We start from the raw sequence: 114,817 nt of genomic DNA on the forward strand, positions 1-114,817 counted from the left end.
TCAGGCTCGGCGGCCAAGCCGGTGATCTCGACCGGCAGGAAGAGAGTGTCATCCTTGGCACCACTGGACGCTTCGGCTTCGGCCGGCGCGAAACGCGGATCCCGCAGCCAGGTGAAGATCAGGTTCGAGTTCATCGCATACCGGCGCGCAACCTGCGCCACCGACACACCGGGCGCGCATGTTTGCCGGCAGATCGAGCGTTTCTCCTCGTCAGACCAGAACCGCTTCTTCTGTCCCTTCATGCCCGTCATGGAGTGCCTCAAGATGTCCATTATCGATCATGGACATTATCGACAGCAGAGGCTCACCGTCAGAGCGGTCACAACGGACGGATACTCTGAAACGAGGATCAACCCAGATGCAAATTGCATACACGATGGCGCCGGGTCAGGGGGATACGGACCTCCTGCTTTTCCAGATTGCCGAAACGCTTGCGGCACGGGGACATGCGACCTGTGGCACGGTGCAGATCAACACCGAATGCGCAAACGGACCCTGTGACATGGATGTCAGCGTCTTGCCGGACGGTCCGGTCCTGCGCATTTCGCAGGATCTGGGTCAGGCGTCGCGGGGATGCCGGTTGGACCCGACCGTCCTGGAAACAGCCGTTGGTCTGGTCGCATCCCGGCTACAGGCCGGTGTGGATATTCTGATCGTCAACAAATTCGGCAAACACGAGGCCGAAGGGCGCGGATTCAGAACGGTGATCGCAGATGCGATTGACCTTGAGATCCCTGTGCTGGTGGGGGTCAACTCCCTGAACCTTGCGCCGTTTCTTGAATTTGTCGGATCCGATGTGACAGCTCTTGAACCGTCTCAAGACACGATTCTGCAGTGGATCGAGTCAGCTTTGACACAGGCCAAGACCTCCGGCGATTGTCCGAAATCCTCTCGCACGGCTGCCTGAGGCGTAGGGGGTGTCGGACGGCTGGCACTGGCGGTTGCACAATGCGGCAGGACGGGTCAGGCGCGTAGCCACCCGTCCGCGAACGCGATGTCGTCGGTTGCCGCCAGATGTGCGACCCGCTCCAGTTCGGCGCGCACTCCTGCGGTGCGTGCCTTGCCCATGCGGATGCCGGGTTCTGGCCAGAATGCCTGAACCTGCAAGACCTTGCCACGACGTTTGGCGTCTATTCGCCCGATCAGGCGGTCGCCCTGCATCACCGGAAAGACATAGTATCCATAGCGCCGTTTGGGTTCAGGCACGAAGATCTCGATGCGGTAGTGAAACCCGAACAGCCGTTCGGCCCGTGCACGATCCCGTAGCGCCGGATCAAAGGGTGACAGCAGACGGATACGCGATGACGGGTCCGGCAGGGACGCGATCTGGTCAAGAGTGGCCTCGGTGGTAAAGCCGTCCCGACGCGTCCCGTCGCACAGTTCGATGTCCACCGCGATGATGTGACCAGAGGCAAGTGCCTGCGCGCACCATTTTCTGGCTTCGTCACGGGTCACGATGTCGAAGAAGGCTGCTAGCTCTCCGCTTGTGCCAAAGCCCAGCCGGGTCAGCGCCTCGGACATCGCCCAATCCACGGTTTCGGCCGTAGTGGGACGGGCGTTCAAACGCTCGGCGGGGATCACCCGTTCGCTAAGATCGTAGAATTTCCGAAACCCTGTGCGGTAACAGATCGCCAGCCGACCGGACCGCCACAGAAATTCCAGCGCCGTCTTGGACGGGTGCCAGTCCCACCACCCGGTTGACCCCTTTTTCTCGTGGGTGCCAACATCCTGCGAGCAGGTCGGACCGTTGTCCGACACATGGCGCAGGACCGTGTCAATCTCGGCCATCCAACCATCGCGCCGGCCTTGTGGCCAGCGCGCCTGCATACGCGCCTCGTCGCGCGCAAACTTCAGCCGCCACATCGGATAACTGGGCATCGGGATGATCGCGGCGTCGTGGGTCCAATGTTCGAACGCCGTGCGGTGCCGCGCGACAAGATGCTCCAACGCCTTTGGCCGGTACTGTCCGCGCCGGGACCACAGGATCAGGTCATGCGCGCGGGCCAGCGTGTTGACGCTGTCGACCTGAACAAACCCAAGATCATGCAACACCTGATCAAGATCGCCGCCTTTGCCGGGTCCAGAGCCGGGTCGCAACAACAGGTGCCGGTCCAGAAACAGGCGACGGGCGGTCTGGTTGTCCAAAAAGGGGTGAGTCATCGGGTCACCGTACCGCGAAAGCGCGCCGCGCACAGGGAAATCTCGGCGGTTTGTGACGGTGAGGAAAGGCCGCAGGCGTGGCGGTCAACCGCTGCTCTTAGAGGCGCGGGCCTGCACGCTTGCCAGCAGAAATTTCAGTGTTGCCCGCCCCTTGAGTTCGTCTTCCCCCGCTTCGGCGGCCAGCGCCTCAAGGTCCAGAATCCCGATCAGATCGGGCTTTCGCAGGGTGATACACCCCGTATCGGCAAGCGCATGAAACGCACGGCTGATCGACTCCGGGCGGGTGCCCAGCAGATGCGCCAGATCCGTCCGGTTGATCGGAACCACGACGTCCAGTGCCGTGCCGCGTGCCCTCAGCAGGTTGTCCGTGGTGGCAAACCGGGTGCAGAGCACCAACAGAAACCCGGCCAACCGTTCCCTGATCCGGGGCGTGCCAAGAATGATCATCCAGTCGCGCGCACGGTCCAGTTCAGTGAGAACGCTCACCAGAACCAACCGGTCCAGTTCCGGCGACTGCGCCAACAGCGTCTCAAAGGGGGCACGGCGAAAGGCGCAGACTTCGGCATCGGTGGCAGCCTCTATGGCAACGTCCAGAGTCCCCCCCAGCACCCGTCCGAACATGTCGCCCTCAACCAGCAGCCCCACGATGTGCTGTCGTCCGTCCTGCAGTGTCTTCTGCATTCGCAGAACACCGTGCTGAACGCAGCCGACAAATCCGGGTTCTTCCCCTGCTTCGGCGATTGCCTGCCCGGCGGTGTATCGGCGCAGCGTGCAGATGCTGCGCAAGGCTTCGACCGTGTCTTGTGGCAGCGCGGTTCCATGTGTGAGCCTGTCGAGACTACAGACCGCGTTTTGACTCGCATTCGATTGGTTTGGCGAAACAAGTTCTCCACTTGTTATCGGGAGGTGTGAAACACCACCCGACCTGAAAAAGATCAACAGCCCCCTAGGTTCAGCAATCAATCCGTCCCGTCAACCCCTGGCAAGGAGCGATTTTTTGGGGGTGAGAAACAAGTGCGGTCGTTTGCATGTGTTTCTCTTTCCCGATCAGTGGTATCACACGGTCCTCTGCCGATCTTGCCCCGGCATTCGGCGGCGGACACATGGCAATCTTTCACCCTTCGTTTCGGGGCCTCATGGCGGGAACTGGTTTGAAAACGGATACAGACAAGATGCCTGTCGGCCCGGGTTGCACGGACTGCAACCTGACCGACAAGGCGTTTTGCGGGACTGGGTCGTCTGACGGTCTTGCCTTGACCAACGGTCAGGCGAGTCTGCGCCGGTTCAAGCCGGGCGAAACCGTTCTGGCCGAGGGGCGTGCGCCAGCATTTGCCGGCAGTCTGTGCAGTGGTTTCCTGCGGCGGGTCCGTGTGAACAGGGACGGACGGCGCAATCTGATAGAGGTCATGCGTCCGGGTGATCTGTTGGGCGTTGTGGAAAGCGGGCCGCTCGATTTTGCGGTCGAGGCCGTGACTGAAGTAGACATCTGCGTGTTCGATGTGGCTGATCTGCATCGACGTATGCATGGTAACCGGACCCTGCGGCAGCACATTCTGGCCCATCTCCAGGTCCGCCAGGAACGTCAGTTGCAAGCGATCTGGCTGCGGGGCGCCCTGACCAGCCGTGAACGGATTCTGGCATTTCTGCTGCATGCCACCGAATTCATGCCGGTCGAGCCGCAACCGGATGGCGGTGTCATTGTCACCATGGTGCTCACGCGCCGTGACTGGGCCGATCTGGCAAGCACCACCCAGGAAACGATCTGCCGTCTGCTGGGTGAGCTGTCGCAAGACGGTCTGGTGATGCCGGATGGACCACACCGCTACCGGATCGCCGATATCGCCGCACTTGCGAAACTGGCCGGACTGGACAGCAACACCCTGGGTCCGTGGACAGACCACGCCTCACGGTTTGCCGCCGAGTGAGTACCCGCCATTGCCGCCGGTCAGCGGGGCAGGGGGCTCCGACATCATAGTCGGCAAACCGATCCTGTCCGGCTTGGCATGGCTGTCAGTCCCGGGCGCGCTGAAGCATCCCGAACAGGTCACGCGGATCGTCGGGATCGGCGATCATGTCCAGATCGGTGAAGAACGCAGTGCCTTCGATCGCGGCCAGCACATAAGACAGGGCGCTGAAATCCTCGATGGCAAAGCCGACGCTGTCGAACAGGGTGATTTGACGCGCCGCCGTGCGACCCGGAACCTGACCGGCGATGACCTGCCACAGTTCTGTCACCGCATGGTCGGGGTCAAGCTGCTGGATCTCGCCCTCCACCCGCGTCTGCGGCGGGTACTCCACAAAGATCTCAGACCGCAGCAGGATGTCGCGGTGCAGTTCCGTCTTGCCGGGACAGTCACCGCCGATGGCGTTGATGTGGACGCCGCTGCCGACCATGTTGTCGGTCAGAATGGTGGCGTACTGCTTGTCGGCGGTGCAGGTGGTGATGATCTGTGCCCCTTCCAGCGCCTCTTCAGCGCTGCGGCAGGTCACAACCGTCAGACCGCGCTGGGCAAGGTTTGCCGCGCAACGATCCGTCGCCGCCGGATCGACGTCATACAGGCGCACCGTGTCGATGCCGCAGATCGCCTTGAAGGCGATGCACTGGAATTCGGACTGGGCACCATTGCCGATCATCGCCATGGTCGTTGCCCCCTGCGGGGCCAGATGTTTCGCCGCCATGGCCGAGGTCGCCGCCGTGCGCAGCGCCGTCAGCAGCGTCATCTCGCTCAGCAGTTTCGGATAGCCGGTGTCCACATCCGCCAGGAGGCCAAAGGCGGTCACGGTCTGCAACCCGGCCTTCATGTTCTTTGGGTGGCCGTTGACGTATTTGAACCCGTACATCTCACCGTCCGATGTCGGCATCAGTTCGATCACGCCGACATCGGAATGCGAGGCGACGCGCGGCGTCTTGTCGAACAGCTCCCATCGGCGAAAATCATCCTCGATCCGGGCGGCGAGGTCGGTCAGGACCGTTTCGATCCCAAGGTGATGCACGAGGCGCATCATGTTCTCGACAGAGACAAACGGCACATAGGCCAGTTCAGAGGGCAGGGGGGACATGGTATGTCTTTCAATAGCTACGGGTGGGGCGGTCCAGCACCTGCCGACCGAACAGGCTGGCGGTGAGGTCCAGCATCAGGCGGGCGGTGAGGCCGCGAATATCCAGAAAGGGGTTCAGTTCCACGAGGTCGAGTGACGTGACGAGCCCGCAGTCGTGCAGGATCTCCATCGCCAGATGCGCCTCACGAAAGGTGGCTCCGCCGGGAACGGTGGTGCCGACGGCGGGGGCGATCTCGGGGTCGATGAAATCCACGTCAAGGCTGACATGCAGCAATCCGTTGGCGGCGGCGACGCGGTCCAGGAACTCTTTCAGCAGTGCCGCGATGCCGTGTTCGTCGATGGCGCGCATGTCATGGGCGGTGACGTCGGACGCCCGCAACAGATCCCGTTCGACCCCGTCGACAGAGCGCAGGCCGATGATGCAGACGTTGTGCGGATCGATGCTGGCCGGCAGCGGCCCGCCCAGCACAGTGTCGAACCCGTCCAGACCGCAGGCAAAGGCCAGTGGTGTGCCGTGCAGGTTGCCGCTGGGCGAGGATTCCAGCGTGTTGAAATCCGCATGGGCATCCAGCCAGAGCACGAATTGCGGGCGGCCCAGATCCGCTGCGGCAGCGGCGTGGCCCGTCACCGTCCCCATGGACAGGGCGTGGTCACCGCCCATGTAGATTGGCAAGGCGGGTCCGCGCGCCAGCTCATGCGCGTGGCGGTGCAGGCTGCGGGTCCATCCGGCCACTTCTGGCAGAGCCTTGAGATGGGAAAAGGGGGCGTCGATCGGCCCGGTGTCATCCGGCACTGCATCGCCCAGATCGGTCACGGTGTGACCAAGGGCGCGCAGATCCTCCGCCAGTCCGGCGGTACGATAGGCCGCCGGTCCCATGGCACAGCCACGGCGTCCGGCCCCGGCCTCGATGGGGGCGCCCAGAAGGACAATCTCGGTCATTGGTTTGCTCCTGTCGGGATTTCTGTTCTGGTGGGGCGGGGGCTCAGGTGCAGACCCGCGATCATGCAGCGCACCGATCCGCCCGCCATTTCAATGGTGGGAATGTCCAGCGGCAAGAAGGTGACATGGCGTTCCAGCCGCGCTCGTTGGTCCGCATTCAAGGCCCCAAGCGCGCGGGACGACAACGCGAGAACCGGGCCATTGTGTCCATGCAATTCAATCGCGTTCCCGGCAAAGGCGGCGATCTGGTCATACGTCAGGTCGATCACGTCGCGTTCTCCCCGGCGCAGGCGCTCCGCCACGTCGCGGCGACGGGCCGCATCGGGGATCGTCTCCAGCCCGATCAGGGCGAAATCCGTGCCGATGCACATCAATACGTTGGTGTGATAGATCGGCTGCCCGCCCGCGTCGACGGCGTCAAAGACGATGGGTTCATAGTTGAAATGGGTGCAGAACCGTTCCAGCAGGATCTCACTGGTGCGGCGCGACCGGGCGGCATAGGCCACGCGTTCCAGATGGTCGATCACCATGGCCCCGGTGCCTTCGAGGAACAGACAGTCCTGTTCCAAGCCGGAATAATCAATGATGTCCTGAACACGGTAGTGCTGTTTCAGCAGGTCCAGCACGTCCTGACGGCGCTCTGCACGGCGGTTGGGTGAATACATCGGATAAACGGCCACATGCCCGCCCGCGTGGGTCGAAAACCAGTTGTTGGGAAAGACAGAGTCCGGTGTCGCGGTGCCGGTATCCTCAAACAGATGGACATTGACCCCGACCGCACGCAAGGCCTCGGCGGCATGGGTCACTTCGTCATGGGCCGTCTGCGCGATGCGGTTCCCGGACGTGTCCGCCGGCCGCGACTGAAAATGGTTGTCGCGCACGGTTTCCGCGTTGGGCGTAAAGTGATGGGGTCTGATCATGACGACAGACGCGGGCGCCTGAAGCGAGGTTTTCGGCATGGTGGAACTGTCCGTTTGTGCAGGCAAAGGCGGGGATGCAGCCCTCTCAGGCTAGAGCGTGCGCTTGCCGATTTGCATTGCCTTCTTGATGTTTTTGCGTCCTATGATTGTGCAAATTGCAAACTCTGACAGCGCAAAGTGATATGCAACTCTTCGATGACCTCGACAAACGGCTGATTGCCATCCTGCGTGAGGACGGGCGCGCGCCGGTGTCCAAACTTGCCAATGTGCTGGGCGTCACGCGGGCGACCGTGCAAAACCGGCTGGACCGGCTGATCGACAGTGGCGCGGTGCTGGGCTTTACCATTCGCGCGAGGGAAGAGTACGGACCGGACGTGGTGCGCGCCATCATGATGATCGAGGTGTCAGGTCAGTCCACCACGCGCGTGATCCGCAGCCTGCGGGGCATCGCCGCCCTTCGACAGTTGCATTCGACCAATGGCAAATGGGATCTGGTGGCGGAACTCAGCGCCGAAAGCCTGGCGGATTTCGACCGGGTGCTGCGGGACGTGCGCGGCATTCCCGGCATCACCAACAGCGAAACCTCTATCCTGCTCAGCACGGTTTGAGACGAAGCGACAAGATCTGGCAGGGGCGTCTGGCTGCGCCGAACCTGCCATGGCAAGATCAGAACATCCCATTTTCGTTTGCGCTGGATCGGGGCAGTTCCTGCAAGACGTCCCAGTGTTCAACAATCTTGCCCGCCGCATCGAGGCGGAAGATGTCGATGCCTGCGTATTCCAGCCCGCCGGGCCAAATCTGGTGGCAATGCAATATGACGTGGTCGCCTTCGGCAAAGGCGCGTTTCACCTTGACCTGTTTGCCCGGATATTTGGCTGCCATACGTTCGAAATAGTCGATGAACCCCTGCTTGCCGCTGACGACATGTGGATTGTGCTGGATGTAGTCGTCGCCTGCAAAGCGTTCGATCGCCATGGCGGGTTGGCAGGCGTTGAACATCATCTCGTAAAACGCAATCACGTCGCGTTTTCTGGTTCCAAGATCAGGCATTGTGAAGCTCCCGGGATACACGGTGATCCGTCCTGCGATTTGGTCTACGACGGCGACTGTGTAGAGATCCCCGCGCGCCTCCCGCACGCGTATCTCTACAAAGGTCGGTTCTGGTCAATCTTGAGAAAGTCACGTCGACGTATACCCCTACGACACCGGAAAGCGCGACGAAACCAGACAGCAGCGCCGATCTTCAGAAAGTTCAGGGACGGATCAGGTGGTCACTACGCGGAACGTGGCGATCGGCTCGTCGGTCACGCGGGCAAGGGATTAAAGTTTTATCCCAAGGCATTTGAGTTCCTCAAAATGACAAAGCAGGGCTTGTGGCGCGGCATCAAGCGCCCCTAGACTCGGACGATAATTATAGGGAGTCCCGAGGAGCAGGATGGCGCAGACAGAACCGAAGGAATGGCGGGTCGGCGTACTGTTTTCGCGGAGTGGAACGACGTCCGTGACCGAATCCGAGCACTTGCGCGGGACCGAGCTGGCTATCGAGGAGATCAACGCAGCCGGGGGGATTCTTGGACGAAAAATCGCGCCAATCTTGTACGACCCTGGTGCGCAGAACGACTCCTATCTCGCATTGGCTCGCCGGATGCTTGCGCAGGACGAAATCGAAGTGATCTTCGGCTGCTCCATGTCGGCCAGCCGAAAAACGGTGCTGCCCATCGTCGAGCGCTACAATGGCCTGCTTTTCTACCCTTCGATGTATGAGGGCTTCGAGTATTGCGAGAACCTGATTTATACAGGCGCAACTGTCAATCAAACCTGCCTGCCACTGGCCGAGTACCTCGTCAACACCTACGGTGGCCGGGTGTTTTTCGTGGGGTCTGACTACATATTCCCACGGGAATCCAACCGGATCATGAGGGACCTGATCGAAGCGCGGGGCGGAGAGATCGTCGGCGAGTCCTATGTGCCGCTCGGCGCTGGGGCAGAGGCCGTCGAGACCCTCGTACGCGACATCCGCAATGCCCAGCCGGACGTGGTTTTTTCCACGATGGTCGGCACCTCAGCACAGGCGCTCTACCGTCTCTATGACGAGGCGGGCTTTGACCGATCTGTCCATCCTATCGCCAGCCTGACAATGGCAGAAACGGAAATCGCAACGATCGGGCCTGAACGCTGCACTGGCCACGTTTTGGCATCCACCTATTTTCAAACGCTGGACACGGATGTGAACCGGCACTTCGTCGCGGCGTACAAGGCGCGGTTCGGGCTAGAGGCGACCACATCTATCTGGTCTGAATCCGCCTATCTTCAGGTTCATCTCTTTGCCCGCGCGGTCTCGCGGCTCGCTTCGGCTGACCCTCGGCGGCTGGCACTGGATCCCTTGGGCGACGAGTTCGAGGCACCTGAAGGGGTCGTTCGCGTCGATCCCGAGACAAGACATATGTGGCTGACGCCCAGAATAGGCGTTGCCCGACCCGACGGGCTTTTCGACGTCGTATGGGAGGGCAAGGAACCGGTCAGGCCCGACCCCTACCTTGCAGCGACCTGGATCGAGGAATCCGCGCTCGAGGCCTGGGCATGAAAGGCGCGCGGCGGATACTCGACGAATTACGCCGGGCGCGCGTCCTGGTCATCCACCCCGGTGACGAGGATTGCGACCTGTTGCGGGGACACCTGAAGCGGCTTGGCTGCCAGGTGCAGACCGTCTGGCCGCCGCCGGCCGCTCTGCCCGAGACGGTCGACACGGTGTTCCTGAGCGTGGACGACGCACATGAGGCGGACATGATCCAGATGCTCGAAGGCGCGGACGTCGCGGTAATCGCGGTCGTGACCTACGAAAGTCCGACGACGCTACAATCGATATTTGACCTGAACGCGCACGGCGTCATGTCCAAACCGCTGCGCCCCTTGGGAATCCTCACGCAGTTCACCCTTGCCCGCTATCGCCATCAGTTCGAGGGCCGGTTGAACGCCAAGATCCGCAAGCTGGAAGAAACTCTGAAAGGCCGTCGCGTGGTCGACAAGGCGATCCGGCTTCTAATAGATGAACAGGGCATGAAAGAAGAGAACGCCTACCGCCTGCTTCGCGACCAGGCGACCTCGGAAAGAGTCCCGCTCAGTTCAATCGCCGAAGAGATCGTCGCTGCCCACGAAACCATGGCACGGCTGGGTCTGAAACCGGGTCGCGATTCGAAAGCGCCGAAAAATTAATCACTCTTTGGCGGAGCATGCCCGAAACTTCCGCTTGAACGGTATCAAAGGCCGTGTCAGCCTTGTCAACGTGAGCCAAGATGGCTCGACGGCAAGGTTGCCGTTTCAAATTTCGGCTATGTAGCCCCTGATCTGCGGTTGAGTCCGCGGCAGGGGTTTTTTGCGTTTTGGAGACAAAGATGACCCCTGGCACCTCGTCCCGCACGTTCAAGATCGCAGTAATCCAGTACCAGCCCGAGATCGGCGCACTGACCCGCAACCTCGCGGCCATGGAAGACCGGATTCGCAAGGCGCACGCGGCGGGCGCGGCGCTGATCGTGCTGCCAGAGCTTGCCGACAGCGGTTATGTCTTTGAAACCGAAGACGAGGTTGCCGCCTTAAGCGGCCCGATCCCTGACGGACGCAGCGCCACGATGCTGTGCGACCTCGCCGTGGAACTGGGCGTCTATATCGCCTCCGGACTCGCAGAGGCAGCAGACGGCACCTTCTACAATTCGGCGATACTTTGCGGGCCCGAGGGTTACCTCGGCACCTATCGCAAGCTGCACCTTTGGAACCGCGAGAAACTGTTCTTTGCGCCCGGCAACCTGGGTCTGCCGGTCTTCGACACCTCGCTCGGTCGCATCGGCCTGGCGGTCTGCTATGACGGCTGGTTCCCCGAGACTTTCCGAACGTTGGCCGACAATGGTGCCGAAATCGTCTGCGTACCGACGAACTGGGTCCCGATGCCGGACCAGGAGCCGGAAGCCGAAGCCATGGCCAACACCTTGCACAAGGCGGCGGCACATTCCAACGGGCTGTACATCGCCTGCGCGGATCGGGTCGGGACCGAGCGCGGCCAGCCCTTCATCGGTCAGAGCCTTATCGTGGGTCCCAACGGCTTCGCCCTGGCCGGGCCGGCGGATCGGGTCGATGAGGCGATACTGATCGCCGAAGTCGATCCCGGCCGCCTTTCGAAGGTTTGGCAAGTCAACGAGTTCAACAACAAACATTCGGACAGGCGCAGAGACGTCTACTCCTGATCGCCCGCACTAGGCAGAGCCTATCGGGCATCCTTTCCACCAAGACCTCAAACCAAGCAACAGGGATACGGATACAATGAAGATACCCAAGATAATCAGTCTGGTCACCGGCGTCATGCTCGCGGGAACCGCGATGGCCCAGGACGGCGAACCGATCAAGATCGGCGTGCCCGTGGGCCTGTCCGGCGCCAACAGCGTTGTCGCGCCGTCGGTCGTCCAAGCCGCCGAACTGGCCGTGGACGAGATCAATGCCGCGGGCGGCGTGCTGGGTCGGCCCCTTGAACTGGTCATTGCCGATGACGGGTCGGGCGCGGTCGGGGCGCAGAAGGCCTTTGACAGCCTGGTCTACCGCGACGAGGTGGATGTTCTGATCTCGATGGAAACCAGCGCCGCGCGCAACGCGGGCATGCCCATCGTGACGCGGGGCCAAGTGCCCTATATCTACACCTCGTTCTACGAGGGCAAAGCCTGTAGCCCCTATCTGTTCGTCAATGCCTGGGTGCCCGAACAGCAGGTCCCGCCAGTGGTCGACTACCTGATGAGCGAAGAGTCGAAGACGTATTTCCTCGTCGGTAGCGACTATGCATTCGGGCGCGGCATGCTGGAGTTCGCACGCAACTACATCGAAGCGACCGGTGGTGAGGTCGTGGGTGAAGAATATCTGCCCATGGACGGCACGGACTGGACCTCCATCATCTCGCAGCTGAAGTCGTCGGGCGCCGATGCGCTGATTACCTCGACCGCAGGCGGAGCGCCCAACGTGACGCTTACCAAGCAGCTGCGCGGCGCAGGTGTCGACCTGCCCTATGCCAACCTTGCGGTCGACGAAGGCACGGCCAAGAACATGGGCGCCGATGCGAAGGACATCCTTATCTCTGCCTCCTACATCACCGGAATCGACAGCGAGGAGAACAGGGCGTTCCTCGCCGCGATGGCGGAGAAGTTCGGCGACGAGTTGCGCACTCCGAACGACCTGTCGGTGCCGCAATACGAAGCGGTCTACCTTTACAAGGCCGCCGTCGAGAAGGCCGGGACCACTGACACCCGTGCGGTTCTGGACGCGCTCAAGGACGTTTCCTTTGCCGGTCCGCGTGGCGTGATCTCGATGTCGAAGCAACACCACGCTCCGCTGACGATGTATCTTGGCAAGGTTATGGCCGACGGATCGGTTGAAGTGGTTGATGCTTTCGAAGCCGTCGATCCCGGCAACCAGTGCCCGAACCTCTGATCTGAACCTCCGGTGGGGCATCCTGCCCCGCCGGGCCTTTCCCGCATGAGGTGCTAGCCATGACCCTGATCCTCGACATGCTGACGTCTGCAGCAATCCTGTTCATTGTCGCGACCGGGTTGCTGACAATCTTCGGCGTTCTCAAGATCATCAACTTCGCGCACGGGGCCTGGCTGACCGTGGGTGCCTATTGCGCGGTGGCGACGGCGCACATGGGCTTGAATCCCTGGCTGGCGCTGCCCCTCGCCTTTGCTGCGGGCGCCGTCCTGGGCTTGCTGACCGAGCGCTTCATCGTTCGTCCACTCTATTCCCGCCCGCTCGACGCGATCCTGGCGACTTGGGGTCTCGGGATCGTCATCGGTCAACTGATCACTCTGTGGTTCGGCCGCGACGTGCAGTTCACCGCGAACCTGATCCCCGGAACGGTCGATCTGCTAGGTACAACCTATTCTGCCTACCGCCTGTTTGCGCTGGTGGCTGCAATCGCACTGGGCCTTGGCTTCTCCTACCTGATGGAGGGCACCCGGCTTGGCCTGTCGGCCCGCGCCGTCATCATGAACGAGACATTGGCCCGTGCTCTGGGGCTCGACACTGCGAAGATCCGCACCGTGACCTTCATGATCGGCACGGGGCTGGCGGGACTCGCCGGCGTTCTCCTCACCCCACTCACCAGTACCGACCCGACGATGGGCGTGGCCTGGTTGGTGGGGTCCTTCATGCTCGTCATGGTCGCTGGTCAGTCCTTTGGCGCGCTGGCCCTGGCCTGTCTCTTGTTGGGAGGCGCCCAGGTGATCGTCTCGACCTACGTCAGCCCGATCCTGGGCGGCATCACCGTGGCCGTACTCGCCGCCATCATCCTCCGCATCTCGCCGAAAGGGTTCTCCCGTGCCTGACCTCACCCTGACAAACACGGTGCCGCAATCCCGCCGTGTGAAGTTGCTGGCAATTCTAGCCGTTGCCGCTGTGGCGCTTGTGATCGTCGGCCCGCTGTTCCTGGACCGCTTTGCGCTGAACGTTCTGACCCGGTCGATGATCTTTGCGATCCTTGCCATAACTGTGGATTTGCTGTGGGGCTACACTGGTATCCTGACCTTTGGGCAGGCCGCCTTTTTTGGCGCAGGCGCTTATGTCACGGCGATGCTGCTGACGCATGTGGGGTCCAATCCGGCGCTATTGGCGCTGGGACTGGTATTGTCCATCGTCGTACCCATGCTCATCGGCGGCGCGGTGGGCTGGCTCACCTTCTATCCCGGCTCATCCGACTTCTACGCCACGATCATTTCGCTGGTTGTGCCCATCGTCATCACGCAGCTGATCTATTCCGGCGGCACCTGGACCGGCTCCAGCTCGGGCCTCGTGGGCTACTGGGGGATCAACCTTGGCCTCGACGGCTATTTCCGTCTGGCCGGGCTTTCCCTCGTCGCCATTGCCGTCGCGGCGTTGGTCTTTGTGCGCTCCGACGCTGGCCGGATTCTGACCGCGATCCGCAACAACGAGATGCGCTGCGCCTACCTTGGCATCAACACCAACCGCATCAAGATCCTGCTGACCGCGATCCTGGGTGGAGTGGCCGGCTTTGCGGGCTATCTCTACGCCAACGCTTCGGGTGTTGTTGCGCCGGAAAACGCGGGCTTCATCTTTGGCACCGAACTGGTTGTCTGGACCGCGCTCGGCGGGCGCGGCACCATCGTCGGCCCGGTCGTCGGCGCCATCGGCATCGGCTATCTCAGTGCGCAGCTTTCCGGCGACCTGCCGTTTCTGTGGCAGCTTCTGATCGGCACGCTCTTCGTGGTGATGATCATCTTCCTGCCGAACGGACTTGCCGCCTTGGCCACGGGCTTCCGAGAGCGCGCGCGCGCCGGGACAGCGCCACGTCTCGTCGCCGAGGCACCCGCGCGGCCTCACCGGGAAAGCGACGCCCCGTTGCTCGACATCCGGAACTTGGAAAAGTCCTACGGCAGTCAAAAGGTTCTCGAAGACATCACTCTCTCGGTCCAGCCCGGCGAACTGGTCAGCCTCGTCGGCCCGAATGGCGCCGGCAAAACCACGCTGATGCGCTGCATGACGGACGGCGCCGCAGCATCGGGCGGAATCGTGCGGATAAACGGCGAGAGTATCGCCGGCATGGTCCCCAACCAGATCGTCGCGCGCGGCATCGGGCGCAAGTTTCAGGTTGCCAGCGTGTTCGAAAGCCTGACGGTCGCGGAATGCCTGCGCATGGCACGGACCACGCTGGACGCGCCGAGCATCGTGAAGACCTCCGACGTGTTGGGCCTGCCGCAGACGGCGATTGACATCCTGCGCCTCTCAGGCCTCGATCAGATGCTCGGCACCTCCGTATCGCTGCTGTCGCACGGCCAGAAGCAGAGCCTCGAGCTGGTGATGGTGGTGTCGCTGGAGCCTGAACTGATCCTGCTGGACGAACCCACGGCCGGACTGACCAAGACCGAGCGGACGACCATCGGCGAGGTGCTGAAGACCCTCACGGCGGAGTGCGGCATCGCTGCGATCCTGGTGGAACATGACCTGGATTTCGTGCGCGACATCTCTAGCCGCATCGTCGTCCTGCACCAAGGGCGCCTTGTTCTGGACGGCACGGTCGAGGACGTGGTGAACGACGACATCGTCAAGAAGATCTATTCCGGAGGCGGACATGAATGACATGAGCGACGTGAAGACTGCCAAACTGGCGCTGGACAACGTCACCAGCGGATATGGCCATGTCGACGTCATCAAATCCCTTTCGCTCGACATCCGTCGTGGCGAGATCTTTGCCCTGATGGGCAAGAACGGGATGGGCAAGACGACGCTCCTGAAGACCATCCTTGGCCTCTTGCCTCTCAAGAAGGGCCGGATCCTGCTGGACGGCAAGCCCACGGACAACCTGGGCCCCAAGGGTTTGGTGGACGCGCATGTCGCCTATGCCCCGCAGGACCAACCGCTTTTCCAGGATCTTACGATCCGCGACAACCTGCGCATCGCGCTACGCAGCGACAGGGACCTCAACGCGGGGTTCGACAGGGTCCAGGGACACTTCCCCTTCCTGACCGACCGGCTGGGGCAGAAGGCCGGAACGCTCTCAGGTGGCGAGCAGAAGATGCTGATCATCGCCCGCTCGCTGATGATGCAGCCGGACCTACTGCTGATCGACGAGATTTCCGAGGGCCTTCAGCCCACTGTCATCGCGCGGATCGCCGACGCGCTCAAGACCGAGTGTGAGGCCAATGGAACAACGATCCTCATCGTCGAGCAGCACCTGTCCTTCGTGCTGGGCATCGCGGATCGCTGGGCAGTTCTGAAACTCGGGGTCATCGACGATTCCGGCGACATTGCCGGAGATACGCAGGATCGCATCCTCGAGCATCTTCGGATCTGAACCCAAGGGCGCAAGTGGCGTCGCCTTGGCCTTCGAGCCTGGATGAGGCAGGCCCAGCTATTGGCTGGAAAGCACCGATCCGGTTGAACCGACTGTGCGAACAGCGTCGTTGATCGTTCAAAAATGGACCGTGATAAGCTGACAAGACAACTCGATCCGACACGGTAAAACGTAACCCCTGCTTTGCAACGCCGTTTGTGGCAGCGAAAGGGGAAAACCCCTAGGCAGGCAAGAGGTTACCTATTGTTCAAAGGGATAGAGTGGTGGGTGATGAGAGGCTCGAACTCCCGACATCTTCGGTGTAAACGAAGCGCTCTACCAACTGAGCTAATCACCCGGACGACGCGGGATTTACACAAAGCTCCGGTGGGGTGCAAGCCTCTTCGTGGCATTGAAGGCCAGCGCGCATGCCAAGTGTTGTGCATACGACAAGGCGACGTCCTTGAGGCCACGATCGGGCAAATGCGCGGCCTTGCCGACACACCGCCGGACAGCATGGACAAGGTGGTTCCGGGTCAACTGGCGCAACAGGTCTCTGGTTCGCCGAGGACAAGCCTGGGATCGTGAACACCTCGGGCGCCAAGACCCTTCAAGAGATCGCGGCCGCGTTTATTGCCTCGTCCGAATTTCAGAGCACCTACAGCGACACGACGGACACGCAGTTTGTCACTCCGATGTACCGCAACACGCTTGAACGCGGCTCCGATCCCAATGGGCTGTCCAGCTGGGTCGATGCACTGGACAACGGCATGCCACGGTGACGGTTGCCGACGTCGAGATCCGGGATGATCATTGTCGGGTAGATCCGCTCTGCGCGCCCGCCGGAACAAAGGTCCGGGCGGACGGACCGTGGGATCGGGATCAATGCGGGGCGGGGCCATTTCCCTTAGCGGTCTGTCGCTGCCGATACTGTCGGCTCTGTGCTGTCCCCGTCAAACCGTGCAATCCATTTCCGCACGCTGACCACGTCGAAATAGATCGACAGGACCGACGGGAACACCAGCACAACCAGCACCATGGACGCGACAAGGCCAAAGGCCACGGACACCACCAGCGGCACCAGAGTCTGCACCTGCGGGCTGGAGTCCAGGATGATCGGGATCAGCCCCATGAAGGTTGTCGAGGTCGACAGCAGGATGGGCCGGAACCGATCCCTGACCGCGTTCAGCGAGGCGGCGACATAGTCGTCGTCCTGTAGATGGGTCTGGAAAAAGGTCAGGAAAAGGATCGCGTTGTTGACCACAATTCCCGCCAGTGAGGCAAAGCCGATCATGCTGGGCATCGACATGTCCATTCCCAACCCCCAATGCCCCAGAATGGTGCCGATCAGCGCAAAGGGGATCGACAGCATGACCACCACCGGCAGGCTGTAGGACCGGAACTGAAAGACCAGCACCATATAGACCCCGACCAGCCCCAGCAACAGCGCCGACATCATCGAGGATTGCGATTGCTGCTGCTCTTCGGTCGCGCCGCCGATCTTGATCTGGACGCCGGGGAACGCACCGGCCAGTTGTGGCGCAAGCTCTTGCAGCACGACGTTGGAAATGGCGGTCGAGGTGGTGACGTTGCGGTCGATCTTGCCCTGAATGCGGGCCACGGCCATGCCGTTTTTGCGTGTCACGGTGGGATAGCCCGCGGAATGGGTCAGATCCGCAACCGTTGTCAGATTGGTCAGCGCGCCCCCCGGCAGAACGATGGGAAACCGCTCCAGTTCGGTCTGGCTGGCGACGGAATCGGCCAGTTGCACCCGCACGGTGCGGTCACTGGCCCCAAGGCGAAAGCTGTCGGTCTCGGACCCCTCGAACGCGTCGCGCAGTTGTGCCGACAGCGACTGCGGCGTCAGCCCGATGGAATAGCCGTAGTTGTTCAGCCGGATCTGCACCTCGTCCCGACCGCCGTAGAGATCCTGAAACGCCTCTGTCACGTCATCGCGGGCCAACAGTCTGGTCAGCAGGAGGCCAGAGGCCTCTTCCAGATCATCCAGATCGCGGCCCAGCAATTCGACATCCAGATCCAGCCCGCCGGGGCCGGTTTCGGCCTGGGAAAAGCTGATCTGGACAATGTCGGGCAGGGGGCCTGCGGCCACACGCCATGCCTCCAGCACATCGTCGGCCAGCACGTTGCGCAATGAGCTTTCCAGCAAGTCGACGGTGATCGTCGCGGTGTTCGATCCATTGTCCGACACATCTGCGTTGACCGCGTATTGTACCAGAACCCGCTGGACCAGCGGTGCGCCGCCTTCGGTGGCGGGCGTCAGGTCCGCATTCACCTGATCCAGACCGCGCACCAATTGGTCCACTGTCGCCACGGTGCGTTCCCGTGCGATGCCTGACGTCAGCGAAATCCGCGTAATAAGGGTGTCACTTTCGGTCGCCGGAAAGCCGATCACCTTGATCTGGCCAGAGGCGATCAGCCCGATCGACAGGATCAGTGCCGCGATCACGGAGCCAAAGGTTAGGTAGCGCAGCCGCACGAGGGCCGACGCCAGGGGCATGACCAGCCGTTCCTTGACCCATTCCAACGCACGCGCGGCGGGGCGGATTTCATGCGAATCGGGGTCCAACTGACCCACATGGCTGAGGTGGTTGGGCAGCAGCAGGAACCCCTCGATCAGCGACAGCGACAGGGTGATCAGCAGCACCATCGGAATGAATTTCAGGATCTGCCCCATCTCGCCGGACAGGAACATCAGCGGGCCAAAGACGCAGGCGGTCGTCAGAAAAGACGACAGCACGCCCGGCATAACCTCCATCGTGCCACGCGCGGCGGCCTCCAGCGGGGGGACGCGGCGGCGCCATTTGTCGATGTTCTCGGCGATCACGATGCTGTCGTCCATGATCAGGCCGACGGCCATCAGCAGGGCGATCAGCGTGATCATGTTGATGGTGATGCCGAGCACGCTCATGACAAAGAGCCCGCCAAGGAACGACACCGGCAGGGCGGCGGAAATCCACAGCGCCTCGCGCAGCGAAAAGAACAGCCACATGGTCACAAAGACCAGCACCAGACCCATGCCGATGTTTTGCAGGATCAGCGTCAGCCGTTCCTCGATCAGCTCTGTCATGTTGTTGATCACGGTGATTTCAAACGGATCGGGCCATGTGGCGCGCTCTGCCTGCAGAACCTCTTCGACGCGGTCATAGACGCGGATGCTGTCCTCATCAGAGGATTTTGAGATCGATATGATCGCCGTTTGCGCGCCGTTGATATAGCTTTGCCGGTTCTCGTCGCTGTCGACCAGCTGGACAGTTGCCAGATCGGACAGGCGCACCAGCCCGCCATCGGCGTTTTCGATCACGATCAGGTCTTCGAGATCGGATACCGTGCGGCTAGCCCCGACATAGCGCAGGATCAGACTGGACTCGCGCAGATCGGCGCTGCCCAGCGGTTGGCGCAGGCTGCGCGCCTCGATCGCGGTGACCAGATCCCGGCTGGACAGGCCAAAGCGGCGCAGCGCCTGTTGGTCGAATGTCACCTGCAATTCGCGCCCGGTGATGCCGGACACGGTGGCATCGGCCACCCCTTGCAAGGCCAGCAGGGTGTCGGCCAGCTCATCGGCATAGGCTATCAGCCCCTCTTTGCCGGTGATGCCGGAAATGGCGATCATCGCCACCAGATCACTGCGAGAGGCGATCTCGACCGCCGGGGTATTGGCGTCGTCGGGAAAGTCGCCGATGCCCGAGACGGCGGAAAACACGTCGTTGAAGAACTGGATGATGTCGCCGCCTTCTTCCAGTTCGGCGGTGGCGGCGGCGCGTCCATCAACGGACAGGCACTGGAAATCCGCAAGGCCGGTCAGGCCGGTCAATGCGTCCTCCAATGGGCCGCAGACCTCTTCGTCCACGTCCAGCGCAGAGGCGCCGGGATAGGTGACAGAGACAGAGACGCTGTCGGCGGTAAATTCGGGAAATGTCTCGCGTTCGAGATTGCTGATGACGGAAATGCCCAGAATGCAGATCAGCGCCATCAGCAGATTGGCCGCTACCGGGTGGCGCACGAAATAAGAGATCATTCGGTGTCTCCGTCCACGTCGACCGGGCTGAGCGCCATGCCCACGATGGGCGGGCGCGGCGCCGAAAGGATCAGCCGATCTCCAGAGACCAGCCCATCACGGACAAGCACGCGTGCGTCTGCCACGGGGCCAAGCACAACCGGCGCTACGGCCAGCCGATCCTCGGCGTCAGCGACATAGACAAAGGGGGTGCCGTCGTCGCCCTGATGGACCGCCGTGCGCGGAATGGCGATGGCGGTTTCGGGCGATGTTGTCTCCAGCACCACCGATACAAACCCGCCGACGTTCAGCGGTGGCCGCCGTCCCGGTCCGCCCGCTAGAAACGGGTCGTCCACGCGGACCGCAACGCCGATGGTGCCGGTTTCGCTGTCGATGGTGCCGCGAAAGCGGATGATTTCCGCCGGATAGCGGGCGTCGCTTCCGGCCAGATCCAGCCGGACACTGGCGGTGACGCCCGATTGCCGGAGCAGTCCCACAACCCGTGTCGAATCGATCTGGGTGGTTTCGGCCATGGTTTGTCCCAGCGCCGTCTGAACGACAGAGGCCAGAACCTGCGGCTGGAACGCGGCCACGACCTCGACCGCGTCGATGGCGTCCAATGTCAGCAACTGCTCTCCGGTGCGCACGAACTGACCGATCTCGACGTTTGCCTCGGCCACACGCCCGCGAAAGGGGGCCGACAGGGTGGTGTTGTCCAGCGCGCGCTCGGCCTCTGCCAGTTCGGCCCGGCGCACCGCAAGCGTCGCCTCCGCCGAGGCGCGCCGCGCCGGGTACAGGTCCAGCGTGTTGGTCAGTTTCGTGACCGCGTTTTCCTGCGCCAGCAACGCCTTGCGCACGGTGTCCAGTGCGGCTGCGGTGCTGGTGCCGCGATCGACAAGGTCGCGGACGCGGTCAAATTCGGCCTGCGCCACGACGCGGATGCTTTCCTCCAGCGCCAGCAGGCGGCGCGAGTTTACTTCCTCGCGCTCCAGTTCGGTCAGTGCGGCCTCGGCGGCGGCGATATTGGCGCGCGATTTCTGGATCGCCAATTCAAAGTCCGTCTTGTCGATCTGTACCAGCAGTGTGTCTTCATCGACCAGCGTGCCCTCGGCCAGATCGCCGACCAGATCCAGAATGCGCCCGTCCACCTGCGTCACGGCCGTCCAGCTGTGCATGGCCGCGACCCTGCCATAGCCGGTGGCGGACAGGGGCAGGGCGCCGGCCTCGACCGTCATCACCCGCACGGCCTGCCGCGCCTCTGCGCGGGGGGGCTGGGGCGTGTCCTTACCGCTGGTCATCCACATGAAACCGGCAACACCAAGCGCGATGGGCGGCAGCAACAGCAGGGGTTTCAAATTCATCGGTCTTGGCTCCAGTCTGGCCCGGGCAGGCCCCGGCGACGCATGACCGGGGTTGAACGCACCGGGTGGCAATTCCCGTCCTACAAGCCATGCACATCCTGCACGCAAAGCGCAAAAGGTCGAATTGCCGCCGCCAGCGAAGGTGTTCCGCACCGACGAACCGGGCGCAAGCAATTTGGTGAGGCGCGTGATCTGACGGACGCGGCCGGGTCCGCGCCAAGGGTCTGGTGGGCCCAATGCGATCCGTCCGGTGACACAACTCGGACCGGGTGTGGAGCTTGGCAGTCGGCAAGGATCTTGACTCGAAACGGATATTTTGTCTACTTGGAAACAATAGCGATGCCGCAAACAGTAAAATTGGGGGGGGTGGATGCGCAGAGCCGGATGTCATGTCATGGGCACGACCCGTTGCAACGGATCGTCCGCCGGCCCCAAAAATCGCGCCAATCTGAAAGGCGACTGTCATGGGCAATGCGCCTGACCCGGTCAATGATGGGGCCGTGCGTTATGGTGGCCTGTCAGATTCGCTGGGCTTTTTGCTGCGACTGGCCCAGTTGCAGAGTTTTGCCGATTTCTTTCGGACATTCGAAGGCGAAGAGGTCCGCCCGGGCGAGATTTCCGTGCTGATGGTGCTGTATGAGAACCCCGGAATCCGGCAAGGCCTGCTGGCCCGTGCGCTCAGCATCAAGCGGGCGCATATGACCAAGATGGTCCGCCAGATGGAGGCGGACGGGCTGATCACCCGCCGTGTGCCCGAGGACGACAAGCGCGCCATGGAACTGCGCTTGACCGCTTTGGGACAGGCGCGGGTCAAGGCGCTGATGCCGATCTTTGCGGACCACGAGTCGCGGGATTCCCGGTGCCTTGACCGCGCTGAGGCCGCCGAACTGAAACGGCTCTTGCGCAAGTTGCTGGATCTGCCGCTGGAGGACGGCAACGGCGCGCCGGACAAGTGACCGGCGATGACGCGTAGGGGCGATTGTGCGCGGTCAGATCACCGCCGTCTCCACCGCGCGCCGTGCGTTCAGGATGCGGTCGAACCGCATCGGCGTCAGGTCAAGGCTGCGGAACCCGCCATAGGTGATCAGCTCGGCGATGGCCCGTCCCATTGCCGGGGCCTGTTGCAACCCGTGACCGGAAAAACCGTTCTGGAACAGCAGGTTTTCCACCTCCGGGTGCGGCCCGACAATGGCGTTCTGATCCAACGTGTTATAGGCATAGTGCCCCACCCATTCGGTCACCACGCGGATCGACTCGAACTGCGGGATGCGGTTGGCGATGATCGGCCAGACGTGATCCTGCCAGCGGTCGTGATCCATGCGAAAATCATCCGGCTCCACCGCCAGATCCTCGGCCGGGGCGGCGCCCGCCATATAGGTTGCCGGGCCGTCCTGCCGGGTGTGGACACCAGACGGGTCGATGGTCAGCGGCAGGGCGCGATCCAGCGGTTTCTCCGCCGTATAGACCCAGTTAAAGCGGCGGCGCGGCTCTACCGGCAGCTTGATCCCCGCCATTGCCGCGGTGCGCGCGGCGCGCGGGCCAGAGGCGTTGACCAAATGGCCGCAGGCAATCTGCTGTCCATCGGCCAGCGTGACCGCCTGCACGCGGTCGCCCTTGCGGGTCATGGCCACCACCTCATTGCCGATATATTCCACCCCACGGCTGCGCGCCGACCGACGCAGCCAATCGAACAGGGTGCCGCCGTCCCAGTAGCCTTCGTCGCGGGTGTTGATCGACCCCAGCAGGATATCGTCCAGCTGGTAAAACGGATAGCGCGCCGCGATCTCATCGCGGGTCAACAGCTCTGTCCCGGCTCCGGTGGCGCGCTGCATCTGCGCGTTGACCCGCAGTTGATCGGCAAAACCCGCGTTGTCCGCAAGATAGAGATAGCCAAAGTTCTGCACCGACAGGCGTGGCGCGCGGGCATCGCCGATCCGGTCCGGCAAGTCCTTGATGAAATCGGCGGTGAACTGCGAAATGCGCACATTCAGCGGGTCGGAAAACTGTTGCCGGATGCAGGAATAGGTATGCGCGGTCGAGCACATGGCATAGCTGGGGTCGCGTTCCACCACCAGCACGCTGCCGTCGAAATCCGGGTTTTCGGTCAGGAACCAGGCGGTTGCCGATCCCATGATCGCGCCGCCGATGATGATGACATCGTAGGCGCTACGGGCGGGTGTAGAGGGAAACCCTGATATGGCCATGAGGCGTTCTCCGCATGAGGTGCCGCCCTTGATCAGGCGCGCAGCGTGACGGTTGACCGGCCCACGCAAGGGACGGGACGACACCTTCCTTACCCGGCGATGTGACCCTTGACCATATCGGTGCTGCGCGGTCTTGACGGGTCCGGGCGGCTACGCCACTCTGGCCGCGATGGTGACCGCGTCCTGTGCGGTCGAATAGGGAATACGGTGCGGGGCAGGCCCCCAATTCCGTGACTGCCCCCGCAACTGTAAGCGGCGAGCCATCCCGTAAACACCACTGGACCGTCGGTCCGGGAAGGTTCGGGATTGTGCCTTGACCCGCGAGTCAGGAGACCTGCCATCGCCGGGCCCCTGTGGGTCCGTTTTTCACTCAACCCGGGCGGGGTGCTCCGGAGATGCGAGGCCCCATGGCGCTTGATCGCCCGCTGACATCGCTGATCCGATCCGCTTCCCGCCCTTGGCGCGGAGGGCGCGATGTCGATCGAACTGGTCCTGACACAATTGCAATGCCGGGCAGACACGCCGGAACGGGCGCATGAACTGGCCTGCATGGGGTATCTGCAATGGCTGGGCGGCCTGCCCGGTTGCGCCAGCTACGAGGCAGAGGCGGTGCGCGCCTGGCTGCGGGCGCAACCCTTTGCCCGGACCGATCCGGCGGTGGCGGTCTTTTGCGCGCTGCTGGACGCATCGCTGCGGCATCCGGGCCGTGCGCTGGACCTGACGTTGCCGCGCCCGCAACGTCGGGGCGGGGCACGCCAGCGGCGTCTGCTGCTTTGAGACATGGGCCAGGGCGGAACAGCCTCCGGCGGTGCGCGGGTCAGGCGGGGACGTCCTCCTGCCCCGTCGCGGGCGGGGCCGCCGCCAGATGCACCGTCCGCGTCGGAAAGGCAAAGCTGACATGCATCTCCTTGGCCAGCGACAGGATGTCGAGGATCAGCGCCTGTTGTGCGGCGACCTGTGCCTCATAGGTGACAACCTTGAAGTGGCCCCACAGTTCGATGTCGACGCTTTGCGGGCCCAACGACACGACCCCGATGGTGACATCCTCGGTGTCGGCGTCGGGCTGGTGGCAATACACCTCCATCAGCCGCGCGACAAAGCGTTCCAGCCGGTCGCGCGGGGTGTCAAAGGTCAGCCCGATCAGCATTTGAACCTTGCGCCTCTGTCGGTTGTCCCAGTTGGTGATCACCTGATCGGACAACTGCGCGTTGGGCATGATCATCAGCGTGTTGTCCATCGTCCGCAACCGGGTCGAGCGCAGGCCGACGGTTTCGATGACCGCCAGTGTTCCAGCCGCCTCGATCATGTCGCCCTTGCGAAAGGGGCGGTCCGACAACAGGATGGCCCCGCCGATGATGTTGGCCACCGTCTCGCGCGCGGCAAAGGCCACCGCGACCCCGCCGATGCCGAGCCCGGTCAGCACACCCTCGTACGGCAGGCCCGCCACGTCCGCACAGGCAATCACGGCCCCGATGACCACAAGCAATTTCAGCAATCCCTGCGCCAGCGACAAGACGATCTCGTCTGTATAGGCGCTGGTCTGCACCGCGCGCACCATCAGTGCGCCGTGGACAAGCGACACCGCACGATAGGCCAAGGCCGCCACGGCAAAGATCAACAGGATCGCCGACAGCGCCGAAACGGGTCCGAAGGCGCGCAACGTCAGGCCCAGTCGCTCGCTGGCATCCAGAAAGAGCAGCGCCGCCATCAACAGTCCTGCCGGCGCGCCCATCTGCGCAAGATGCGCCGCCATCGGACCTCTGCCGGACCCCAACGCCCGCGCCGCGCGCCGGGCCAGCGCCAGGACGCCCGACATCGCCAGCAGGTAGGCGGCCAAACCGATCCACTGCCAGAGTTCCAGCCCCAAGACGCGGCGCTGCAACCCGTCGGCCCGCGCAAGAACCGCCCGCCGCGTGGCGAAATACTGCGACAAGGGAGGGGGTGCCGTCAGCCCCGGAGCAATGGGCATACGCTCCAGCGCCTCGTAGAGCGCGGGCAGTGCCTCCATCGTGTCGCGCGAAAACCGCCAGAGCCGCTCGACCAGACGGCCATCCTCATCCTTGATGTCGGTCGGCGCGATGATGATCTTGCCCAGCGGGTGCCGATAAAACGTATAGGGCAGCGGGCGCGCAGGATCGTCCGGGATTTCTTGCCAGTAGACATAGCCGATCCTGTCGATGGTGCGCTTGAGGTAGTCGGCCATCAGCGCGCCCTCGGCCCGGCGCAACTGGCGCGGTACATGGTCAAGGTCCAGTGCGCGCAAGGCCCGTGCACCGCCTGCGCCGTCCCAATCTGCTGTACCCAGTATGAAATCCATCATCACCATGCGCGGCGACCCGGCGCGGGCTTTTTCCAGTTCGTCCAAGGTCTTGTATCCGCGAGCGGCGATCAAACGGGCAAGATCCGCTTGCAGGTTCGGACCGGGCGGCAAGACAAGCTGCCAAAGGTTCGTGTCGTCTAGCCGGAACACCAGCTGATACGTCGCCCCTGCGCCTGCCGGTCCGATGTCATAGGTCAGTTCGGTGCCCGGCTCTGCCTCTGGCGGAGGCACTGGCGCGTCCCAAAGTCGAAAGGTGGATATGTCGAGGATGTGCCAGAGCGTGCGCCGCCGCCGGTCGCGATCCGAAGAATCGCCTTCGGGACCGTCATAGGACAGCAGCGGTTCGATCCAGCGCACCTGACCTTCGCGGCCATGATACTGGGCATCGTTGCCAGCGGCGAGGATGCTGCGCAATTTGGCCTGCGGCGTTGCACCGCTCCACCAGTCCGGACGTTGTTGTTGGGCGATCCCGGCGCGGTGGCCGTTCCACCAGTCGCCAGAGCCAAAACGCCCGGCAAAGCTTTGCCCGTCCTGCGCCAGCACAAAGATGAAGCTTCCGCTTTCGTCTGCCTCTTGCCAGGTGCCGCGCAGGACGCCGTCTTGCGTGATGCCCGTCACCCGCCCGTCGCCAGGCTGATAAGTGCCGTAAACGGTCTCTCCGCGCTGTTCCAGAAGGACAAAAGCCTCTCCAACAGACCAGTAAGTCTGCCAGTCGCCGGGCCATCCGTCCTGCGCCACGCCACTGCGGGGCAGGGCCACGATCAGGCCCAGAATCAGCAAGAACAGCGGGATCGGGCGCAGGGGCGGTGACATTGACAGATCCAGAATAAGGGCGCGGCCCAGCTTAGGTGCATTATTTGCGGTATCAAGCGCGTGGCATGCGGCATTGCTTGCGCACCTGGTCGATTCGATCCTGGTGAGAAGGCGCTCCGGGCTGACATGGCGCATTTTTGACACTATTTGACGGTCGGTCCATCGGGCGAGAAAATGGGTCAACTAATTGAAACCAAATAGTTTCAGTTTGCAGTTGCGCCCTTCAACACAGTGTTTCCCGAAAAGGGGAAAAATCGCCGCCAGATTTCAGATCGGTCTGTATAGGCTGACGCTAAGTCAACTAACGCTGTTTTGTGGTAAAATCAGGGCGTATCGATATCCTGATCGACGTATGTTTGCGCGGATGTTTTGCGACCAAGGAAAAAGGGATGACGTGCGATGACGCTGTCAGCGCCGAATGGGACATTCACCGGGCCTCTGCGCATCGACATTGCAATGCAATACGACAATCTTGGCGCGGGGCCGTCGCAGCCGCTGGTCGCACTGGGCACCGAGGGGGAGGGCGCGCGCCTGACCCTGGGCCAGCTTGGCGCCGGCGACGATCTGTACTTTGAAGTGGTTCAGGGTGGGTCGGTGTACCGGCTGCTGGCCGAGAATGCGCTGGTCTCCGGCGAAACCGCCAGCTTTGCCGCAGTGATCGACGACGGCGGCGTCATGGCGCTGTACAAGGACGACACGCTGCTGGCCGAGATGCCCGCCGAGGTGCCCTTTGCGCTGCCGGTGGAGGATCTGCGCGGCCCGGCGACGCCCAATGACGCCACGGTGATCGACTTGACGGTTGAACCGATCAGCCCGGCGATGGCAGGCGGCGACATGGCGATTGTCGCGCACCCCGACGATGATCTGCTGTTCATGAACCCACATGTGGCCGAGACGATCGCCGATGGCGATCCGATGACCACGGTCTTTGTCACCTCCGGCGATGCCGGGGACGATGCCGCCTATTGGGAGGCGCGCGAAATGGGGGCCAAGGCCGCCTATGCCCAGATGGCCGGTGCCGATCCCGCCGATTGGGTGGATGAAACCGTGACACTGGATGTGGAGGGCGTCGCGTGGGAGGTGCAAAGCAGCTATCTTGCCGACGCTCCGCAGGTACGGCTGTATTTTCTGCGCACGCCGGACGGGATTGATGGCGGCGGCACCGACACCTATGGTTTTGGCAGTCTCGAACGCCTGCTGGACGGTGACGCCGACCAGATCACCACGGTTGACGGGTTGGTCACCTATACGTCCGATGACCTGACCCAGGTGCTGGGCGCGATCATGACCCGCCACATGCCCGATGACATCCTGTTGCAGGACGACACCAGCGAGATCGAACACAGCGACCACGTCCACACCACCGAACTCGCCGAAGCGGCGCTGCCGTTGTATGGGGAGGACGTGACGGTCACGCATTTCACCGGCTACATCAGCTGGGCCGAAGAAGAGAACCTGACCCCGGATCAGGTCGCGCTGGTGACGGGCGTGTTTGAGACCTACGCCGCCTATGACCCACTGGTGACGGACGAGGCGGGTGCCCTGCGCGAACCCTATACCGACTGGGTGCTGCGGGAGTATGTGACCGAACAATACAGCATCGTCGATGGTGAGCGGGTCGATGGCCCCTTGCCGGAGGACGATCCAGAGCCGGTTGATCCTGATCCCGAAGACCCGACGCCGGTTGACCCCGATCCGGTTGAGCCTGCCTCCGAAGTCCCCGCACCTGTTGATCCGCAACCCGAGCCGCCAACGCCGGTAGACCCCGCCCCACCCGAAAGCGATCTTTTTGGCCCAAACGGAACATACTTTCAGTTCCTCGCCGGAAATGCCGGAAAATGGGATGTCGCAGGCCCAACTGACCCGACACCGGACCCCGTTGACCCGACGCCAGTTGACCCGCCACCTGTTGACCCGATGCCCGATCCTGCAGGCGATCCTTTCGGTCCCGGCGGCGTCTATGAGCAATTGATGCTCTCGGGGGCCGCGAAGTGGGAAACGCTCGACTTGTCCGTCGACGAAGACGAGGATTTGGACGATTCGGCTGAGGTGGTCTGACCGGCCCGTCCCGCCGTTCGCCCCCCCTTTTTACCCTGCGCAAACGGTGACAGGACGCGCATCATGTCGTCTTTGGATCATGCTCTGGACATTTCTGTCTAGTCCTGCCCGGACTCGCCGCTTAGCCTGACTTCAAAACAGTGAAGCCAGAGAGGGTCGGCTATGAACACTCAATACCGCGTGGTTGTCATTGGCGGGGGCGTTGTTGGCGCGTCGGTCCTCTATCACCTTGCAAAGCTGGGCTGGAGCGACGTTTGCCTGCTGGAGCGCGCGGTCCTGACCGCCGGGTCGTCTTGGCACGCGGCGGGCGGCATCCACGCGCTGAACGCGGACCCGAACATGGCCGCGCTACAGGCCTATACCATCGACTTGCTGCCAGAGATCGAAAAGGAATCCGGCCAGAACATCGGTCTGCACATGACCGGCGGGCTGACGCTGGCAGGCACCCCGGACCGCTGGGAATGGCTGCAATCGGCCTACCGCGTTTTCCAGTCCATCGGCATCGACGATTGTGAATTGCTGACCCCGCAAGAGGCGGGCGAGCGTTGCCCGATCATGTCCACCGACGGCATTCTAGGCGCCATGTGGGCTGACCGGGAGGGCTATCTGGACACCACAGGCACCGTCCACGCCTACGCGGGGGCCGCGAAAAAGCGCGGCGCCACGGTGCATGAACACACCAGGGTGCAGGCGCTGGAACAGACCGCCGATGGCTGGAAGGTTGTGACCGACAAAGGCACGATCACCTGCGAACATGTGGTCAACGCCGCCGGTCTCTGGGCCAAGCAGGTGGGTCGCATGGCGGGCATCGAACTGCCAGTCTCTCCGCTCAAACACCACTATTTCATCACCGACACTGTGCCGGAAATCGCCGAACTGGATTTTGAGGTGCCGATGACCGTGGACCTTGAGGGGTTCACCTACACCCGGCAGGACCAGAACGGCCTGCTGGTGGGCATCTACGAGGTCGATCACGAACACTGGGCGATGGACGGCGCGCCGTGGGATTACGGGATGGAGTTGTTTCAGGAACAGACCGACCGCATCGAACAGGAACTGATCTGCGCCTATGAGCGCTATCCGGCGCTGGAAAACGTCGGGATCAAGACCTGGGTCAACGGCGCGTTTACCTTTTCCCCCGATGGCAACCCGCTGGTCGGCCCGGTGCGGGGCAAGCGTGGCTACTGGTCGGCCTGCGCGGTCATGGCGGGTTTCCTTCAGGGCGGAGGCGTGGGCAAGACGCTGGCCGAATGGATGATCCACGGCGAGCCAGAGGCAGACGCCTGGTCGATGGACGTGGCGCGCTACGGCGATTTCGCCCAGAACAAACGCTACATTCAGGAAACCACGGGGCAGTTCTATTCCCGCCGCTTCGTGATGACCTACCCGAACGAACAACTGCCCGCCGGTCGCCCGCTGAAAACCGCCCCTGCCTATTCGGCCATGTCCGACGCGGGCTGCAAATGGGGCGTCAGCTGGGATCTGGAGGTGCCGCTGTACTTTGCCCCCAAGGGGTTTGAAGAGGGGCCGACGCTCAAACGCTCCAACGCCTTTGACATCGTGGGCGCGGAATGCCGCCATGTGCGCGACAAGGTCGGCCTGATCGACATCACCGGCTTTTCGCGGTTCGAGGTCACTGGCCCGAACGCCGAACACTGGCTGAACCGCATCATGGCGTCGAAATTGCCCGCGCCGGGCCGCGCAAGGCTGGCCCCGATGCTGGAGCCGGGCGGGCGGCTGAAAGGCGACCTGACGGTGTTTAACTGGGGTGACGGGACGTGGTGGATCATGGGCAGCTACTACCTGCGGGCATGGCACATGCGCTGGTTTGAGGATCACATGGACCCCGGTGTGCAAGTGCGCGATCTGGGCGAAGAGATCTGCGGCTTTGCCCTGACCGGACCGAGTTCGCTAAAGGTGCTGGAAAAGGTCTGCGCCGGGGCTGCCGATCTGCCCTTCATGGGCTGCGCCGCGCTGGACGTGGGCCTGTTCCGCGCGCGGGTGGCGCGTATGTCGGTGGCCGGTGAACTGGGCTATGAGATCAATGTCCGCTTCGGCGACCACATCAAGCTGCGCGAATTGCTGCTGGAGGCCGGGGCCAAACATGAGCTGAGGGAATACGGCTTCAATGCCATGCTGTCGCTGCGGCTGGAGAAATCATTCGGCATCTGGTCGGCGGAATTCACCCAAGGCTACACGCCCGGTGAGACCGGCATGGACCGCTGGATCGACTGGGACAAACCCGACTTCATTGGCAAACAGGCGGCCTTGGCCGAACGCGACGCGGGTGCGAAGCGCCGGGTTGTGACGCTGGAGGTGGACAGCCAAGGGGCCGACGCCAGCGGGTATGAGCCGGTCTGGAAAGACGGTGAAAAGGTCGGTTTTGTCACCTCGGGCGGATACGGTCATACGCTGGGAAAATCCTACGCCTTGGCCATGATCAACGCCGATGCGGCAGGGACCGGCACCGCGCTCACCGTGCATGTGGTGGGCGTCGAACGCCCGGCCCGCGTGATTGCGCCGTCCCCCTATGACCCGGCAGGCAAGGCCATGCGCGGCAATCCGGGGGCAGCGGCATGAACGCGCCCGTAGAAAACACCGGCCGTCGTCGTCGCAGACGCGGCGGCGATACCCCCACCGCCAAGCGCATCGTCAACTACCGGCAGTTGACCAACCCCTTTACCCCGCAAACCGTCTTTACAGAGGACCGCGTGGCCGCGATCCACGACACTTCTTTGCGGGTGCTGGAAGAACTGGGCATCAAGGTGCTGCTGCCCGAGGCACGCCGCCTGTTTGCGCAGGCGGGGGCGCGCGTCGATGAGGACAGCCAGATGGTTTACATCGGGCGCGACATCGTCACGGCGGCGCTGGCCACCGCACCGCGTCAGTTCACCCTGCACGGAGGCGCGCCGGACCGGCATATCGACATGCGCCTTGGCAGCCTTGCGTTCCAGTCCGGGGCGGGGGCACCCAACTGTTCCGACATGTCACGCGGTCGCCGCCCCGGCAGCCTGCGCGATGTTCACGAACTGACCAAACTGGTCCAACATTTCGACGCCATCCAGATGTTGTCCCCGGGGGTCGAGCCGCAGGATATTCCGATCCACCTGCGCCACTACGCCTTTACCCGGATGCAGCTGAGTGTCTCGGACAAGGTGCCGTTTGTCTTTTCGCGCGGTACGGCGCAGGTCTGCGACGGGTTTGAGATGATCGCGGGTTTTCGCGGACTGTCGGACGACCAATTCATGCAAGATCCTCATTGCTACACGATCATCAACACCAACTCTCCGCGCCAGATCGATGTGCCGATGGCACAAGGGTTGATCGACTTTGCCCGTCATGGGCAGGTCTCTGTCGTGACCCCGTTCTGCCTGATGGGGGCCATGGCCCCGGTCACGGTGGCCGGGGCCATCACCCTCAGTCATGCCGAGGCGCTGGCCGGTATCACCCTGACCCAGCTTGCCAACCCCGGCGCGCCGGTCTGCTACGGGGCCTTTGCGTCCAACGTTGACATGAAAAGCGGCGCGCCCGCCTTTGGCACCCCGGAACAGGTCAAGGCGAGCCTCGCCGCCGGGCAATTGGCCCGCCTGGTCGGCCTGCCGTGGCGCAATGCTACCGGGTGTGCCGCCAACACCAACGACGCGCAGGCTGCGCATGAAACAGAGATCAGCGCCTGGGGCGCGCTGCTGTCGGGGGCCAGCATCATCATCCACGCAGCGGGCTGGATCGAGGGCGGGCTGACCGTCAGCTATGAAAAATTCATCACCGACATGGAGATGGTTCAGATAATGGCGGAACTCTGCGCCGCAACGCCGGCCGAGGACGCCGACATCGGCTTTGACGCGCTGGCAGAGGTGCAGCCGGGCGGGCATTTCTTTGGCTGTGCCCATACGATGGAGCGCTACGCCACCGCGTTTTACGACCCGCTGGTGGCGGACTGGACCAACTTTGGCACCTGGACGGAACGCGGTGCCAAGGATGCCAATGCCCGGGCGCTGGACCTCTGGCAACAGATCCTGGCCGATCACCACGCGCCCGCCAATGTCACCGGCGACCGTCTGGCCGCGCTGGACGCCTTTATCGCCAAACGCACCGGAGAGGGCGGCGCGCCGCCCGCCGACTGATGGCGGACGAAGACCTTCCCGGCAACATCAAGGTCACGCGCGCCGACTGGCTGCGGGTGGCGATGGATTTGCTGATTTCCGACGGGGTGCAATCGGTCAAGGTGCTGACCATCGGCGCGCGCCTTGGCGTGTCGCGCTCATCCTTCTACTGGTATTTCCAGAGCCGCCAGGACCTGCTGGATCAATTGCTGGCGGAATGGGAGCGCGGCAACACAGGCGTCATGATTGCCCACGCCGATATGCCCGCGCCAACCATCACCGCCGCGCTCAACAACTTCTTTCGCTGCGTTGTCGATCCCGACGGGTTCAATCACCAACTGGACTTTGGGGTGCGCGAATGGGCACGCCGAGATCCGACCGTGCGCGCCGTGATCGATCGATCCGATACGGCACGCCAACAGGCCATCGCGGGCATGTTCCTCCGCCACGGCTATGCCCCCGCAGAGGCTGATATCCGGTCACGGGTGCTGTATTACCAGCAGATCGGCTATTATGCGCTGGAACTGGCGGAAACGGTCGAGGACCGCCTGAGCCGGGTCGAGGGTTACCTCTACTGCTTCACCGGCGTTCACCCCTCTGCCGCAGAAGTCGAGGAGTTCAAGCGTTTCGCCCGCAGCCATGCGGGGTGATCCCTGCGCACCTGTTGGTACGGTCAGGAACAGGGCGGGACGGCCACACGGCAACTCCCCGCCGAACCCCGCGTAATTGTGACTCACCTTTGCAATTTGCTTCTTTGCGTCCGCGTTACATCTTATAGGGTGGACGCATGGAAACAGGGCTAGATATACCATTGCGAGCTGATCGGCGTCGCGGCCCCGCGCAAAGCGGCCCACGCGGGCGTGCGGTGTTGCGTGGGACAGTTTTTGCCGCGCTGACGGGCATTTGCCTGGCTCTGCCGTTTCCGGCACAAAGCTATGACAGCCTCAACTTCAGCATCGCGGGACCGGATGAGGAAACGCTGACACCCAGCCTGCGCGCCGCGTCGATTCTGGCGCAACTGGAGCAGGATGAGGACAAGGTCCCGCAGGACGTTCTGGCCGCCGCTCAGGGCGACTATGCGCGCCTTGTCGAGGCGCTATATGCGCAGGGTTACTATTCGGCAGTCGTGCGCATCACGCTGGACGGACAAGAGGCGGCGACGATTCCGCCGTTCTCGGTTCCAAAGCGGATCGACAAGGTCCGTGTACGGGTGGAACCGGGTGCGCGGTTCACCTTTGGCAAGACGCAGGTCGCACCGATCAACAAACGCGTGCCTTTGCCTGAGGGCTTTGCCAAGGGCGCGCCCGCGCAGGCGACCGTGGTGCGCGACACCGCGCAGGCCGCGATAGAGGGCTGGCGGTCCGCAGGCTACGCCAAGGCAGAGATCGCCGACCAGACCATCACAGCCCGCCACGCTGCCGCCAAGCTGGACGTGGCGCTGGCCGTGGCCCGGGGGCGCCAGTTCCGCTTTGGGGATGTGCAGGTGACCTCTGACAGTGCGGTGCGTGAGGCGCGCATCCGCCAGATCGCCGGGGTACCGCGCGGCGAGGTCTTTGATCCCGTCGAGGTCGAGGATGCCGCGCAGCGTCTGCGCGCCACCGGCACATTCCGCTCTGTGACCGTGACAGAGGCCGAGGAGGGCGGACCGGACGACACGCTGGACATCCTGATCGACGTCACCGACCGCAAGCCGCGCCGCTTTGGCTTTGGCGCGGAACTGTCGTCCTCCGAGGGCGCGATGCTGTCGGCCTTTTGGTTGCACCGCAACCTGTTTGGCGGCGCGGAACGGTTCCGGGTCGAGGGCGAGGTGTCGCAACTGGGGGGCGCGGCCATCAAGCCCGACTATGACGTCACCGCGCGGTTCGAAAAGCCGGCCGTTTACGGTCCGGACACGATGTTTTTCGCCACTACTGGCCTCAGCTACGACGATGAACCGGACTACATCGACCGCAGCTTCAACTTTGGCATCGGCGTCACACGGGCGTTTTCCAAACAGGTTTCGGGTGAGGTCGGCATCTCCTACAGCCGTTCCAACATCACCGACCTGTATCTGCCGGGGGATCCGACGCGGCTCTTGACCATCCTGTCGCTGCCGACGGCGGTCACCATCGACCGCCGCGACGACAAGCTGGACCCGACAGAGGGGCTGTATCTGCGCGCTGAGCTGGAGCCGTTTTCCATCGTCAACCGGGGCGACAGTGGCGGGCGCTATGCTTTTGACATTCGCGGCTACCGGGCCTTTGGCGCGGATGAATCCGTGGTGCTGGCAGGGCGGTTGCAGCTGGCGGGCATGTTCGGGCCTAGCGCCGCTGACGCGCCGCCTGACTACCTGCTCTATTCCGGCGGGGGCGGCACCGTGCGCGGGCAACCCTATCAATCGCTGGACGTGGACTATTCCGGCACCCGTTTGGGCGGGCGCAGCTTTGCCGGGGTCTCGACAGAGGTGCGTGTGGACGTGACCGACAGCATCGGCGTCGTGGGCTTTGCCGACGCGGGCTATGTCGGCGCCGAAAGCTTTCCGGACGGCAGCGGCGACTGGCACGCGGGCGCGGGTCTGGGCATACGCTATGCCACGCCCGTGGGACCGATCCGCTTTGACGTGGCGGGGCCGGTGGCGGGTGACACGGGCGAAGGTGTTCAGATTTATATCGGGATCGGGCAGGCATTCTGATGCGTTTTTTTCGAGTTTTCTTGGTGCTGGTCTTTTGGCCGGTTGTTCTTGTCGCGCAAAACGACGATCGCGGCTACATTCAGGGTTTGCTGGAGGACGCGCTGTCCGATGCAGGCCGCGAGGTGCGGATCGAGGGGTTTGCCGGGGCGCTGAGTTCGCGTGCGACCATCGACCGGATCGTCATTTCCGATGAGGACGGCGTCTGGTTGACCGCCAGCGACGTGGCCATGATCTGGACCCGCACCGCGCTGGTGCGTGGTGCGGTCGAGATTGACGAGATCACCGTGGGCCGGATCGACATGCCGCGCCTGCCGGTGCCGCTGGCCTCTGATACGCCGCCCTCACCAGAGGCGCGCAGTGCGTTCAAACTGCTGGAACTGCCGGTCTCGCTGAACCTGGCGCAACTGGATCTGCGCGAGGTGGCCTTGGGCGCGCCGGTTGCGACCGAGGATCTGGTGCTGCGGGTGCAGGGCAACGCCCGGCTGTCAGGCGGTGAGGGCGAGGCGACCTTGCAGATTGACCGGTTGGACGCGGGCGGCAGCCTGCGGTTGGCCGGGGCCTATGGCAACAGCAGCCGGGTGCTGCGCATCGACACCGAATTTCAGGAACCGGCGGGCGGTCTGGCAGCAAGGATGCTGGGCCTGCCGGATGAACCTTCGGTCGCGCTCAGCCTCAAGGGGGACGCGCCGATTGACGATTTCGCCGCCGAACTGGTGCTGAACACCGACGGGGTCGAGCGTCTGGCAGGCGACATCGTCCTGCGCGCCAATGGCGACGCGGACACGCAGCAGGTCTCACTGGACATTGGCGGCGATCTGGCCCCGATGCTGGCCCCGGCCTACCGCGAATTTCTGGGTGACGACATCCGCCTGCGGGCCGATGCAACGCGCGGTGCCGACGGGGCCGTCACGCTGGAACAACTGACCCTGCGGGCGGATGCGCTGCGCCTGACCGGCTCTGCCGCCATCGGGGGCGATGGCTGGCCGCAGCGGCTGGCGTTGTCGGGAGAGATCGTGCCACCCGAGGGCGAAGTGGTGCTGCTGCCGTTGCCGGGGCAAAAGATCTACGTCGCGGGATCGACGCTGAAGGGCAGCTTTGACGCGGACGCGGGCAATGGCTGGCAGTTGAGCCTTGATGCCACCGGGGTCACTGCCGATGCCGGACGCGCAGACAGGCTGGTGCTGAGCGGCACGGGGGAGATTGACCGCGCCGCGTCCCGTGTAACGGGCGCGCTGCGGCTGGCCGCCGGTGGGCTGGCCCCGGCGGAACAAGCCCTTGCCGAGGCCATCGGTACGGCCCTGCGCGGCAATTTCGATTTTGACTGGCAACCCGGCGCGCCACTGGTGCTGAGCGGGCTGGATCTGTCGGGGGCGGACTATGGGCTGACCGGCTCTGTCACCGTGGGAGAGGCCGAAACCCTGAACCCGCGTGTGACCCCGGACATCCGGCTGGCGGCAGAGGATCTGTCGCGTTTTGCTGCACTGTCCGGCATTGCCCTGCGCGGTGCGGCCGAAGTGTCGATCACCGGCGCGGTTCTGCCGGTCACCGGCGGTTTCGACCTCAACATTGACGGCACCACGCAGGGGCTGGCCACGGGCATTCCGCAGGTCGATCCGCTGATTGCCGGGGTTGGCAGCCTGCAATTGGCCGTTGTCCGCGATGAGACGGGCATGCGCGCGGACCGGCTGTTACTGATCACGCCAGAGGCGCGGATCGAGGGCAGCGGCACGCTGGCCACCGGCGCCAGCACGCTGCGGGCAGAGGCGCGCATTCGGGAGACCGCGCTGGTCCTGCCAGAGTTGTCCGGCCCGACGACGCTGGACCTCAAGGCTGATCAGGACGGCGATCTGTGGACGCTGGAGGCGAATGGCGCGGTGTCGAATGCCGGGCAGTTGATCTATGCGGGCACGGTCGATCTTGGCCCCGAGGTGCCAAAACTCTCCGGGCGGCTGGAGGCTGCGATCTCTCGCCTGTCCGCCTTTTCCGACCTTGCCGGGCAGTCGCTGAACGGCGCTGCGGATCTGACATTCAATGGCGAGGGCCGTCTGGACGGCAGTGCCTTTTCTATCAGCGCCGAGGGGCGCACCACCGACCTGCGTCTTGGCCTGCCGGAGATCGACCCGCTGTTGGCGGGCCGCACCGCGCTGAGCGTCAAGGCGGCGCGCACCAGCGGCGGACCGATCACCATCGACCCGCTGACGCTGGACGGGGTGGTCGACGCGCGCTTTGTCGGTACGGTCACACCCGGCGGCTTACAGGGGCCAACGGTGGACGGGCGATTGACGGCGGACATGGCGTCGCTGGCACCGCTGACACGGGTGTCCGGGATGGCCCTGCGCGGCGCAGCACAGATCGAGGTGCAGGCCGCGGGCGGTGTGCTGAAAGGTCCGCTTGACCTGTCGGCGGTGGTGCGCGGGCAGGGGCTGGGCATTGGCAACCCCACGGTGGACCCGCTGCTGGCGGGCAACACCCGGCTGGACCTGACCGTGGCGCGGCAGGAAAACGGCGGCTATCGCATCAGCGAAGCCATGTTGGACGCTAGCGGCATCGACGGGCGCGTGACCGGTAGCTACGGGCCGGGCGCGGAGGCGGATCTGAACCTTGTGGTTGCCCTGGCGAACCTTGGCACATTGGTGCCGGATCTGCCGGGATCGGCGCAGGTCACCGGCAGCGCGCGGCGCAACGGCGGTCCCTGGCAACTGTCGCTGGACGGCTCCGGGCCGGGCGGCATTGGTGCGCGGGTGAACGGCACGGCGGCCGAGGATTTCAGCCGCTTTGATCTGAACCTGAACGGCTCTGCGCCGCTGGCGCTGGCCAACGGCCGACTGGCCCCGCAGGCGATCAATGGCATTGTCACCTTTGACCTGGGCCTGAACGGTCCGCCGCAACTGTCGGCGCTGTCCGGCGTGATCTCGACCGATGGGGCACGCTTTGCGGCACCCGCGCTCAACATCACCTTGAACGATATGGGTGGGCAGGTGCGCCTGTCGGGCGGGCGGGCGCAACTGGATGTTTCCGGCGCGCTGGACAGCGGCGGGCGCGTGGTGCTGGAGGGGCCGGTGACGCTGACCCCGCCGTTTGACGGGGCGCTGGTGTTGCGCCTGCGCGACGCGGTGGTGCGCCAGCCTGACCTGTTCGAGACTACGGCCAACGGCGAGGTGCGCATCGACGGCCCCCTGACCGGGGGCGCGCGGATCGGCGGCATTGTGGATCTGGGCACGGTTGAGGCGCGGATTCCCAACATCGGAGCCAGCTATGCTTCGCTGGATGGCTTGCAGCATCAGGGTATGCCGCAGGACGTGGCGCTGACGCTGAAATTCGCCGGGCTGGACAAGGACGCGACAGCGACAACCGGTCCGGCGGCCAGCTATCCGCTGGATCTGACCGTGCGGGCGACCAATCGGATCTTTGTGCGCGGGCGCGGGCTGGATGCGGAACTGGGCGGCACGCTGCGCCTACGCGGCACCACGTCGGACATCGTGCCGGTGGGACAGTTCGATCTGATCCGGGGCCGTCTGGACCTGCTGGGCCGCCGTCTGGACCTGACCGAAGGCTCTGTCGCATTGCGCGGCAGCTTTGACCCGGTGGTGCGTTTTGTCGCCACCACGCGGGTCGAGGATACGGATATCACCATCACCATCGAGGGGCCTGCGTCCTCGCCGGAACTGGTGGTCGGCTCTGTCCCGGACCTGCCGCAGGATGAGGCGCTGTCGTTTTTCCTGTTTGGCCGGTCGGTGACGGAACTGTCGGCGCTGCAAGCGGTGCAACTGGCCTCGGCGGTGCGCACCCTGTCGGGGAGCGGCGGCTTGGGCCTGACGGAATCGCTGCGCAGCGGATTGGGTGTGTCGGATCTGGACATCGGCACCGCCGATGACGGCACAATCGAGGCGCGTGCGGGGGCCTATCTGGGCGAAAACCTGTACAGCGACGTGACCGTGGACGCGAAAGGCGCCAGCGAGATCAACCTGAACCTGACAGTGAATCCCAGCGTGACGGTGCGCGGGCGGCTGGGATCGGACGGGACCAGCGGCATCGGCGTGTTTTTCGAACGCGATTACTGACCGGAAGCTGTAGACCGGGAACGGGGAACGGCGCTCGACGCAGCCTGTGGCTGCGACGTCGCCCCGCCCACCGTCCCCGGCTATTACGTCCCACAAGGCGGCTTGGCATCTACGATTGCGGGTTCAGCTTCGGAACTCACCTAGGAACAGGCCCGGCTCTGTTTCGGCATCACGCGAGAGGCGGCTCCGGGGAACAGCCACTTGGTGGAAGATCAGGGCGGCGGAAGGGGTAGGGCGCCTGTCAGCGCACCACCAGCACCGATTGGTTCGCATGGCGGACCACGCGGGCCGCATTGGGGCCAACCAGATAATCGCGCAGTTCCGGTCGGTGTGCGCCGACGACGATCGCGTCGGCCTCGATGGCATCCGCCGTGCGGATGATCTTGTCATAGACGGTGCCCTGTTCGATGTGCAGATGGGCCTCTATCCCCAGCACCGTATCGACCCATTTGTGCAGCGCCACCCGCGTCTCTTCCATCACGGACCCGGCAAAATCACCACTAAACGCAGAGCCGACCAGCGAAAAACCCATGTTGGGGACCACGCTGATCACATGGACCTCCGCCTGGCACATCCGTGCCAGGGCGGTGCCGTATTTGGCCAGTTTTGCGGCGCCGGGTTCGTCGTTCAGGTCAACTGCCAGAAGGATCTTGTTGTACATGGTGTCTCTCCTTGCGTTGGATCAGAACGGGGCTTGGGTAGCGCGGCGGCGCTGAATCAGCACGATACCGGCCAGCAGCAGCAGCGCCGGGATGAAGAAGATCTCCTTCCAGATGCGATCTGCCTCTACCTCGACCCGGGTGATGATCACCGGGCTGTCGCCGTAGTAGTCGTACTCTGTCCCGCCCAAGGGCTGGATCAACTCCGGTCCGCCAAAGGGTTCGTCCAGCAGCAGCTTGCCGTCTTCTTCGAACACCGACAGGCTTTGATCCGACAGGGTCGACGTGCCAGCGGCTGGCACCAGGACTGTGACGGGGCGTACCTTGGCCGTGTCGAAGTCCGGCCCCTCGACCGTGATCCGCACGTCTTTGCCAACTTCGGTTTCCTCGATCAGCGTCAGGGCGGCGGGCCCTTCGGCGGTGACGTATTTCTCTGTCACCTGATCAAGGAAATAGCCCGGTCGGAACAGCATGAAGGCGATCAGCAACAGCACGCCAGTTTCCCACATCCGCGACTTGGCGATGAAATACCCCTGCGTCGCGGCCGCAAAGAGCAGCATCGCGGTGAGCGATATGAAGAAGACGAAGATCGCCTTGAACAACCCCACGTCGATCAGCAGCAGGTCGGTGTTGAAGATGAACAGGAAGGGCAGCAGCGCCGTGCGGATGTCATAGGCAAAGCCTTGGATACCGGTCTTGATCGGATCGCCCCGGCTGATCGCCGCCGCCGCATAGGCGGCGAGACCCACAGGTGGCGTGTCATCCGCGAGAATGCCGAAGTAGAAGACAAACATGTGAACTGCGATCAGCGGCACGATCAGGCCGGACTGCGCGCCGACGCTGACAATGACCGGCGCCATCAAGGAACTGACAACGATGTAGTTGGCGGTTGTGGGCAGGCCCATGCCAAGGATCAGCGACAGCACCGCCACAAGGAACAGCAGCACCATCAGGTTGCCGCCAGAGATCACCTCGATCACCTGGCCGATGACCTGGTGCGCGCCGGTGAGGGAGATGGTGCCGACGATGATACCGGCGGCACCCGTGGCGACACCGATGCCGATCATGTTGCGCGCGCCAAGGATCAGCCCGTTGACGAAATCACGCCAGCCCGCGACCAGCTCTGCCGCGTGACCTTCGCCGCGAAAGAACGCCTTGAGCGGGCGATGCGTCAGAGCGATGATGATCATGAAGATGGTGGCCCAGAAGGCCGACAGCGCAGGCGACAGGCGGTCAAGGTGTTCGGTGCGCACCATCAGGTTCCACACCAGAATGAAGATCGGAATCGAGAAGTACAGCCCGCCGAGCAGGGTGGGGGTCAGGCGCGGCGCGGTGGGCGCGCCATCGGTATCCTTGTCCTCTTCGATGTCGGGATAGCGTGCGGACAGCGACACCAGTGCCACATAGAGCACCGCAATCAGCGCCACGGCGGCATAGATCGAGTCGCCCATGATCGGGTCAAGGATGCCGCGCAGGCCGATCATCAGAAAGGCGCAGATGCCAAGGAAGATGAAGCCGGACAGGAACAGGATCAGGATCATCAGCACGCCGATGCGGCGGCCCGGCTTTTCCAGACCCTTGAGGCCCATTTTCAGCGATTCAAGGTGCACGATATACAGCAGCGCGATGTAGGAAATCACCGCCGGCAGAAAGGCGTGTTTGACCACGTCAATGTAGGGAATGTTGACATATTCCACCATCAGGAAGGCCGCGGCCCCCATGACGGGCGGGGTCAGCTGGCCGTTGGTGGACGACGCCACCTCAACCGCGCCGGCCTTTTCCGCCGGAAAGCCGATGCGTTTCATCAGCGGAATGGTGAACGTGCCGGTGGTCACGGTGTTGGCAATGGAGGAGCCAGAGATCATGCCGGTCAGCATGGACGACAGGACCGAGGCCTTGGCCGGTCCGCCGCGCAGTGCGCCCAGCAGGGCGATGGCGACCTTGATGAACCAGTTGCCGCCACCCGCGCGGTCCAGCAGCGCGCCGAACAGCACGAACAAAAAGATCATGTCGGCAGAGACGCCAAGGGCGACGCCAAAGACCCCTTCGGTCTGCATCCAGTAATGCCCCAGCGCCTTGGTCAGCGAGGCACCACCGTAGTTGGTGATGTTGCGCGCCCATTCGGAATATCCGCCGAAGAAGGCAAACAGGATGAAACAGGAGGCGATGACCACCAGCGGCAGACCCAGCGAACGATAGACCGAGACCATCAGGACCGACATGCCGATGGCGGACATGGCGACGTCAGACGTGCTCCACAGGCCGGGACGGTCGGCGATCTGAAAGCGGAAGACGACAAGGTACAGACAGGCCGAGACGCCCAGCACCAGCAGCGCCCAATCATAGGCCGGGATGCGGTCACGCGGGGCGGATTTGGTCAGCGGAAAGGCCAGCGTCGCCAGCATGATCGCAAAGGCAAGGTGGACATAGCGCGATTGCGCCACGACGTTGGCAAAGAAACTGATGCCGGTCGAGGTGGCCAGGATGCTGGGCACCTTGGAGGCGATGTAAAGCTGGAAAAGTGACCAGACGATACAGGTGCCGATGATCAGTTTTGCCTGCCATGCGGCCGACGGATTGCGCGCGCCGGTATCGGCCTCTGCGACCATGTCGTCGGCGCTGCGGTCCTGTGCCTTTGTCTCGGCCATGGTGTCCCCCTGTTTTGTTTTTCTTGGGCAAGGCTGTGCCAAAGCCTCTCAAATGTCTTCGAAGACATTTGTTGACGTGCGGTCGACCAAACGCTCTGCCTGAAAATCGGTCAGAACGGTGCCGCCGGGCGCCAAAAGACGCAGGTTCTGCGTCTCCAAATATCTGCGAAGAAATTTGACAGCCCAAAGGAAATGCGGCGGCGGGATGTCCCGCCGCCGCACGTCTGGCTGTCCTTAGTCGATCAGGCCCAGTTCCTTGTAGGCCTTGGCCGCGCCGTCATGCAGCGGGGCCGACAGGCCGTCCTTGACCATCTGTGCCGGGTCGAGGTTTTCAAAGGCCGGGTGCAACTGGCGGAAGTCCTCGATGTTCTCCATCACGGCCTTGTCGACCACATAGACCACGTCCTCGGGCACGTCCGCGGATGTGACAAAGGTCGCGCCCACACCAAAGGTGGTCACGTCGACATCAGTGCCGGTGTACATGCCTGCGGGGATGGTCGCGACGCGGTAGTAGGGGTTGTCGCCGACCAGCTTGTCGATCGGCTCACCCACGACGTCGATCAGTTTGACGTCACAGGTGGTTGCGGCCTCCTTGATGGCGGCGGCGGGGTGACCGATGGTGTAGATCATCGCGTCGATGTTGCCGTCGCACAGTTGCTTGGCCATCTCCGAGCCTTTGTACTCGGTCGCCAGGGCAAAGCTGTCCATGGTAAAGCCGAAGGCCTCCATGACCACTTCCATCGTGGCGCGCTGGCCGGAACCGGCGTTGCCGATGTTCACGCGCTTGCCTTCGAGGCCTTCAAAGTTTTCGATGCCGCTGTCGGCGCGCACGATCAGGGTGAACGGCTCGGGGTGGACAGAGAACACCGCGCGGATTTCCGGGAACGGGTTGTCCGAGAAGGTCGAGGTGCCGTTGTACGCGTGGTACTGCCAGTCGGACTGGGCCACACCGAATTCCAGCTCACCCGCCTTGATCGTGTTGATGTTGTAGACGGAGCCGCCGGTGGATTCCACGGCGCAGCGGATGCCATGTTCCTTGCGCGACTTGTTCACCAGACGGCAGATCGCGCCGCCGGTGGGGTAATAGACGCCGGTCACGCCACCGGTGCCGATCGAGATGAATTCCTGAGCCGAGGCCATCGGTGCGGTGAGTGCCACACCAACCGCCGCCATGGCCGCAAGTTTTCCTTTGATATACATACTAACTCTCCTGTTGGTTTATTGATCGAGGGTCTAGTCCGCCCAGAATTCTCCCAAGCGTTCGTTTCTTTCCTCTACCAGGCGAATCTTTTCGCTGACGTTATCTTGGGATTGTGCGACGAGCATCGCAACCAAAGTTTCCAAAAACGCCAGAGTCGCCACATAAGATGAAAAGAACTGCGGGCTGTCCGACGGCACGCGAAAGCCGATATCGGCATGCATCAACGCCGGGCAGGCGTGGCTGTCGGTCAGAACAAGTGTCGTTGCGCCCTGTTCGCGCGCCATGCGGGTCGCCAGGACGGCACGGCGCGCGTAGGGGGTTTTTGTGATCACCAGCAGGACGTCCTGCGGGGTCAGGGTTTCCAGACTGGCGGCCAGCGGGGTGCCGGCGCGCGATACCACCGTCCAGTCGGCCTGAATGTAGTTGGTCAGATAGGCAAGATGTTCGGCCACTCCGTGGGAGGCAAACGCACCGAACACCATCACCCGGCGCGCCTGGGACAGCCGGTCCACAGCCAATTGCAGCTGGGGGCGGTCGATTTCCTGCGTCAGGGCCGCGAGATTGCCCATACAAGCGCCAATCTGCCGGTCGAGCATGGCGGCCTCTCCATCGCCGGGCGCGCGCAATTGGGCGGCTTTCTCGGCAAAGGTCACGATCTGCGAGCCGACCACCTGTCGCGACATCTCGCGCAGGGATTCGTAGCTGTCGAACTCCAGCGCGCGGGCGAGGCGGGAAAACGTCGCGGGCGAGACGCTGCTTGCGGACGAGATTGACCGCAAGGACCGTGTCGCCACCTCGACCGGGTGGGCGATGACGTAGTCGGCCGCCTCTCGCAGCTTGTGGCTGAGCCCACCATAGCGGCGGGCAATGCGTGACTCCAGACGCTCAACCGACATTGTCCCCCCAAGGAAATTCAAGTGTTTCAAGGTGTTTCATATGTTTTATTTCTTGTCAACTTGGGAAACATGTGTTTCAGTTGCCGTTGCCGCAAGGTCAGCGCAGCGTCGAGAAAAGCAGCACCGCCATGGGGTTCCCCCCGCTATCCATGCCTTTGTGGCCCTGTCTCATGGTTGCTCCGAACCGGGCGCGTCGGGACAAGTTCGACCATGCATTGTTGCCCCTGACAGTCGATGAGATTACCCCAGAGGCCCGCGCCGGGGCCGTTTGGGTCAAGGTGGCGCAACACGGCAGTACAGCGGATAGGATCGCCCGGCTCCGGGCAGCGCTGGCGGCGCGCACCTCCACTCAACAGGCCCCAAAATCGGCAAGGTATTCACCCGCATGACCCATGTCTTTCACCGCAGCAGCACCCATGTTCCGCCCACGGTCGCCCGGGGCGAGGGCGCGTATCTGTACGACACCACCGGCAAGGCCTATCTGGACGGGTCGGGCGGCGCGGCGGTGTCCTGTCTGGGCCACGGCGACGCCCATGTGACGCAAGCCATTCAGCGACAGTTGGGCGAGGTCGCTTTTGCCCACACCGGGTTTTTCACCTCTGAACCCGCAGAGACGCTGGCGGCGCGGCTGACCGATCTGGCACCCGGCGCGCTGAACCGCGCCTATCTGGTCTCTGGCGGGTCCGAGGCGATGGAGGCGGCGCTGAAACTGGCCCGCCAGTACCATCTGGAACGCGGCGACACCGGCCGCGCCCGCATCATCGCGCGGCGGCAGAGCTATCACGGCAACACGCTGGGCGCGCTGGCCACCGGCGGCAACGCCTGGCGACGCGCGCCGTTTGCGCCGCTGTTGATGGAGGTCAGCCACGTTTCGCCCTGCTATGCCTATCGCGGGCAGGACGAGGGTGAGAGCGAGGCTGACTATTGCGACCGGCTGATTGCCGAGATCGAAGCGGAGATCACCCGCGTCGGGCCGGAAAAAATCATGGCCTTTGTGGCGGAGCCGGTGGTCGGCGCAACGCTGGGTGCGGTGCCGCCGGTGGTGGGCTATTTCCGCCGTATCCGCGAGATCTGTGACCGCCACGGCATCCTGATGATCCTCGACGAGGTGATGTGCGGCATGGGTCGGACCGGCACGCTGTTTGCCTGCGAACAGGACGGGGTTGCGCCGGATATCCTGTGTGTCGCCAAAGGGTTGGGCGCGGGCTATCAGCCGATTGGCGCGATGCTGTGCACCGAGGCGATGCATGAGGTGATCGCGCAGGGCAGCGGGTTTTTCCAGCACGGCCACACCTATGTCGGCCATCCGGTGGCCTGTGCGGCGGCGGGTGCAGTTCTGGACCGGCTGGTCAACGACGATCTGGTAGGGCGGGTCGCCCCCATGGGCGCAGTGGTGCGCGGGTTGCTGGAGGACCGTTTTGGTCAGCACCCACATATCGGCGATATTCGCGGGCGCGGGTTGTTCCTTGGGCTGGAGCTGGTGCAGGACCGCGATACCAAGGCGCCGATTGACGCGGGCCGCAAGATCCACGCCCAGATCAAGGCCGCGGCCTTTGCCGAGGGTTTGATCTGTTACCCCGGCGGCGGCACCATCGACGGCAAGGACGGCGCGCATGTGCTGCTGGCACCGCCGTTTATCCTGACCGAGGATCAGGCGCAGGAACTGGTGGACAAGCTGGCCCGCGCCTTTGTGGCGGTCGGTCTGTGAAGGCGGGCGGGGCAGGGGAACGTCTCGCCGGAGGCGTGGCGGGCGTCAGGCCAGAGGCATGGGCGCGCGTCATGCCCGAGGTATACTTTCAGCATGCTCTCGTCTCCTGTTGAGGAGAGGAAGGGGGCGCTGCCCCCGTCTCCCTGCGGTCGACTCCCCCGGGATATTTTTGGCCAGAAGAAGCTTGGGCGCAGCGCTTTTGCCCACCAGCGGTGCGGAACCGGGCGGGGAGGCTGGTGTGTTTGGAAAGTCTGAAAACGGCGGCCGCCGAACGGATCGTCGATCCGGGGTGTCAAACCCGGCCCGAAGGGGCGTCGCCCCCGTGGTCTGCGCAGATCAAAGGGCCCCCGAGCGGGGTCATGATCCGGTTTTCAGTGGTACCGGGGGTGGGTATGCCTGTTGATCCTTGACGAAGTGTGTGAGCACCGTGCGGTGCCTCTGTCAACGTGCCCAGGCGAAGGCATGGTCCAGCACCTTTGCGGCGTTGAGTTCGACAACTGGGCCATGCGCCATGACAATCTGTTGCACCGGAAGGCGGCGCACCTGGGTGATTGCGGCGCGCATGGCGCGGCGGTTACGAAAGGCGATGCGGAACTTGCGCGGCACCGAGGGGTAATCGCCGGTCATCAGGTCGGCGCGGGCCACCGTGGCGCGCCAGCCCTTGTACCATCCCGACGGCATTTGTTGCAGCAGGTCGGTGAAAATCAGCGTCCCACTGGGGTGATGGAAAAACACCACCTCTGTGGTGATCATGTTGCCGTCAAAGATCACTTGCGCAAACAGATCCGCCCAGATCGCGGGCGGCTCTAATCCCAGGACGTCATTGACCACGACGCCGGGGCTTTTCTGCGCCACGCCGGGGGCGGCATGAACAATGGCCTCAGGATAGGTCGCGGCCCAGACAGAGAGGAACCTGTGGTGCAGATCGTTGGGCGCGACAAGGTGCCGGACCGGGCCAAGGCGGGAGATTTCGGCCTTGAGGTGCGCGTCGAGCGCGATCGGGGAATGCACCCAGAGGCTGCCGTCGGTCAGGCGCGCAAGGCACATGCGGGTCGGGAAATCAAAGCCGCCCGCGCCGCGGACGGGGGCACCGACGACGGTCCAGAGGTCATGTCCAAGCGGGATGAGCGACGTCATGCAGATCAGGCCAAGCTGTTGGGAAAGTAGCTGGTTCAGCCTAGGCGGCTGTCGACATCAAATCAACTGCCCGGGGTGCCGGTGACAAGACCCGCCCCAAAGATCGGGGGCGGGTCTGTGAGATCGCGGGCAGGGGGGTCAGATTGCTGCCAACTCGCCTTCGAGATCCTTCATCTCGGCCCCGCCGGCCATCAGGCGGCGGATTTCATCGTGGCTGAGCTCCCCCGCCTTGCCCGCGCCGATCACCTGTCCCAGGGCGAGGAAGGTGTAGCGGTCCGCCACCAGCTGTGAGTGGATCTCGTTGTGGGTGATGAAGATGATGGCGATGTCGCCGCGCTTGCGCACGCGTTTGACGGTCTTGAGCACCTCCATCTGCTGCTTTTGTCCCAGCGCCGAGGTCGGTTCATCCAGGATCAGCACCTTGGCGCCGAAATAGATGGCCCGCGCGATGGCCAGGGTCTGGCGCTGACCACCGGACATGGTGCCCACCGCCTGCGTCGGGTCGGAAAAGTCGATGCCGATCTTGAGCATCTCGTCATGGGCGATCTTGTCCATCACGTCCATTTTCAGCGTGCCCAGCGGCCCCTTGAGTTCCCGCCCCATGAAGAAGTTGCGCGTGACGCTCATCAACTGGTTGACGGCAAGATCCTGATAGACGGTGCCGATCCCGGCGTCCGAAGCATCGCGGGGATTGCGGAAATCCACCGGCTTGCCCTCGATGTACAACTGCCCCGAGGTGGGGCGGTGGACGCCGGCCAGTGTCTTGATCAAGGTCGATTTCCCGGCTCCGTTGTCGCCCAGAAGGGCGTGAACCTCCCCCGGATAAACCTCGAGGTTGACGCCGTTGAGCGCGATGAAGGGGCCGAATTTCTTGACCACGTTTTCGACGCGCAGATATGGGTCTGTCATCTCAGATACCCCCTGTGATGCGTTTGCGGATGCGTTCGTTGGCAAAGACGGCGGCCAGCAGGACAACCCCCACAAAGACGCGGTAGAACGACCCGTCGAGCCACGGGATGTAGAACACCGCGTTGGCCACAAGGCCAAAGGTCACCGCCCCAAAGGCCACCCCGATCACAGAGCCAAAGCCGCCGGTCATCAGCGTGCCGCCCACAACGGCGATCGCGATGGCGTTCAGCTCCATCAGGTTGCCCTTGGCCGCATCGGCGGTGTTGGTGTCGAACACCTGGCAGGCGGCAAAGATGGTCGCGCAAAAAGCGGTGAACATGAACAGGCTAGTCTTGACCCGGTTCACCGGCACGCCATTGGCGCGGGCGCTGTCCTTGTTGTCGCCGGTGGCGTAGATCCAGTTGCCCAATTGGGTGCGGGACAACACGAAATAGGCCACGCCCGCGATGATCAGCCACCACAATACGCGCGCGTCGAACCCGTCGACCCATTGTTCGCCCCGGCGGTTGATATTGCCACCCAGCGCAAACCACGCGTCATAGACCCAGCCGAACATCTCGCCGCCAAAGGCCCAGGCGACCCAGCTTTGTTCCTTGAAGTCGGGCAGGCCGGAGATCTGCGTCGACTGGTTGATCAGGCGAAACGACACCTCTGTGGTGCCGCGCAGGAAGAACAGGAAGGCAAGGCTGACGATAAAGCTGGACAGGCCAGAGCGCACCACGATGGTGCCGATCAGCCAACCCAGCGAGAGGGTCATGGCCAGCGTGATGGCAAAGGCAAGAAACGGCGTCGCCTCACCCAGCCCAAAGGGCAGGCCCCATTTCAGCATCATGGCCATGGACATGCCCGCAAAGCCGATCATCGAGCCGATGGAGAGGTCAAATTCGCCGCCGATCATCAGCAGCGCCGCGCCGGTGGCGATGATGCCGAATTGGGCGATGATGGCCAGATTGTTTTTCAGACCCAGCGCGTTGAACGCCTTGAAGTCCGAGGCGAAGGTGATCATCGTCACGACGACGATCATGACGATAAAGGCACCGGCCTCCGGGCGGCGCACAAGGCGCGCCAGAGCGGATTCCTGAGCCAGTCGGTCCGCTTCACTGCGGTCAGACATGAGACCCCCCAATACTGTTTGGATGTATCAAAAAAGGGGACAGCCGTTGCCGTCTGTCCCCCAAAATGGTCCGGTGGGTGGCCGCGATCAGCGGTTCACGCCCGCCTGAGACTTGACGTCACCCGCGTTGGTGGCGTCGACAAAACCGGGACCGGAGGGCACATTCGAGCCCGGCAGCATCCCTGCATTGGTGTTGTAGAGGTGCAGGACGATGACCGGCATATAGCCCTGAAGGCGCTGTTGCTGGTCGATGGTGTAGGACACATGGCCCGCCTCGATCAGATCCATCACGCCCGGTGACAGGTCAAAGCAGGCAAGATGAATGTCGGCACCCACTTCTTCGATGGCGGCCCAGGCCGCTTCGCAGACGTGGGGACCGGCAGCCAGAAGGCCGTCAATGGACTCGTCCGCCTGAAGGGCGGCGGCAGTGCGGGTCTTGATCTGGGTGACGTCATTCGACACGTCGATCTGGTTCAGTTCGGCACCGAAGGCGTCGAAATAGCCAGTGCAGCGATCAACAAGTGCGGTGTTGTAGGCCTCCTGGTTGAGGCACAGACCGTTGGTCACGCCTTCGGCCTTGGCGCGCTCACCCGCCGCCTTGCCCGCGTCGTATTCCGGCTGGCCCACATGCATCAGGGCGCCGACATCCTTGGAGAACTCAAGCCCGGAATTGATGGTGATGACCGGGATGCCGGAATCGACCGCGTCACGGATTGCGCCGCCGAGCGCGTCGGCGTCGGGCAGCGACACGATGATGCCATCGGGCTCGGTTGCGGCGGCCGCTTCGATCAGCTTGGCCATGCCGGACATGTCGCCAGAGGGGTCAAAATTGTACTCAAGATCCGCGCCGATGGCAGCGGCCGCGTCCTTTGCGCCTTTTTCGACCACCGGCCAGAACGGATCGGTGCCCTGGGTATGGGTGATCAGGACGTAACGCTCGGCGGCGGCGGCGGATGCCATGACTGCGAGGGCCGCAGTGGCCAGCAGAATTCTTTTCATTGATGTCTCCTCCATTGGACAGAATGCCCGGGTTCCCAGGCTTATCTTGACGGATCGGCCCTGTCCCGGACCGTGTTCCGGGGGCAAGCCTAGCAATGCACCTGGGACTTGTCAGCAGAGTTTGTCTGCCGCCTCCTCCCGTTCCGGTGCTGGCGTGTTACCGCTAACCGGGCGCTCTGCGTCCGTCGAGAAAGGGTCTATGGGGTGGACAGGTTTCCGTCATTCATGAGGGAGAGTTTCAGGAGGTGTGATGGAAAGCCATCAAAATTCTGTTTGCCAGTCGATTGTCCTTGCGCCCTTCCCGAGCGTTGGTGGGGCGGCGTTCAGTGCCTCGACGGCAAAACCTGCGGCGGATTTGTAGTCGGCCAGAAAGGCGGCGCGTTCGGCGGGGGGCAGCACGGCGTCGATATCGTCGAAATGACCGCCGCAGCGGTCATCGACGATATCGAGCAGGCCAAAGGGGCCAGCGCCGCGGTTGCGCAGCACCAGTTTGGAAACTGGCCCGCACAGCCTGTCGTCATAAGCCTTTAGCGCGGCCTGTCCGACACCATGCGCCACAAGACAGGCCCCCAGCGTGCGGGCATCGACAACCGCCTGACTGGCCCCGTTCGATCCGGTGGGATACATCGCGTGCGCCGCATCGCCCAGAAGGGCGACGCGGCTCTGCACCCATGTCGGGATCGGGTCACGGTCGATCATCGGGTTCTCGAACGCGCGGGCCGCGCCCCGGATCAGCGCGGGCACGTCCAGCCAGTCATAGCGGAACGGGTCGAAGTGATGCGCAAAGCTGTCGATCGGCACCTCGTTGAACCACCCGGCCTGCGACCAGTCCTCGCCCGCGTCCAGCGTGCGTTCGGCGATCCAGTTGATCTCGGCCAGACCGTCGGCATCGGGGCGCGAGATCGGGTAGATCACCATGCGATGGCGCGACGTGCCAAGCCCGACAAAGCTGGACCCGGTGCGGATGGGTTTGGCGCGCGTGGTGCCACGCCACATCAGCGCGCCACCCCAGTGGATGGGCGGCTGGTCAGGATACATCTGCGCGCGGGTGGGCGAATGGATGCCCTCGGCCCCGATCAGCAGGGCGGCGGTTTCGGTTGTCGGGCCACTGGCGGTCTGGAGGTGAACGGTCACGCCGTCGGCGGTCTGGTCATGGCCGGTGACCCGACAGCCGGTGCGGATGGCGTCCGGCCCAAGCCGGTCCAGCACTGTCTGGTAGAGCATCATGTGAAAGCGGCCCCGGTGCACGGCGTATTGCGGCCAGTGATAGCCCGCCTCCAGCCCGCGCGGTTCGGCGTGGATTTCGGCCCCGTTCAAGCCGACCAGCGCCCATTCGCGGGCGGGCAGGCCAACCGCGTCGAGCAGGTCCGCGCCGATGCCCAGGTCGAACAGTTCGCGCACCGCGTTGGGTTGCAGGTTGATGCCGACGCCCAGCGGTTTGGGGTCACGAACGGATTCGAGGATGGTGCAGGACAGGCCGATCTGGTGCAGCGTCAGCGCGGTTACCAGACCGCCGATGCCGCCACCGGCGATGAGGATGTGGGGTGGGGGCATGGGAGGGCCTTTTGAAGTTGGGGCTGTGGGGTGCGGTCTGCCGGGTGTCGGTCTTGGGCACGTGTGGTGGGGGCAGGAGGGGGCGCTGCCCCCGCTCCTTTGGAGCCCCCCGGGATATTTTTGGACAGAAGAAATAAGGGGGCGGCGCAGTTGGGGCGGTGCGTCAGATCTTGAGCAGGCGGCGGGCGTTGTCCTTGAGGATCAGGGGGCGGACCTCTTCGCGGATGTCGAGCGCCTCGAAGTCCTTGAGCCAGCGGTCGGGGGTGATGGCGGGCCAGTCGGAGCCGAACAGCATCTTCTTGCGCAGGATGGTGTTGGCGTATTGCACGAAGAGGGGCGGGAAGTATTTCGGCGACCAGCCGGACATGTCGATGTAGACGTTGGGTTTGTGCTGGGCGACCATCAGTCCCTCTTCGGTCCAGGGGAACGAGGGGTGGGCCAGCACGATGGGGGTGTCGGGGAAATCGACGGCAACGTCGTCCACATGCACCGGGTTGGAGTATTTCAGCCGCATGCCCATGCCGCCGTGCATGCCCGATCCGACGCCGGTCTGGCCGGTGTGGAACAGCATGATGGCGCCTTCTTCGGCGATGGCCTCATACAGGGGGTAGGCCCAGCGTTCATTGGGGTAGAAGCCCTGCATGGTGGGGTGGAACTTGAACCCCTTGACGCCGAAGTCGCGGATCAGGCGGCGGGCCTCTCGGGCGCCGGCCTTGCCTTTGGCCGGGTCAATGCTGGCGAAGGGGATCAGGATGTCGTCGTTTTCGGCGGCGATCCCTGCCACTTCCTCGTTCGAGTAGCGGCGGAACCCGGTTTCGCGTTCGGCGTCGACCGGAAAGATCACCGCGCCGATTTTGCGTTCGCGGAAATATTCGGCGGTTTGCTGGACGGATGGCAACATGCCGGACGCGCCAGCGGGATTTTTGAAGTATTTCGCCATCCCCGCCTGAAAATCGTCATAGCCGTCGTCGCGTGGACCGCAGCAGGGTTCCTCGGCGTGGGTGTGGAAATCAATCGCGATCAGGTCGTCGGCATTCAGCATGGTGTCTCCTCCCGGGGCTATGCCCTCAGTGCGCGTCGGGTGCCTGGACCTTGTCGACGCGTTTTTCCAGAAAGTCCTTCAGGCGTTGTTTGGCCTCGGGCGTCATGGTGGCCAACGAGGCCACCATCGCCTCTGTGAACAACCCGCTGTCGGCGGACATGTCGGCGATGCGGGGCAGGGCGTTGAGGATGGCGTAATTGGTGAATTGGGCGTTTTGGGCCATGCGGTGGGCGATTTCCGTGGCGCGCTCCAGCGCGGTGCCCTTGGGAACGACATAGGACACGCCGCCCCAGCGTTCCATATCGGTGGCAGACACTGACCGGCCTGTCAGCATCATGTCCCCCATCCGCGCGGGCCCGATCAGCCGTGCGATGCGGACCGATCCGCCGCCGCCGACAAAGATGCCGCGCGTGCCTTCGGGCAGGGCGAAAAAGGCGCTGTCCTCTGCGACGCGGATATGGCTGCTGGCGGCCAGTTCAAACCCGCCACCCACCGCCGCCCCGGTGATGGCGCAGACAAATGGGATCTCTCCCATCTCGATGGTCTCAAAGGTGCGGTGCCAGAGGCGCGAGCCTTTGACCGCTTCGAACAACGGTTTTTCCGAGTGTTCGGCAAGGTCCAGCCCGGCGCAGAAGTGTTTGCCATGCCCATGCAGGACGGCGGCGCGCGCCTCTGCCGTGGCGCGGGCGACGGCCTGACCGAGGGCGATCACAAAACGATCCGAAAGGGCGTTGCGTTTGTCCGGGCGGTTGAGGCCGATGAGGGCCACGTCACCGTCAAGCGTATAGGTGATCAGGCCATCGCCCATGGTCTGCGGTTGCGCTGTCATCGCGGGATGCTCCTGCTGGTCGGTCGCCGGATGCGCCGGAAATTTGGTTTCCAAGTAAACAATATTTGAGGAGCGAGTCAATCTCGGGGCGGGGTGCGTTGCGGGGGCTTTGTCGCTTTTCCTTGCCTGCATTCTGGTATACCAAAATCGCAAACGGGGCCCGAGCGGGCCGGGGAGGGACCATGACCGAACTGAAACTCGCCGCTGGACTGTCGCGGCTGGGCACTGAATCCGCCTTTGTCGTTCTGGCGCGCGCCGGAAAGCTGGCGGCTGAAGGCCGGGACATTATCAACTTGGGCATTGGCCAGCCAGATTTCGCCACGCCCGCCCACATCGTCGAGGCCGGGATAAAGGCGCTGCGCGACGGACATCATGGCTATACGCCCGCCAATGGCATTCCCGCGCTGCGGCAAGCAGTGGCCGCCGACCTGCACCGCAGGCATGGCGCCGAGGTGAACCCCGACAACGTGGTGGTGGTTCCCGGCGGCAAGCCGACCATGTTCTTTGCCGTGCTGATGTTCGGGGAACCGGGGGCAGAAATCATGTATCCCAACCCCGGCTTTCCGATCTACGAATCCGTCATCAAGTATTCGGGCGCGACCCCGGTGCCGATTGCGCTGAAAGAGGAAAACGAGTTCGCCTTCAACGCCGAAGAGGTGCTGGGCCAGATCACCGACCGGACGCGGCTGATCATCATCAACTCGCCCGCCAACCCCACCGGCGGCGTGACCCCGAAGGCCGAGATCGACAAGCTGGTCGCCGGGCTGGCGGATCACCCCCAGGTCGCGCTGATGTCGGATGAGATCTATTCCAACATGCTGTATGGCGGGCGCGAACACACCTCACTCCTGAACTACCCGGAAATCCGTGATCGGCTGATCATGCTGGACGGCTGGTCCAAGACCTATGCCATGACCGGCTGGCGGCTGGGCTATGCGGTCTGGCCGGACGCGTTGGTGGATCACGCCACGCGGCTGTGCATCAATGACCACTCCTGCGTCAACGCGGCGACGCAATACGCCGGGATCGCGGCGCTGGAGGGCCCGCAGGACGCGGTGCGCGACATGGTTGCCGCCTTTGACGAACGTCGTCAGGTGATCGTGCGTGAACTCAACGCGCTGCCGGGTGTGCGCTGTGCCGATGCGGCGGGGGCGTTTTACGCGTTCCCGAATATCGAGGGCACCGGCATGACGTCGAAACAGGCCGAAACGCGCTTTCTGGATGAGGCGGGTGTGGCGACGGTTGCCGGCACCTCCTTTGGCGCATGGGGCGAGGGCTATCTGCGGTTTTCCTACGCCAATTCGACCGACAACATTCTGGAGGCGCTGTCGCGCATCCGCAAACTTCTGTGACGAAAGGCCAACCCATGAGCGATACGCATCTGCTGATCTGCGGCAAAAGCTTTACTGACGTTGATCGTGACCGGCTGAGCACCGCCTTCCCGGCCGTCTATGTGGACGGGCCTGCGGATATGGCGGCGCTGGACGCGGGCCTGCGCGCCAGCATCCGCGCGGTGGCCTTCAAGGGGCACACGGCCCTTGGGGCCGAGGCGATGGACCTGTTCCCGCAATTGGGTCTGATCGCCAACTACGGCGTGGGGTACGACGCCATTGACGTCAACGCCGCCAGCGCGCGCGGCATTGCTGTGACAAACACGCCGGACGTGTTGTCCGATGACGTGGCCGATCTGGCCGTGGCGCTGATGATCGCGCAGGCGCGGACGATGATCCGGGGCCATGCGCATGTCGCCTCTGGCCGCTGGGCGACAGAGGGGGAAATCCCCCTGAACCGCAAGGTTTCAGGCTCGACAGTGGGCATTGTCGGTCTTGGCCGCATCGGGCGTGAGATCGCCGACCGGCTGGCGGCGTTCAAATGTGAGATTCACTATACCTCGCGCTCAGAAAAAGAGACGCCGGGATGGACCTATCACGGCGATGTGGTGTCCCTTGCGCAGGCGGTGGATTTTCTAGTCGTCGCGCTGGTCGGCGGGGAGGACACCAAGGGCCATGTCAGCCGTGAGGCGATTGCCGCGCTGGGGCCGCGCGGCGTGGTGGTCAATATCTCGCGCGGGTCGACCATTGATGAGGGCGCGCTTTTGGATGCGCTGGAAACGGGGGCCATCGCGGGGGCGGCGCTGGACGTCTTCGAGAATGAACCGAACGTCGATCCACGCTTTCTCAAGCTGGGGAACGTGGTTCTGCAACCGCATCAGGGGTCGGGCACGGTCGAGACGCGCACCGCCATGGCGGAACTGCAACTGGCCAATGTGGCGGCCTTTCTTGAGGGGCGGGAACTGCTGACGCAGGTCAACTGACCAGAGATTGTAGAGGCGGGTTGACCACCCGCCTGCCGCTGGCGGTCTGGTCTTTTTCAATCTCATCAGACCGCACAATCGCTTTTGTGGTAGGCTGTCGCTGAACTGGACGTCCGGTGCGCAGCCCTGCGCGCGGCGCAGCAGCGAGGAGACCACAATGACCCAACGGACGACACAGGGGCGCGGTCGGCGCTACGACAGCGTGCTAGACACTATCGGCGACACGCCCGCGATCCGCCTCAATCGGATCGCGCCCGAACATGTGACGGTCTACGTCAAGTTCGAGGCGTTCAATCCCGCCGGATCGGTCAAGGACCGGCTGGCGGTCAGTATCATCGAGGCGGCGGAACGCGACGGCAGCCTGAAGCCCGGTCAGACGGTGGTCGAGGCAACGTCCGGCAACACCGGCATCGGGCTGGCGATGGTCTGCGCCGCCAAGGGATATCCGCTGGTGGTGATCATGGCCGAGAGTTTCTCTGTCGAGCGGCGGTGCCTGATGCGCTTTCTGGGGGCCAAGGTGGTGCTGACGCCCAAGGAGCTGAAAGGCTTTGGCATGTATTCCAAGGCCAAGGAACTGGCCGAGACAAACGGCTGGTTTCTGGCCAGCCAGTTTGAAACCGCCGCCAATGCCGATATTCACGAAAACACCACAGCGCGCGAAATTCTGGCCGATTTCGAGGGCGAAAGGCTGGATTACTTTGTGACCGGCTACGGCACCGGCGGCACGGTCACGGGCGTGGCGCGGGTGCTGCGCAAGCTGCGTCCGGACACCAGGATCATCCTCAGTGAGCCCAGCGATGCGCAGATTGTCGGATCGGACTATGTGAACACCCGCAACGCGGAGCACCAGCCGACTGAGGGTCATCCGAACTTCAAGCCGCATCCGATCCAGGGCTGGACGCCGGATTTTATCCCCCATGTGCTGCAGGAAAGCATCGACAACGGGTACTACGATGAACTTTTGCCTGTCGGTGGCCCTGACAGTATTGCCTGGTCACGGCGGCTGGCGGCCGAAGAAGGGATCTTTACCGGCATTTCTGGCGGGGCCAGCCTTGCCGTTGCAATGGAGGTGGCGCAGCGTGCTCCGGAGGGATCGGTGCTGCTGGCGATGCTGCCCGACACCGGGGAACGGTATCTGTCGACTCCGTTGTTCGACGGCGTGGCCGAGGGCATGACCGAGGAAGAGATGGCGATTTCGCAATCGACTCCCACTGCCCAGATGGCGGCAGAGTAAGTTTTCGGGGCGGCACAAGGCCGCCCCGATACGTCACAGGCTCCAGTCGTGAGCGTGTACGTCGCGTCCCGAATGGCCCTTGAGGATTTCCACGGCCAGCCTTTGTTTTTCCTCGTCTGCAACGCGGACCCACAGCAGGATGCCGCCGTGTTCGACCTGCTTGGCATAGTAGTCACGGTGATGTTGTTCCGCGCGCCGCGCCAGCAGTCCGCCGATCACCGCCGAGGGAGTACCACCGATGGCGATGGCCGCAATCGAGGCCGCCACAGTGCTGGCCGGGGTCAGCAACGCCGCCATCGCGATGTAGGACCCGAGGAAAAAGAACCCGCCCGCAACGGCGCCTTCGAACTCGCCCATGGCCTCTTCCGACACAAAGGCCGCGCGCGGGGCGTGGGGATCGTCCTCCAGCTCGGCCGCGGTCCAATAGCCTTTGCCCAACTTTTCCTTCAGCGTTTCCTCGGCCCCCAGAAGACTGATGTCATAGCGGCTGAACCCCACCATGCGCAGATCGTAGAAGGCCTTTTGCAGGGCATCGAAACTGTCAAAGACGCCGACGGCCTCAGGGACCTTGATGACAGTGACGTGGTCTTCGGGGGTCTCGGCGGTCGAGGGGGTCATTTTCCGTGCTCCGTTGCGGTGACTCTGATGTCGGCAATTGATCCCAGACGCCCGCTCGCCGCCTTGATCCTCGTCAACCGCTTGGCAATCAGATGGAACCGGCCTCGACCATGAAGTTGCTGGCGGTGCACATGGCGCTGTCATCAGAGGCGAGGAACAGTACCATGCGGGCCAGGTAGACCGGTTCGATCAGGTCGGGCAGGCACTGGCGCTGGCGGTGTTTGTCGATTGCCTCGGGCGTGACCCAGAGATCCTTTTGCCGCTCTGTCATGATCCAGCCCGGCACAACCGCGTTGACGCGGATGCTGTGGTCGCCCAGATCGCGGGCCATGGTGCGGGTCAGCCCGTGCACGGCGGATTTGGCGGTGGTGTAGGCGGGCATGCCGCCGCCCGCCTCCCACCAGCTGTTGGACCCCATGTTGATGATCGACCCGCCGCCCGCCGCGATCATGCCCGGTGCCACCGTCTGGATGGCAAAGAACATGTGGCGGATATTGGTCGCCATGCGTTCGTCCCAGTAGTCGGGGGTGACGTCCTGCCAGTTGTGCCGGTCGTCGCGGGCGGCGTTGTTGACCAGAACGGTCGCGGGGCCAAGTTTTTCCGCTAACGCGGCAAAGGCGGATTGCAGATTGTCGATGTCGCGCAGGTCGCAGTATTCAAAGGCCACCTCGCCGTCGGTGTCGGCGGCAAGTGCCTCTCCGGCCTCGCGGTTGAAATCCACGAAACCGGTGCGCGCGCCCTGGGCTGCAAAGGCGCGCACCATTTGCTCGCCGATGCCAGAGGCGCCGCCGGTGATGAAGACTGTCTTGCCCTTGAGGCTGGGATAGATCGCGAAATCGGGCATATTGTGCTCCTGTTGGGACGGGAAGGGCGCGCTGGCCCGGTTTACACGCAGGTCGATCCATGACGACGGAAAGACGCGCCTTGTGGACTATTGGCCGCCGCGCGGGGGCTCGGCGGATTGGTTCCCTTTCCGGGGATGTCGGACTGACATCGCCGATCGGGGAAGGGGCGGGCCATGCAGGGTCCGATGATTCAGCGGGGGATTGCAAGAGGGCGTGAGGTGTTATGCCTGCGACCCGGGCCTTGGGGCGGGCCTTGTTTCCCGGACCGGATCCGACGCGACCCCACAGCTGTCAGGTGTCTGCCTTATTGTCCAAGGGGGATTGGGACAAAGGAGACGCCGGAAAGACGTTTTCGTCCCTGCCGGGATGGCGCTATGGTCCGGGCAACATAAAGGGGGGATGTCATGGCAGGGATTGCCTATGTTCAAGGGCCGCGCGGAATGCGGCTGGCCTATGCCAAGACTGACGGTGCGGGGCCTTGTGTGGTGTTCCTGTCCGGGTATCGGTCCGACATGGGCGGCACCAAGGCGGTCCATCTGGAGGCCTGGGCCAATTCACAGGGTCGTGCCTTTCTGCGGTTGGATTATGCCGGGCACGGGCAGTCGGACGGCGTGTTCGAAGAGGGCTGTATCGGCGACTGGGTGGCGGACGCCGAGGCGGTGATTGCACATGCCGCGCCGGGTCCGGTGGTGCTGGTCGGGTCCTCCATGGGCGGTTGGATCGCCGCGATCCTGGCCCGACGGCTGCCGCAGATCGCGGGGTTTGTCGGTATCGCCGCCGCGCCGGATTTCACCGAAGACGGGTTCTGGGCGGGGTTCACAGAGGCAGAACGGCGGCAGGTCATGGAAGAAGGCCAGTTGCTGCGGCCATCGGCTTATGAAGATCCTTATGTCCTAACCCGCAAGCTGATCGAGGACGGGCGCGCGCAGTTGGTTCTGCGCAGTCCATTGGTGATGGGCTGGCCGGTCCGATTGTTGCAGGGCACCGAGGATGAGGCGGTCACGCGTGAGACGGCTTTGCGGTTGCTGGATCACATTGATGGGTCGGATGTGCGCCTGTCCCTGGTCAAGGGGGCAGATCACCGGTTTTCGACGCCAGAGTGCCTTGCGCAGATCGAGGCGGCACTGACCGAGGTGCTGGGGTGAGGCGGCTTTTTTTCCTCACCCATGCGGACGTGATCATGGACCCGGTTGTGCCGGTGCCGGACTGGCGGTTGTCGGCGCGCGGCACCGCGCGGCACCGGGCCTTTGCGCGTGCCTGCCCGTCGCTGGGCAGCGTCTTTTCCAGTCAGGAACGCAAGGCGATGGACGGTGCGGACATTCTGGCCGAGGCGCAGGGGCTGGTGGCCCGGCGGGTGGCGTCATTGCATGAGAATGATCGCTCCGCGACCGGGTATCTGCCACCCGCAGAGTTCGAGGTCCTGGCCGATGCCTTTTTTGCCAACCCGCGTGACAGCCAGCGCGGCTGGGAGCGGGCCATCGACGCGCAGGCGCGGGTGGTCATGACGCTGCGCCGCGTGGTGGCGGAGGCCCCATCGGGTGACATTGCGGTGGTGGCGCATGGCGGGATCGGGGCGCTGTTGCGGGCGCATTTGCTGGACGTGGGGATCGACCGATCCCATGACCAGCCGGCCGGCGGTGGTGGCCAACTGATGGTCTTGGTGCTGCCGGATTGGCGGTTGCTGCGGGACTGGACCCGGATCGAGGATTACCAAGAGGAGCAGGCATGAGCGTCTTGCTGTGGGGAATGGGTGCGCTGGCCGTTGCCGGTGGCACCTTTGCCGCGTTTGCGCCGCGTGAGCCGGTCAAGACGGATGTGCGCTTTGACGCGGATCAGTTGGACGGTGGCGTCGATGCGTGGCTGGCGGCGTCCGAGGCGCGGGTGCCGGGCATTCGCGCGGGCGCGGAGAAACGCGTGCTTTGGGCGGACGCGTCCGAGGAACAGACAGAGTGGGCCGTGGTCTACATCCACGGGTTTTCCGCCGCCCCGGATGAGATCCGGCCCGTGCCCGATCTTGTGGCGCAGGGGTTGGGGGCGAACCTTGTCTTTACCCGGCTCAAGGGCCACGGGCGCGATGGACCGGCCATGGCAGAGGCCACGGTTGAGGGCTGGATGGAGGATGTCGCAGAGGCGTTGGCCATCGGGCGGCGCGTGGGGCGGCGGGTGGTGGTCATGGGCACCTCGACCGGGGCCACGCTGGTGACGTTGGCGCTGCACGAAAAGATGGCGGCGGAGGTTGCGGGCGTCGTGATGGTCTCTCCCAACTTCAGGGTGGCCGATCCCAAGGCGGCGCTGATCACATGGCCCGGCGCGCGCTGGTGGCTGCCGCTGTTGGCCGGGCGCGAAATCGGGTTTGAGCCGCGCAGTGCGGCGCATGCGCGCCTGTGGACCACGCGCTATCCCAGCCTGTCGGTGCTGCCGATGGGGGCTGCTGTGCGCGCGGCGACCCGGCGGCGGCATGAGAATGTGACCACGCCGGCACTGTTTGTCTTCGATCCGGGCGATCAGATCGTCGACCACAGGGTCAGCCGCAAGGTCGCGGCGCGGTGGGGGGCAGTGGCAGAGGTGCACGAGGTGACGTTGGGGCCGCAGGATGATCCGTCGCGGCATCTGGTGGCCGGTGCGGTGCTGTCGCCGGACATGTCCGCGCCGCTGGCCGAGGTGATGCTGGACTGGGCACGACGTTTGTCACCCAAGGGAGGTTAACATGGACCAGAGAGTAAGCCTGATCACACTGGGATGCCGTGATATGGCGCGGGCGCAGGCGTTCTACGAGGCGCTGGGCTGGCGGCGGGTCGAGACACCGGAGGGGATTGTGGTCTTTGACCTCGTGGGGCAGGCGCTGGGTCTGTACCCGCTGGAGGATCTGGCGCGCGACATGGGCTGCGCGGCCGAGGATCTGGGCACCGGGGCGGCCACGCTGGCCTGCAACACGCAGACCCGCGAAGAGGTGGCAGAGGTGCTGACCGCCGCCGAGGCCGCTGGCGCGACCATCCTGAAACCCGCGCATGACGTGTTCTGGGGCGGCCACATCGGCTATTTCTCCGATCCCGAGGGCCATGTGTGGGAGGTGGCCTATAACCCGTTCTCGACACTGGGACCGGACGGCGCGTTCCGTTGGGGTGGCTATGAGTGATTTGCACCGGGCATTGGCGGAACAGGCGCTTCGGTTGGTGCCTCCGGACGATGCAGGGCGGATGCATCACAAGTTCTCCTCGGCCTTGCAGTTTGCCTGCATGGCGCTGGAGGCGATGGGTGTTGCAGAGTGGCGGGTCTGGGGATGCAAGCTGAAGGTTGCGCCGGATGACGTGGTGACCCCCATTGACCCGACCGGGGTGTGGATCGGCGATGCCTGTGTCGCATTTCTGGCCATCGGGCAGCAGCTTGGCGACATATCAACACCGCAGATGCGCGCGCGTCGCGAACAAGGCTTTCAGGTTCGGGTCGTTGGGGGCCGCGACGCGATGCGCAAGTCGCTTGAACTGGCGGTGCGGGACAAAACCGTGCCGAGTTATCTGGATGCAGGTTTGGCCGATATGTGGCTGGAGTCCCAGCGGCACATGTTGGCGCGGATGGACCGCGACGACGCACGGATCGAGATTCCCTTGTCGACGGGGCCGTTGCTGATCCATCCCGATTTTTCCCGTCCTTTCAAGAGGATGCGATGGATCGAAAATCGGGAATGGTCTGCAGCCGCGCAAAGCAGCTTGTGGCGTAGCGGGATAAGTGCGGTCCCCGTTGATGAGTTGGCAATCATCGTTGGGCAGGCCAGAGACGGATTGCCCGACGACGTGGCATTGGCCGTGGACAAGGTCGGGCGCGCACCGACCCCGGACCAGATCGCAAGACGCGTGGACGAATGGATGGCGCGGATCGAAGACCGCAAGACGTCCTTTCCGGAATCCGTGGGCGCAAAAAACCTGCAATTCCCGACCCGGGCAGAGATGTACGACCAGGTCGAAAGGGACTGGCCCGACCGTGCGGCGGACGAACTGCGGAATCTTGTCGAGGCGCGCTGGCGGGTTGAACTTGGGTGGGACAGCGGCGCGTCGCTGCTGCCTTTGTTTCACGATCACTTGGCCAAAGCCGTGACAGCCGGGTTGGTCGACGCCGCATGAAACGCCCGCAGTCCATGTGGTCGTTGGAGACGCTGGGGCGGATGCGCCTGTCGCGGCATTTCTGGATGCGCGAGTTCCTGTCTTCCGAGATCGGAAATTTTCACGAAATCAGCAATATACCGGATGATCCTGATCTGGCACAGGAACGCGGGCGCGCCTTTGCCACCGCGCTGCTGGACCCGCTGGAGGAAACCTTTGGCCGGGTCTTTGTGCGGTCGGGGTATCGGTCGGCGCGGCTGAATGCCTTTGGCAATGCGCATAAGCTGAACTGCGCGAGCAACGATTATCCGCTGGAATGCCACATATGGGATCTGCCGGACCGGCCTGTCGCCGGGGCCTCTGTTGTGATCCCGTGGTTTGCGGACCGCTATGCGCAGGGGCGCGACTGGCGCGATCTGGCGTGGTGGCTGCATGACCATCTGGACTATTCCGAGATCTGGTTCTTTCCCAAACTCTGCGCCTTCAACCTCGCGTGGCGGCCCGTGCCGCTTCGGCGGATCGACAGTTTTATCGCGCCGAAAGGCACGCTGTTGAAAGTGGGGGCTGCCCCGGGCGAGACGTCTGAACAACGCGCCGCGCGCTATGCGGATTTTCCGCCCTTTCGCGGGATCGCCTTGCCGGTTTGAGCGGTGCTGGACACCCGCAAAGCGGAGGGCTAGCTTGCGCCGGACACAACCACAGAGTGAGGTTCCAGTACGTTGACCCGGAGAGACTGCAACACCCCGGCCCCCGTCCCGACCCCTGACAGGGACGCTCTGTAATGGATGGTTTCGATCCCGATGCCCGCGATTTTCCCGATTTCCTGCTGGCGGCAACCAGTGACATCTGGGAGGGGCGCGGGCTGACGGCACGCGCGCAGATGCACTATCACCCAGAGGTCATCCTGCGCGGGGCCGAGGGCATCCAGTTCGGTGCCCGCGCCCTGGCAGAGGACGCGATGGCGACGCTGGTCACGCTGCCGGACCGGCGGTTGCTGGGTGAGGATGTGATCTGGTCCGGTCATGCGCGGGTCGGCATGCTGGGCTCTCAGCGTATCCTGACGCAGGCGACGCACACCGGGGATGGCGCGCTGGGGCCCGCCACGGGGCGGACGCTGCTGTACCGTGAGATTGTCGACAGCTATGCCAAGCGTGACCAGATCAGCGATGTCTGGCGGGTGACGGACACCGGCGCGGTGTTGCGCCAACTGGGACAGACCGCAGAGGGCTGGGCGCGCGCGCACCTGCCCGATCTGGACCCCGAGACCCAGCCTTTTACGCCACGGGTGGATGTGACCGGGCCGTATACCGGGCTGGGCAACACCGATCAGTGGGGCGAAGGGTTTGCCGCCCTGCTGATGCGGGTGATGGATGGCGACCTGTCGGTGATCCCCGACCAGTACGACCGCGCTTGCCACTTGTTCTATCCCGGCGGGGTCGAGGCACATGGCGTCGCAGCAGCGGACCGGTTCTGGCTGGGCCTGAGGGCTGCGATGCCCTCGGCCCGGTTCGAGGTCCACCACCGCATCGGCATGGAAGAGCCGTTGATGCCCGCACGCGCCGCGTTGCGCTGGTCCCTGAAGGGCCGCCACGAGGGCTGGGGCGCGTTTGGGCGGCCCTCTGGCGCGGATCTGTATGTCATGGGCATCAGCCATGCAGAGTTCGGCCCCCGAGGGCTGCGCCGCGAATGGACCCTGTATGACGAGGCGGCGGTCTGGACGCAGATCGTGGCGCAGACCGGATGAGCAACCGCGACGTCTATCAGCGGCAGGCGGAGACCTACGCCGCTGAGCGGAACATCTCACTGTTCGAACGCCCCTGGCTGGACCGCGTGCTGGCGGATGTGCCCAGCGGCGGGGCGGTGCTAGACCTTGGCTGTGGCGCGGGTGCCCCGATTGGTGTGTTTCTGTCCGACGCGGGCTATGATGTCACCGGAGTGGACTATGCGCCCGCCATGCTGGCGCTCTATGCCCGGAGGCTGCCGCAAGCACGGGTGATCGAGGCGGACATGCGGGCGCTGGCGCTGGACCGGCAGTTTGACGCGATCATCGGCTGGGGCAGTTTCTTTCACCTGACGCAGGATGCGCAGCGCGCCGCCTTGCCGACAATTGCGGAGTATCTGGCTCCGGGCGGGCGTCTGTTGTTGACGGTTGGTCCGGGCGCGGGAGAGGTCTGGGGCACTGTCGCGGGTGAGCGTGTCTACCACGCCTCGCTCTCGCCTGACGAGTACGCAGAGATCCTGTCAGCCGCCGGTGCCCCGGTTGAGGCGTTTGTACCCGAAGATCCAGAGGCCCGTGGCCACACGTTGTTGCTGGCCAGACGGGCGGTCTGAACGGCCGCGATTCTGTGGATAACCCTGCGGTACATCCATTCGTGGGCGCCGGGCCGGGTCGCAGGGAAAGCGGAAACCCGCCGAAGTGCCTGATAGATATGGACAAGCCTACATTCCCTAGAGGGGGCGTTGACCGAAGCTGCAATATCGGGGACGCTTTTCGTCAGTTTATTGGGGGATAGGCAAATGATCAGACGCGTGTGCGCGGCGTCCATGGCTGTGGCCATGGCCGGAACCATGGCGCTTTCGGCAGAGACATGTGGGGGCAACTACAAGGTGCGTCCGGGGGATTCGCTGTCGGCGATTGCCGATACGCATTATCAGGATGCCAGCCAGTGGACTGTTATCTATCGCAACAACCGCGAGATGATCCCCAGCCCGGACAAGATCCGGGTGGGCCAGACGTACCGGCTGCCGTGTATCGCGGGCAAGCCGGTCGGCCTGCCGGGGGGCACGCCGATCGACCCGGCCAATCCGGTGGCCGTGGTCGCCGCAAGCCCGGCAGAGCCCGTCACCGCCGAGCGGCTGCAAGAGAACCGCATCAAGGCCACGGCGCGGCAGGCGCGCGGGGTCGATGTGCGGTTGCTGGCAGCGGATGATTTCCGGCCCTTTACCAACCGGCTGCTGATGTCCTCGGGGTTGATCACCGACCTTGTGAACCGGGCCTTTGTCTCCACCGACAAGGTGGGCCTGCACAAGTTCTATTGGGTCAATGACCGCAGTGTGCATCTGGACCCGATGCTGAAAGAGGGCATGGCCGACCTGGCCTTTCCGTGGAAGAAACCGGATTGCGAGGGCGCGGCGGCAACTACGGACCTGTGCACCGACTACGTCTATTCCGAACCGATGTTCGAGATGCTGGTGGTGTTGTTCACCGCCAAGGGCAGCGGTGTGACCTATGCGGGTGAGGGGGATCTTGCCGGTCTGCGGGTGTGCAGCCCGCTGGGGTTCAACGCCGCCGGTCGCGGCGGGCTTGGCGCCAGCTATCTGATCCAGGCCGGTGCGCGCCTGCAACAACCGCCCAGCAGCGAAGAATGCTTTGCGCGGCTGGTCGACGGGTCGGTCGATGCGGTGGCGATGAACGAATTCACCGGGCGTGTCGTGCTCAAGGATATGGGGCTGTCAGGCCGCGTGGAACTGCAGTTGTCGCGCCCGCTGGCCATCGAGGGGCTGCATGTGGTGGCACACAAGGCGAACCCGAGGGCGGCAGAGATGATCGCCGCCTTTGATGAGGGGTTGGGGGTGTTGCGCGACAGCGGCGAATATCTGACCGTGCTGGACAAACACATGTCCAGCATCTGGGCGGGGCTCTGACCGATGGCCCTCGGGGGGAGGAAAGGCCCGGCGGCGCTGGCCGCCGCGCTGGCGGTTTGGGCGGCGGTCTGGGCGACTGGCAGCTTTGCCCAGTGCGCGCCCGAAGCGTATACAGTACAGACGGGCGATACCGTCTTTACCATCGCAGAAAGGCGCTATGGCGATCCCGAAAAATGGACGCTGATCTACTACGCCAATGAGGACAGGCTGCGGTCGAGCGTGTTTCAGGTCTCGCCCGGAGATGTGCTGGACCTGCCCTGCCAGGAGGGGGAGGTGCGCGCCGATGCCACTCCGCTGCGGCAGGGGCCGGACAATGCCGAGATGAAACTGATCACCGGGTCGAACTACGCGCCCTTTACGGATCGCGAATGGCCGGGGCAGGGGATGGTGACGGAACTGGTGAACGCCGCGCTGGAGGCGACGCCAAGCCCGGTCACCTATTCGATCACCTGGCAGGACGACTGGTCCAAACACCTGTTCCCGATTCTGGACAGCAAAGAGGCGGACATGGGCTTTCCCTGGCTCAAGCCGAATTGCGCCCAGACGCCGGACAATGAGCGCTGCGCCAATTTCCATTTCTCCGACCCGCTGGTCGAGATTCTGGTGTTGTTGTTCACCCGACCGGACTCAGGCTTTGTCTATGACACCGACGCAGATGTGATCGGCAAGGTGCTGTGCCGGCCCAAGGGCTATTTCACCCATGATCTGGATCGTCCGGGGCGTGAGTGGCTGAACCGGGGGTTGATCACGCTGGTGCAGGCAGACGATCCGCAGGCGTGTTTTCGCGAGCTGATGGCGGGGCGGGTGGATGCGGTGACGGTCAACGTGTTCCTGGGCGCCAAGACCATCGACGACATGGGGTTGCGCGGACAGGTGGTGCCGCTGGACAAGCCGCTGTCGGTCGAGGGGCTGCATGTGATCATCTCGAAAAAGCATTGGCGCGGGACGACACATCTGTACCGGATCAACGCCGGGCTGGCCGAGTTGAAGAAGACCGACCGCTATAGCCAGATCGTGTCACGGCATTTGGGCGTGTTCTGGGACCAGATCAAGACCAACTGACGCCTTGCTGGGACGCCAGACGGCGCTCGATCCAGCCCATGGCCGGAACATCGCCCCGCCCGCCGTCCCCGGCCGCTGCGGCCACTTTCGCCCGCTGTCGCATCTGTTAGGGTGCCGCCAGATAGCAGCTGTGTGCGGAGTAAGCAAAGTGGCAGGCAAAGTGGATGTCGGGGCTGGGGTTCTCCGCTCGCATGACTGAGACGGTTGTCTTTCTGCCAGAGCAGATGTGTGATGCCCGGCTGTTCGGCCCGCAGATCGCCGACCTGTCGCGCGATCAGGCGGTGATGACCGCGCCGATTTCCCAAGGGGACCGGATCGAGGAAATCGCCTCAACCCTGCTGGATCTTGCGCCGACCCGGTTTGCGCTTGTCGGGCACGGGATGGGTGGGATTGTCGCCATGGAGGTGTATCGCCGCGCGCCCGAGCGGGTGACACGGCTGGCGCTGATGGGCACGACGCCGCTGGCAGAGACGCCGCAGGTGGCCGCGCTGCGCGATCCGCAGATCATTCGCGCCCGCGCCGGGCGTTTCGAAGACGTGCTGGCCGAGACGTTCCGGCAAGGCGACCTTGCGCCCGGACCGCATCGGCGCGAGGTTCTGGCGCTGGTGCTGGACATGGCGCGCGGGTTGGGCACAGAGGTCTTTGTGCGCCAGTCGCGCGCGCTGCAACGGCGGCGCGACCAGCAGGGTACCTTGCGGCGGATCAACGTGCCGACGCTGATCCTGTGTGGGGCCGCGGACACGCTGTATCCGGTCAAGCGCCACAGTTTCATGGCCGAGATGATCCCAAAGGCTGACCTGCGGGTGATCGACGACGCGGGCCGCATGCCGACGCTGGAACAGCCCGAGGCGGTGACGGACGCCTTGCGCGACTGGCTGGCGCAGCCCTTGCTCTTGCGCTGACGCGGGGCATTGCCTAAGGGACACGGGCGCGGAGGGCCGGACGGCCGCTTGTGGAGACATGAGAGGAAAGTCCGGACTCACCAAAGCACCGGTGCCGGGTAACGCCCGGGCAGGGCAACCTGACGGAAAGCGCCACAGAAAACAGACCGCCCGTTCGTTCGCGTTCGGGACAGGGTGAAAAGGTGGGGTAAGAGCCCACCGGGGGGGCTGGCAACAGCGCCCGCATGGCAAGCCCCACCGGGGAGCAATGCCGAATAGGGATCACACGCACCTTCGGGTGCAGGGCCGCTTTGGCCTTGGTGATCCGGGTTGGCAGCTAGAGCCGCGTGGCAACGCGCGGTCCAGAGGAATGGTCGTCTGAGGGCCGGGAAACCGGCTCAAGAACAGAATCCGGCTTACAGGCCCTCCGCGCAAATCCCGGCCTGACACGCCCGCCTGTCAGGACTTGGTCAAGAAGTGGTTGACTCGGGGCAGACAAGAGGTAAAAGGCGGGCTTCATACGGATTTCACGCGCGGGCTCCCGCGTGTTGCAGGAGACGACCCATGGCGAAGCCGACCACAATCAAGATCCGCCTGAACTCCACTGCGGGCACCGGCCACTTTTATGTGACCAAGAAGAACGCTCGGACTATGACCGAGAAGATGTCGATCAAAAAGTACGACCCCGTTGTGCGCAAGCATGTGGAATACAAAGAAGGCAAGATCAAGTAAGCCATTCCGGCTGAACGTTTTTTGGGGCCGCGCAGGGGTGATCCTGCGCGGCCCTTTGTGTGCGTGTTTGTGTGGGCTGAATCCGCGATGGCGTGGGCGCAGGCTCTGGACGCGGGCGGGTGGGTGTTTCGGGTACGCCGGAGGACGTGCCGACAGCGGCGGCAGGGCGACACCAGTTTGACGTCGTGACGGCCCCGGACGCGCGGTCCGGCACGTCTGTGTGGTGCTATCATAGCAGGCTGATAGCCGCGCCTTTGTTGGCGCCGTTGTAGGCGGCGCTCGGCTTGTGCGCCCCAAGCAGGGATCACTACGCGCAGGCCGGGAAACCGGATGAACCAGCGATCATCCAGGTGTTGCGTTTGCGACTATTCGGGCAGGGGGTCCGCAGGTGCGCCGTTGAGATGCGTCCAGCGGTGTTCATCGCTGGTACGTTCGATCAGTTTCACACGGTCCTCACCGGGATAGTGCACCCGGTCGCGCGGGGTGCGCGTGCCGACCACAAGGATTCGTGCCGGCGCATCCGAGCGATTGACAAAGCTGTGCGAGGTTTCCGTTCCGGCAACGAAGGTCGCGGCGGACCCGCTGGACATGACCTCCTCGTGGTCGCCCTCGATCAGGGTCAGGGTGCCGTCCAGCACATAGACCATCTCATCTTCTGATTCGTGCCAGTGTGGGTACGAGGAACTGGCCCCGGGCGACAGGATTTCCACCACCGCGCCAAATTGCGTCAGCCCGCCGGAATCGCTGAACAAGAGTGATTCATAGCGCCCCAGCGTCCCATCGCCCGACTTTCGCTGCACAGTATCTTCGGTAATGATCGGCATGTTGTCTCCCATGGCCGCCCAAGGCCCAACACGAAAAAAGGGCCGGTCAAGTGACCGGCCCTATCCCTATAGCACGATTATTGCGATGTGTTACTCGCGGTTGCCGAGAAGCTGTAGCAGGAACATGAACATGTTGATGAAGTCGAGGTAGAGGTTCAAGGCGCCCATGATGGCAGCCTTGCCCAGCCATTCCTTGTCCCCATGCGCGGCATGCTGAAGATAAGTGTTCTTGATGTTCTGCGTGTCATAGGCTGTCAGGCCCGCGAAGATCAGCACACCCAGGATCGACACGGCGAACTGGATCGCCGGGCTGCCAAGGAAGATGTTGATGATCGAGGCGACCAGCAGGCCGATCACACCCATGATCAGGAACGATCCCCAACCGGAGATGTCCTTTTTCGTGGTGTAGCCCCAGAGCGACAGACCGGCGAAAGCGACCGACGTCGTCAGAAAGACCTGGATGATCGACAGGCCGGTGTAGACCAGAAAGATCGAGCTGAGCGAGAGGCCCATCAGCACGGCAAAGGCGTAGAACACCAGTTGCACACCCGCAGCGTTCAGGCGGTTCACAGCCGCACCAAAGCCGAAGAAGATGAACGCCAGCGGCGCAAACATGATCACCCATTTCAGCGGCGACATGTACAGCGCCTCACCCAGTCCGGTGAGGAACTGGCCATCACGGATCATGACCGATGCACCGGCGGGGTCAGTTGTGACCGCCAGACCTGAAATGGCCCATGCGGCCAGGAAGGTGATGAATGTGCCCACGGACATGGTGCCGTAGACCTTGTTCATGTGGGCGCGCAGCCCCTCGTCAATCTGGGCAGCGCGTGCGCCGGAGACGCCAGCTGCCCGGACCGTTTGATAATCTGCCATTTAAGCCTCCGAATAATCCCTGATGTTCCCTCGGACGCCGCTCGCGCGTGCGCCCGGAGTTGTCGTAGATATTGGCGGAACGGAGCGGATTTTCAAGAACTTCACGTCCATTTGGCAGCATTAGATGTGTGTTATTGTCACCAATGGTGCTCTGGCTCTATCCAATGCGCCGGTGCGTCCCAGCACGGCCGGGCTTCGGGGCGCGCGATTGCAGGGGGGCCAACGCGAGAAGGGATCAGGCCAGCCCGCATTTTGCCGCCGAGACGGAACAGGAAAGCGGGAAACAGCGGATCTGAGGTGCGGATCATGATGGGTTCCTTCACGAAAATTGATACGTATTCGTCGTGACATGTTTGACGTTGATCAATTATGCGATCCGTGGTTGATATTGAAAGCGAATGTATGTGACGAAACCCATCACGAGGTGTGATAGATGCGCAATCTGGACCTGACCACGCTGCGGTCATTTGCAGCGGTGGCCCAGTCGGGCGGGGTGACGCGGGCGGCGGGCTTTCTGAACCTGACGCAATCCGCGGTCTCGATGCAGATCAAGCGGTTGGAAGAGATGCTGGATCAGAAGTTGCTGGACCGCACCGGGCGCGGGGTGACGCTGACCCCGGCGGGGGCGCAGCTGCTGACTTACGCGCAAAAGATGGTCGAGCTGAACGATGAGGCTTATGGGCGCCTGACCGACAAGGGGTGGGAGGGCGAAATCCGGCTTGGCGTGCCCGTGGACATCGTCTATCCGGCGATCCCGCTGGTGTTGCAGCGCATGGGGCGCACCCATCCGCGGGTCAAGATCCAGTTGGTCAGTTCATTCACCCGCGTGCTGAAGGCGCAGTTCGCCCGCGGCGAGATGGATGTGATCATGACCACCGAAACCGGGGTCGAGGCCGGCGGTGAGACGCTGCTGGAGGTGCCGATGCGCTGGTTCGGGGCGCCGAACGGGCAGGCGGTGCGGCAGCGACCGCTACGGATTGCCTTTGCCCGCACCTGCGGCTTTCGCGAAGAGACGATGCGCAGGCTGGACGCGGCCGGGCTGGACTGGGAACTGGCGGTGGATTCGGACAGTGAAACCACCATCGACGCCACCGTCAGCGCCGATCTGGCGGTCACGGCCCGGCTAGAGGGGCATTCCGCATCCTATCTGATTCCCATTGATGGCTGCGGGCTGCCGGAACTGGGCCTGCAAAAGATCAACCTGTATGTCGGCAGCGGACAGCCCGCCATCACCCACGCGCTCAGCGATGAGATCCGGCAAAGCATGTCCGTCCTGGCCTGACCGTCAGACACCCACGTCGGGGCCGTGGCACAGCATGGGTTTGTCGTCTTGCAGGGCCTCGTACAGCACCGTGCTGGCGGGGTCGTTTTCAAACACCGCGCGCAGTCCGGCACCTTCCTTGAAAAAGCTCCAGCATTGCGGGTCGGGGTTGTCCTCATAGACAAAGCAGATCTGGCTGGCCTCTTCGTACCAGAAGCCCTCCTTGCATTTGCCATCAAGGAACGACCAGGTCACCTGCCGGTCGGGCAGGTACTTTTCGACACCGTACGCCTCTCCGTTGAGGCCGAAATACAGGGTCTTTCCGGTCACATAGCGTTCAAACTCAGAGGCCGACATCGGTTCTGCCGCCAGCGCGGGCAGAGCGGTCAGGCAGGTCAGGGCAAGGGCGAAAATGTGTTTCATACGGCACAAATTGCCAGAATGCGCCCGCGCCCGGAAGTGGGGTATTCATGAATGGTTAACCGTAGGCGGGCTCTGGCCGGTGGCTTGCCTTGGCCCATTTGCGGGCGCGCGGGTCCATGATCCGGCGCCAGAGCGGCGGGATCAGGGCGATGACCGCCATGGTGGGTAGGGAATAAGGCAGGATCGGCATGGTCTGTCGGTCAATCTCCAGCCCCGGATAGGGCTGTGCGGGATGGGCATGGTGATCGGAATGGCGCGGCGCGTTGAGCATCAGGGAAGAGGTAAAACTATGCGGCGCGTTCCAGCTATGATGCAGGCCAACCGGCTCGACCCTGCCGGGGGTGATTTCGCACCGCTGCAACCCGTAGTGCTGGACATAGTCGGACAACAACAGTTGCGCCTGAGCGTAGGCCGATATGGCGATCAGCGCGGCCACTCCTTTGGGGCCCGCCAGCATCAGGGCAAACGACAACGACGCAGCCGCGCCAAGCAGATAGCCCACATAGGGGTGCAGACCGGCGCCCCGCCGCAGCCGCGAATCGGCCCGGTACCCTGCGCGAAAGGCCCCGACCCAAGCCCGCAGAGCGAAGGCATAAAAGCTTTCCCCGGGACGCGCGGAATTTGGATCGCGGGGGGTCGCCGCATGAACATGGTGGACGCGCACATGGGCAGAGGCATGATGCCCGAAAAGGATAGAAGTATAGACCGCCACACCCAACCGCCGCAGGCTGCGGGAACCGCGGTGGATCAACTCATGCGCATTGGAGTTTCCCACTTGTCCAATGAACAAGGAAAGCGCAAGGAAAATCAGCGCCTTGTCCATCTTTGTTGCAGCGCTCTGCGCCAGGGTCCAGACGCCGCCGAACAACAGTGGGAAATGCGCCAGCGCCAGACTGACCGCTAACCCGTCCCCGGCGGGAAACTCCTGTCCTGGATGATCCGGCGCGGCGAGGGCCGACAGACGGTCCAAGAACCAGGCGAACACAGTCACATAGGCCAAGGCAAGCGCGGGGAACGGCGCGCCGAACAGCATTGCCGCCGCGAGAAGCAAGATTAGTCCATACGTTGCCAAGATGAACCGCTGCATGAATGCTCCCATATGGTCCGGAGTTTAACATATCGGAACTTTCCGTTCCCGATGCGACGAAACCGGGCGTTTTTCAGGGCGCGGCGATGCTGGAATGCGTCGCTTTTCGGTCTCTGCGGCGGGAAGAACAGTTATATGCTGCGCCGCAGGCAAGGGAGACACGCATGGCACTCGACGAACGCAAAGGCGTCTGGAAATCGGGCAAGGGCAAGGGGCGGGTCACGCCCAAGGGCCGCCAGGTCGAGGATCAGGCCTGGGAAGAGGTCAAGGCGTTGCTGGGCGACCGGGCGCGCAACCGCGACCTGCTGATCGAGTTCCTGCACCTGATCCAGGACGCTTATGGCCACCTGAGCGCCGCGCATCTGCGCGCCCTGGCCGAGGAAATGCGCCTGTCGATGGCCGAAGTCTATGAAGTCGCCAGTTTTTACGCCCATTTCGACATCGTGAAGGAGGGTGAGACCCCGCCGCCCGCCCTGACCATGCGAGTCTGCGATTCGCTGTCTTGTGAACTGGCGGGGGCCGAGCAATTGCGCGCCGCTCTGGAAGAGGGCATGGATCCGGCAGAGGTTCGCGTTGTGCGTGCGCCCTGCATGGGGCGCTGCGATACCGCGCCGGTGCTGGAACTGGGCCACAATCACATCGACCACGCAACTGTGGACAAGGTGCGCGCGGCGATCGACGCCGGGGACACACACGCACATATCCCCGATTATCAAGGGTTTGATGCCTATTCCTCAGGTGGTGGCTATGCGTCTCTAAAGGACCTGCGGGCCAATGGCGACTGGGAAGTTGTCCAGGAAACCGTGCTGTCCTCTGGCCTGCGCGGATTGGGCGGGGCGGGTTTCCCGTCGGGGCGCAAGTGGGGCTTTGTCCGCGCCAATCCGGGTCCGCGATATCTGGCCGTGAATGGCGACGAGGGGGAGCCGGGAACCTTCAAGGACCGCTTTCACCTTGAGCGGGAACCGCATGTTTTCCTTGAGGGAATGCTGATTGCCGCATGGGCGGTCGAGGCGGATCGTTGTTATATCTACATGCGTGACGAATACCCGGCCTTGCTGGAGATCCTGCGCATCGAGATTGCCAAGATCGAAGAGGCGGGTGTGGTCGACAAAGGCTATATCGACCTGAGGCGCGGTGCGGGCGCCTATATCTGCGGCGAAGAAAGCGCGATGATCGAATCGATAGAGGGCAAGCGCGGCATGCCCCGCCATCGGCCGCCCTATGTTGCGCAGATCGGTCTGTTTGATCGCCCGACGCTGGTACACAATATCGAGACGCTGTTCTGGGTCGCCAAGATCTGCCGCGAGGGGCCCGAAATCCTGTCGGGGGTGGAAAAGAACGGTCGCACGGGTTTGCGGTCCTACTCTGTCTCAGGTCGTGTGGCCCAGCCGGGTGTGCATCTTTTGCCTGCCGGATCGACCATCCGTGACGTGATCGAGGCTGCCGGCGGCATGGCCGAAGGGCACACCCTCAAGGCCTATCAGCCGGGCGGACCCTCATCCGGCCTGTTGCCCGCGTCCATGGATGACATCCCGTTGGATTTCGACACATTGCAACCGCACGGCACCTTTATCGGATCGGCAGCGGTTGTCGTGCTGTCCGACAAGGACAGCGCCCGCGATGCCGCGCTGAACATGTTGCGGTTCTTTGAGGACGAAAGCTGTGGCCAGTGTACGCCGTGCCGGGTGGGCTGCGAAAAAGCGGTCAAGCTTATGAGCGCCGAACGGTGGAACCAGCCCTTGCTGGAGGAACTCTGCGTGGCCATGGCAGATGCCTCGATCTGCGGGTTGGGGCAGGCGGCACCGAACCCGATCCGTATGACCATCAAGCATTTCCCCGACGAAGTCTGATCGGGGCGCTAGATCGTATTTTGTCATGGAAACTTGTCCACAGGCCACTGTGGACAAGTTTTGGGCTGGATTTGGTCAATCTTCCCGCTCTGTGCGAGGTGATGTCGCTGCTCTGTTGCCTGACCCAGGGCCAAGCCTTTGCCGCAAGCTGCCTTCCATTGCAGGCTCAGGCGTATTAGGTGGAGGAAACCGCAGCATCAGGCGACCCTCATGTCCTTTTTCGGCAAGCTCAAGAACCGGTTGATGAAATCCTCGTCCAAACTGGACGAGGGTCTGGATGCGATTGTCCAGGACGGGGGCGAGGACGCCCCGGCTGAGGCAGCGGCCTCGACGCCTCAATCGCGCCCGACGCCCGAACGCCCGACAGATCCGGGGCCAGCGGCGGCAAGCCCCCCCGATCCGGCGCGCTCCAAGTCCGAGGCGGCGACCCCGGTCCCCGCGGAGCCGCCAAAGGCCGACCCCGCGAAACCGCAAGGCGGCATTCTTGGGCGTCTCCTGGGGCGACAGCCAGACAGCGCACCGGTGGTGCGCCGGGTGCTGGACGACGACATGCTGGAACAGCTTGAGGAGCTACTGATCGCCTCGGATATGGGGGTGGACACGGCCCTGCGGGTGACCGCCAACATCGCCGAAGGCAGGTTTGGCAAGCGGCTGTCGACGGTCGAGATCAAGCAGGCGCTTGCCACTGAAATCGCCCGCGTGATGGAGCCGGTGGCGCGGCCGCTGCCGCTGTATTCGAAAAAGCCGCAGGTCGTGCTGGTTGTCGGCGTGAACGGATCCGGAAAGACCACGACAATCGGCAAGCTGGCCAGCCAGTTCAAGGCCGCCGGAAAGAAAGTGGTGATCGCCGCCGGTGACACGTTCCGTGCCGCGGCGGTCGAGCAGTTGCAGGTCTGGGGCGACCGCGCCGGTGTGCCGGTCCTGACCGCGCCCGAGGGCAGCGACCCGGCCAGTCTGGCCTTTGACGCCATGACCAAGGCGCAGGCCGAAGGTGCGGACCTTTTGTTGATCGACACCGCCGGTCGGTTGCAGAACCGCGCGGACCTGATGGAAGAACTGTCCAAGATTGTCCGCGTGATCCGCAAGAAAGACCCGGATGCGCCGCACAACACTTTGCTGGTGCTGGATGCGACCACCGGGCAAAACGCGCTTAGTCAGGTTGAAACCTTCCGCAAGCTGGCCGATGTCACCGGGCTGGTTATGACCAAACTGGACGGAACCGCCCGGGGCGGTGTGCTGGTGGCGCTGGCGGACAAGTTCGGCCTGCCGATCCACGCCATCGGCGTCGGTGAGCAGATTGACGACCTTGCGCCCTTCGACCCCGAGGAATTTGCCGCCGCCCTGACCGGGCTGGACACGGAATGACGCCAGACACCCGCCGGTCGGCCACCGCATGAGCGAGTGGCTGATCTCGCTCGAGGGGACGGAGGCCGGGCATCAGGCGGCGCTGATGCTGGCGCTGTTGGCGGCCTTTCTGCACGCGGTTTTCGGCGCGTTGCAGAAGGGGCGGCACGATCCTTGGGTGTCGCGGGTGGCAATCGACGCTTGGCTGGTCCTGCTGACCTTTCCGATGATCTTTCTGGTGCCTTGGCCAGAGCCGCATATGTGGCCGCTTTTCTTGGGGATGGTGGTGATCCATTTCGGTTACAAGGTGTTGCAGGCCAAGGCCTATATGCGCGGCGCCTACACGGTGGTCTATCCGGTGGTGCGCGGCACCGGGCCGCTGTTTGCCGTCATCGGCGCCTGGCTGATCTTTGGCGAGACGTTTTCCGTGGTGCAGTGGATGGGGTTGGGCGTTCTGCTGGCGGGAATCTTTGGCCTTGCGGTCTACAACCTGATCTTTCTGGAAACCGCGCGCGAGACTCTGGTCCCCGCGCTGGGATATGCGCTTGCAACGGGGTTGTTTGTGGCGCTGTACACCACCTATGACGCCTACGGCATCCGGGCCACGGCGAACCCGTTCACCTTTCTGGCGTGGTTCTTTTTCCTCGCCTCGCTGGATTTCCCGCTGATGATGCTGGTGACGCGGATGCGACATCGGCTGGCCGGTGTGCCGTTGAAACCCCTGCTGACGCGAGGGCTGGCCGGGGCGCTGGTGGCCTATGGCAGCTTTGGGTCGGTGATGATGGCAACCCGGCTGGACAAGGTCGGTGAGGCAGCGGTGCTGCGCGAAACCTCGACGGTGTTTGCCGCCGTGATCGGCTGGCTGGTGCTGCGGGAAACGGTTGGGCCGCGGCGGATTGCGCTGATGACCCTGATCGCCGCCGGAGCGGTGATTGTTGAGCTTGGCGGCTGAAGCCCCTAAGGGAGGCGGAAACAGGATGGAGAGACGCGGCATGGAAAAACGGCAGGTCAACCCGATGGTCAAGATGGCGCTGGAGTTCGGCCCGTTGATCGGCTTTCTGGTCGCCTATTTCTTGCTCAAGGACCGGACCTTTGTCATCGGCGGCACGGAGTATGAGGGCTTTATCGTGGTCACAGCCGGGTTTATTCCGGTCTTTCTGATCGGGATGGGCGCTCTGTGGTGGCTGACCGGGCATTTGAGCCGGATGCAGATGGTCACGGCGGTGCTGATCGTGGTCTTTGGCGGCTTGAGCGTCTGGCTGAATGACGACCGTTTTTTCAAGATGAAGCCGACCTTGATCTATTTGCTGTTCGGTGGGGCCTTGGCGGTGGGATTGATGCGGGGCGAAAGCTGGCTGCAACTTGTGATGGAGGGGTTGATTCCGCTCAAACATGAGGGCTGGATGATCCTGACACGGCGGATGATGGCGCTGTTTCTGAGCCTTGCGGTGCTGAACGAAGTGATCTGGCGGACCATGAGCACGGAGACCTGGGTCCTGTTCAAGTTCCCCGGGCTTCCGCTGGCTGTGTTCGTGTTCTTCATGTTCCAGGGGAGGCTGTTCAAGGCGCACGGCAGCGAGGACCCGGACAGCGAATAAGGCTTTGGCGGCAACGCGTTTGATAACTGGGCTTGGTGCCGGTCGTCGTGCGGGACTCGTCACGGCCCTGCGGGCCGCAACATCGCCCGCCCGCCAGCCCTGCCGAATCGCGCCTGACGGCGCGTTTGCCGCTTTGCGATTCACCTGTGAACAGACCCGCCTGTTCCCCGAACCCATCGCTCGCTTTTTTGCTGCCTGAGGCACCCGGGGGCGGGCCGCAAGGGCAAGCCGCCTGACGGCGGGGCTGCGCCCCCTTGCGGCCCGCCCCCGGCCACCTCTTTTCGGCATCAAGCGAGAGATGGCTCCGGGGAACAGGCTGGCGGTGTTCAGGTGCCCCGGTCGATCCGCGTGCTGAGGTGGATCAGGCTTTCCGAGGCTTTGACGCCTTTGGCCTCACCTATGGTATCCAGCGTTTGATCGAGCGACTCTGTTGTGTTGGCGCTGAGCGTGGCGATCATGTCGAACCGGCCAGAGGTGGTATGCACTGTTTCGACCGCTGTCAGGGATTTGAGGCGCGACAGCACCGCAGCGGTGGCACGCGGTTCGACCGAGATCAGCACGGTGGCGCGCAGGGCAGGGTGCTGGCCGGGGCCGCGTTTCAGGGTGTAGCCGGAGATGGCACCTGTTGATTCCAGCCGATCCAGCCGGGCTTGAACGGTTGTTCGCGCAAGACCGAGGCGGCGTGCCAGATCGGCCACTGGCAAGCGGGCATTTTCGGCCAGCGTTGCGATCAGAGCGCGGTCTGTTTCGTCTATTTGCATGATTGCCTCGTCGTTTCGTTCGGTAAGTCGATGCCTTTTGACCAGTTTGACGGGTGATATCAACTGTTTCAAGCCTCAGACTGAGAGAGCAGGCGAACAGGAGGCAAAAGCATGGTGCTGCAGCAGGCATTTCAACGCGATCCCGCACTTTGGTTGGCGCGCATGTGTCCTGACGAGCCGGTCTTGTTTTTCGATCCGGCGCGATTGCGGGCCACGGCGGCGCTGTTCATGGCGCATTTTCCCGGTGAGGTGACTTATGCGGTCAAGGCCAATCCGGATTCGGCAGTGTTGGATGGGTTGGTGGCGGCGGGGATGGCGGCCTTTGACGTGGCCTCACCCGAAGAGATGGCCTTGGTGCGGAAGGCAGCACCGCAGGCGCGGTTGCATTACCACAACCCGATACGATCCCAGGCAGAGATCGCGGCGGCGCGGCGGTATGGGATCACTTCGTGGTCGGTTGACCGGATGTCGGAACTGGACAAGTTGGGGCCGCTGGAGGGCGCGGAAATCGCCGTTCGGCTGAAGCTGCCTGTTGCCGGGGCGGCGTATGATTTCGGGTCGAAGTTCGGGGCGGGACCGGAGCCGACCGGCGCGTTGTTGCGGGCGGTTGTGGCGCGCGGCGGCGTGCCCTCGCTGACCTTTCATCCGGGCACCCAGTGCCGTGAGGCGCAGGCTTGGCAGAGCTATATCCGGGCGGCGGTCCAGATTGTCAGCGATGCAGGCATCCGGCTGCATCGTCTGAACGTGGGTGGCGGATTTCCGGCGCATCGTGAGGATCCGGCCCCGGATCTGCCAGCGCTGTTTGCCGCCATCGACGGCGCGGTGGCGGCGGGGTTTGGCGCGGAGCGTCCGGCGCTGGTTTGTGAGCCGGGGCGCGCCATGGTGGCGGAGGCCTTTGATCTGGCGCTTCGGATCAAGGCGCGGGATGGCGTTACGGTTTTTCTGAATGACGGGGTGTATGGCGCTTTGGGCGAGTGGCGCGACATGGGGCCATCGACGCGGCTAACGGTCCTTGGGGCCGATGGTCACCCGCGCATAGGGGGAAACCGCCCCATGACGGTTTTTGGCCCGACCTGCGACAGTCTTGATCGGTTGCCGGATCGCTTGCCGTTGCCAGAGGCGCTGGAAGAGGGGGATTACTTGCTTGTCCACGGTTGTGGGGCCTATTCGGCGGCGCTTGCGACGCAGTTCAACGGCTATGGCGCGCGCCGGATTGTGACCCTGGCCCGGTAGCCACCGATGGCATGAAAGTTGACCGGCGCGAGCGATTGCTGACGGATCAGGGCGCCGCGCCACTGGACACCCGCGTCATGACCACTAATGTCCCGCGCAACACCATTCAGCGCGAGGGAGAGTCCCATGGACAAGTTCGGCAAGAGCCAGCCGGTGACACGGGTCGAAGACGTCCGGTTTTTGACCGGCCATGGCCGCTATGTTGATGATATTGCACCGGACGGATCGTTGCGCGCTTATGTGTTCCGGTCGCCTGTGGCCCATGCAGAGATCACCACGCTGGACGTGAGCGATGCGCGTGCCGCTGAGGGGGTGCATCTGGTGGTGACTGCGGCAGACATGGTGGCCGCCGGGATCGACATCGGCATGGCGTCCGCGCTGATCGGAAACCGTGACGGCACCCAGGGCGCAAACCCCAAGCGCCCGGTGCTTGCAGAGGACCGCGTGCGCTATGTCGGGGAACCCGTGGCCGTGGTCGTTGCCGAAACGCTGGAGCAGGCGCGCGATGCGGCCGAGTTGATCGAATTCGACTATGACGAACTGCCGGTGGCCATGGACATTGCCGCTGGCGAAAAGACGGTGCACGCCGAGGCCCCGGACAACCGCGCCTTTGATTTCGGCATCGGCGATGAGGAGGCGACCAACGCCGCCTTTGCGGCGGCGGCAAAGACTGTCGGTCTTGAGGTCGGTGACAACCGGATCATCGTCAACTCGATGGAACCGCGCGGCGCCTACGCTGAATGGCAGGACGGGCGCGTGCACCTTGCCTTTGGCGGGCAGGGCGTCTGGGGGATGAAAGGCGAACTGGCCCGCACCTACCACATGGAACCAGAGCAGATCCGCATCACCAACCCCGATGTCGGTGGCGGGTTCGGGATGAAGGGCTTTCCCTATCCGGAATATTTCGTGCTGCCCTTTGCGGCGCGCGAAACCGGCCGCCCGGTACGCTGGATGTCGGACCGGACAGAGGCGATGCTGTCGGACAATGGCGGTCGCGATCTGGTGACGCTGGCCGAACTGGCCTTTGACAAGGACAATCGGATCACTGGCTACCGGCTGCACACCCGGTCCAATCTGGGCGCGTACAACGGCCAGTTTGGCCAGATGATCCAGTCGAACCTGTTTGCCCGCGTGCTGACCGGCACCTATGACATCAAGACGGCGTACTATCGCTGCGAAGGGTTTTACACCAACACGGTGCAGGTGGACGCCTACCGCGGCGCCGGGCGCCCCGAGGCGATCTATGTGCTGGAGCGGGTGATGGACCGCGCGGCGCGCGAGCTGGGTCTGGACCCGCTGGAACTGCGCCGCATCAACTTTATCAAGCCGGATCAGTTCCCCTACAAGACCGTCACCGGCGAAAACTACGACGTGGGTGATTTTGTCCGCGTGATGTCCCATGCCGAACGCCGGGCGGATATGGCCGGTTTTGCGGCGCGCAAATCGGCCTCCGAGGCGGCGGGAAAACTGCGCGGCTTGGGAGTTTGTTATTACATCGAGTCCATCCTTGGCGCACCGAATGAGGATGTGAAGGTGGAATTCACCGAAGATGGCGGCGCAAAGATCTATGTCGGCACCCAGTCGAACGGACAGGGGCATGAAACCGTGTTCCGGCAATTCCTGTCTGACCAGACCGGCATCCCGGCGGACCGGATCGAGGTGGTGCAGGGCGACAGTGACCTGATCGCCAGCGGTGGCGGCACCGGCGGCTCGCGGTCCGTTACCGTGCAGACCAATGTGACGTTGCAGGCGGTCGCCTCGATCGTGCAGGGCTTCTCTGAATTCCTTGCGGGAGAGTTGGGCGTGGATGCCGCTGACGTGCGCTTTGACGACGAAACCTTTCGGGCCGACGGGTCGAATGTGACGCCCACCATGCTGGAGGTGGCGCAGATGGCGCGTGAGGCGGGGCGTGATGACCTGCTGAGCTGGCAAGAGACGGCGACCCTGCCTGGCCGGTCCTATCCCAATGGCTGCCATGTGGCCGAGGTCGAGATTGATCCGGAAACGGGTGAGGTGGTCTGTGACCGTTTCAACGTGGTCGATGATTTCGGCAATCTGATCAACCCAATGCTGGCCGAGGGGCAGGTGCATGGCGGGGTGGTGCAGGGCATCGGTCAGGCGCTGACCGAGCGGGTGGTTTATGACGAGGACGGGCAGTTGCTCACGGCCTCGTTCATGGACTACGCGATGCCGCGCGCCGACAGTGTTCCTATGATCGGGTTCGACTTTGAGCCGGTGCCATCCACCGCCAACCCCATGGGGATGAAGGGCTGTGGCGAGGCAGGGACCGTGGGCGCGCTGGCGGCCGTGTCGAACGCAATGCAGGACGCGGTATGGGATCGCGGGATCAGACAAGTGGACATGCCCTTCACGCCGCAGCGCGTCTGGGCCATGCTGGAAGGCGATGCGATCGCGGCTGAGTGACACTCTGTTCGGCTGGTTCCGCCGCAGACCGGCGGCGGACCATTCGGCCTATGCGCAACGGCGCGGGCCGGTCGATCATGTCATTATCCTTGACGGCACCATGTCCTCGCTCACGCCCGGGTTGGAAACCAACGCCGGGCTGACCTATCAATTGCTGCGTGAGGCGGGCCACGCCTCTCTGTTTTATGAGGCAGGGGTGCAGTGGACCGATTGGGGCACCACACCGGATGTGGCGCTGGGCCGGGGGATCAACCGGCAGATCCGGCGCGCCTATGGTTATCTTGCTTCGCGCTATCGCGCCGGGGACCGCATCTTTCTGATGGGCTATTCGCGGGGGGCCTATGCGGCTCGGTCACTTGCCGGGGTCATCGACATGGTGGGGCTGCTGCGGGCTGACAGCGCGACAGAGCGCAATATCCGCCAGATCTATCGGCTGTACCAATATGCGCCCAAGGGCGAGGCAGCCCGCGCCTTTGCCGCCCGCACCTGCCATGAAAGCGCGCCGATCGAGATGGTCGGCGTGTGGGACACGGTCAAGGCGCTGGGCCTACGCCTGCCGCTGCTCTGGCGGCTGACCGAACCGGAGCATGATTTTCATTCGCATGCCTTGGGGCCGTCGATCCGCCATGGCTATCACGCGCTGGCGCATGATGAGACCCGCGCCGCCTTTGCGCCGGTGATGTGGGTATGTCCGCCGGGATGGGCGGGCAAGGTGGAACAGGTCTGGTTCCGCGGCACCCACGGCGACATCGGCGGGCAGTTGGGCCATTTCGAAGCGGCGCGACCTCTGTCCAATATCCCGCTGGTCTGGATGCTGGAAAAGCTGGAGGGCTGCGGTGTCGATCTGCCGACGGGTTGGCGCGCCCGGTTTCCCTGTGACGCAGCGGCCCCTTCGGTCGGCACATGGATGGGGCTGGGCAAGCTGTTTGTCCTGCGCGGCGGGCGCACCATCGGGCAAGACCCCTCTGAAAGCCTGCACCCCACGCTGGCCCGCATTCAGGCCGCCGCCGCGCCGCAGGTGGCGGAATAGGGGCGTCAAGAAAATAGTTCACAGTTTCTTTACAGGGCTTGGAACTGTGGCATTATCGCCTATCTCTTGTTCAGGACCACGGGATCGGAACCCCCGTGAGACCTTCACTGTCCCTCGTTCCGTGACTTGCGCCCGGGCTTTGTCCCGGGCGCTTTTTCTTTGTCGCACGGCAGGCTATGGCTGAGACATGCAGTACTCAGACAACAAGCTGAAAGCGATTCTCACCCGCACCAAAATGGTTGCGGTTGTGGGTGTGTCGATGAACCCGGTCCGGCCCAGCTATTATGTGGCGCGTTATCTGTCGCTAAAGGGGTACACGGTCATTCCGGTCAATCCCGGCCATGCGGGCAAGATCCTGTTCGGGCAAGAGGTGCGGGCGACGCTTGCCGACTGCCCGAAAGAGGTCGACATGGTCGATATCTTTCGCCGACCCGAACATGTGCCGCCGATTGTCGAAGAAGCGCTGGAGGCATTCCCGATGCTGGGCACGATCTGGATGCAGATTGGTGTGGTCAACGAGGCCGCCGCCGCTCTGGCCGAGGCGCGCGGCGTGGATGTGGTGATGGATCGCTGCCCCAAGATCGAATACCAGCGCCTGTTCGGTGAGCTGCGCATGGGTGGATTCAACACCGGGATCATTTCTTCAAAACTGTAGGGACGCCGGACGGACGCTGTATCGCGCGTGCCGCGCGAAAGGCGCCCCGCTCGCCGTCCCTGGACAGGAGCTATTCTGCGGAGGGGGCGCGCAAATGGCGATGGGTAAAGCCCATCTTCTTGCGCACCGGCGGCGTCAGGACAAAGGGATAGAGGTCCGGCAGTTCCAGCGCCCGGTTCACATGGGTCACGGCCATCGACAACTGGATGGCGTGGTTGAGCACGGTATCGGTATCGGGGTCCGCATAGGCGTCATATCCGGGCACCGGGCCACCGGGCAAGGCCAGCCCGACCGCAGCGGCGCTGTCGGCAAGGTCGACCAGGTGCAGCAGGTGCGCAACAGTTTCGGCCCAGTCCTCGTGCGGGTGGGCAGTGGCGTAGGGTGTCACATGGGTGTCGCCCGGATCACGCGGGGCGGCATAGTGCCGTTCCAGCGCCTCGGCATAGTCGGCGCGTTCATCCCCGATCAACTGCCGGAAGGTGTGCAGAAAACCTTTGTCCTTTGACAGGCGTTCAAACAGGAAATGCGCGCATTCGTGGCGCATGTGGCCCAGCATGGTGCGATACAACTCTCCCAATTGGTCCTGACGTTCGGCGCGCAATGCCTCGTTGGCCTCTGTCACGTTGATGGTGATGACGCCAAAGGCATGTCCCATGGTCACTTCGGCGTCGCCGTGTGCGGTTTCCTCTGACAACAAGCGGAACACCGGGCGGTCGCCGGGGTCAGAGTTGGTAAACCAGCCCCAGCGAGCCAGGTTTGCCAGCATCCAGCGTTTCGCCTCTTCGGTGCGGGCCCAGAGCGGCTGGTTGTCGGTCTCGCGCAGGTCGGGCACGACCTCTGTCATGACACAGGAGCGGCAAAGCCCCTCCGCCTCAGGGTCATCCTCGGGCAGCCAGTTGCAGCCGATGACGGCATGGTTGGCGCACCTGTCCGACGTGACAACCATCATCTGCGCCTCGGGGTCGAAACTGACCTGCTGCCCGCAGGCGCAGCGGTCATTGTCGAAATACAGCGGCGTTTCGCAGGTCGGACATTTGAAGATTTGCATCGGGAACCTTTCAGGGCGGTTTTGCGGGCAACGCAGGGCAGAGCCTTACGGTTGCCTTGCGTCCAGGTTTTTTGATCAAATGGGGGTGCGGGCCGCCTTGATCCAGTCCTCGCAGGCGGCTTTTGCCGCGCGCAGCGCGTCCGTGTCCGCGAAGGCCTGTGCCGGGATGACGACGTATTCCATCTGACCGGTCAACAGCAAAAGCCCTTCGGGGTCTTCAATCACATCCAGGACGGCAGGCCAGCGGATCAGGCTGTCGATCAGGGCGCCGCGAATATGCAGGCCCTCGGGGGTCAGGTCGAACTGCTGCGGCGCGCGGCGGACCGGCGCATCACGAACTGAGTCCCAGACATGGCGGCGACGCCAGCGGACGAGCCAAATCAGCGCGGCAAACAGAACCATCAGCGGCAGATAGGACGACCAGTCGGGCAGGCGTATGGCGGTCAGATTGGCGAGGATGACCAGCAGGACCAACAGGACGATATAGAGGCCAAGACACACCAGAACGCCCCAGCGCATCAGCCACGGCTGATGTCTTTTGCGCAGACGTCGGCAAATGCGGGCGTGGTTCAGCCCGGATACTGTGCCGGTGAAACTCAGATCGGTCATGGACGTCTCCGCTATCGGGATGCTTTTTCGGCGATGCCGGATTGTCCCTGACGGCGGGCCAGTTCGGCCATGACGTCGGACAATGCCACATCGCGGGATTTCAGCATCACCAGCAGGTGAAACAGCACATCCGCCGCCTCAGAGGTCAGTTTCTCGCGGTCGTTCCTGACCGCCTCGATGATCGCCTCAACCGCTTCCTCGCCAAACTTTTCGGCGCATTTCTCTGGCCCCTTGGCGAGCAGTTTCGCGGTCCAGCTGTCGTCCGGAGAGGCGGCGGCACGGGCGGCGATGGTCTGTTCCAGATCGTCGAGGGTCATGGTGCGGTCCTTCAATGGCGGCAGTCGCGGGTCAGGATGGTGTCAGGCCGGGCCAAGGTCGGGTGCCATCGGATCATTCCTCCTGCGGGGGGGGGGGGGCTGTTGCGGATCATCGCGGCGCGCTCAGATTCGTACCGGGATACCTGCGGCGGCCATATGCGCCTTGGCCTGCCCCACGGTGAAGGTGCCAAAGTGAAAGATCGACGCGGCCAGAACGGCGCTGGCATGACCTTCGGTCACGCCTTCGACAAGGTGGTCCAGCGTGCCGACCCCGCCGCTTGCGATCACCGGAATGTCCACGGCATCCGCGATGGCGCGGGTCAGCGGCAGGTTGAACCCCGCCTTGGTGCCGTCACGGTCCATCGAGGTCAGCAGGATTTCCCCTGCGCCCTTGGCGGCGATCATCGTGGCGAATTCCACCGCGTCGATGCCGGTGGTTTTGCGCCCGCCGTGGGTAAAGATCTCCCACCGGCCCGGCTGTACTGTTTTTGCGTCGATGGCGCAGACGATGCACTGGCTGCCGAACTGATCGGCGGCCTCTGCCACCACATCCGGATTGGCCACGGCGGCAGAGTTGAACGACACCTTGTCGGCGCCCGCCAGCAGCAAGGCGCGGACATCAGCCACCGTGCGCACGCCGCCGCCCACGGTCAGCGGGATGAAACACTGTTCGGCGGTGCGGGTGACCACGTCAAACATGGTGCCCCGGTTTTCATGGGTGGCGTGGATGTCGAGAAAACAGATCTCATCCGCGCCAGCGGCGTCATAGGCGCGGGCGGCGTCCACCGGGTCACCGGCGTCGCGCAGATCTACAAAGTTGACGCCTTTGACCACACGGCCATCAGCAACATCGAGGCAAGGGATGATACGGGTCTTGAGCATGAAGATCGCGTAGCGCGAAACGTCCCTGTTGGGAAGGGGCGGTTTGGATTGGAACTCACGCCGGGATCACCGGGTTGTTCATGGGCAAAGGTGCGCCAATGCACGAGGCTGGCACCGAAGATCAATTCAAAGGAGTGACAGAATGCGCAAGATGATGACAGCAGCGGCAGTGGTTCTGGCCGGACTTCCGGCCATGGTCATGGGCGAGACCCTGAAGGTAAAGGCCGACGCGCCGGTGCCGCAGGTCATGGATGCGCTACAGGCCGCAGTCGAAGGGGCAGGGGCCACGGTCTTTGCGCGTGTCGATCACGCGGGCGGCGCGATGAGCGTCGACATGGATCTGGCCCCGGCGCAATTGTTGATCTTTGGCAATCCCAAGCTGGGTACACCTGCCATGCAGGACGACATAGAGGCAGGATTGCTGCTGCCGCTGCGCGTGCTGGTCTACAGCGATGCGGACGGCCAGACGTGGCTTGCCTATGCCGATCCGGCAGAGCTGACTGCGCTGGAGGGCATCGCAGAGGACGCGCCCTATATCGCGATGATGCAGGGCGCGCTGAAAAAGCTGACCGGGGCAGCGGCGGGCATGTAGCCGCTCAGCCCTTGAGGGTGTCCAGCGCCTCTTTGAGGTCGATTGCGCCGTCGTACAGCGCGCGGCCGGAAATGGCACCGTTCAGGGGCGCGCCGCAATCGCGCAGCGCCTTGAGGTCGGCGATGGAGGACACGCCGCCCGAGGCGATGACCGGGATCGTCATGGCATTGGCCATGGCGGCTGTCGCCTGGACGTTGGGGCCTTGCATAGCGCCGTCGCGGTTGATGTCGGTGTAGATGATCGCGGCGACGCCCGCGTCCTCATAGCTGCGCGCAAGGTCGACCGCGTCGACCTTGGTCACCTCGGCCCAGCCCTTGGTGGCCACGCGGCCATCCTTGGCATCGATGCCCACGGCGACCTGACCGGGAAAGGCGGCTGCCGCCTCGCGCACCAGTTCGGGGCGCTCCACCGCCACGGTGCCAAGGATCACCCGCGCCAGGCCCTTGGACAGCCACATCTCGATGGTGGCCATGTCGCGGATCCCGCCGCCCAGTTGGGTGGGGGTCTTGCACTGAGCCAAAATAGCTTCGACGGCGGCGGCGTTCACCGGCGCACCGGCAAAAGCGCCGTTGAGGTCGACAAGGTGCAGCCACTCACAGCCCTTGGCGACAAATTCCAGCGCCTGCGCTGCCGGGTCGTCGTTAAAGACGGTCGCCTTGTCCATGTCGCCGCGCAGCAGGCGCACGGCATTGCCGTCCTTCAGGTCGATCGCAGGGTAGAGGATCATTTGGGCTGCCCTTCCAGAAATTTCTCGCGCCTTATTATGACGCCACGACAGACGCAAGCCGACCCTGCGTCACGCTTGATCGCTACGTCACGGAGTCGTCACAGTCACAGCTGTCGAAACGGGAGGAGACAGGGATGAAGATTTTTCGAATTGCAGCGGTGCTGAGCATGATCGCAGGGGCGGCCGCCGCCGACCCGATCGAGGGTGTGTGGAAAACCGAAACCGACGATGGCAGCTATGCTTATGTGACCATGGCCCCCTGCGGGGCCAAGCTGTGCGGCGTGATCACGCGCACTTTCAACGCGCAGGGTGAATACAATTCGTCGAACAAGGGCAAAAAGCTGGTGATCGACATGGCGCCCAGTGGCGGCGGCAAATACGCGGGCAATGTCTGGCGCCCGTCCAACAACAAGATTTACATCGGAAAAATGGACCTGAACGGCAACAGCCTCAAACTGCGCGGCTGCGTGGCGGGCGGGTTGATCTGTTCCGCCCAGACATGGAGCCGGGTGCAGTAAAGTCCCCGCTTGGCCCGCCCGGAATTATTTTCATGGGCGGGCTTGAAGCCACTGGAATTTGCACTTTGCAGGGCCATATGCCTGCGAGTTGGTACTCTAGTGCAAAGGAATGTTTGCCCATGACCCGTTTTCGCCTGCTCGCCCCTCTGGTGTTCGTTAGTTTGGCGGCACCCGCCTTCGCCGATCCGGCAGTTGGCCTCTGGAAGACCGAACCGGACCGCAAGAACCTGACAAGCCATATTCAGATCGCTGCCTGTGGCGCGGCGCTGTGTGGAACCGTGGTCAAGGCCTTTGACGCGCAGGGCAATGCAGTGAAAACGGCCAACGTCGGCAAGCGGCTGTTCTGGGATCTCAAACCTGCCAACGGCGGAAACTATGACGGCGGGACCGTCTTTGTGCCGCTGCTGAACGTCCAGGCGAACGCCAAGGCAAAGCTGTCGGGCAACACGCTGCGCGTGACCGGCTGCAAAGCTCTGGTATGCGACGGGCAGACCTGGACCCGCGTGAACTGATACAAAGATGAGGGGCCTTGCCGACAGTGGTTAGCATGGCCCCATCGGCCTAGGGCCGCGCAGTCTTGGGATGTTTTGACACAGACAAACCGGGGACCGGCGTCAGGGTCGCCACGTCAGAAAATTGGCGATCATGCGCAGCCCGGCGGCGGCGCTTTTTTCCGGGTGGAACTGAAACCCGATCATGGTGTCATGGGCGACGATGGCGGTGACATCGCCGCCGTAGCCCACATGGGCTACGCGCTGCGCCGGATCATCCACCCGCATCTGGTAGGAATGTACGAAATAGGCGTGTTCGCCGGTGGCGATGCCGTCCAGCACCGGATGCGATTGGTCGATGACCAGATCGTTCCAGCCCATGTGGGGCACTTTCAGGGATTTATCCGCCGGGGCGATACGCTCTACCTCGCCGTCGATCCAGCCAAGGCCGGGGGTTTCGGTGTATTCATGCCCCTTGCGCGCCATCAGTTGCATGCCGACGCAGATGCCAAGGAACGGGCGGCCACGGGTCTCAACGGCCTCGACCATGGCCTTAAAACAGCCCGAGGCGCGCAGCGCGCCGGCACAGGCGGGAAAGGCCCCGTCGCCGGGCAACACGATGCGGTCGGCGGCGGCGACAACGTCAGGGTCGTCGGTGACTCGGACCTCTCCTGCCCCGGTCTCAACCGCCATCTTCTGAAACGCCTTTTCGGCGGAATGCAGATTGCCGCTTTCATAGTCGATGATCGCTGTCAGCATGGCCGCCTCTGTGCATGAAACGAGACGTGCGTCGCGCAATTGCGCTGCGAGGTCAAGGTGGGATTGGGTCTATCGCTGTGTGGCATGGCCTGCGGCCCGGTCTTGCCGGGCGATCCCACTATACGCTAACCCCGTCGGCAGGATTGCGGATCAAGTCCTTGCCAAAAAGCAGTGAAGGGGCGCGCAAAAACATACCCGGTGCGACAGCAGACATGTAGACAGGTGGGGCACGGGGCCTTTTGGCTCAGGATTTCCGAGAAATCAGGAGCACTGTCCATGAACAGATACCAAAAAGTCCGCTATGTGTCAGGTCTGGCCGTTGCCGTGTCGGCGTCGTTAACAGGCGCCTCCGCAGGCACATTTGAGAAATCAGATCCGGTCAAACAGGCACAGCAGAATGCGCGGTCCGCGTTTTGCACGGCCGTTACGTTGGAAGCAGAGACCGCCATTTCCGATGCGGATTTGACGTTGGCAAAGGCGCAGTCCGTCCATGATTTGAGTGTCGCCGCCGCTGAGCAGGTCTTTGCGGGCAAAAAGGCCAATCCGGGTGGCCGCACAGACGCGGACACCGCGCAGTTCCAGGTGGATATAATGAGCGCTGCGGCGCTGCTCGACGATGCAAAGGCCGCGCATGCGGATGCTCTGGTCGCGATCCGGGCGGGTTTGGTCGCGACCGTATGCGACGACTGACAGGGCAAGGCTTGCGCCGCTGTCGGACGCCGCCGGTCCGGCCTAAAGCGCGCCCTTGGTCGAGGGCACCGCATCCGCTTTGCGCGGATCGGTTTCCAGCGCGTCACGCAGAGCGCGGGCGACGGCCTTGAAGGCGGCTTCGGCGATGTGGTGGCTGTTCACCCCGTGCAACATGTCGATGTGCAGGGTGATGCCGCCATGCGTGCTGAGCGCCTGAAAGAACTCCCGCACCAGTTCAGTGTCGAAAGTACCGATCTTTTGCGACGGCATCTCCACGTTCCAGACCAGAAAGGGGCGCGCTGAAAGATCCAGCGCCGCACGCACCAGCGCATCGTCCATCGGCAACAGGCAAGAGCCGTACCGCACGATGCCCTTTTTGTCGGCCATGGCCTGCGTCAGCGCCTGACCGATGGCAATGCCCACGTCCTCGACCGTGTGGTGGTCGTCGATGTGCAGATCTCCCGTGGCGCGCACGGTCATGTCGATCAGCGCGTGGCGCGACAGCTGGTCCAGCATGTGATCGAAAAAACCGACGCCGGTCTGATTGTCGTAGACGCCGGTGCCGTCGAGGGTCAATTCGACGCTGATATCGGTCTCGGCTGTCTTGCGGGTGATTTTGGCGGTGCGCATGGTGTGTTCCCTTGTGGTCGGCCCCTTATAGGCGCGCGCTCGGCGGCGTCAAAGGGGCAGCAGGGTCAGGGGCGGCAGGCCCGGCCAAGCGCGTTCAGAGTGGCCGCATCTGGCAGCCGTATTTCGGCGGCGTGAAACTCTGGATAGCGCAAGTTGTTGATCGGGTAGATCTGTAGTTCGGCGTCGGGGTGATCGCGCGGATCAATGGGCAACCGCATGTCCAGAAAGCTTTCCGTGCCGATGCGCTCATAGCGGGTCACGGCGCTGCTGGTCATTGGATGCTGCTGTCCTTGCACGAAAAACGGCAGGTCATAATTGCCGGCGTGGACAGTGTAGGTTTCGTTTTTCGGCTCTCCGGACAGCCAATGCTGGCGGGTCCGGATCATCCAGTCCTGCGTATCGCTGCGACAATACAGCAGCGTGGTCTTTTCCAGATCACCCGTTTCCCAGAACCTCTGCCATTCCACCGCCAGGTCATCACCGGCCAACACCAGATCGGGGGTCGAAACGGATGAGGCCGTCAGGACTTTCAGATCGACCAGTTCCTTGCGCGACAAGAAACGCATGTCATCCGGGGGCGTGCTGCTGGCGATGGACAAGAGTTCGGCGTTGATGCCCATCTCCAGCACGTAGAACAGAACCTGCCCCATGATCTGCTGCGTGGCGGCGGTGGGGATCTCTGCGCCGTCAAGGCTGTAGAACTGGTGCATGCCCAGCCGCCCGGTCCGGGGAACCATGCTGTGCTCGTCGGTTTCATAGGCCGAACGGCTGGTCCCGCCCAGAAAGGCAAAGGCACAGGCGGATTCGCAGGTGCCATCAACGATGGCCAGCATCGGCCCATAGTCGGACGGGTGGGCCGGGTCGGTGCGCCCGATCCCCGTGGACATGTCGTTCTCGCGGATGATCCGGCCCAGTTCCAGCGCCGCGCCCAGATTGCCGCCGGGGGAGTGGAACACCAAATCCCGTGCATACGGGTTCTGAACCAGAAATTCCCGAAGACGATCCGGCGTGTCTTGGGTGATTTCGCCCTCTGCCGACGTCCAGCTACAGCCGGTGCAATTCCCGTTGTTATGGCTTTGAAACTGCATGGGCGTGGCCATGGCGGCCGTGGCCATCAATGCAACCGTCGCGGCAAGGGTAAGGATTTTCATCAATATACCTCTGAACACTCTGGAGGGGCGACGCTAACCAGCGTCGACCTTCGTGTAAACCACAGCACGCGGCGGACCTGAGTGAGCCAATCAATCCCCGCAGGCGCGGGTCAGCACATCCATCGTGTCAGCATCCGGCAAGGTCAGAGAGGCTGACAGAACGTCCTGAAAGTTACGCAGTGTATTTGTGTGAAAGCCAAAGGTCTGGCCGGGGAACGCCCGCAGATCCTGCGGGACGCGGATCGTCAACAGGTGGTCGTCACCGTCTTCGATCAACAAGAGGATATCGTCAGGGGTTAGCGGGGCGGACGTCTGCCCAACCGACACGCGCGCGTTTTTCGGGTCGTTCGGATCGAACCCGGTTGAGGCATGCGCGTTGTCAAATTGGCGAACCTGAAGCTCCCAACCTTTCAATGCCTCGCTGCATCTCAGGCGCCCATCGCGGATGGGGGCGCCGCTTTCGCTGATATCTGTCCAGTAGAGCGACAGCCCACCCTCGGCCACGCGCAACTGCACCGGAGAGGTGCTGCCAGCCGTCAGAATGCCCAGTGCCGCAAGTTCGCCGCTTGAAAAGACATGCATCGCATCTGCCGGTGTCTTGGAGGCGATCGACAGGATCTCTGCGTTGATCCCCATCTCCAGAACATACAGCAATACTTGCCCCATGATTTGCTGCGTCTGCGCTGTGGGGATCTCTTGCCCATTTGGGGTGAAGAACTGATGCATCCCCAAGGTTCCAGTGCGCGGAGCGAAACCCTTGTCCGGGTCTTCGTAGGCAGTCCGGGCACCGCCCGCGAGAAACGCAAAGGCGCAGGCGGAATTGCAGATCCCGCCTTTGGTCATGACATACCACGGTCCGGACCCGCCCTCGGCGCGTCCGATCCCGGTCGACAGCTCATTCTCACGAATGATCCGGCCAAGCTCCAGCGCGGCGCCGAGGTTCCCGCCCGGTGAATGAAACACGATTTCACGCACCCAAGGGTGTTCCGCCAAAAAGGCGCGAAAGATGTCCGGGGTGTCCTTGGTTATTTCGCCCTCGGCAATCGTCCAGCCGCAATCGGCGCAATTTCCGCCATTGGAGACGGATTTGAACCACATGGGGTCAGACAACGCGGCGGATGCGGCAAGGGTCAGCGCGGCGGCCAGCGAAAGGATTTTCATCAAACGGACTCCGGTGGGAATGAGCCCATGACGCTATCCCGCGTCCAACATCCTGTAAACTGAAGAGAAGGGGGAAGAGGGCGGATGGAGCGGGCGAGGCGATTCGAACGCCCGACCCTAACCTTGGCAAGGTTATGCTCTACCCCTGAGCTACGCCCGCATATCCATCCTGTCGTCCCGGTCCCTTGGGGTGGGGCGGTGGGTAACCGCCCGGAAAGACCGGCCATTTGGAGCGGGCGAGGCGATTCGAACGCCCGACCCTAACCTTGGCAAGGTTATGCTCTACCCCTGAGCTACGCCCGCGTGCCAAATGGTGAGCGGGGATTTAGCGTTTGTCGTCGGGGGGGGCAAGAGGAAAATGCGGCTTGTGGACGGAATAGATGGCGCGGATGCGGCACGGCGCGTCAGCGCGTCGCGGCGGGTTCGATCAGGTCCCAGCGGTTGCCGAACGGATCGGTCAAGACGACGACGGTGCCATAGGCCTCATGGCGCGGGGCCTCTGCAAAGGTCACGCCTGCGGCGCACATGGCGGCATGATCGCGGGCAAAGTCATCGGTGTGCAGGAACAGCCAGACGCGCCGGCCGCCCTGTTGTCCGATATGGGCGCGCTGATCGCCCACGGCGCAGGCCAGCAGGAACTGGGTTTGTGCGCCGCGCGGGGCGACCCGGACCCAGCGCTTGCCGCCGCCCATGTCGGTGTCCTCGATCACCTCGAATCCCAGTTGATCGACAAAGAACGCCAGTCCGTCCTCATGCGACGGCACAAGGATCGCAATCAGGGCAAGGTGAATGGGGTCACTTCCAGAGGGCGGGGACAGGGTTGCCAACCAGCAGGTCGCGTAATTTTGCCGCCAGCGGTTCATCCAGAGAAGGCAGGCGGGCGCGGGTGGTGAAATAGCCGTAATAGCGCCCGTCTTCGGCCTGGACCGCCCAGTCGGCGATCTGCGGATTGAGAAAGCTGATCGGCGCACGCAGGCGTTTGTCCTGCAAGAACCGGGCGGACCCGGCCAGTTTGCCGCGATAGCCCTTGCCATCGCGTTGGATGCTGTCGACCCAGACAAACTCGATCGGGGTGCCGGGCGCGTTCACAAAGACCGCAATATACAGCGCCAGCGAGGGCGAGAACCAACCGTTCCGCTTTTCCGTGGCGGCCAACGCGGCAGGCAAGGACGCGCGCGCCTGGGTAAAGGCGCGGTTCATCGCGGGGTCGGAACTGCGCACATGCAGCGTGGGCAACAGCCCCGGCGGCAGGGCGTCGTTCGGGATGATATGGACCGGGCCGGGATGGTCGTAGATGCGCGCCAGCGCCTCTTCCTCGGCCTCGGTGCGGGGTTCGCCAACCGCCAGCGTGGCCACTGCGCCAAGGGCGCAGAGCACGGCAATGACACGTTTGACGAGCATCCGGGAATCCTTCCCGATTCTGGAATGGCAGCGAGGGGTAGCATAACTGCCCCAACGGCCGCCCGCAACGTCGTGTCATATCTGGAAAAAAGGAAGGTTATTCACAGGGAGGCGGATCGCTCCCGCGCGGACTGTTGTGCCACTGTGCTGGTGGGGTGGCGCCGATGATTTTTAGCGCAATAACAACAGGTTTCGGGAGGAAATTCATAAAAAAGGTCAGGAGCGGTCGGCCCCGGAATCTCCGGGGCCGACCGCCGGTGTCATTCCAGCTCGATCAGCAGATCCTTGGCGTCGATCTGCCCGCCGGGCGTCACATGCACCGCCTTGACCGTGCCGTCCCGCTCGGCGTGCAGGCCGGTTTCCATCTTCATCGCCTCGATGGTCAGCAGCAGGTCGCCGTCCTTGACCGCCTGCCCGACAGAAACCGCAACGGTGGCGACAACCCCGGGCATCGGGGCGCCGATCTGGTTGGGATTACCCAGTTCCGCCTTGGGGCGGGCGACGGTCTTGGCCTTGGCATCGCGGTTGGGCACGCGGATGGTGCGCGGCTGGCCGTTCAGTTCAAAGAACACCTTTACGTCGCCGTCTTCCTGCGTCTCGCCCACCGCCTGCAATCGGATTTCCAGCGTCTTGCCGGGGTCGATTTCTGCGGTGATCTCTTCGCCCGGTTCCATCCCGTAAAAGAACGCCCGCGTCGGCAGGGTGCGCACCGGCCCATAGGTTTCATGCCGCGCCGCGTAGTCGGTAAAGACCTTGGGATACATCAGGTAGCCGTTCAGATCCTCATCGTCAAAGACGGTATCCTCGAACTTGGCTGCCAGATCCTTGCGCGCCTGGTCGATGTCGATCGGCGCGGCCTTGAGCCCCGGACGATCGGTAAAGGCCTTTTCGTCCTTGAGGATCTTTTTCTGGATCTTCTTGGGCCATCCACCCGGAGGCTGGCCCAGGTTGCCCTTCATCATGTCGATGACGGATTCGGGGAAGGACAGATCCTTTGACGGGTCTTCGACATCGGTGCGGGTCAGGCCCTGACTGACCATCATCAGCGCCATGTCGCCCACCACCTTGGACGATGGCGTGACCTTGACGATATCGCCGAACATCTGGTTCACGTCCGCATAGGTCTGCGCCACCTCGTGCCAGCGTTCCTCCAGCCCCAGAGAACGCGCCTGCGCCTTGAGGTTGGTGAATTGGCCGCCCGGCATCTCATGCAGATAGACCTCGGACGCGGGCGCCTGCATGCCGCTTTCGAACGCCGCGTACTGGCCGCGCACCGCCTCCCAGTAGTTGGAAATCTCGCGGATGGCGGCAATGTCCAGCCCGGTGTCGCGTTCGGTGAACCGCAAGCCCTCGACCACCGATCCCAGCGTTGGCTGCGAGGTGTTGCCCGACAGCGCGTCCATTGCCGCATCCACTGCGTCCACGCCTGCGCGCGCTGCCTCCATGATGGTGGCGATGGCTGCGCCGGATGTGTCATGCGTGTGGAAGTGGATCGGCAGGCCGACCTCTTCTTTCAGCGTCTTGACCAGCATCGCCGCCGCGTTGGGTTTGAGCAATCCGGCCATGTCCTTGAGGCCCAGCACATGCGAGCCCGCATCGCGCAGATCCTTGCCCATGGCGACATAGTATTTCAGGTCATACTTGGCGCGGTCCGGGTCAAGGATATCGCCGGTGTAACAGATCGTGCCTTCGAGAACCTTGTTGTTCTCCAGTACTGCGTCCATCGCGACGCGCATGTTTTCGACCCAGTTCAGGCTGTCGAACACGCGGAACACGTCAACGCCGGTCTCTGCCGCCTGTTTGACAAAGAACTGCACCACGTTGTCGGGGTAGTTGGTATAGCCAACGCCGTTTGCGCCGCGCAGCAGCATCTGGGTCATCAGGTTGGGCATCCGCGCGCGCAGGTCGCGCAGGCGCTGCCACGGGCATTCCTGCAAAAAGCGATAGGCCACATCAAAGGTGGCGCCGCCCCAGCATTCCACGCTGAACAGCTGCGGCAACTTGTGGGCGTAGGCCGGGGCCACCTTGATCATGTCGTGGCTGCGCATCCGGGTGGCCAGCAGGGACTGGTGGCCGTCGCGCATGGTGGTGTCGGTGATCAGCACCTGTTTCTGTGCCGCCAGCCAGTCGGCAACAGCCTGCGGGCCCTTTTCGTCCAGCAGGGTCTTGGTCCCCGGCGGCGGGGTGTCCAGCGGCACCTGCGGCGCGCGCGCCGGTTTCAGATCCGGGTGTGGCATCGCGCGGCCCTGCACCTCCGGGTGGCCGTTCACCGTGATGTCGGCGATATAGGTCAGCACCTTGGTGCCCCGGTCACGCCGCTTTTTGAAATCGAACAGTTCCGGCGTCGTGTCGATGAACTTGGTGGTGTACTGGTTGTTCAGGAACACCGGGTGTTTCAGCAGGTTGATTACGAACTCGATGTTGGTGGTCACGCCCCGGATGCGGAATTCGCGCAGCGCGCGGTCCATCCGGCTGATCGCCTTTTCGGGGGTCTGCGCCTTGGCCGTGACCTTGACCAGTAGCGAATCGTAATACCGCGTGATGACGCCGCCCGCATAGGCGGTGCCGCCGTCCAGACGGATGCCCATGCCGGTGGCCGAGCGGAACGCGGTGATACGCCCGTAATCGGGGATAAAGTTGTTGGACGGATCTTCTGTCGTGATCCGGGTCTGCAACGCGTGGCCGGTCAGACGCACATCGTATTGCGACGCCTTGCCAGTGGCCTCGGCCAGCGATTTGCCCTCGGAGATCAGGATTTGCGCCTGCACGATGTCGATGCCGGTCACCTCTTCGGTGACCGTATGTTCGACCTGCACGCGGGGGTTCACCTCGATGAAGTAGAACTTGCCGGTGTCCATATCCATCAGGAACTCGACGGTGCCCGCGCATTCATAGTTCACATGGGCGCAGATCTTGCGGCCCAGCTCGCAGATTTCCTCGCGCTGAGCCTCGGACAGATAGGGAGCGGGGGCGCGTTCCACGACCTTCTGGTTGCGGCGCTGGACCGAACAGTCGCGCTCATACAGGTGATAGATGTTGCCCTGCTGGTCGCCCAGGATCTGCACTTCGACGTGGCGGGCGCGGATGATCATCTTTTCCAGATAGCCCTCGCCATTGCCAAAGGCGGCTTCGGCCTCACGGCGGCCTTCCAGCACCTTGTCCTTCAGTTCCTTGGCGCTTTCGATCGGGCGCATCCCGCGCCCGCCGCCGCCCCAGCTGGCCTTGAGCATCAGGGGATAGCCGACCTCTTCGGCCTCCTTGGCGATGGCGTCGAAATCGTCGCCCAGCACCTCGGTGGCGGGGATCACCGGCACACCGGCCTCAACGGCCACCCGGCGGGCGCTCGCCTTGTCGCCAAGGGCGCGCATGGTTTCGGCCCGGGGCCCGATAAAGGTGATGCCGGCCTCGGTACAGGCATCCACGAAATCGGGGTTTTCCGACAGCAGGCCATAGCCCGGATGGATCGCGTCCGCGCCGCAGGCCTTGGCCACGCGGATGATCTCGGGGATCGACAGATAGGCCTGAACCGGACCCAGCCCCTCGCCGATGCGATACGCCTCATCCGCCTTGAAGCGGTGCAGGCCCAGCTTGTCCTCTTCGGCGTAGACGGCGACCGTCTTTTTGCCCATCTCGTTTGCGGCCCGCATGATACGGATCGCGATCTCGCCCCGGTTGGCAATCAGGATCTTTTCGAAATCAGCCATGAGTCAGGGGTCCCTTTTCGGCACGGACGCGTGTTTGCGCAATTTTGTTACTTTGAGGCTGTGCCGCGCCGCAGCGCAAGGGGTGTTTGCAAATTATTCGGTTGCGCCGGTCGCATTTGCAAACCCCTCGAAAGGCGTGGCCGGATGCCCCTTGGGGCAGCAAAGAATCTCTGGCTTCGAAAGCTTGTATTCAGGATATCGCTTTAGCGTCGTCGCGCGGAAACGCCTTGTACTTTGGGGCAATATCAATGGAGGACCGCGTGAAACGGCTGATCTATCTCAGTTCTGCTGTCAGGCTGGCAACCCGCGATGATCTTGCGCGGATTCTCGGTGCGGCCCGACGCAACAACAGGCGCGATGGCGTCACCGGGTTATTGATGTACCACGACGGGACGTTCCTTCAGATCCTCGAAGGGGAGGAAGAGGCCGTTGATCGCGTCTTTGGGCGAATCGCCCTGAACGACCTGCACCGGGGCATCCAGAGCCTGCCACCTACCCAGGTGCGCGAACGGTTGTTTGCCGACTGGACCATGGCCTTTGCCAATCCGGACACGCTTTGCGGGGATGACGATCTGGGGGCCAAGGCGTTTGAGGCGGTCAGGCAGGATCTCGACCGGATCGAGGCGTTGGACAAACGCGCGGCGATCTTTGTACGGACGTTCTTTTCGACGTTTCGCGATCTGGGGTCGCTGACCGGGGTGTGAACCGGATTGGCCTCCTCTAGCCTGCGGTCAACGCCATCCCGCGCAGATCGGCTGGACGCGCAACGCCCAACTGCCCGATGCAAGACACCAGGTCCCGGCGCAGCATGTCGATCAGATGGGCAGGGCCACGGTCGCCCAGGGCGCAGACCGCGTAGTGCCAGGCGCGCCCCATCATCACGAAATCTGCCCCCAGAGCGATGGCGCGCAACATGTCCAGTCCGCCTTCGATCCCGCTGTCAAAGATCACCGGCAGCGTGGTCGCTGCGCGCACGCCAGGCAGATACTCCACCGCCCCTTGTGCGGCGTCAAACTGTCGGCCGCCGTGGTTGGACACCCAGATCGCATCGACGCCTTCGGCCTGCATCCGCGCGGCATCGTCGGGGCGCAGCACTCCTTTGACCACCAGCGGCCCGTCCCAGGCGTCCCGCAGCCAGCGCAGATAGTCCCAGTCCGGCGCGGTGCGCAGCAGATAGCCGATGTGGGCGGTGGGATCGAGGGGGGCATTGTCCTGCGAATAGCGGTCCAGCGTTTTCATCCGAGGCATCCCGGCGCGCATCCGTGCCTGCGACCATGCCGGGCGCAGCGCGCATTGCAGCGCGATGCGCGGCGTGATGCGCGGCGGTTGCACCAACCCGCCCTGAACCTGTTTTTCGCGCCGCGCGGCGACGGGCACATCGACAGTCAGCACCAGCACCTTGAACCCGCTGTCCTTGACCCGCGCCAGCATGTCCCGGCGCATGTCGATGTCGCGCGGCGGGTACAGCTGAAACCAGCCTTTGCCGCCGGTTTCGGGGCCAACCTCCTCCGGTGTGGCGTTGGCGACCATGGACAGCGCATAGGGCAGATCGGCCTTGGTCGCTTCACGCGCCAGCAACCGTTCCGCGCCGGGCCACAGCAACCCGGACTGGCCCACCGGGGCCACGCCAAAGGGCAGGGGGTGGGTCTCGCCGAACAGGTCCACCGACAGGTCTGGTGCCACCTCTCCATGCAGGATCGACGGTGTGAACAGGACATTGTCCAGGCCTGTGCGGTTGCGACGGGCGCTGGCCTCGGTCCCGGTGGCCGTGTCCAGATAGGCCCAGGCAAAATGCGGAACCCGCCTGCGCGCGGCGCGGCGCAGATCGGCGACGGTCAAATAGCGGCTGTGAAGATCCATGATGCCATCTGGCGCGGGATCATTGCGGGACGCAAGCGACCTAACCGGCATTCTCGACAAATCTTCAACATATTTTAAGCGCCTTGGCGGAAGTTGGTCCTCAGCGATAGAAAAGGACATCCCATGCACGCGATGATTGTCGACCTTGATCCCACACGCCTTGAACGCAGCCAGATCGCCTTTCTGGAAACGGGCATCCATGTCACTGGATCGGGCAGCTTTGCGGTGGCTGAGACCTGTCTGCGCCGGGCGGTGGTCGATGTGCTGGTGATTGACGCCGATTGCGGGACAGAGCGGATTGTCAGCCTGACTGCGCTGGCCGAACGGCGCAATCCGCGGCTGGTCACCATTCTCCTGGCCCGCGACGTGACAGAGATCACGGATCTGTACTCTGACGCGGTGACCACGCTGCATTGCGTGCTGGATGGGCGGGTCTCTCCGCGCGTCGTATCGCGCATGGCGCAGGCCTCGCTGGCGGGACGGGCCGCGTGCAAGTTGACACCGGCCCGCGCGGACAGCGTGCCGCAGGCCCCGGCGGCCGACCCATCCATGCCCAATCCCGTCTTTTCCACAACGCGGCGCAAACCAGCGGCGCACCCCGGCGTGGCCGTCCCGGCCTGACAGTTGAAAAATCGTCGCACAAGGGGTGAACATAGGGCGAACGCGCCCTTCCCCTGACCGCCCGATGGCGCTAGATTGCCGCCATGAGCAGTTTCGACGAATTCGATGCCTTCGAGGCATCCTCGCTTTCGGCGCGCGCCATGGCGGCGCGCCCCGCCCCCTATCTGGATGAGCTGAACCCGGCCCAACGACAGGCGGTCGAGGTGCTGGATGGCCCGGTCCTGATGCTGGCGGGGGCGGGCACCGGCAAGACCAAGGCGCTGACCGCGCGGGTGGTCCACCTGCTGAACACCGGCCGCGCCCGGCCCAATGAAATTCTCTCTGTCACCTTCACCAACAAGGCCGCGCGCGAGATGAAGCTGCGCGTGGGCCGGATGCTGGGTCAGACCGTTGAGGGCATGCCGTGGCTGGGCACCTTCCACTCGATCTGCGTCAAGCAGTTGCGCCGCCACGCCGAATTGATCACCGCCGACAGCGACAGCGACACCGACGCCGTGGTTGAGGGGGCTGACGCGCCGCCCGGCCCGCACCTCAAATCCAACTTCACCATTCTCGACACCGACGACCAGTTGCGCTTGCTCAAGCAGTTGGTGCAGGCGGCAGGCATCGACGACAAACGATGGCCCGCGCGGCAACTGGCCAATATCATCGAAGGTTGGAAAAACCGGGCCCTGACCCCGGACAAGGTGCCCGCAGCGGACGGCGGTGCCTACAATCATCGCGGGCCAGAGCTTTACGCCGCCTATCAGCGCCGCCTGCTGGAACTGAACGCCGTCGATTTCGGTGACCTGCTGATGCACATGGTCACCATCTTTCAGACCCACCCGGACATCCTTGCGCAATATCAACGCTGGTTCCGCTACATCCTGGTGGACGAATATCAGGACACCAACGTGGCGCAGTATCTCTGGCTGCGCCTGCTGGCGTCACAGCACAAGAACATCTGCTGCGTCGGCGATGACGATCAGTCGATCTATGGCTGGCGCGGCGCAGAGGTGGGCAATATCCTGCGGTTCGAAAAGGATTTTCCCGGCGCGCATGTGGTGCGGCTGGAACAGAACTATCGCTCGACGCCGCATATCCTCGCCGCTGCCTCCGGTGTGATCCGGGGCAACACCGGACGGTTGGGCAAGGAACTGTGGACAGAGGCCCAGGAGGGTGAAAAACTGCGCCTGATCGGCCATTGGGACGGTGAGGAAGAGGCCCGCTGGATCGGTGAGGAAATCGAATCGATGCAGGGCGGCACCCGCGGGATGCGGCCCTATTCGCTGGACGAAATGGCCATTCTCGTGCGCGCCAGCCACCAGATGCGCGCGTTCGAGGACCGCTTTCTGACCATCGGTCTGCCCTACCGCGTCATCGGCGGCCCGCGTTTCTATGAGCGGATGGAGATCCGCGATGCCATGGCCTATTTCCGCCTCGTCGTGTCGCCCACCGACGATCTGGCATTTGAACGGGTCGTCAACACGCCCAAGCGCGGCCTTGGCGACAAGGCGCAACAGACCATCCAGCGCATCGCCCGAGAAAACGGCGTTTCATTGGTCGATGGCGCGGCGCTGGCGGTCGAACAGGGCGCAATCAAAGGCAAGGGCGCCAAGGCGCTGGGTGAACTGATCGTGGGCCTTGCCCGGTGGGGCCGCATGACCGGCGACAAGGACGTCAGCCACATGGAACTGGCTGAGATCGTGCTGGACGAAAGCGGCTACACCGGCATGTGGCAGAACGACAAGACACCAGAGGCCCCCGGCCGTCTGGAAAACCTCAAGGAACTGGTCAAGGCACTGGAAAGCTTTGAGAACCTTCAGGGCTTCCTCGAACATGTCGCGCTGGTCATGGACAATGAAAAGGATGAGGCCGGGGCCAAGGTGTCGATCATGACCCTGCACGCGGCCAAGGGGCTGGAATTTCCCGTGGTCTTCCTGCCGGGCTGGGAAGACGGGCTGTTCCCGTCGCAGCGCAGCATGGATGAAAGCGGCGTCAAGGGCCTCGAAGAGGAACGGCGGCTGGCCTATGTCGGCATCACCCGTGCCGAAGAAGTCTGCACCATCAGTTTTGCCGGCAACCGCCGCGTGTTTGGCCAGTGGCAATCGCAGTTGCCTTCGCGCTTTGTCGACGAACTGCCCGAGGAACATGTTAACGTGCTGACACCCCCTGGCCTTTACGGCGGCGGCTACGGCGCGGCGGCCTCCGCTGCCACGGGCGGATACTCATCGGGGGTCGAGAAGCGTGCGGCCGAGGCGAATGTCTACAACTCACCGGGCTGGAAACGCTTGCAGCAACGGCAGGGCCAGCGTCCGGTCAGCCAGCCCAGTGAAAGCCGTACCCAGGTGATCGACCTGGAGGCCGTGTCGGCCCATACAGTGGGCGACCGCGTGTTCCACCAGAAATTCGGCTATGGCGCGATTCTCGGCATCGAGGGCGACAAGTTGGAGATTGCGTTCGAGAAAGCCGGAACCAAGAAGGTGGTCGCCCGGTTCATCCACACTGCGGACGATGTGCCTTTCTGACCAAGGAGAAATGGGCGCGCCTCCAGGGCAATATGAGACAAAACACCGGGTAGGGGGCTCTGCCCCCGTCGCTCCGCGACTCCCCCGGGATATTTCAAGCCAGAAGAAACACTTGGTTAACCAATTTGCCGCAATGTTGGTCTGCGGTACAGGCGGGGACGCCGATGACCGCGCCAGGAGAAGCCTTGCGCTTCGCCCGCCTCTTCGGAGGCGGGTTTTTCTAACTGTCGCGTTTCTTCTGGCCTGAAATATCCCGGGGGTGAGGCCAAAGGCCGAGGGGGCAGAGCCCCCTGTCATCCAACCGGCAAAGGCGCGTCGGCCTTGGGCTGATCCATGACAATTTGCGAATGCACGCGGGCCACCACCGGATGGGCAAGCAAGACGTCGTGGATCAGCATGTTCAGCGCCGACAAATCCGGGCAATAGATCCGCAAGAGGTAATCCGCCTCGCCGGTCATGGTCCAGGCAGAGATGATTTCGGGGCGGACGCGCAGCAGGCGCGCGAAGTCCGTGCCTTCCTTTGCGCCGTGTCGCGCCAGTTGCACCTGGACAAATGCCTGCACGTCCAGTCCCAGCTTTTCCGGGTCAAGCCGCGCGCGATAGCCACGGATGACGCCGGCCTCTTCGAGACGCTGTCGCCGCCGGCCCGCTTGGCTGGCGGAAAGGTTCAGGGCGGCGCTCAGATCCTGTGCCGTCGCCTGTCCGTCGCGCTGCACCGCGTCCAACAGGGCAATATCAATGGTATCCAGGTCGGCGCGTTTTTCCTGCATGAAATCACCTTTCTCGGCGGGTACTGCGCGTACTTTGGTCAATCAAGGCCGATAATGCGCGAACTCCGCGCCTTGGTAAAGGTACATTGAACTCAAAGCATTCACAGCAGGAGAGACGCATGGGACCCTTCCCGCACGACGCCCCGCAGGCCACGATCACCGAAGAGAACCCCGCCGGCACGGACGGGTTTGAATTTGTCGAATACGCCAGCCCAGAGCCGCAGGAGCTGCGCGATCTCTTTACCCGCATGGGCTATGCCCATGTCGCCAACCACAAGACCAAACAGGTTGAGCTTTGGCAGCAGGGCGACATCACTTATGTGCTGAACGCCGAACCGGACAGCTTTGCCTCCAAATTCGTGGCAGAGCACGGGCCCTGCGCCCCCTCGATGGCATGGCGTGTGGTCGATGCGCAGCACGCCTTTGACCACGCGGTCGCCAAGGGCGCCGAACCCTATGAAGGTGCCGACAAGACCGTCGACTGGCCCGCGATCAAGGGCATCGGCGGCAGCCTGATCTATTTCACCGACCAGTATTATGACACCTCGCCCTACAACGCCGAATTTGACTGGATCGAACAGTCCAAGCCGCGCGTTGTCGGCTTTTACTACCTCGATCACCTGACTCACAACGTCTTCAAGGGCAACATGGACAAGTGGTTCCAGTTTTACGGCACCCTGTTCAATTTCCGCGAGATCCGCTTTTTCGACATCGAGGGCAAATTCACCGGGCTGCTGTCGCGCGCGCTGACCTCGCCTTGTGGCCGCATCCGCATCCCGATCAATGAGGATCGCGGTGAAAAGGGCCAGATCGTTGCCTATCTGAAAAAGTACAATGGAGAGGGCATCCAGCACATCGCCGTGGGTGCGCGGGATATCTATGCCGCCACTGACCAGATCGCCGAGAAGGGCGTCAAGTTCATGCCCGGCCCGCCGGACACCTACTACGACATGTCCTATGACCGGGTGCAGGGCCACGAAGAGCCGATCGACAGGATGAAAAAGCACGGCATCCTGATCGACGGCGAGGGTGTGGTGGACGGCGGCGAAACCCGCATCCTGTTGCAGATCTTCTCAAAGACCGTGATCGGGCCGATCTTTTTCGAGTTCATCCAGCGCAAGGGCGATGACGGCTTTGGTGAGGGCAACTTCAAGGCGCTCTTCGAATCCATCGAACAGGAGCAGGTCAACAGCGGTGAGCTGGACGGCGCGGCCTGACCGCAGGGCTCAAACGCGCAAAACACAAAACCCCACCGGGCCTCCGGTGGGGTTTTTCGTGTCTGACGTCGGGGCTGTTCAGCCGCGCGGCATCTTGAGCGTCAGGTTCTGGCTGCCCTTGGAATAGCGCAGATCCTCATCGCCGATTGCGGTCACCTGACCGCCGTCCAGCCGATCTCCAACCTTGACCTTCTGGTATTTTCCATTGGCCAGACGCACCAGTGCGCGGCGGTTGTCGGAAGTGCCATAGACGCCGATCAGGTTGATCTTTTTCAGGTTGATCGCGTTTTCCAGCGTGGCAGAGCGGGCGACGCTGGTGCTGGACGGAATGCTGGGCGCGACCGTGCGGGGGGAGACGGCGGCGGCGGTCTGCACCACCGGGCTGGGCGCGATGCTGCGGTCGGCCCGGTCGACGATGGCGTCCATGTTGCGCGGGCGGCCCACCGGCACCAGGGACCGCGCAACCGCCTGATCTGTCGCCTCGGGCGTATCCAGTTCAGCCTGCTCCTGCACGGTCTTTGGCCGCATGGTCGGCCGGATGCTGGCCAGTTCCGTGCGCGTGATGCCGCGCAACTGGCTGCGCTCACGCTGTTCGATGATGTCGCTTGGGCGGGCCTGTGGCCGCAGGCGCGGCACTGGGGCTGTGCCATCTGGCGCGTCCGGCTCCGGCGCGGCCGAGGTATTGTCGCCCCGCAACGGCGGGATGACCGGCGGGCGGCCGGTAAAGATGCGCAGCCCGTCCGGGGTCAGCGCGCCTTCGGGGGTCGCGCGTACAACGTCGCGCTGGTCGAAATCAAAGGTCAGCCCGGCAGGCGGCGGCAGGCCGGGGTCTGCCAGGGCGGCCTCGCGCTCCAGTTCCTTGGCGTCGGGCAGGGCGACAGCGTCGAAAATCTGGATGCTGGGATCAATCGAGGCGGCATAGATGTCCTCGACCCCGTCGGCGGGCGGCGTCATCGGCTTGACCGGGGCACGCTGCCAGATGCCGGTGGCGGCGTAGGTTGCGGCGGCCTCTTCGGTGGTCAACTGGCGCGGGTCGATCGGCACCGACAGCGGGGCGACGGGAGGCGTGTCTGTGACTTCGGGCGTGTCCAGCGCCGCCAGCCGCACGCCGTCGGCAGGCCGGGCGACCGGCCGCAAGGAGGCAACCGGCGGTGACACAACCGCCGGCGAGGCGGATTCGAGCACAACACCGGTGTCCGCGCCATCCGGAAGCGACGCGACCGCGCTGGCCGGTGCGTCGTCATTGGACCGAAACAGTCGTGCCAGACCTTCGTCCAGAAAGACCGAGGCCCAGGCCGCGACACCGGCAAGGAACAGCAACAGCAAGGCGGTCAGCAACAGGCCCAGGTACCGCGGCTTGCCGCCGGTGGCCTCGCGGTCGCGCGCGCCAAAGACGGTCATCCGGTCCCGTTCGTTCGACGATCCGAACATGGCATGGCCGGGGGACGCCGTGGCCGCAGCCGCGCCGCCGGTTGCAAAGGCCGGACCGCCGATTTCGGCGTTGGGGCGTGGTCCGCGCAGGGCGGCCAGCTTGGCCAGTGGGTTGGGCCGGGCGCCTTTGCGCGCCGGTGCCGGGATCGGGTCCGCCTCACGCGCGGCCACGGGCGGCGCGATCACCTCGTCGGCCTTGGGTTTGCGTGACGGGGCTGCGGCGAGACCGGCAGCGCGGGCCGCAGCGGTCTTGGGCAACGCCTTGAGCCCGGATTTCGCAGGGGCCTTGGCCTTGGCCTTTGCTATGGCTTTCAGTCGCGGCGGCAGCTCGGTGCGTTTCGGAGCCGCGCCAGCGGCGGGTTTCGTCTCCGCTGGCGGCTTTGCGCCCGATTTTGTCCCGGCCTTTGGCCCTGCCTTTGTGTTTGGCTGTGCGGTTGCGGCGGCTTCTGTTGCCTCGACGGCGGCGGCGGCCTGCGCCAGCAGGGCCGAGGCGGTCGGCGTTGCGAAAAAGCCGGTCTTGCCAGACGGTTTGCTATCGGCGGGGGACGGATCGGCAGGCTCCGGCATCCCAGAGCCGCGCGGGCTGACAGGTGTGAACCTGGGTTTGAACTCTCCGGTCAGGGCGGGGACGGAGCCTCCGGGCAGGCTGCGCCCGGCGCGGATTGTCGAAAACGCCGGGGGCGTGTTGGTTTCGGCCCCGGGACCGGGCCGTGCGGCGACGGGCGCGGCGGGCGGCAGGTTAGGGGCCTTCGGTGTCGCCGCAGAGAGAGCAGCGCCAGTGGGGGCGACCAGAGGTTTGTCTTGCGGTTTGTCCAACGGCTTCGGGGCGGCCTGCGGCGCGTCCATCGACGGTGCAGCCAGCGGCTTTGCCGTCGGCGGTGCGGTCGGCGGGGCCGTTGGCGCACGCGGGGCACGCGGCGCGGAGGGCGGTTTCGGCGCGGCAGGATCAGGCTGCGCGGCATCAATATCGGCGGTCGACGATTGCGGTCGCACCTGCGCCGCTGGCGCGGGGTCCGGCTTCAGGTGAAAGTCCGGCTGCGGAGTGGGTTTCGGCGGTTCTGCGGGTTCAGGAGCCAAAGTCTCAGGAGCCAAAGTCTCAGCGGCCACATTCTCAGCGGGCAATGCCTCGGGCGTCAGGCTTTCAGGTGCGAGGTCCGCCGGAGCGGGCGGGTTTTGTTCCTGAACATCGGGTTCCTCAACAACGTCTTCCTGAACATCGGGTTCAGGCACTGGCTGTTTGGCCGGTTTCGGCGCAGGCGCGTTTGCAAGTTCCGGCTTGGGCAGGGGGCGCAGCGCGGCCTCATCCGCCGGGACAATCTCGATTGCGCGGGACGGGCGCGTCACCACGCGGCCCCAGTTGGTCGCCTTGCCAAAGAACACCGGCCCGTCAAATCCGCCCTCGGGCGCTTTCGCCAGAAAACAGACCGGCTCAAACCCGTGTTCGCGGGCAAAACTCTGTGCCTCGTCCAGCGTTTCCTTGGCCACAGCCGCGACTTGCAGCCGCCCGCCGCTCACCACATAGTCGAAATTCAGATCCGACACCGCATAGGGCGTTGCCCCATCCAGCGAGGCGCGGATCGCGACATCGCGGGTGAGTTCATCCCCGCCAAGGTCGAGTTGATCCAGATAGCGGATCTGTTCGTTCGGAATGATCAGCGCCACTTGCGCGCCGGTCGGATCCAGCCGTTCGGCCTGATCGCGCAGGTTCAGAACCTGCGAATCAAAGTCGTCGTGATCCAACGGGACATCATCGATCAGGGCCCAACGTGGACCCATCCGCCGGAGCAGGGCGATGCCTTCGAATGAGAGCGAGAGCGCGAAATTAGGTGTCATGTGCGGTTCTTATCAGGCCTGCCATCACTGCGGGAGTCCTAGCGCAGCGTCTCAATTATATAAGGCAACTCTTTGCCGAAGAAAAGAAAGCCGCTGTTGCACCCTTGCCGATTTGGCCACTTCGGCAGACAATCATTACAGAATCCTACAGATTGTGAGGCAATTTATGCGAATTTTGGCATTCTTGACGGCATTGGCGCTCGCCTGGCCGCTTGGCGCGGTGGCCGAGGGCCGCCTGAGCGTCTCCGGCGAGGGCTATCTGGCCGTGGTTCCCGACATGGCGGTGATCACTTTGGGCGCTGACGGGCGCGGCCCCACGGCGGTCGAGGCGATGAACGCCACGTCAACGGCGGTCGAGGCGATTCTTGCCCGGCTTGCGGGACTTGGGGTCGAAACGCGCGACATCCAGACCACGCAACTGCGGGTCAATGAACAGACCCGCTGGGACAACACCCGCAATGAGGACGTCTTTTGGGCTATTACGCCACCAACACGGTCAGCGTCCGGGTGCGTGACCTTGATGGAATCAGCGCGCTGCTGTCGGCGGTGCTGGATGACGGGGCCAACCAGTTGCGCAACCTGTCGTTCAGCGTCCTGGAGCCGCGCCCGATCGAGGACGAGGCCCGCCGCCGCGCGGTGGCGGACGCCATGGCCAAGGCCAAACTCTATGCCGATGCGGCGGGTGTCACGCTTGGCCCGCTGCTGGAGCTGCGTGACAACGCAGAGCCGCTGGTGCGCTCCATCGCGGGGGCAGAGGCCATGATGATGGAAGAGGCGGTTGTCGCCAAGGACGTGCCGGTTGCCGCAGGCGAACTTGAGGTGCGCGCCGAGGTCACGATGGTCTTTGCCATCGCCGAGTGAGCCAGCAGGTATCATTGTCGGTAAAAGGGCGGGGACTTCCCCGCCCTTTGTCGTTTCACTTCGCTTTGTTCAGCGCCTGATCAAGGTCGGCGATCAGATCGTCCGCGTCCTCGATCCCGATGGAAATGCGCACCACGTTGGGGGCCGCACCCGCCGCAACCTGCTGCTCTTCCGACAACTGCCGGTGCGTGGTCGAGGCCGAGTGGATCACCAGACTGCGGGTGTCGCCCAGGTTGGCCACATGGCTAAAGATTTCCAGCGCATCGACAAACTTGATGCAGGATTCGTAGCCGCCCTTCAGCGCCACGGTGAACAGACCACCCGCGCCCTTCGGGCAGATCCGCGCCACCCGGTCGTTGTAGGGCGACGAGGGCAGCCCGGCATAGGTCACACCCGCCACCGCGTCATGTCCCTCCAGCCAGGCGGCGATTTTCATCGCGTTCTCGACGTGGCGATCCATCCGCAGGCTCAGCGTCTCGATGCCCATCAGCGTGTAGTGCGCCGCCTGCGGGTTCAGCGTCATGCCAAGGTCGCGCAACCCGATGGCGATGCCGTGAAAGGTGAACGCCAGCGGGCCAAACGTCTCGTGGAACTTCAGCCCGTGATAGGCAGGTTCCGGCGCGGACAGCGACGGGAACTTGTCACTGGCGGACCAGTCGAACTTGCCCGAATCCACCACCACTCCGCCGGTCACGGTGCCGTTGCCGGTCAGGTACTTGGTCATCGAATGCACCACCAGCGTCGCGCCATGATCAATCGGGCGACACAGGTAGGGCGTGGCCGAGGTGTTGTCGACGATCAGCGGCAGACCCGCCTTGTCGGCAATCGCGGCAATCGCATCCAAGTCGGTGATATAGCCGCCCGGGTTGGCGATGCTCTCGCAAAACACCGCGCGGGTGTTGTCATCAATCGCCGCCGCCACCGCGTCCAGATCGTCAAAATCGACAAAGGTGGCGGACCAGCCGAACCGCTTGATGGTCTGGCTGAACTGGGTGATCGAGCCGCCGTACAGCCGCGTCGACACCACCACGTTCAGTCCCGGTGCCATCAGCGGGAACAGCGCCATGATCTGCGCCGCGTGACCTGACGAACAGCAGACAGCGCCCACGCCGCCCTCCAGCACCGCAACCCGTTCCTGCAAGGCCGCCACGGTGGGGTTGGTCAGGCGCGAATAGATGTATCCGACCTCTTGCAGGTTGAACAACGCGGCGGCGTGTTCGGCATCGCGGAACACATAGGCCGTGGTCTGATAGATCGGCACCTGCCGCGCGCCGGTGGCGGGATCGGGCCGCGCGCCTGCGTGGATCTGAAGCGTGTCAAAGCCGTAGCTGGGCTCTTCCTGTGTCATGATGGTCTCTCCCTGAAATCTGATGCGTCCAGCAGTAGGGGATTGAAAGCCGTTCTTCCAGACGGGTTCGACAAGAACCGGCCAGGCCAAGCCAAGCCAAGCCAGGGCAATTTCATTGAGATTTCGCGCGATTTGATGCAGTATAAACCCTGTTCCGGCGCAATTTCCGCACCCCCCCCGGAACCGATCTAAAGGCGAATTGATATGCGTTGTCCCGCAGGTTTCCGCTATTCGACAATCACTCTTTGCGTCGTCTTCACGATCTGCGCGCAGCTTGCAGCGGCAGAAAAGGAAACCGAGTTTTACCCGATCATTTACGACACCGACACACCGCATCTCCTGTCACTGGTCGATGACATCGACATCCGCACGCCGGTCATGCTGAGCCGCGCGCTCAAATCCTTTCCCCATGTCACGCAACTGTCGCTGTCCAGTCGCGGCGGATCGGTCCACTCGGCGCTGACAATGTCCTATGTGGTGCATGAGGAAGGGTTGCGGACGCTGATCCCCGACGGCGCTGTCTGTTTCTCGGCCTGCTCTTACCTGTTTTTCGCCGGGGCAGAGCGTGCGGTGCAAGGAGCGCTTGGCGTGCATCAACTGGCCTCGGCCAGCGACAGCCTCCGTTCGGGGCAGGTGGCGCTGGCGGATATCATGGCGGCCTACGACGAATTTGGCGTGAACGGGGCTGTGGTCAACAAGATGCTGCTGACCCCGGCGGACGACATGTATGTGTTTGACACCGATGAACTGTCGGCGCTTGGCATTGTCAATTCCGCCCCCTGCGCCGGGGCCGACGCCCATCTTGATCGGGTCCGCCCGTTGGGCGCGCAGGAACTGCGGCTGCATGTCCAGACTTACCGCAATTGCCCCTCTGTCCGGACCGCCGAAACCCTGTTGGCAAAACTGGCCGCAGCAGACACCAGCGACCTGCCTGTTGCGGTCGTCAACGCCGCGCCGCCGCAGGACGGGTCACAGCGCTGTACCGACGCGGACGGCTGGGACCAGATCCTGCGCGTGTGCCGGGCCGCACTGGCCGCGCGCGACTGGGGGGACAATGAGGCGGCGGCGCTGCAAAACGCCATCGGGGCGGCGTTTCTTGCCACCGGAGACGCCTTTGCCGCGCATGAGGCGTTTCAGGCCGCGCTGGCGCTGCGCCCGGACACGCCGGTTCTGCTGGAAAACCGCGCGCTGGCGCTTGACGCCCTTGGGCAGCACGCGGATGCGGCGCTGGAAATGCGCGCTGCCATAGGGGCCACCTCTGCCCCGCCCGACAGATTCTTTGCCCGGCTGGGCCTGTTCGAACGCTCTGCGGACAAGGTGAACACCGCGTTTCAGGTCTGGGATGGCCTGTTGTCAGACGACGGGACAAGCGAAAGCCTGATCCGCGCCTGGCAAGAGGCTTTGGCCAGCAGCGGGCACTTGGATCAGACGGCCGACGGGAGGTACACAACGCTGACCCGCATCGCCGTGCAACGGTGCAGCTTTGAGGCGGACTGCCTGCCGCCGGGTGCGGATACCGCGCCAGAGCTGTTGCCGGTGCCGGTCTCCGACACTTCGCTGGATCTCAGCCGCAGCGCCTCCAGCAGTCTTCTGGTGGCATTGGGTGAACCGGACGGGCAAGGCAGTTGCAATCAGGGCCAGCCGGAAATGAACATCCATATGTGTGAGGCGATGTTGCAGGAGGGTGCGTTCGACGCAGAGGAACGCACGCAAATCGCGAATTTTCTGACCGTCCAATACGCCGCAATCGACGCCTATGAAGAGGCTGACGCCGTCTTGACCCGTGCGATCAATGCGGTGGCCCCGGACTATAACCTGTTTCGAAACCGGGCCGCGATTCGCTATCACAAAGGCGACTATGCGGGCGCGCTCGAAGATGTGGACGCGGTGCGCGCCCTGACCGCTCATTTTCAATCGTTCTTCAGTCGCGAAACAGAGGTGGTGCGCGGCAACATCCTTGCCCGCCTCGGGCGCGCGGATGAGGCGGTCGAGGCTTGGATGGGGGCGATCTTTGTAGAAGACCAGGACGAAACCGATACCAGCGCCCAAGACCTGCAACGGTTTCTGCAAAAGGCAGGCTTCTACACAGGCGCGATTGACGGCAAGTTCGGTGCCGGATCGCGCGCGGCCCTTGCGGCCTGCGCTGCCGCCACCGACTGCGTGATGTCCGGTCAGATCGGCTATGGCGACTACAGTGAGGCGTTTGGCCTGTCCTATGTCGTAAATCTGCCTGAGGGGCCGCTATATTATGACACCGCGCGCCGAGAGCACGCCAAGGCCGCGATGGCAGAGTGCCAATATTATCAGGACGACACGATAGAGCAGTGTACACGCGCGATCGACACCGGATGGCTGCTGACAGCCGAAGCCGTCAAAGCCTATCGCACCCGGTCGGATGCCCATAGGGATGCGCCGCAAAAGCGGCTCGCCGACTATCAAAAGTCGCTTCGGATGACGGGATTTCAAAGCTATGACAGAGATTGGTATGTGCGCCTGCTGTTGATGGCGGATCAGCCGGAAAACGCGCTGCTGGAGGTGGCGCGGTTCACAAGCACTTACACGGATCAGGCCGATTTCTATCGTGGGCTGGCGCTGGCCGCGCTGGGTCGCAACGCCGAGGCCGAGCGGATCTGGCTGGCCCACTACGACCGGCTGGACAACGTCACCAGCGATTTTTCCTCTGGCGGGCGGGTGT

At 63.5% G+C, this 114,817-nt stretch carries 99 protein-coding genes, 3 tRNA genes, 1 other RNA gene, 1 pseudogene and 1 riboswitch (1 of these 105 cut by a window edge); of the genes and pseudogenes, 56 read left to right on the forward strand and 48 right to left on the reverse strand.

Annotated elements, in window-relative coordinates; all coding sequences use genetic code 11:
* Positions 1–251: transposase (locus CHB90_RS01175; RefSeq protein ID WP_141135780.1), on the reverse strand; the 251-nt coding region annotated here is incomplete at its 3' end.
* A gap of 107 nt (positions 252–358) precedes the next feature.
* On the opposite strand from CHB90_RS01175, the gene CHB90_RS01180 reads away from it, so the two are divergent.
* On the forward strand, positions 359–907 hold the full coding sequence (locus tag CHB90_RS01180; protein WP_089276023.1) for a DUF2478 domain-containing protein: 549 nt from the start codon (positions 359–361) through the stop codon (positions 905–907).
* A gap of 56 nt (positions 908–963) precedes the next feature.
* Here CHB90_RS01180 and CHB90_RS01185 read toward each other — a convergent pair whose 3' ends face one another.
* Both CHB90_RS01185 and CHB90_RS01190 read right to left on the reverse strand, forming a co-directional pair.
* Positions 964–2,160 (reverse strand): winged helix-turn-helix domain-containing protein, encoded by a 1,197-nt coding sequence (locus CHB90_RS01185; protein WP_089276172.1) that lies wholly within the window; start codon positions 2,158–2,160, stop codon positions 964–966.
* A gap of 84 nt (positions 2,161–2,244) precedes the next feature.
* Positions 2,245–3,123, reverse strand: coding sequence for a Crp/Fnr family transcriptional regulator (locus CHB90_RS01190; RefSeq protein WP_342744933.1), 879 nt, complete (start codon positions 3,121–3,123; stop codon positions 2,245–2,247).
* Positions 3,124–3,332: 209 nt separating this feature from the next.
* Between CHB90_RS01190 and CHB90_RS01195 the strand changes: the two genes are divergently transcribed.
* On the forward strand, positions 3,333–4,085 hold the full coding sequence (locus CHB90_RS01195) for a Crp/Fnr family transcriptional regulator (RefSeq protein WP_170940957.1): 753 nt from the start codon (positions 3,333–3,335) through the stop codon (positions 4,083–4,085).
* A gap of 85 nt (positions 4,086–4,170) precedes the next feature.
* Here the strand turns inward: CHB90_RS01195 and CHB90_RS01200 are convergent, their stop codons facing one another.
* From CHB90_RS01200 to ctlX, 3 genes are read right to left on the reverse strand one after another with little or no spacing between them, the layout of a single operon-like run.
* Positions 4,171–5,220, reverse strand: a complete 1,050-nt coding sequence (locus CHB90_RS01200; protein WP_089276027.1) for an ornithine cyclodeaminase — start codon at positions 5,218–5,220, stop codon at positions 4,171–4,173.
* 10 nt (positions 5,221–5,230) lie between these two features.
* The gene (rocF, locus tag CHB90_RS01205; protein ID WP_089276029.1) at positions 5,231–6,160 is read right to left on the reverse strand and encodes an arginase; all 930 of its coding nucleotides are present in this window, start codon (positions 6,158–6,160) and stop codon (positions 5,231–5,233) included.
* Entirely contained in the window at positions 6,157–7,080 is a 924-nt protein-coding gene (ctlX, locus tag CHB90_RS01210; protein ID WP_245823111.1) for a citrulline utilization hydrolase CtlX, read from the reverse strand. Before ctlX ends, rocF begins: the two co-directional genes overlap by 4 nt.
* A gap of 182 nt (positions 7,081–7,262) precedes the next feature.
* Between ctlX and CHB90_RS01215 the strand changes: the two genes are divergently transcribed.
* Complete coding sequence (locus CHB90_RS01215) at positions 7,263–7,688, forward strand: Lrp/AsnC family transcriptional regulator (RefSeq protein ID WP_089276033.1); 426 nt, start codon at positions 7,263–7,265, stop codon at positions 7,686–7,688.
* 58 nt (positions 7,689–7,746) lie between these two features.
* Here the strand turns inward: CHB90_RS01215 and CHB90_RS01220 are convergent, their stop codons facing one another.
* On the reverse strand, positions 7,747–8,130 hold the full coding sequence (locus CHB90_RS01220) for a nuclear transport factor 2 family protein (protein WP_089276035.1): 384 nt from the start codon (positions 8,128–8,130) through the stop codon (positions 7,747–7,749).
* Between the two features lie 385 nt (positions 8,131–8,515).
* On the opposite strand from CHB90_RS01220, the gene CHB90_RS01225 reads away from it, so the two are divergent.
* The 7 genes from CHB90_RS01225 to CHB90_RS01255 all read left to right on the forward strand — a co-directional run bounded on the left by CHB90_RS01225 (position 8,516) and on the right by CHB90_RS01255 (position 15,919).
* Positions 8,516–9,664 (forward strand): transporter substrate-binding domain-containing protein, encoded by a 1,149-nt coding sequence (locus CHB90_RS01225; RefSeq protein WP_089276037.1) that lies wholly within the window; start codon positions 8,516–8,518, stop codon positions 9,662–9,664.
* Positions 9,661–10,293, forward strand: a complete 633-nt coding sequence (locus tag CHB90_RS01230; RefSeq protein ID WP_089276039.1) for an ANTAR domain-containing response regulator — start codon at positions 9,661–9,663, stop codon at positions 10,291–10,293. Before CHB90_RS01225 ends, CHB90_RS01230 begins: the two co-directional genes overlap by 4 nt.
* A 179-nt stretch (positions 10,294–10,472) precedes the next feature.
* Positions 10,473–11,315 (forward strand): nitrilase family protein, encoded by an 843-nt coding sequence (locus CHB90_RS01235; RefSeq protein WP_089276174.1) that lies wholly within the window; start codon positions 10,473–10,475, stop codon positions 11,313–11,315.
* 76 nt (positions 11,316–11,391) lie between these two features.
* On the forward strand, positions 11,392–12,543 hold the full coding sequence (locus CHB90_RS01240) for a substrate-binding protein (RefSeq protein WP_089276040.1): 1,152 nt from the start codon (positions 11,392–11,394) through the stop codon (positions 12,541–12,543).
* A gap of 59 nt (positions 12,544–12,602) precedes the next feature.
* The gene (locus CHB90_RS01245) at positions 12,603–13,436 is read left to right on the forward strand and encodes a branched-chain amino acid ABC transporter permease (protein ID WP_089276041.1); all 834 of its coding nucleotides are present in this window, start codon (positions 12,603–12,605) and stop codon (positions 13,434–13,436) included.
* On the forward strand, positions 13,429–15,204 hold the full coding sequence (locus CHB90_RS01250) for a branched-chain amino acid ABC transporter ATP-binding protein/permease (protein WP_245823112.1): 1,776 nt from the start codon (positions 13,429–13,431) through the stop codon (positions 15,202–15,204). The genes CHB90_RS01245 and CHB90_RS01250 overlap by 8 nt, the downstream gene beginning before the upstream one ends.
* A 1-nt stretch (position 15,205) precedes the next feature.
* Positions 15,206–15,919, forward strand: coding sequence for an ABC transporter ATP-binding protein (locus CHB90_RS01255; RefSeq protein WP_089276042.1), 714 nt, complete (start codon positions 15,206–15,208; stop codon positions 15,917–15,919).
* A 261-nt stretch (positions 15,920–16,180) separates the two neighbouring features.
* Here the strand turns inward: CHB90_RS01255 and CHB90_RS01260 are convergent.
* Positions 16,181–16,256 (reverse strand) — tRNA-Val (locus CHB90_RS01260).
* A 226-nt stretch (positions 16,257–16,482) separates the two neighbouring features.
* Between CHB90_RS01260 and CHB90_RS01265 the strand changes: the two genes are divergently transcribed.
* The gene (locus CHB90_RS01265; protein WP_170940958.1) at positions 16,483–16,680 is read left to right on the forward strand and encodes a DUF4214 domain-containing protein; all 198 of its coding nucleotides are present in this window, start codon (positions 16,483–16,485) and stop codon (positions 16,678–16,680) included.
* 125 nt (positions 16,681–16,805) lie between these two features.
* Here CHB90_RS01265 and CHB90_RS01270 read toward each other — a convergent pair whose 3' ends face one another.
* Together CHB90_RS01270 and CHB90_RS01275 are read right to left on the reverse strand one after the other, a co-directional pair.
* Positions 16,806–19,934: an efflux RND transporter permease subunit gene (locus tag CHB90_RS01270; RefSeq protein ID WP_089276044.1), complete on the reverse strand. Its 3,129-nt coding sequence runs from the start codon at positions 19,932–19,934 to the stop codon at positions 16,806–16,808.
* On the reverse strand, positions 19,931–21,274 hold the full coding sequence (locus CHB90_RS01275) for an efflux RND transporter periplasmic adaptor subunit (RefSeq protein ID WP_089276045.1): 1,344 nt from the start codon (positions 21,272–21,274) through the stop codon (positions 19,931–19,933). The genes CHB90_RS01270 and CHB90_RS01275 overlap by 4 nt, the downstream gene beginning before the upstream one ends.
* 464 nt (positions 21,275–21,738) lie before the next feature.
* Between CHB90_RS01275 and CHB90_RS01280 the strand changes: the two genes are divergently transcribed.
* Positions 21,739–22,230, forward strand: coding sequence for a MarR family winged helix-turn-helix transcriptional regulator (locus CHB90_RS01280; protein ID WP_089276046.1), 492 nt, complete (start codon positions 21,739–21,741; stop codon positions 22,228–22,230).
* Between the two features lie 33 nt (positions 22,231–22,263).
* Here the strand turns inward: CHB90_RS01280 and CHB90_RS01285 are convergent, their stop codons facing one another.
* Positions 22,264–23,478, reverse strand: a complete 1,215-nt coding sequence (locus CHB90_RS01285) for an NAD(P)/FAD-dependent oxidoreductase (RefSeq protein ID WP_089276176.1) — start codon at positions 23,476–23,478, stop codon at positions 22,264–22,266.
* A 153-nt stretch (positions 23,479–23,631) separates the two neighbouring features.
* Positions 23,632–23,834, forward strand: a riboswitch (cobalamin riboswitch).
* A gap of 118 nt (positions 23,835–23,952) precedes the next feature.
* On the opposite strand from CHB90_RS01285, the gene CHB90_RS01290 reads away from it, so the two are divergent.
* Complete coding sequence (locus tag CHB90_RS01290; protein ID WP_089276047.1) at positions 23,953–24,255, forward strand: hypothetical protein; 303 nt, start codon at positions 23,953–23,955, stop codon at positions 24,253–24,255.
* A 40-nt stretch (positions 24,256–24,295) separates the two neighbouring features.
* Here the strand turns inward: CHB90_RS01290 and CHB90_RS01295 are convergent, their stop codons facing one another.
* Complete coding sequence (locus CHB90_RS01295; protein ID WP_170940959.1) at positions 24,296–26,611, reverse strand: mechanosensitive ion channel family protein; 2,316 nt, start codon at positions 26,609–26,611, stop codon at positions 24,296–24,298.
* Between the two features lie 399 nt (positions 26,612–27,010).
* Between CHB90_RS01295 and CHB90_RS01300 the strand changes: the two genes are divergently transcribed.
* The 6 genes from CHB90_RS01300 (at position 27,011) to CHB90_RS01325 (ending at position 39,504) form a co-directional block, all read left to right on the forward strand.
* Positions 27,011–28,669 carry a PIG-L family deacetylase gene (locus CHB90_RS01300; protein ID WP_089276049.1) on the forward strand — a complete coding sequence of 553 codons (1,659 nt, stop codon included), beginning with the start codon at positions 27,011–27,013 and terminating at the stop codon, positions 28,667–28,669.
* Positions 28,670–28,831: 162 nt separating this feature from the next.
* Entirely contained in the window at positions 28,832–31,249 is a 2,418-nt protein-coding gene (locus tag CHB90_RS01305) for a GcvT family protein (RefSeq protein WP_089276050.1), read from the forward strand.
* Positions 31,246–32,793, forward strand: a complete 1,548-nt coding sequence (locus tag CHB90_RS01310; protein ID WP_089276051.1) for a trimethylamine methyltransferase family protein — start codon at positions 31,246–31,248, stop codon at positions 32,791–32,793. Before CHB90_RS01305 ends, CHB90_RS01310 begins: the two co-directional genes overlap by 4 nt.
* On the forward strand, positions 32,793–33,422 hold the full coding sequence (locus CHB90_RS01315) for a TetR/AcrR family transcriptional regulator (RefSeq protein WP_089276052.1): 630 nt from the start codon (positions 32,793–32,795) through the stop codon (positions 33,420–33,422). The genes CHB90_RS01310 and CHB90_RS01315 overlap by 1 nt, the downstream gene beginning before the upstream one ends.
* Positions 33,423–33,637: 215 nt before the next feature.
* Entirely contained in the window at positions 33,638–35,443 is a 1,806-nt protein-coding gene (locus CHB90_RS01320) for an autotransporter assembly complex protein TamA (RefSeq protein ID WP_425426578.1), read from the forward strand.
* Entirely contained in the window at positions 35,443–39,504 is a 4,062-nt protein-coding gene (locus CHB90_RS01325; RefSeq protein WP_089276054.1) for a translocation/assembly module TamB domain-containing protein, read from the forward strand. Before CHB90_RS01320 ends, CHB90_RS01325 begins: the two co-directional genes overlap by 1 nt.
* Before the next feature lie 241 nt (positions 39,505–39,745).
* On the opposite strand, the gene CHB90_RS01330 is transcribed toward CHB90_RS01325, so the two are convergent.
* The 4 genes from CHB90_RS01330 to CHB90_RS01345 all read right to left on the reverse strand — a co-directional run bounded on the left by CHB90_RS01330 (position 39,746) and on the right by CHB90_RS01345 (position 44,908).
* Positions 39,746–40,165 (reverse strand): universal stress protein, encoded by a 420-nt coding sequence (locus tag CHB90_RS01330; RefSeq protein WP_089276055.1) that lies wholly within the window; start codon positions 40,163–40,165, stop codon positions 39,746–39,748.
* Positions 40,166–40,186: 21 nt separating this feature from the next.
* Entirely contained in the window at positions 40,187–42,811 is a 2,625-nt protein-coding gene (locus tag CHB90_RS01335; protein ID WP_089276056.1) for a TRAP transporter permease, read from the reverse strand.
* 234 nt (positions 42,812–43,045) lie between these two features.
* Positions 43,046–44,011: a TAXI family TRAP transporter solute-binding subunit gene (locus CHB90_RS01340; RefSeq protein ID WP_089276057.1), complete on the reverse strand. Its 966-nt coding sequence runs from the start codon at positions 44,009–44,011 to the stop codon at positions 43,046–43,048.
* A 33-nt stretch (positions 44,012–44,044) separates the two neighbouring features.
* Complete coding sequence (locus CHB90_RS01345) at positions 44,045–44,908, reverse strand: MurR/RpiR family transcriptional regulator (protein ID WP_089276058.1); 864 nt, start codon at positions 44,906–44,908, stop codon at positions 44,045–44,047.
* Between the two features lie 385 nt (positions 44,909–45,293).
* Between CHB90_RS01345 and CHB90_RS01350 the strand changes: the two genes are divergently transcribed.
* A complete protein-coding gene (locus CHB90_RS01350; RefSeq protein WP_089276059.1) occupies positions 45,294–46,616 on the forward strand; it encodes an aspartate aminotransferase family protein in 1,323 nt (440 codons plus the stop codon).
* Between the two features lie 441 nt (positions 46,617–47,057).
* On the opposite strand, the gene CHB90_RS01355 is transcribed toward CHB90_RS01350, so the two are convergent.
* From CHB90_RS01355 to CHB90_RS01385, 7 genes are all read right to left on the reverse strand, one after another.
* Positions 47,058–47,753, reverse strand: coding sequence for a DUF4336 domain-containing protein (locus CHB90_RS01355; protein ID WP_089276060.1), 696 nt, complete (start codon positions 47,751–47,753; stop codon positions 47,058–47,060).
* A gap of 138 nt (positions 47,754–47,891) precedes the next feature.
* Complete coding sequence (locus tag CHB90_RS01360; protein WP_089276061.1) at positions 47,892–48,662, reverse strand: ATP-binding cassette domain-containing protein; 771 nt, start codon at positions 48,660–48,662, stop codon at positions 47,892–47,894.
* Between the two features lies 1 nt (position 48,663).
* Entirely contained in the window at positions 48,664–49,776 is a 1,113-nt protein-coding gene (locus tag CHB90_RS01365) for an ABC transporter permease (RefSeq protein ID WP_089276062.1), read from the reverse strand.
* 87 nt (positions 49,777–49,863) lie between these two features.
* Positions 49,864–50,775 (reverse strand): sugar ABC transporter substrate-binding protein, encoded by a 912-nt coding sequence (locus CHB90_RS01370; protein ID WP_089276063.1) that lies wholly within the window; start codon positions 50,773–50,775, stop codon positions 49,864–49,866.
* A gap of 261 nt (positions 50,776–51,036) precedes the next feature.
* Positions 51,037–52,329 carry a flavin-dependent oxidoreductase gene (locus CHB90_RS01375; protein ID WP_089276064.1) on the reverse strand — a complete coding sequence of 431 codons (1,293 nt, stop codon included), beginning with the start codon at positions 52,327–52,329 and terminating at the stop codon, positions 51,037–51,039.
* A 163-nt stretch (positions 52,330–52,492) separates the two neighbouring features.
* The gene (locus tag CHB90_RS01380) at positions 52,493–53,368 is read right to left on the reverse strand and encodes an amidohydrolase family protein (RefSeq protein ID WP_089276177.1); all 876 of its coding nucleotides are present in this window, start codon (positions 53,366–53,368) and stop codon (positions 52,493–52,495) included.
* A 28-nt stretch (positions 53,369–53,396) separates the two neighbouring features.
* Positions 53,397–54,200, reverse strand: coding sequence for a crotonase/enoyl-CoA hydratase family protein (locus CHB90_RS01385; protein ID WP_245823115.1), 804 nt, complete (start codon positions 54,198–54,200; stop codon positions 53,397–53,399).
* 182 nt (positions 54,201–54,382) lie between these two features.
* Here CHB90_RS01385 and CHB90_RS01390 point away from each other — a divergent pair, with 182 nt between their 5' ends.
* From CHB90_RS01390 to cysK, 3 genes are all read left to right on the forward strand, one after another.
* A complete protein-coding gene (locus tag CHB90_RS01390; RefSeq protein ID WP_089276065.1) occupies positions 54,383–55,552 on the forward strand; it encodes a pyridoxal phosphate-dependent aminotransferase in 1,170 nt (389 codons plus the stop codon).
* 14 nt (positions 55,553–55,566) lie between these two features.
* Positions 55,567–56,514, forward strand: coding sequence for a 2-hydroxyacid dehydrogenase (locus CHB90_RS01395; protein WP_089276066.1), 948 nt, complete (start codon positions 55,567–55,569; stop codon positions 56,512–56,514).
* 157 nt (positions 56,515–56,671) lie between these two features.
* A complete protein-coding gene (gene cysK, locus CHB90_RS01400; RefSeq protein WP_089276067.1) occupies positions 56,672–57,748 on the forward strand; it encodes a cysteine synthase A in 1,077 nt (358 codons plus the stop codon).
* 33 nt (positions 57,749–57,781) lie between these two features.
* Here cysK and CHB90_RS01405 read toward each other — a convergent pair whose 3' ends face one another.
* Positions 57,782–58,366 (reverse strand): hypothetical protein, encoded by a 585-nt coding sequence (locus tag CHB90_RS01405; protein WP_089276068.1) that lies wholly within the window; start codon positions 58,364–58,366, stop codon positions 57,782–57,784.
* A gap of 88 nt (positions 58,367–58,454) precedes the next feature.
* Positions 58,455–59,210, reverse strand: a complete 756-nt coding sequence (locus CHB90_RS01410) for an SDR family NAD(P)-dependent oxidoreductase (RefSeq protein ID WP_089276069.1) — start codon at positions 59,208–59,210, stop codon at positions 58,455–58,457.
* 405 nt (positions 59,211–59,615) lie between these two features.
* Between CHB90_RS01410 and CHB90_RS01415 the strand changes: the two genes are divergently transcribed.
* From CHB90_RS01415 to rpmG, 13 genes are all read left to right on the forward strand, one after another.
* Positions 59,616–60,356, forward strand: a complete 741-nt coding sequence (locus CHB90_RS01415; protein ID WP_089276070.1) for an alpha/beta hydrolase — start codon at positions 59,616–59,618, stop codon at positions 60,354–60,356.
* Positions 60,353–60,940, forward strand: coding sequence for a histidine phosphatase family protein (locus CHB90_RS01420; protein WP_212591553.1), 588 nt, complete (start codon positions 60,353–60,355; stop codon positions 60,938–60,940). Before CHB90_RS01415 ends, CHB90_RS01420 begins: the two co-directional genes overlap by 4 nt.
* Positions 60,937–61,917, forward strand: a complete 981-nt coding sequence (locus CHB90_RS01425) for an alpha/beta hydrolase (RefSeq protein WP_089276071.1) — start codon at positions 60,937–60,939, stop codon at positions 61,915–61,917. Before CHB90_RS01420 ends, CHB90_RS01425 begins: the two co-directional genes overlap by 4 nt.
* 1 nt (position 61,918) lies before the next feature.
* On the forward strand, positions 61,919–62,347 hold the full coding sequence (locus CHB90_RS01430; protein WP_089276072.1) for a VOC family protein: 429 nt from the start codon (positions 61,919–61,921) through the stop codon (positions 62,345–62,347).
* Positions 62,340–63,329 carry a hypothetical protein gene (locus CHB90_RS01435; RefSeq protein ID WP_089276073.1) on the forward strand — a complete coding sequence of 330 codons (990 nt, stop codon included), beginning with the start codon at positions 62,340–62,342 and terminating at the stop codon, positions 63,327–63,329. The genes CHB90_RS01430 and CHB90_RS01435 overlap by 8 nt, the downstream gene beginning before the upstream one ends.
* A gap of 14 nt (positions 63,330–63,343) precedes the next feature.
* Positions 63,344–63,955 carry a hypothetical protein gene (locus CHB90_RS01440; protein WP_089276074.1) on the forward strand — a complete coding sequence of 204 codons (612 nt, stop codon included), beginning with the start codon at positions 63,344–63,346 and terminating at the stop codon, positions 63,953–63,955.
* Between the two features lie 134 nt (positions 63,956–64,089).
* Entirely contained in the window at positions 64,090–65,052 is a 963-nt protein-coding gene (locus CHB90_RS01445) for a nuclear transport factor 2 family protein (protein WP_089276075.1), read from the forward strand.
* Complete coding sequence (locus tag CHB90_RS01450) at positions 65,049–65,639, forward strand: class I SAM-dependent DNA methyltransferase (RefSeq protein WP_089276076.1); 591 nt, start codon at positions 65,049–65,051, stop codon at positions 65,637–65,639. The genes CHB90_RS01445 and CHB90_RS01450 overlap by 4 nt, the downstream gene beginning before the upstream one ends.
* A gap of 186 nt (positions 65,640–65,825) precedes the next feature.
* The gene (locus tag CHB90_RS01455; protein ID WP_089276077.1) at positions 65,826–66,953 is read left to right on the forward strand and encodes a LysM peptidoglycan-binding domain-containing protein; all 1,128 of its coding nucleotides are present in this window, start codon (positions 65,826–65,828) and stop codon (positions 66,951–66,953) included.
* A gap of 3 nt (positions 66,954–66,956) precedes the next feature.
* Complete coding sequence (locus tag CHB90_RS01460; protein ID WP_089276078.1) at positions 66,957–68,015, forward strand: transporter substrate-binding domain-containing protein; 1,059 nt, start codon at positions 66,957–66,959, stop codon at positions 68,013–68,015.
* A 191-nt stretch (positions 68,016–68,206) separates the two neighbouring features.
* Positions 68,207–68,917: an alpha/beta fold hydrolase gene (locus tag CHB90_RS01465; protein ID WP_089276180.1), complete on the forward strand. Its 711-nt coding sequence runs from the start codon at positions 68,207–68,209 to the stop codon at positions 68,915–68,917.
* Positions 68,918–68,945: 28 nt separating this feature from the next.
* Positions 68,946–69,331, forward strand: an RNA gene (gene rnpB, locus CHB90_RS01470) — RNase P RNA component class A.
* Between the two features lie 129 nt (positions 69,332–69,460).
* The gene (gene rpmG, locus CHB90_RS01475) at positions 69,461–69,628 is read left to right on the forward strand and encodes a 50S ribosomal protein L33 (protein WP_089276079.1); all 168 of its coding nucleotides are present in this window, start codon (positions 69,461–69,463) and stop codon (positions 69,626–69,628) included.
* A 365-nt stretch (positions 69,629–69,993) separates the two neighbouring features.
* On the opposite strand, the gene CHB90_RS01480 is transcribed toward rpmG, so the two are convergent.
* Entirely contained in the window at positions 69,994–70,452 is a 459-nt protein-coding gene (locus CHB90_RS01480; protein ID WP_089276080.1) for a cupin domain-containing protein, read from the reverse strand.
* Between the two features lie 90 nt (positions 70,453–70,542).
* Positions 70,543–71,328 carry a Bax inhibitor-1/YccA family protein gene (locus tag CHB90_RS01485; protein ID WP_089276081.1) on the reverse strand — a complete coding sequence of 262 codons (786 nt, stop codon included), beginning with the start codon at positions 71,326–71,328 and terminating at the stop codon, positions 70,543–70,545.
* 433 nt (positions 71,329–71,761) lie between these two features.
* On the opposite strand from CHB90_RS01485, the gene CHB90_RS01490 reads away from it, so the two are divergent.
* Positions 71,762–72,610 carry a LysR family transcriptional regulator gene (locus CHB90_RS01490; protein WP_089276082.1) on the forward strand — a complete coding sequence of 283 codons (849 nt, stop codon included), beginning with the start codon at positions 71,762–71,764 and terminating at the stop codon, positions 72,608–72,610.
* 3 nt (positions 72,611–72,613) lie between these two features.
* Here CHB90_RS01490 and CHB90_RS01495 read toward each other — a convergent pair whose 3' ends face one another.
* Positions 72,614–73,012 carry a hypothetical protein gene (locus tag CHB90_RS01495; protein ID WP_089276083.1) on the reverse strand — a complete coding sequence of 133 codons (399 nt, stop codon included), beginning with the start codon at positions 73,010–73,012 and terminating at the stop codon, positions 72,614–72,616.
* A gap of 55 nt (positions 73,013–73,067) precedes the next feature.
* Entirely contained in the window at positions 73,068–74,099 is a 1,032-nt protein-coding gene (locus CHB90_RS01500) for an alkane 1-monooxygenase (RefSeq protein WP_089276084.1), read from the reverse strand.
* A 164-nt stretch (positions 74,100–74,263) separates the two neighbouring features.
* On the opposite strand from CHB90_RS01500, the gene CHB90_RS01505 reads away from it, so the two are divergent.
* The 4 genes from CHB90_RS01505 to CHB90_RS01520 all read left to right on the forward strand — a co-directional run bounded on the left by CHB90_RS01505 (position 74,264) and on the right by CHB90_RS01520 (position 78,891).
* Positions 74,264–75,949, forward strand: coding sequence for an NAD(P)H-dependent oxidoreductase subunit E (locus tag CHB90_RS01505; RefSeq protein ID WP_089276181.1), 1,686 nt, complete (start codon positions 74,264–74,266; stop codon positions 75,947–75,949).
* Positions 75,950–76,159: 210 nt separating this feature from the next.
* Positions 76,160–77,314 (forward strand): signal recognition particle-docking protein FtsY, encoded by a 1,155-nt coding sequence (ftsY, locus tag CHB90_RS01510; protein WP_089276085.1) that lies wholly within the window; start codon positions 76,160–76,162, stop codon positions 77,312–77,314.
* 28 nt (positions 77,315–77,342) lie between these two features.
* On the forward strand, positions 77,343–78,245 hold the full coding sequence (locus tag CHB90_RS01515) for an EamA family transporter (protein WP_089276086.1): 903 nt from the start codon (positions 77,343–77,345) through the stop codon (positions 78,243–78,245).
* Between the two features lie 40 nt (positions 78,246–78,285).
* Positions 78,286–78,891 carry an inner membrane-spanning protein YciB gene (locus CHB90_RS01520; protein ID WP_089276087.1) on the forward strand — a complete coding sequence of 202 codons (606 nt, stop codon included), beginning with the start codon at positions 78,286–78,288 and terminating at the stop codon, positions 78,889–78,891.
* Between the two features lie 326 nt (positions 78,892–79,217).
* On the opposite strand, the gene CHB90_RS01525 is transcribed toward CHB90_RS01520, so the two are convergent.
* Entirely contained in the window at positions 79,218–79,652 is a 435-nt protein-coding gene (locus tag CHB90_RS01525; protein WP_089276088.1) for an Lrp/AsnC family transcriptional regulator, read from the reverse strand.
* A 111-nt stretch (positions 79,653–79,763) separates the two neighbouring features.
* On the opposite strand from CHB90_RS01525, the gene CHB90_RS01530 reads away from it, so the two are divergent.
* The 4 genes from CHB90_RS01530 to CHB90_RS01545 all read left to right on the forward strand — a co-directional run bounded on the left by CHB90_RS01530 (position 79,764) and on the right by CHB90_RS01545 (position 84,994).
* Positions 79,764–80,885 carry a type III PLP-dependent enzyme gene (locus CHB90_RS01530; protein WP_089276089.1) on the forward strand — a complete coding sequence of 374 codons (1,122 nt, stop codon included), beginning with the start codon at positions 79,764–79,766 and terminating at the stop codon, positions 80,883–80,885.
* Between the two features lie 126 nt (positions 80,886–81,011).
* Positions 81,012–83,309 carry a xanthine dehydrogenase family protein molybdopterin-binding subunit gene (locus tag CHB90_RS01535; RefSeq protein ID WP_089276090.1) on the forward strand — a complete coding sequence of 766 codons (2,298 nt, stop codon included), beginning with the start codon at positions 81,012–81,014 and terminating at the stop codon, positions 83,307–83,309.
* On the forward strand, positions 83,290–84,339 hold the full coding sequence (locus tag CHB90_RS01540; protein ID WP_089276182.1) for a DUF2235 domain-containing protein: 1,050 nt from the start codon (positions 83,290–83,292) through the stop codon (positions 84,337–84,339). Before CHB90_RS01535 ends, CHB90_RS01540 begins: the two co-directional genes overlap by 20 nt.
* A gap of 187 nt (positions 84,340–84,526) precedes the next feature.
* Positions 84,527–84,994 (forward strand): CoA-binding protein, encoded by a 468-nt coding sequence (locus tag CHB90_RS01545; RefSeq protein WP_089276091.1) that lies wholly within the window; start codon positions 84,527–84,529, stop codon positions 84,992–84,994.
* 70 nt (positions 84,995–85,064) lie between these two features.
* Here the strand turns inward: CHB90_RS01545 and CHB90_RS01550 are convergent, their stop codons facing one another.
* The 4 genes from CHB90_RS01550 to hisF all read right to left on the reverse strand — a co-directional run bounded on the left by CHB90_RS01550 (position 85,065) and on the right by hisF (position 87,850).
* On the reverse strand, positions 85,065–86,042 hold the full coding sequence (locus tag CHB90_RS01550; protein ID WP_089276092.1) for a zinc-binding metallopeptidase family protein: 978 nt from the start codon (positions 86,040–86,042) through the stop codon (positions 85,065–85,067).
* Positions 86,043–86,117: 75 nt separating this feature from the next.
* Positions 86,118–86,651, reverse strand: a complete 534-nt coding sequence (locus CHB90_RS01555; protein WP_089276093.1) for a YcxB family protein — start codon at positions 86,649–86,651, stop codon at positions 86,118–86,120.
* 11 nt (positions 86,652–86,662) lie between these two features.
* Positions 86,663–86,968, reverse strand: coding sequence for a phosphoribosyl-ATP diphosphatase (locus CHB90_RS01560; protein WP_089276094.1), 306 nt, complete (start codon positions 86,966–86,968; stop codon positions 86,663–86,665).
* 123 nt (positions 86,969–87,091) lie between these two features.
* Positions 87,092–87,850 (reverse strand): imidazole glycerol phosphate synthase subunit HisF, encoded by a 759-nt coding sequence (hisF, locus tag CHB90_RS01565; RefSeq protein ID WP_089276095.1) that lies wholly within the window; start codon positions 87,848–87,850, stop codon positions 87,092–87,094.
* 142 nt (positions 87,851–87,992) lie between these two features.
* On the opposite strand from hisF, the gene CHB90_RS01570 reads away from it, so the two are divergent.
* On the forward strand, positions 87,993–88,442 hold the full coding sequence (locus CHB90_RS01570) for a DUF302 domain-containing protein (protein ID WP_089276096.1): 450 nt from the start codon (positions 87,993–87,995) through the stop codon (positions 88,440–88,442).
* A 4-nt stretch (positions 88,443–88,446) separates the two neighbouring features.
* Here the strand turns inward: CHB90_RS01570 and hisA are convergent, their stop codons facing one another.
* Positions 88,447–89,169 carry a 1-(5-phosphoribosyl)-5-[(5-phosphoribosylamino)methylideneamino]imidazole-4-carboxamide isomerase gene (hisA, locus tag CHB90_RS01575; protein WP_089276097.1) on the reverse strand — a complete coding sequence of 241 codons (723 nt, stop codon included), beginning with the start codon at positions 89,167–89,169 and terminating at the stop codon, positions 88,447–88,449.
* Positions 89,170–89,303: 134 nt separating this feature from the next.
* On the opposite strand from hisA, the gene CHB90_RS01580 reads away from it, so the two are divergent.
* Both CHB90_RS01580 and CHB90_RS01585 read left to right on the forward strand, forming a co-directional pair.
* Positions 89,304–89,687 (forward strand): DUF2147 domain-containing protein, encoded by a 384-nt coding sequence (locus tag CHB90_RS01580; protein ID WP_089276098.1) that lies wholly within the window; start codon positions 89,304–89,306, stop codon positions 89,685–89,687.
* 119 nt (positions 89,688–89,806) lie between these two features.
* Positions 89,807–90,199, forward strand: coding sequence for a DUF2147 domain-containing protein (locus tag CHB90_RS01585; protein WP_089276099.1), 393 nt, complete (start codon positions 89,807–89,809; stop codon positions 90,197–90,199).
* Between the two features lie 102 nt (positions 90,200–90,301).
* Here CHB90_RS01585 and hisH read toward each other — a convergent pair whose 3' ends face one another.
* The gene (gene hisH, locus CHB90_RS01590; RefSeq protein ID WP_089276100.1) at positions 90,302–90,937 is read right to left on the reverse strand and encodes an imidazole glycerol phosphate synthase subunit HisH; all 636 of its coding nucleotides are present in this window, start codon (positions 90,935–90,937) and stop codon (positions 90,302–90,304) included.
* Between the two features lie 198 nt (positions 90,938–91,135).
* Here hisH and CHB90_RS01595 point away from each other — a divergent pair, with 198 nt between their 5' ends.
* Positions 91,136–91,627 carry a hypothetical protein gene (locus tag CHB90_RS01595; RefSeq protein ID WP_141135781.1) on the forward strand — a complete coding sequence of 164 codons (492 nt, stop codon included), beginning with the start codon at positions 91,136–91,138 and terminating at the stop codon, positions 91,625–91,627.
* Positions 91,628–91,669: 42 nt separating this feature from the next.
* Here the strand turns inward: CHB90_RS01595 and hisB are convergent, their stop codons facing one another.
* The 8 genes from hisB to pyc all read right to left on the reverse strand — a co-directional run bounded on the left by hisB (position 91,670) and on the right by pyc (position 99,674).
* Positions 91,670–92,257 (reverse strand): imidazoleglycerol-phosphate dehydratase HisB, encoded by a 588-nt coding sequence (hisB, locus tag CHB90_RS01600; RefSeq protein WP_089276102.1) that lies wholly within the window; start codon positions 92,255–92,257, stop codon positions 91,670–91,672.
* A 65-nt stretch (positions 92,258–92,322) separates the two neighbouring features.
* Positions 92,323–93,408 (reverse strand): COG3904 family protein, encoded by a 1,086-nt coding sequence (locus CHB90_RS01605; RefSeq protein ID WP_089276103.1) that lies wholly within the window; start codon positions 93,406–93,408, stop codon positions 92,323–92,325.
* Between the two features lie 90 nt (positions 93,409–93,498).
* Positions 93,499–94,569, reverse strand: a complete 1,071-nt coding sequence (locus CHB90_RS01610) for a COG3904 family protein (protein WP_089276104.1) — start codon at positions 94,567–94,569, stop codon at positions 93,499–93,501.
* Between the two features lie 85 nt (positions 94,570–94,654).
* Positions 94,655–94,729 (reverse strand) — tRNA-Gly (locus CHB90_RS01615).
* Between the two features lie 68 nt (positions 94,730–94,797).
* Positions 94,798–94,872: transfer RNA gene (locus CHB90_RS01620), tRNA-Gly, on the reverse strand.
* 101 nt (positions 94,873–94,973) lie between these two features.
* Positions 94,974–95,396 carry a VOC family protein gene (locus CHB90_RS01625; RefSeq protein WP_245823116.1) on the reverse strand — a complete coding sequence of 141 codons (423 nt, stop codon included), beginning with the start codon at positions 95,394–95,396 and terminating at the stop codon, positions 94,974–94,976.
* The gene (locus CHB90_RS01630; RefSeq protein WP_089276106.1) at positions 95,365–95,970 is read right to left on the reverse strand and encodes a YegJ family protein; all 606 of its coding nucleotides are present in this window, start codon (positions 95,968–95,970) and stop codon (positions 95,365–95,367) included. The genes CHB90_RS01625 and CHB90_RS01630 overlap by 32 nt, the downstream gene beginning before the upstream one ends.
* Before the next feature lie 260 nt (positions 95,971–96,230).
* Positions 96,231–99,674 (reverse strand): pyruvate carboxylase, encoded by a 3,444-nt coding sequence (gene pyc, locus CHB90_RS01635; protein WP_089276107.1) that lies wholly within the window; start codon positions 99,672–99,674, stop codon positions 96,231–96,233.
* Between the two features lie 260 nt (positions 99,675–99,934).
* Between pyc and CHB90_RS01640 the strand changes: the two genes are divergently transcribed.
* Entirely contained in the window at positions 99,935–100,378 is a 444-nt protein-coding gene (locus CHB90_RS01640; RefSeq protein WP_170940961.1) for a BLUF domain-containing protein, read from the forward strand.
* 16 nt (positions 100,379–100,394) lie between these two features.
* Here CHB90_RS01640 and CHB90_RS01645 read toward each other — a convergent pair whose 3' ends face one another.
* Positions 100,395–101,534, reverse strand: coding sequence for an alpha-hydroxy acid oxidase (locus CHB90_RS01645; protein ID WP_089276183.1), 1,140 nt, complete (start codon positions 101,532–101,534; stop codon positions 100,395–100,397).
* A gap of 123 nt (positions 101,535–101,657) precedes the next feature.
* Between CHB90_RS01645 and CHB90_RS01650 the strand changes: the two genes are divergently transcribed.
* The gene (locus CHB90_RS01650) at positions 101,658–102,155 is read left to right on the forward strand and encodes a hypothetical protein (RefSeq protein WP_089276109.1); all 498 of its coding nucleotides are present in this window, start codon (positions 101,658–101,660) and stop codon (positions 102,153–102,155) included.
* A gap of 83 nt (positions 102,156–102,238) precedes the next feature.
* Entirely contained in the window at positions 102,239–104,662 is a 2,424-nt protein-coding gene (locus CHB90_RS01655) for an ATP-dependent helicase (RefSeq protein WP_089276110.1), read from the forward strand.
* 293 nt (positions 104,663–104,955) lie between these two features.
* On the opposite strand, the gene CHB90_RS01660 is transcribed toward CHB90_RS01655, so the two are convergent.
* Positions 104,956–105,432, reverse strand: a complete 477-nt coding sequence (locus CHB90_RS01660) for an Lrp/AsnC family transcriptional regulator (protein WP_089276111.1) — start codon at positions 105,430–105,432, stop codon at positions 104,956–104,958.
* Between the two features lie 119 nt (positions 105,433–105,551).
* Between CHB90_RS01660 and hppD the strand changes: the two genes are divergently transcribed.
* Positions 105,552–106,649, forward strand: a complete 1,098-nt coding sequence (gene hppD, locus CHB90_RS01665) for a 4-hydroxyphenylpyruvate dioxygenase (RefSeq protein ID WP_089276112.1) — start codon at positions 105,552–105,554, stop codon at positions 106,647–106,649.
* 78 nt (positions 106,650–106,727) lie between these two features.
* Here the strand turns inward: hppD and CHB90_RS01670 are convergent, their stop codons facing one another.
* Positions 106,728–109,913 (reverse strand): hypothetical protein, encoded by a 3,186-nt coding sequence (locus tag CHB90_RS01670; RefSeq protein ID WP_089276113.1) that lies wholly within the window; start codon positions 109,911–109,913, stop codon positions 106,728–106,730.
* A gap of 166 nt (positions 109,914–110,079) precedes the next feature.
* On the opposite strand from CHB90_RS01670, the pseudogene CHB90_RS27515 reads away from it, so the two are divergent.
* Together CHB90_RS27515 and CHB90_RS01680 are read left to right on the forward strand one after the other, a co-directional pair.
* Positions 110,080–110,361, forward strand: a pseudogene (locus tag CHB90_RS27515) (SIMPL domain-containing protein); the annotation flags it as partial.
* A gap of 23 nt (positions 110,362–110,384) precedes the next feature.
* Positions 110,385–110,774, forward strand: a complete 390-nt coding sequence (locus CHB90_RS01680; protein ID WP_089276114.1) for an SIMPL domain-containing protein — start codon at positions 110,385–110,387, stop codon at positions 110,772–110,774.
* A 55-nt stretch (positions 110,775–110,829) separates the two neighbouring features.
* Here CHB90_RS01680 and CHB90_RS01685 read toward each other — a convergent pair whose 3' ends face one another.
* Positions 110,830–112,122, reverse strand: coding sequence for an O-acetylhomoserine aminocarboxypropyltransferase/cysteine synthase family protein (locus CHB90_RS01685; protein WP_089276184.1), 1,293 nt, complete (start codon positions 112,120–112,122; stop codon positions 110,830–110,832).
* A gap of 204 nt (positions 112,123–112,326) precedes the next feature.
* Here CHB90_RS01685 and CHB90_RS01690 point away from each other — a divergent pair, with 204 nt between their 5' ends.
* Positions 112,327–114,817 carry the 5' portion of a hypothetical protein gene (locus tag CHB90_RS01690; protein ID WP_089276115.1) on the forward strand. 140 nt of this gene lie beyond the right edge of the window, so the window shows 2,491 of its 2,631 coding nt (coding positions 1–2,491); it begins with the start codon at positions 112,327–112,329; its stop codon lies beyond the right edge, outside the window.

Source organism: Antarctobacter heliothermus (genome assembly GCF_900188425.1).
Lineage (GTDB): Bacteria > Pseudomonadota > Alphaproteobacteria > Rhodobacterales > Rhodobacteraceae > Antarctobacter > Antarctobacter heliothermus.

Excerpts from the sequence above, each read along its gene's own strand:
- CHB90_RS01365 (WP_089276062.1), bottom strand. The coding sequence starts at position 49,776 with ATGTCTGACCGCAGTGAAGCGGACCGACTGGCTCAGGAATCCGCTCTG.
- CHB90_RS01305 (WP_089276050.1), top strand. The coding sequence starts at position 28,832 with ATGAACACTCAATACCGCGTGGTTGTCATTGGCGGGGGCGTTGTTGGC.
- CHB90_RS01430 (WP_089276072.1), top strand. The coding sequence starts at position 61,919 with ATGGACCAGAGAGTAAGCCTGATCACACTGGGATGCCGTGATATGGCG.
- CHB90_RS01655 (WP_089276110.1), top strand. The coding sequence starts at position 102,239 with ATGAGCAGTTTCGACGAATTCGATGCCTTCGAGGCATCCTCGCTTTCG.
- ftsY (WP_089276085.1), top strand. The coding sequence starts at position 76,160 with ATGTCCTTTTTCGGCAAGCTCAAGAACCGGTTGATGAAATCCTCGTCC.
- CHB90_RS01315 (WP_089276052.1), top strand. The coding sequence starts at position 32,793 with ATGGCGGACGAAGACCTTCCCGGCAACATCAAGGTCACGCGCGCCGAC.
- CHB90_RS01280 (WP_089276046.1), top strand. The coding sequence starts at position 21,739 with ATGGGCAATGCGCCTGACCCGGTCAATGATGGGGCCGTGCGTTATGGT.
- CHB90_RS01290 (WP_089276047.1), top strand. The coding sequence starts at position 23,953 with ATGTCGATCGAACTGGTCCTGACACAATTGCAATGCCGGGCAGACACG.
- CHB90_RS01410 (WP_089276069.1), bottom strand. The coding sequence starts at position 59,210 with ATGCCCGATTTCGCGATCTATCCCAGCCTCAAGGGCAAGACAGTCTTC.
- CHB90_RS01520 (WP_089276087.1), top strand. The coding sequence starts at position 78,286 with ATGGAAAAACGGCAGGTCAACCCGATGGTCAAGATGGCGCTGGAGTTC.
- CHB90_RS01350 (WP_089276059.1), top strand. The coding sequence starts at position 45,294 with ATGACCCATGTCTTTCACCGCAGCAGCACCCATGTTCCGCCCACGGTC.
- CHB90_RS01570 (WP_089276096.1), top strand. The coding sequence starts at position 87,993 with ATGCGCAAGATGATGACAGCAGCGGCAGTGGTTCTGGCCGGACTTCCG.
- CHB90_RS01355 (WP_089276060.1), bottom strand. The coding sequence starts at position 47,753 with ATGACGTCGCTCATCCCGCTTGGACATGACCTCTGGACCGTCGTCGGT.
- hisB (WP_089276102.1), bottom strand. The coding sequence starts at position 92,257 with ATGCGCACCGCCAAAATCACCCGCAAGACAGCCGAGACCGATATCAGC.
- CHB90_RS01295 (WP_170940959.1), bottom strand. The coding sequence starts at position 26,611 with ATGTCACCGCCCCTGCGCCCGATCCCGCTGTTCTTGCTGATTCTGGGC.
- pyc (WP_089276107.1), bottom strand. The coding sequence starts at position 99,674 with ATGGCTGATTTCGAAAAGATCCTGATTGCCAACCGGGGCGAGATCGCG.
- CHB90_RS01310 (WP_089276051.1), top strand. The coding sequence starts at position 31,246 with ATGAACGCGCCCGTAGAAAACACCGGCCGTCGTCGTCGCAGACGCGGC.
- CHB90_RS01465 (WP_089276180.1), top strand. The coding sequence starts at position 68,207 with ATGACTGAGACGGTTGTCTTTCTGCCAGAGCAGATGTGTGATGCCCGG.
- CHB90_RS01685 (WP_089276184.1), bottom strand. The coding sequence starts at position 112,122 with ATGACACAGGAAGAGCCCAGCTACGGCTTTGACACGCTTCAGATCCAC.
- CHB90_RS01460 (WP_089276078.1), top strand. The coding sequence starts at position 66,957 with ATGGCCCTCGGGGGGAGGAAAGGCCCGGCGGCGCTGGCCGCCGCGCTG.
- CHB90_RS01605 (WP_089276103.1), bottom strand. The coding sequence starts at position 93,408 with ATGAAAATCCTTACCCTTGCCGCGACGGTTGCATTGATGGCCACGGCC.
- CHB90_RS01220 (WP_089276035.1), bottom strand. The coding sequence starts at position 8,130 with ATGCCTGATCTTGGAACCAGAAAACGCGACGTGATTGCGTTTTACGAG.
- CHB90_RS01415 (WP_089276070.1), top strand. The coding sequence starts at position 59,616 with ATGGCAGGGATTGCCTATGTTCAAGGGCCGCGCGGAATGCGGCTGGCC.
- rocF (WP_089276029.1), bottom strand. The coding sequence starts at position 6,160 with ATGACCGAGATTGTCCTTCTGGGCGCCCCCATCGAGGCCGGGGCCGGA.
- hisH (WP_089276100.1), bottom strand. The coding sequence starts at position 90,937 with ATGCTGACAGCGATCATCGACTATGAAAGCGGCAATCTGCATTCCGCC.
- CHB90_RS01540 (WP_089276182.1), top strand. The coding sequence starts at position 83,290 with ATGCGATCGCGGCTGAGTGACACTCTGTTCGGCTGGTTCCGCCGCAGA.
- CHB90_RS01670 (WP_089276113.1), bottom strand. The coding sequence starts at position 109,913 with ATGACACCTAATTTCGCGCTCTCGCTCTCATTCGAAGGCATCGCCCTG.
- CHB90_RS01425 (WP_089276071.1), top strand. The coding sequence starts at position 60,937 with ATGAGCGTCTTGCTGTGGGGAATGGGTGCGCTGGCCGTTGCCGGTGGC.
- CHB90_RS01255 (WP_089276042.1), top strand. The coding sequence starts at position 15,206 with ATGAGCGACGTGAAGACTGCCAAACTGGCGCTGGACAACGTCACCAGC.
- CHB90_RS01215 (WP_089276033.1), top strand. The coding sequence starts at position 7,263 with ATGCAACTCTTCGATGACCTCGACAAACGGCTGATTGCCATCCTGCGT.
- CHB90_RS01405 (WP_089276068.1), bottom strand. The coding sequence starts at position 58,366 with ATGACCCCCTCGACCGCCGAGACCCCCGAAGACCACGTCACTGTCATC.
- CHB90_RS01245 (WP_089276041.1), top strand. The coding sequence starts at position 12,603 with ATGACCCTGATCCTCGACATGCTGACGTCTGCAGCAATCCTGTTCATT.
- CHB90_RS01630 (WP_089276106.1), bottom strand. The coding sequence starts at position 95,970 with ATGCTCGTCAAACGTGTCATTGCCGTGCTCTGCGCCCTTGGCGCAGTG.
- CHB90_RS01230 (WP_089276039.1), top strand. The coding sequence starts at position 9,661 with ATGAAAGGCGCGCGGCGGATACTCGACGAATTACGCCGGGCGCGCGTC.
- CHB90_RS01270 (WP_089276044.1), bottom strand. The coding sequence starts at position 19,934 with ATGATCTCTTATTTCGTGCGCCACCCGGTAGCGGCCAATCTGCTGATG.
- CHB90_RS01505 (WP_089276181.1), top strand. The coding sequence starts at position 74,264 with ATGGCACTCGACGAACGCAAAGGCGTCTGGAAATCGGGCAAGGGCAAG.
- CHB90_RS01650 (WP_089276109.1), top strand. The coding sequence starts at position 101,658 with ATGCACGCGATGATTGTCGACCTTGATCCCACACGCCTTGAACGCAGC.
- CHB90_RS01375 (WP_089276064.1), bottom strand. The coding sequence starts at position 52,329 with ATGCCCCCACCCCACATCCTCATCGCCGGTGGCGGCATCGGCGGTCTG.
- CHB90_RS01485 (WP_089276081.1), bottom strand. The coding sequence starts at position 71,328 with ATGGCAGATTATCAAACGGTCCGGGCAGCTGGCGTCTCCGGCGCACGC.
- CHB90_RS01195 (WP_170940957.1), top strand. The coding sequence starts at position 3,333 with ATGCCTGTCGGCCCGGGTTGCACGGACTGCAACCTGACCGACAAGGCG.
- CHB90_RS01225 (WP_089276037.1), top strand. The coding sequence starts at position 8,516 with ATGGCGCAGACAGAACCGAAGGAATGGCGGGTCGGCGTACTGTTTTCG.
- CHB90_RS01275 (WP_089276045.1), bottom strand. The coding sequence starts at position 21,274 with ATGAATTTGAAACCCCTGCTGTTGCTGCCGCCCATCGCGCTTGGTGTT.
- CHB90_RS01445 (WP_089276075.1), top strand. The coding sequence starts at position 64,090 with ATGGATGGTTTCGATCCCGATGCCCGCGATTTTCCCGATTTCCTGCTG.
- CHB90_RS01185 (WP_089276172.1), bottom strand. The coding sequence starts at position 2,160 with ATGACTCACCCCTTTTTGGACAACCAGACCGCCCGTCGCCTGTTTCTG.
- CHB90_RS01490 (WP_089276082.1), top strand. The coding sequence starts at position 71,762 with ATGCGCAATCTGGACCTGACCACGCTGCGGTCATTTGCAGCGGTGGCC.
- CHB90_RS01335 (WP_089276056.1), bottom strand. The coding sequence starts at position 42,811 with ATGGCCGAGACAAAGGCACAGGACCGCAGCGCCGACGACATGGTCGCA.
- ctlX (WP_245823111.1), bottom strand. The coding sequence starts at position 7,080 with ATGATCAGACCCCATCACTTTACGCCCAACGCGGAAACCGTGCGCGAC.
- CHB90_RS01330 (WP_089276055.1), bottom strand. The coding sequence starts at position 40,165 with ATGTACAACAAGATCCTTCTGGCAGTTGACCTGAACGACGAACCCGGC.
- CHB90_RS01455 (WP_089276077.1), top strand. The coding sequence starts at position 65,826 with ATGATCAGACGCGTGTGCGCGGCGTCCATGGCTGTGGCCATGGCCGGA.
- CHB90_RS01395 (WP_089276066.1), top strand. The coding sequence starts at position 55,567 with ATGAGCGATACGCATCTGCTGATCTGCGGCAAAAGCTTTACTGACGTT.
- CHB90_RS01285 (WP_089276176.1), bottom strand. The coding sequence starts at position 23,478 with ATGGCCATATCAGGGTTTCCCTCTACACCCGCCCGTAGCGCCTACGAT.
- CHB90_RS01200 (WP_089276027.1), bottom strand. The coding sequence starts at position 5,220 with ATGTCCCCCCTGCCCTCTGAACTGGCCTATGTGCCGTTTGTCTCTGTC.
- CHB90_RS01300 (WP_089276049.1), top strand. The coding sequence starts at position 27,011 with ATGACGCTGTCAGCGCCGAATGGGACATTCACCGGGCCTCTGCGCATC.
- CHB90_RS01390 (WP_089276065.1), top strand. The coding sequence starts at position 54,383 with ATGACCGAACTGAAACTCGCCGCTGGACTGTCGCGGCTGGGCACTGAA.
- CHB90_RS01645 (WP_089276183.1), bottom strand. The coding sequence starts at position 101,534 with ATGGATCTTCACAGCCGCTATTTGACCGTCGCCGATCTGCGCCGCGCC.
- CHB90_RS01360 (WP_089276061.1), bottom strand. The coding sequence starts at position 48,662 with ATGACAGACCCATATCTGCGCGTCGAAAACGTGGTCAAGAAATTCGGC.
- hisA (WP_089276097.1), bottom strand. The coding sequence starts at position 89,169 with ATGATCCTCTACCCTGCGATCGACCTGAAGGACGGCAATGCCGTGCGC.
- CHB90_RS01580 (WP_089276098.1), top strand. The coding sequence starts at position 89,304 with ATGAAGATTTTTCGAATTGCAGCGGTGCTGAGCATGATCGCAGGGGCG.
- CHB90_RS01530 (WP_089276089.1), top strand. The coding sequence starts at position 79,764 with ATGGTGCTGCAGCAGGCATTTCAACGCGATCCCGCACTTTGGTTGGCG.
- hisF (WP_089276095.1), bottom strand. The coding sequence starts at position 87,850 with ATGCTCAAGACCCGTATCATCCCTTGCCTCGATGTTGCTGATGGCCGT.
- rpmG (WP_089276079.1), top strand. The coding sequence starts at position 69,461 with ATGGCGAAGCCGACCACAATCAAGATCCGCCTGAACTCCACTGCGGGC.
- hppD (WP_089276112.1), top strand. The coding sequence starts at position 105,552 with ATGGGACCCTTCCCGCACGACGCCCCGCAGGCCACGATCACCGAAGAG.
- CHB90_RS01370 (WP_089276063.1), bottom strand. The coding sequence starts at position 50,775 with ATGAAAAGAATTCTGCTGGCCACTGCGGCCCTCGCAGTCATGGCATCC.
- CHB90_RS01500 (WP_089276084.1), bottom strand. The coding sequence starts at position 74,099 with ATGCAGCGGTTCATCTTGGCAACGTATGGACTAATCTTGCTTCTCGCG.
- CHB90_RS01560 (WP_089276094.1), bottom strand. The coding sequence starts at position 86,968 with ATGACCCTCGACGATCTGGAACAGACCATCGCCGCCCGTGCCGCCGCC.
- CHB90_RS01240 (WP_089276040.1), top strand. The coding sequence starts at position 11,392 with ATGAAGATACCCAAGATAATCAGTCTGGTCACCGGCGTCATGCTCGCG.
- CHB90_RS01555 (WP_089276093.1), bottom strand. The coding sequence starts at position 86,651 with ATGACCGATCTGAGTTTCACCGGCACAGTATCCGGGCTGAACCACGCC.
- CHB90_RS01495 (WP_089276083.1), bottom strand. The coding sequence starts at position 73,012 with ATGAAACACATTTTCGCCCTTGCCCTGACCTGCCTGACCGCTCTGCCC.
- cysK (WP_089276067.1), top strand. The coding sequence starts at position 56,672 with ATGACCCAACGGACGACACAGGGGCGCGGTCGGCGCTACGACAGCGTG.
- CHB90_RS01545 (WP_089276091.1), top strand. The coding sequence starts at position 84,527 with ATGCAGTACTCAGACAACAAGCTGAAAGCGATTCTCACCCGCACCAAA.
- CHB90_RS01180 (WP_089276023.1), top strand. The coding sequence starts at position 359 with ATGCAAATTGCATACACGATGGCGCCGGGTCAGGGGGATACGGACCTC.
- CHB90_RS01660 (WP_089276111.1), bottom strand. The coding sequence starts at position 105,432 with ATGCAGGAAAAACGCGCCGACCTGGATACCATTGATATTGCCCTGTTG.
- CHB90_RS01385 (WP_245823115.1), bottom strand. The coding sequence starts at position 54,200 with ATGACAGCGCAACCGCAGACCATGGGCGATGGCCTGATCACCTATACG.
- CHB90_RS01585 (WP_089276099.1), top strand. The coding sequence starts at position 89,807 with ATGACCCGTTTTCGCCTGCTCGCCCCTCTGGTGTTCGTTAGTTTGGCG.
- CHB90_RS01610 (WP_089276104.1), bottom strand. The coding sequence starts at position 94,569 with ATGAAAATCCTTTCGCTGGCCGCCGCGCTGACCCTTGCCGCATCCGCC.
- CHB90_RS01450 (WP_089276076.1), top strand. The coding sequence starts at position 65,049 with ATGAGCAACCGCGACGTCTATCAGCGGCAGGCGGAGACCTACGCCGCT.
- CHB90_RS01550 (WP_089276092.1), bottom strand. The coding sequence starts at position 86,042 with ATGCAAATCTTCAAATGTCCGACCTGCGAAACGCCGCTGTATTTCGAC.
- CHB90_RS01345 (WP_089276058.1), bottom strand. The coding sequence starts at position 44,908 with ATGTCGGTTGAGCGTCTGGAGTCACGCATTGCCCGCCGCTATGGTGGG.
- CHB90_RS01340 (WP_089276057.1), bottom strand. The coding sequence starts at position 44,011 with ATGTATATCAAAGGAAAACTTGCGGCCATGGCGGCGGTTGGTGTGGCA.
- CHB90_RS01435 (WP_089276073.1), top strand. The coding sequence starts at position 62,340 with ATGAGTGATTTGCACCGGGCATTGGCGGAACAGGCGCTTCGGTTGGTG.
- CHB90_RS01235 (WP_089276174.1), top strand. The coding sequence starts at position 10,473 with ATGACCCCTGGCACCTCGTCCCGCACGTTCAAGATCGCAGTAATCCAG.
- CHB90_RS01325 (WP_089276054.1), top strand. The coding sequence starts at position 35,443 with ATGCGTTTTTTTCGAGTTTTCTTGGTGCTGGTCTTTTGGCCGGTTGTT.
- CHB90_RS01515 (WP_089276086.1), top strand. The coding sequence starts at position 77,343 with ATGAGCGAGTGGCTGATCTCGCTCGAGGGGACGGAGGCCGGGCATCAG.
- CHB90_RS01535 (WP_089276090.1), top strand. The coding sequence starts at position 81,012 with ATGGACAAGTTCGGCAAGAGCCAGCCGGTGACACGGGTCGAAGACGTC.
- CHB90_RS01440 (WP_089276074.1), top strand. The coding sequence starts at position 63,344 with ATGTGGTCGTTGGAGACGCTGGGGCGGATGCGCCTGTCGCGGCATTTC.
- CHB90_RS01525 (WP_089276088.1), bottom strand. The coding sequence starts at position 79,652 with ATGCAAATAGACGAAACAGACCGCGCTCTGATCGCAACGCTGGCCGAA.
- CHB90_RS01480 (WP_089276080.1), bottom strand. The coding sequence starts at position 70,452 with ATGCCGATCATTACCGAAGATACTGTGCAGCGAAAGTCGGGCGATGGG.